The organism is Parabacteroides hominis, assembly GCF_014287585.1.
Taxonomy (GTDB): domain Bacteria; phylum Bacteroidota; class Bacteroidia; order Bacteroidales; family Tannerellaceae; genus Parabacteroides; species Parabacteroides hominis.
Genome location: NZ_JACOOJ010000007.1, coordinates 1 through 115,343 on the forward strand (window position 1 = coordinate 1; position 115,343 = coordinate 115,343).

Here is a 115,343-nt window from a genome sequence, read left to right on the forward strand (position 1 = left end):
AATTAAGGTGGTTATAGCGTTGGGGATCCACCTCTTCCCATTCCGAACAGAGAAGTTAAGCCCAACCACGTCGATGGTACTGCGTAAAAGTGGGAGAGTAGATAGCCGCCGTTTTAGAGGGAGCGAAAGCTCGGTAAAGAAGAGGGGTTAGCCGCAAGGCTGGCCCCTTTTTCTATTTTACAGGCAGCTCCTTTCCTGTGGGATTACCCTTTTTGCCGGATCCTCGTTCCGCACTTTCCGCATGTTCCGCCCTATACACTCCTCCGCTGGTGAAAAATAGGCCTAAAACAGTGCAATATAGCTGTTTGTGCTTTTAAATCATCCTGTCGTCCCGTTGAATGGCATGCGGAAAGCAGGCAGGTAAAGATGTTGGTGCTTGTCGGGTTGTAGGCTATGTGGATGGGGGTAGCGTCCGGCTTGTTAGTTTTGTATAGTGCGGATCATGCGGAAGCTGTAAGGGAGGGCATAAAAAAAGTGTCGACAGGTTTCTTTGAAACATGGGCGGTTTTACCGAGAAAGACGGAAGTCTTTTGAGAAGGATCTCTTTCAGGGGATTGGAGTTGTGTCAAAATTCATTCATGGGGCACACACGCTACGTTTTAGAACGGGCTGGGATGGTTTAAAGGCCTTAAATTCCAGAATAAAAAAAATAAATTGAATTTTATTTGTTTATGTCAATAAATTAGTCTTCTTTTGTAGCATAGAGAAAGGAAAAATTCTTTTCTGACAGTTAACCAAAATCTGACTATGGTTTGTAACGATAAAGCGGTGGGTAAGAGGGGGCGTACAGATTTAAGGGAAATAGAAATCTCATTAAAAGTCAATTGATTTGGCTAAAACGATAACTATGATGGGGCGGGAGTATAGAATTATCTATCTCCCGCTTTTATTATAACATATAATCAGAGCCAATTCGAACATATTTGACCACGTTCTCTATCTTGCCCTTGCTCTTGGTGCCGGACTTGCGGCAGAACACCGGATCGAACCCATGTTCACGGACCAAGGGGCGGAAGCCGCCGGTAAGAACCAGGTCGCCAAGGTCCTCATTGACCGGAAACACCTTGTCCTGGTCATAGACCATTTTACGGGGCACTCCTCCAAAGAACCCAAAAGCCGGCTGGACATAAACCGCAAGTCTGATCCATCGCTCGCCGAAGTCGCATTGGGCGTATTCACATAGCCCGTCTCAGGCTGTTTCTCATAGGGCCGGCACTTCGTTTCACTTCCTTGGGAAGATCGTGGGCCAAGCGCATCCGGCTGATGAAATTGAAAGCCGTCTTGGAGGTTAGGACACTGTCTGACGGTGGAGACCTAAACTCTGGCCTATCTGCGTCTTGTTTAGGCCATCTGAAAATAATTCTTTAACTTAGTACCACATCAGATAGATCTTTAACTTGGAAGTCTCGGTCATAGCATTGTAATTGGGAGTTGACACCACAAAATTGCAATGCTATTTTTTTCTTATTATGTCGATTTACTATTCCGGACTTTGACGATTCAAAGTTACCGATTATAAATGTAGTCAAAAGGTGTAAGTATAAGATATTTATATTGTTATGCTTTAAATTCACCGGTGAAGGAGTGTATAGTGCGGATCATGCGGAACGTGCGGAAACTGTAAGGCGGGGTCATAAAAAAAGTGTCGACAGTCTCTCTGGAACATGGGCGGTTTTACCAAGAAAGACGTAAGTCTTTTGAGAAGGATTTCTTTCAGGGAGGAGTTGTGTCAAAATTCATTCATGGGGCACACACGCTACGTTTTAGAACGGGCTGGGATGGTTTAAAGGCCTTAAATTCCAGAATAAAACAAATAAATTGAATTTTATTTGTTTATGTCAATAAATTAGTCTTCTTTTGTAGCATAGAGAAAGGAAAAATTCTTTTCTGACAGTTAACCAAGATCTGACTATGGTTTGTAACGATAAAGCGGTGGGTAAGAGGGGGCGTACAGATTTAAAGGGAATAGAAATCTCATTAAAAGTCAATTGATTTGGCTAAAACGATAACTATGATGGGGCGGGAGTATAGAATTATCTATCTCCCGCTTTTATTATAATATATACTCAGAGCCAATTCGAACATATTTGTTTTTAGAAAAATTTTTGCAATGCTCAGGATAATTAGAGGTTTTGGGACTACGAATGTATGGAGCTTAATCCAACTCTAACTTGATAACTGTCCCGTATGAAGGGACGTTTTTGAATGCTTCTTTCAAGTCATACTCTCCGGCATAGACGCGGGCACAGGTTAAGACGCCGCCATGCGCAAAGAGACATACTTTCTGTAAGCCGCTTTTTCTTATCTCATCCAGGAAATGGCTGACACGATTATATTGATCTTGCAGGGATTCACCCGAAGGAGCCGGAACGTTGATCCAATCGTTGAACCAGGCTTCTGATCGAGGATCGGAAGAGAGTTCGTCCCAGGATTTCATTTCCCATTCCCCAAAGCTGATTTCTTTAATACGGTCTTCCTTTTCTGCATTTGGGTAACCGCAATAGTTTGCGAGGCGGACGCAGCGTGTGAGCGGGCTGCTCCATACCTTGTCGAATGTGTGGGCGGATAAGGTTTCTTTTACGACTTCGGCTTCATCCTCGAATGAATGGCGAAGGGGAACGTCGGTTTGTCCGTATGCATAGCCGGCGGGAACGTCGACGGAAGTATGCCTGACCAGATAAATTTCCATATGATATGTGTTTTATATGATTGTTGTATAAATAACAGCTATTCCCAAATAGAAGCTCAGTTCGCAAAGCAAAAATGTTGCTCCGCAGCAGTCACCTGTATAACCTTGTATTTTCTTTTTCATTAGAGAGGTGAGAGAATAGAAGACAAGGACAGGCAGTAGGCCAGCCAGAAAATAAATAGGTTCCGGTAACCAAAATATCGGAATAAGAGCGGAGAAAAGACAAAATGTATATTCACCTGTTGTCATCCGGCTGTAGACCGTTTTGTTTTTGGCCTCTTCTTCCTTGCGGGCATAGGGAAGGCGGTTGATGATCATTCCGGCAACTCCTTTGGAAAAAGGATCGCCTGCCAGTATAGCACTTCCGGCAAGAGCCAGCGGCAGGCTACTCAACAGCGTATACAGAAGCGCAAAATAGAGGATCAACCCGATCACCCCGTAGCTTCCGATATGTGAATCCTTCATAATGGAAAGAATGCGTTCGCGCGAGGTCCCTCCCCCGAAACCGTCGAAAAAATCGGCAAGTCCGTCTTCGTGCAGGCAACCGGTTATCAGCAGGCGGGTGACGATTGCCAATAGTACGGCAACACTTGCCGGGAGTACCAGTGAAGCGGCATAGAGTACAATCACGGAAAGTCCGGCTGTGAGCCAACCGACTAACGCCCAGCGGCTGACTACATTCTTAAAATAGTCCGAAGGAACTTCTGCCAGTCGCCAGAATGGTAGCCGGGTGAAAAATATAAAGGCGGCAAGGATACGGAGCATGATGAATAATTAATAATTAAAAATTAAGAATTAATAATTGAGACTTTTGTCAGAAGTATTTGGTAACGGCGGCTTGTTTGAAACTGTGCATCTCGTTGATCATGCGGACTGCCGAGTCTACAATCGGATAGGCGCATACGGAACCGGAACCTTCACCCAGGCGTAAGCCGAGATTTAGCAGCGGCTTGGCTTGTAAGATATCCAATACGCGCTTGTGTCCGGCCTCGTCCCCGCAGTGTCCGAATATGCAATAAGGAATCATTTCCGGATACAGGCGTGAAGCAGCCAGTACGCAGTTCGTCATAATAAAACCATCCACCAGAATAACCATCTTCAACTCGGCCGCACGGAGCATGCCTCCCACAGCCATCACCATCTCGTAGCCGCCGAAATAGCGGATTACATCCAGCGGGCTGTTATCTCCCTTGTAGTTATCGAGTGCCTTTTTTAAGACATTATATTTATGTTTGACTCCTTCGTTGTCCAATCCGCTTCCGGCCCCTACGCAATCGATCAGTGGAATTCCCGTCAGGCAAGTCATCCACATGCTCGAAGCTGCGGTGTTCCCGATTCCCATTTCCCCGAAACTGATCACGTTGCACCCTTCGTTGTAGCAATCCGTGACAATGTCGGCGCCATATCTGACAGCCTTTTCCATCTCTTCCGGTGTCATGGCCGCTCCGTACAGGAAATTGCGTGTTCCTTTCCTGATCTTGCGGTCGATCAGTTGCGGAATAGCCGGGAAATCGAAATCTACACCACCATCGACAATCTTGATTTCGAAACCGTGCTGGCGGGAAAGGAAACAGACGCCTGCTCCCCCGTTCAGGAAGTTATGTATCACCTGGCGTGTTACTTCTTTGGGCGATTTGCTGACCCCTTCGTCGGCGATCCCGTGGTCGGATGCGTATATTACGTTAACCGGATGATGAAGTGCCGGGGATAATGTTTGCTGGATCAGACCGATTTGAAGTGCAATTTCTTCAAGCGTACCCAGTGATCCTTTGGGTTTCGTCAGATTATCTATTTTGTCCTGCAGGGCTGTGGTAATAGCGATGTCAGGTTTTTGAATGTTGAAAGAGATCATTGTATAGTGTTTTTATTATTTTACCTTCATGGGAATACCGCTCACCATGAGGACAACTTCGTCGGCACGGGATGCGATGTATTGGTTAAGCCAACCTTGCAGGTCTGTGAACCGGCGTTGTACCGCATCGGGAGAAACGCCGCCTAACCCGATTTCGTTTGTGACAAAGATCAGATAGGCATCCTGCTCTGTAAATTTGTTAAATTCATCTTTTAACTCGGTCAGGGAACGATTCGTATCGCCTTCATTGTCGAAGAAGAAGTTCGTGCCCCAGAGTGTGACACAATCGATAACGACGACACGGCCATTCAGATCGTGGCGGCTCAGGTATTTCTCTTCCTCGATATTCGTCCATTCCGGTCCCCGGTCGGCCTGGTGGCGAAGCACGCGCTTGCGGAACTCCTCGTCCCAAACACGTGATGTCGCCAGGTAAACCGGATTAGCCGTCAGTGACAAAGCGAGCTTTTGCGCATATCCGCTTTTTCCGGAACGTTGACCGCCTGTCACTAAAACGATATGCTTTTCTGCCATCGCCTTATTCTCCTTTCGGTTTATTGCGGGCTGCAGAGCGTTTCGCCTTGTTGAGCGGGTTATTCTTGCTCGTCTTGCGCAATGCAGCCGATTTCGGAGAAGAAGCCAAGCGCTGTGCAACGGCCGACCGTCCTAATGATTTGCCGAATTTCGGTTGCAACGCCTCCTTCAGCATATTTTTATCGATACCGGTTGCCTTTGTTCCCTTTTTTGTGCTTTCCCCGTCGCGTGCAGCATGACGGGCGGCTGCATATTTATTGTATTTTACATATTTACCGGAGCGCAGACCTTTTGAGCCGGTTGCCGGAGAGGCTGCTTTCTTTTCGGAAGTCGTTGCAGCCTGAGGCTTTTCTTTCTTTGCTTTATTCTCCTGATCGCCGAATACCAGTTCCTGGGCTTTGCCACGTGCGACAGGAGCATGTTCGGACGTATGCTTTCCTACTTTAATCCGTATGTCATCCAACATGACGATATCGGCTTCGGTTACTTTCTGTCCGACATGAGGCAGGCTACCGTTTACGGTGACACGTCCTTCTTCGATGAATTTGTCCGCTTCCCTGCGTGAACAAAGGCCGGAATCACTGATGAGTTTATTTAATCTTACTTCCATTCTGTGCGTATTTATTTAGTGGATAATTATTGATATTAAACAAACAATAAGCCCCATAGCAAGTTCGGCATTACTATTTATTTTGATAGCAATTAACATGTCTTCTGTGTTGAAAGTCCGTTCGTTAGTCCCGATATAAGGCTTTTCCACCGGCTTCCCGAAATAGTCGTGGGTTCCCCCGAAACGGCAATTCAATATAGCGGCGAGGGCGGATTCCGGGTATCCTGAATTCGGGCTGGCATGAGCCGGGCCGAAACGCTTTACAAAATCCATTTTATTCAGGTTGCCGGAGACAGCCAGCATCAGCCACGCAGTCAACCGGGCGGGAATAAAATTGGCAAGATCGTCGAGCCTTGCAGCGATCTGCCCGAATTCGAAATAGCGTTCGTTTTTATAGCCGATCATCGAATCGAGCGTGTTCACCATCTTATAAGCCATCATGCCGGGAAGCCCAAGCAGAGCAAACCAGAACATGGGAGCTATCACCCCGTCGCTCAGGTTTTCCGCGAGCGTTTCCAGAGCGGCGGCCCGTATCTCTTGCGGGGATAGGCGGGAAGTGTCACGGCCTACGATCCGTCCGACCTGTTTGCGTCCTTCTTCCGTGCTGCGGTCCACTGCTTCGAAAACGGCTTTCACTTCTTTGACCAGTGTTTTCCCCGCCAGGCAGTAAAAGACGCCTATCCCGACCAGGATCGAAGCGAACAGCGGGTCAAAGTACCCGGCAAGCACCAGCATCCGTTCGCAAAGCAAATAAGTCCCGGCAACCAACACGAGTGCCATGACGCCCCCTTTGACAGCCCGGTCATTCCCTTTGTTCAGCGTCTTTTCACCTAATGAAATCACTTTGCCGAAGCCCACAACCGGATGCGGCCATCCCTCAGGATCACCCAACAGGCGGTCTGCCAGCCATCCACTGATGAACGGGAGGGCTTTTGCCATATAAAATGATTGATGAAACCAATAATACATAATAGTGGCAAAGGTAAAAATATAATTCCAGTTATGGAATCGATCGGTTCGTTTCTTGAAGATATGTTTTCGGGGACGTTGCTTTTATCAAAATGTCACTATTACCCCATGTAAATCGGATTAGTAGTGCATGTATTTGGAATTAGTATTGCGAATAATATTTTTTAACGTTTCAATATGACCCGTGTAGGTTGTCTTTTGCTTACGATTTGATAGCGGGCGAATGGAGGAACTTTTTATAATTTGTCTTGAAATTTCTTTTGTAGATTCATGCAAATGCATACCTTTGTTGTATGCTTAGAATTGTAACACATATTGAACGTTTGCTTCTGGTGCATGATTGTGTGATTGTGCCGAAGTTCGGAGGCTTTGTCCTGCAGGTTGTTCCGGCCGTGCAGCATATGGAGGAACACACGTTTCGCCCTTTGCGGAAAGAGATCGGTTTCAATATGACGCTGCAGCATAACGACGGGCTTTTGCCTGAATCGTATATGCAGATGCATGCAGTAAGCTATCGTCAGGCACAGCTGATGCTGGAAGAAGATGTGGAGGATATAAAGAACACCCTGCAACAATATGGAAAGCTGTCGTTGGGAGTGTTAGGCTCGTTCAGCATAGGAGAAGAAGGGCAGATGATTTTCCATCCGGGTGAAACCGACCTGTTCAGTGTCAGTTCGTATGGCTTGCCCGTTTTCCATTTCCCGGCTCTCGCGCCGTTGCAGGTGGAACGGGAAGAAGTGGCTCTTCTTGCATCCAAAAAAGAAAAGAGAGATACTCTTTATATTCCGATCAGCCGCAAACTTATTCGTACGGCTATGGCCTCGGCTGCCGCAATAGCGTTGTTCCTGCTGGTTTCCACTCCGGTGAAAGATGTCAACCAGGATGCCTATACAGCCAGTTTTGTTCCGACCGGGATGGTTGTCCAGAAGCCGGTTCTCTCTGAAACGGTTTCGTCAGACGGCATTGTGGCGGAAGCGGACACGAAGCAGGCAGCATCGGAAGAGGTCGTTGCGCGTGAAGTGAAGAAAGTTGCGCCTGCTCCGGTTCCGGAAAAGAAGGCGGTTGTTTCCAAACCTGTAGCTGTCCGGCCTAAAATGTATCATATCGTAATAGCCAGTTTCCCCTCGGAATCGCAGGCGGACGAATTTATTGCCGGTGTAGACCGTAACGAATGCAAGCATGTCAGCAAGGTTGTTCGCGACGGGAAGTATCGTATCTATGCGGATAAATTCGATAATCGCGAAGCTGCGGAATCTTATATGGCGACTCTCCGTTCCAATCCGAAATATAAGGACGCGTGGTTGTTTATCAGCCGCTGATTTATTATACCGTATAAAAAGAAATATCCTTCGGATGAAAAGTTGTTTTCTACCGAAGGATATTTAAAAAACGTCCGGACAGGTTTTCGTTATTATTGTTTTCTACTCTTTATTTTCTTCTTCAGATTTTGGTTTTCGTTTCTTTTTGAGCCGGCCTGCCTTGCGTAAGGCTTGATCCAAAATGTATTGTATCTGGCCGTTTGTGCTCCGAAACTCATCGGCTGCCCAGGCTTCGATCGCTTCCATCATTTCTGCGTCCACACGCAATATGAAACTTTTGGTTGCATTTCCATTTTCCTTTTTGGCCATATTTAGTATTACTGTATTAAATTACTGATATAAAGTGCCTGTATTGACTACGGGCTGCGCGGACTCGTCTGCGCAAAGGATTACCAGCAGATTGCTGACCATTGCGGCTTTCCGTTCTTCGTCCAACTCGACAACACCGTCTTTCTCCAGCTTTTCCAATGCCAGATGAACCATGCTGACAGCTCCTTCCACGATCCGTTCGCGTGCAGCGATGATTGCATCGGCCTGCTGGCGGCGTAGCATCACACTGGCGATTTCAGATGCATAAGCCAGGTAGTTGATGCGTGCTTCCACTATTTCGATCCCGGCAATATCCAACCGGCTGTTTAGCTCTGACTCCAATCTTTTGGTAACTTCGCCGCTTTCGTCGGAACGGAGAGTGACTTTATCGCTCGTCTCATTCGTGTCATAAGCATACATGCCGGCTACTTGTCGTAAAGCTGCATCGCTTTGTATCTTGACAAATTCACGGATATTTCCGGAAATGTCGAAAGTGGCTTTGTAGGTATCTTTAACTCTCCATACGACAACAGCGCCGATCATAACCGGATTTCCGACCTTGTCATTCACTTTGATAGGCTCGATATCCAGGTTCAGGATTCGCAGCGTCACTTTCGTTTTCTGGAAAAGCGGGTTTATCCAATAGAAACCGTTCGTAGTAACCGTACCTGCATATCTGCCGAAGAATGTCAACACACGGGAATTGTTCGGTTCGATAATCATAAAACCGGGAATCATTGCACATGCGCATATTCCGCATGCTACACCGGCAACCATATTCCATGTCTCTGGCAATGAGAGAAGAAATATAGCGGCTCCCGCTAAGATCAAGATAATGAGCACAGCCGCAAAACCGGATATCTTAACGCCTTCGAAACTCTTTTCTTGTGTATTCATAATGATTATTATTTGATATTATTTTGATATCACAAAGTAATACAAAGTTCCGGACTCCTGCAAATAAATTATGAACTTTTTATAAGCAGATATATAAAATATTCTATAGCTTTGTCTATTCAAAAATTACACGATTGGAATTTCAGTTAGATACAGATAATAAGGAGTTTCAGGATGCCCTGCAACTGATCACCCATACGCGGCAGTCCGTCTTCCTGACCGGGAAGGCCGGAACGGGCAAATCCACGTTCCTGAAATACATCTGCGCACATACGAAAAAGAAATATGTCGTATTGGCGCCGACAGGGATAGCGGCGATTAATGCGGAAGGGGTGACGCTTCATTCGTTTTTCAAGTTACCTTTCCGTCCGATGTTGCCCGATGATCCGGACCTGAGTCTGAAGAACGGGCGTATCTTCGAGTTTTTCAAATACAGGAAAGAACACCGGAAGCTGATTTCGGAAGTGGAATTGATTATTATCGACGAGATTTCGATGGTGCGGGCGGATATCATCGATTGTGTCGACCGGATCTTGCGTGTCTTTTCCGGCAATATGCGTTTGCCGTTCGGGGGCAAGCAGCTGTTGTTTGTCGGCGACGTCTTCCAATTGGAGCCGGTTGTCCCTTCCGATCAGAAGGAAATATTAAGTCTTTTCTATGCCAGTCCGTTTTTCTTTTCGGCTCGTGTCTTCAAGGATATAAATCTGGTCCCGATCGAATTGCAGAAAGTGTACCGGCAGACAGATCCGGTATTTATCAATATTTTGGACCGCATCCGTAACAATGCCGCCCGGAAACAGGAGTTGGACACTTTGAATGCCCGCTATTTCCCTGATTTTACACCTCGAAACGAGGATATGTACATCACGCTTGCAACCCGGCGTGACCAGGTGGATTTTATCAATGAACGGAAGTTAGGGGAATTGTCCGGTGAAGAATTTGTCTCTCACGGCAAGATCGAAGGCGATTTTCCCGAATCGTCGCTACCGACACAATTGAACCTGTCCATCAAGGAGCAGGCCCAGGTCATCTTTATCGATAATGATTATGAACGCCGTTGGGTCAATGGTACGATCGGTATGGTGTCGGGGATCGATGAGAATGGAAATGTCTACGTCATGCTGGAGGACGGAAGGGAATATTTAGTCGAACCGACTTCCTGGCGTAACTATAAATATAAGTATAACGAAAAGGAGAAAAAGGTCGAAGAGGAGATTGTCGGTACTTTCGAGCAGTTGCCGATCCGCCTTGCCTGGGCGATCACCGTGCATAAGAGCCAGGGGCTTACTTTCAGCCGTGTCGTGGTGGATCTGACAGGCGGCGTGTTTGCCGGCGGCCAGACGTATGTCGCTCTAAGTCGTTGCACGTCTCTGGAAGGGTTGGTGCTGAAAAGCCGGATTTCTCCGCATGACATTTTTGTACGGAAAGAAATTGTCCAGTTCAGCCAGATGTTTAATGACCGGCAGCTGATTGAAAAGAGTTTGTGTGAAAGTGAGGCGGAATTGTTGTATGCACGTGCCGCCCATAGTTTTAAATCCGGCAATGTGAAAGACACGGTCGAGGCTTTTGCGGCTGCCGTCAGTAAGCGGAACGAACTGGAAAAGCCGGAGGTACAACGGCTGCTCCGTATGAAATTGCAAACGATGAATACTCAACGGGCGCAGATCAAGAAACTCAGGGAGGAGATACATGCCCAGCGGGAGATCCAGAAAGAATATGCCCACGAATATTATCTGATGGGGAACGAGTGCATAACGAAAGCCCATGATCCGAATGCAGCTATCCGCTCTTTCGATAAAGCGCTCAGGCTTTATCCCGAATTTGTGGATGCCTGGGTGCGTAAAGGTGTGACGCTTCTTGATTTGGGTGATGGCTTCCAGGCGGTTACCTGCCTGAACGAAGCCGTGCGTCTGAACCCGAAATCATTTAAAGCGCGTTATAACCGTGGGAAATCTTATCTTCAACTAAAGTATTATGACGAGGCCGTTTCTGACTTTATGAAAGCTGTCGACCTGAAACCGAAGCATGCCGCAGCTCATGAATATCTTGCAGAAGCATTCCTGCATACGGGCGAAGAGGAACTCGCTCGTCAGCATCAGGACATTGCCGACGAACTCCGCAACGGGAATCATAGTTAATGTCTTGTCGTTAATTTTATACAGAAATGTAATAAAAACGTGATTATAAGATTGTATCTTTGTGGTTCAATATTAAATATGGTAGAGGGTATTCATTAAAAAACAAATTTCTGTATGAGAAAAAGTTATTTGCTTTACGTATTTTTTTTAATATGCATAGGATTCTCCATGCAAGCTCAGGTGACAACTTCTGCACTGAGCGGAAAAATTATCGACGATCAGAATGAGAATGTGATAGGGGCTACGGTTGTTGCGGTACACGAACCGTCCGGAACCATGTATGGCGCGGTTACGAATGTGGATGGCCGTTACACGATCCAGGGGATGCGTACCGGAGGACCCTATAAAGTGGAGATTTCCTATGTGGGTTATAAAAAAGCGGTCTTTACGGATATCAGGCTGGAACTGGGTAATACATATACCCTGAATGCAACCTTGTATCCCAGCTCGGAACAATTGGGCGAAGTCGTTGTCACGGCCGATGCAAAAGCGAATATCGGTGCATCCGAAAACTTTTCTACAGGAAAGATACAGGGGACTCCGACGGTCGATCGCAATATATATGATGTCGTAAAGAACATGCCGATGGCCATGACCTCCAAAAACGGGGGGATCACGTTTGCCGGTTCCAATAACCGTTATAACAGTTTCCAGATCGACGGTACGGTGAGCAATGATGTTTTCGGGCTGGCTCCGTCGGGTACAAACGGCGGTCAGACGAATGCCAACCCGATTTCGATGGATGCTATCCAGGAAATCCAGGTGGTGGTAGCTCCTTTCGATGTCCGCCAGAGCGGTTTTACCGGAGGTGGCATCAATGCTATTACCAAACAGGGAAACAACACATATCATGCATCGGTCTATTCCTATTTTACAAATGAAGGTCTCTACGGAAAATATAATGCTTATAAAGATAACATAAAGGATAAATTGACGGAACAGTCTACAAAAACTTTTGGCGGAACGTTGAGCGGTCCGATCATCAAAGACAAGCTGTTTTTCTTTGCCAATGCGGAAAACCGCAAAGAGTCTTACCCGTCCCGTTTTTATGCCGGATATGACGAGAAAGGTTTTACTACCGACATGGCGCAGAAAATAGCCGATAAGTATGAAGAATATACCGGAATCCGGGAGAGCTTCGGATCACGCGATGTAGATCAGAGAGCCTTTAATTTCTTAGGACGTATCGACTGGAATATCGACCGGAACAATAAACTGGCTTTCCGTTATCAGTATAATAACTCATACGATGATATTTTCAGCCCGTCGAGCACGACCTACTTTTTTAACGGAAGCGGTTACCGGATGAAAAATAAGACGAACTCGTTTGTGGCCGAGTGGAACTCGCATTTGAGCGATGTCTTGTATAACGAGTTCCGTGCAGGCGTTACGACAGTCCGGGATGAGCGTCAGGTGGCTTATCAGGGACCGAACGTGAAGATTAACGGTAGCGATAACAGCGGGACGAACAATACGACGGTCAATATCGGTACGGAGTATTCTTCCGGTGCAAACGCCCTGGATCAGGATATTTATACATTTGAAGACAATCTTTCCTGGTATAAGGGAAATCATACCTTTACTTTCGGTACGCATAATGAAATATTCCGGATGAAGAACCTGTTTATCCAGGCGGTTACCGGTTCATGGGAGTTCGGTTCGATGGAAGCATTCCTGAACGACAGCCCCTCCAAGTATGTATTCAAGTACACGGACCCCGATGTGACGGGCGGTAACTATCGCTATACGCCTATCATTAAAGCCGGTCAGTTCGGGTTCTACGCACAGGACAAATGGGATGTTGCCGATAATTTCTCGCTGACTTACGGTTTGCGTTTCGATATCCCTTTGTTGTTTAATGATCCGACTGTCAATAATGAGTTCAATGAATATGCCGCAAGCAAAAATATAAAGGAAAGAGTAGGCGAAATGCCCGGCGCCAAAGTGATGGTTTCTCCCCGTCTGGGATTCCGCTGGTATACGGATGACAGCCGGACAACCTTGATTCGTGGTGGATTAGGGTTGTTTACGGGACGCGTTCCTTTTGTATGGCTATCCAATGCTTACAATAATACAGGGATTGAGCAGAAAGGTACGACTATCTTTGCTTCCGGCTCGACTTCCGCCCCTTCGCTGGGGCAATATGCGGATGATCCGATCGGTGCTATGAATTCCCAGAAGGGAAGTCCTGCGACTCCCGATGTCGTGACGGTGTCCAAAGATTTTAAATATCCGCAGGTTTTCCGTGTGAACTTAGCATTGGAACGTGTCTTGCCCGGTGATGTGAAGATGACTTTGGAAGGGCTTTATTCCAAAACATTCAATAACGTATATTTCGAGAACCTTGCATTATCGAGCAATGCCAAAGTATATGCCGTTCCGGGTGTGGAAACTTCCGCCACCCCTTACTACTCCGTAGACAAGAAGTATTTCAGTATTACCAATCTGAAAAATACGAATATGGGATATACCTATTCACTGTCTGCTTTGTTTGAAAAGAGTTTCCATTTCGGTTTGGATTTGGCTGCGTCTTATACGTTCGGGCATTCCAAATCGGTGTATGACGGAACCTCTTCTGTGGCTTATTCCAACTGGAAATATAATTATGCGGTAGATTCCAACAGTCCCGGCCTGGCTTATTCCATGTTCGATATTCCTCACCGCGTGATGGTTTCCGTCGGCTATAGGACTCCCCGCTATGCCAAAGGCCTCATGGCGACTACCGTCTCTCTTATCTATAACGGATACGTGGGACAACGTTACAGTCTGACGATGAACGAATCTTACTACGATGCAGAGAAAGAGAAAACGGTCTATATCGACTACAACGGTGACGGCTGGGGTGGAAACTCTTTGCTTTATATCCCGACTGAAGACGAATTGCAGAAGATGGACTTCAAAACGGAAGAAGACCGTCGGATGTTTAACGAATGGATCGAAGGTGACAGCTATGCAAAGAAACATCGCGGACAATATGCCATGCGCAACTCCAATTCGGCCCCGTGGGAAAACCAGGTCGATCTGCATGTGGCACAGGATATTTTCGTACTGAAAGACCGCGGTAGCAAATTCCAGGTGACATTCGACGTTACGAACTTTGCCAATATGTTGAATAAGAAATGGGGAGCCACTTACACCGCTGCCTACAACGTAATGCCTTTGCAGGTGATCGGGAATAAGAAGGGTGAAGATGGCAACTATACAAACACGTATGCTTATAATTCGAGAAACACGATCACCAAGAATGATATCTTGTCCCGTTGGCATGCCCAGATTGGTTTTAAATATATTTTCTAAGCCTGCATGTACAGATTCCAGACATTCATATTAGTAAGCCTCTTTTCGATAATCTGTTTATCGATAGCCGGATGTAGGGCTCATTCGAAGAAGGAACATTACGTCGTAGTCCTGTCTATGGATGGTTTTCGTTCGGATTACCCGTCGCATGCCCATACACCGACGCTCGATTCATTGGCTCGCGTTGGTGTGAAGGCGGCTTTTCGTCCCAGTTTCCCGAGTGTGACTTTTCCGAACCATTACAGTATGGCGACTGGTTTGCATCCGGATCATCACGGATTGGTGAACAATTTCTTTTATGCTCCCGATCTGGATAGCGTCTATATGATGGGGAATCCGAATCCTGCCTTTTTCGGTGGAGAACCGATCTGGAACACGGCGGAAAGGCAGGGTGTCCGAACCGCCTCCTTCTATTGGGTCGGTAGCGAATATCCGATACAGGGACGCCAGCCTTCCATCTGGAAACCGTTCGATAAGAATGTACCTTTTTCGGACCGGGCGGATTCGGTGATCGCCTGGTTGCAACTGCCTGAGAAAGTTCGTCCGCATCTGATCATGTGGTATATGGAAGAACCGGACGGGATCGGGCATAGGGCAACCCCCGATTCGGCTGCAACACTTTCAATGGTTGAACATTTGGACCGTATATTAGGCGACTTCTTTGCTAAAGCCCGTAAACTGGATATTTTTGACCAGATCGACTTTATCGTCCTGTCCGATCATGGCATGGCGACTTATTATCCGGAGAATTATGTGAACCTGAATGACTATCTGCCTCGTGACAGTTTCGATTATGTCTTCGACGGAGTGCCGACTTTGCTTTATCCGAAACCGACTTATACGGATAGTGCTTATGCAATCCTGAAGCGCGTACCTCATGTAACGGCTTGGAAAAAGAACGAGATTCCGGAAAAGTTCGTGTATGGGCAGAACCCGCGTATAGGTGATTTGTTCGTATTACCGGATATCGGGACGTATCTGCAATTCCGTCCCGAGTCGCGTCCTATATTTGCGGCTACACATGGATATGATAATTTTGCCCCGGAGATGGAGGCTATCTTCTATGCGGCAGGGCCTTCCTTCAAGCAGAATGCGGAACTGCCGGTTATGGCGAATGTCAATTTATATCTGATAATTGCCCGCTTGCTGGATTTGCAGCCGGCTCCCAATGACGGGGATAGTGCGGTCGTTTCAACATTGTTCAGAAAACCGGAATAAAGGGATTTATTCCTGATGTCGTAGTATCTGCCGTCCGGAAGAGGGCGGCAGATACTGCAAACATCCTAACCGTTTAGAAATAGCAATTCATTCCCGGAGAGAACGCCAATTGGCTACTGGCACTTTTTATTTCGATTTTGTTTTCCCTTGCCAGCCATCCGATCGCCGACCACAGATCAGCTTCCGTTAAAGCGGTTGCCTTTTTCAACTCCTCAAAACTCCAACACCCACCATCTAACAATAAATTGCAGATTGCTCCGGCATTTAATCCGATAGTCCCTTTATTCATGATAAACTCCATTTTATGTTATATGTTATGTAAAATATAAACAACATGAAGGTGGCAAAAGATTTGTAAGCAACATGATTTTTATAGAGTTTTAAACTCTCATAAGAGGTTTTTGAATTAAATGGATAGTAAAAAGAAAAGCTCGCAGAATTCTGCGAGCTTTCAGTAGTGCGTCCGGGGGTCGAACCCGAGTTTCCGCCGTGAGAGGGCGGCGTCCTGGACCACTAGACGAATGCACCGGATAGTCCTTGTTTGACGTTGCGAAATTAGTAAATATTTTATTCCGGTGTATCATTTGGGGGAATTTTTTTGAAGAAAATGTTTATCCCCTGTCATTTTGATACGGATTTCTTCGTTTCTCCCCTAAAAGGCGTTAAAAGAGGCATCAAATTCGTTTGTATTTCATTTGCGTTCAAGTTTATTTATTCTACCTTTGCCTTCTGTTATTGAACAATATACTATTGAACAATTACTAATACCAGTATTAAAATAACTAATATTATGGCAGAATTAAAAGAAAAACTTTTCTCAGAATTCGCACCCGTGTCTACTGAAGAGTGGATGGCGAAGATTACGGCCGACCTGAAAGGGGTTCCGTTTGAGAAAAAGCTTGTTTGGAAGACAGGCGAAGGATTTAATGTGAATCCTTTCTATCGTGCAGAAGACATCGAAGGTTTGAAGACTACCGAGTCTCTTCCCGGTGAATTTCCTTACGTTCGCGGAACAAAGAAGGACAACGATTGGAAGGTACGCCAGAACATCGAAGTTACCTGTTTCAAAGGTGCTAATGAAAAAGCTCTTGACATCCTGAACAAAGGTGTTACTTCTCTTGGCTTTATTATCAAAGGAAGCGACGTAAACGCCGAAAACATCGCTACCTTGCTCGACGGAATTTGTCCTGGAAGTGTAGAACTGAATTTCAATACTTGCAACTGCAAGGCTGAAATGCTGATCGGTATCCTTGCCGACTACTTCAAAGGCAGAGGCGTAGACCTGGAAAAATGCAAAGGTTCTGTAAACTACGATCCGTTCAAGAAACCATTGGTAAAAGGTAAGGAAAATGAAAACTGGGTGGAAGCTGCCGCCGCTGTGCTCAAAGCGGGTGCTGCTCTGCCGGGTTACAAAGTATTGGCTGTGAATGCCTTCTACTTCAACAATGCTGGCGCTTATATCTCTCAGGAGTTAGGATATGCATTGGCTTGGGGGAACGAACTGTTGGCTAAACTGACCGAAGCCGGACTCGATGCTACGGAAGTCGCCAAGAAAATCAAATTCAATTTCGGTATCAGTTCCAACTACTTCATGGAAATCGCCAAGTTCCGTGCTGCTCGTTGGTTGTGGGCTGAAATCGTTGCTGCTTACAATCCTGCTTGCCAGTGTGCTTGCAAAATGCATGTTCATGCACAGACTTCGGAATGGAACATGACTGTTTATGATGCTCACGTAAACTTGTTGCGTTCACAGACGGAAGCTATGTCTGCCGCTCTTGCCGGTGTCGATTCGATCACTGTCCGTCCGTTCGATAAGACCTATCAGACTCCGGACGACTTCTCCGAACGTATTGCCCGCAACCAGCAGTTGCTGTTGAAGGAAGAATGTCATTTGGATAAGGTTGTCGATCCTTCTGCCGGTTCTTATTATGTGGAAGTTTTGACGAACTCCCTGGCAGATGTAGCCTGGAAGTTGTTCTTGGAAGTGGAAGATAAAGGCGGTTTTGGTGCGGAAGTCGCTTCCGGTGAAATCCAGAAAGCTGTTAACGCATCCAATGAAGCTCGTAAGAAAGCTGTTGCTACCCGTCGTGAAATCCTGTTAGGAACCAACCAGTTCCCGAACTTCAACGAAGTGGCTGCCGAAAAGATCCAGAACGAAGCTGCCGGTTGCTGCTGTGGCGGCGGTCACGATTGTGGCGAAGCGGCTGTTACGGCTCTTGACTTCTCTCGCGGTGCTTCCGAATTTGAAGCTTTGCGTCTGGCAACGGAAAAGAGCGGCAAGACTCCGAAAGTATTCATGCTGACGATCGGCAACCTGGCTATGCGTCTGGCCCGTTCTCAGTTCTCAAGCAACTTCTTTGCTTGTGCAGGATATAAGGTAATTGATAACTTAGGTTTCGATACGGTTGAAGCGGGTGTGGAAGCCGCTGTTGAGGCTGGTGCTGAAATCGTGGTTCTTTGCTCAAGCGATGATGAATATGCAGAATTGGCTCCTGCTGCTTACAAGGCTTTGGCCGGAAGAGCAGAATTTGTTGTAGCCGGTATGCCTGCTTGCATGGAAGACCTGAAAGCAGTGGGTATCGATCAATATGTAAATGTAAAGAGCAACGTGCTTGAAACATTGAAAGCTTTCAACGTAAAATTAGGAATCGCTTAAGTAGAAACAATTATGAGACCAAATTTTAAAAACATAGATATAAAGAATGCCGGTTTTGCAGCTACTAACGCTGCCGAATGGGCAAAAGCCAATGGCATCGAAGCCAATTGGAAAACACCTGAGCACATCGAGGTGAAACCCGTATATACTAAAGAAGACCTGGAAGGTATGGAACACCTGAACTATGCTTCCGGTCTGCCTCCTTATCTGCGTGGTCCGTATAGCGGTATGTACGCTATGCGTCCCTGGACGATCCGCCAGTATGCAGGTTTCTCTACTGCCGAAGAGTCCAACGCATTCTATCGCCGTAACCTGGCTTCCGGCCAGAAAGGTTTGTCTGTCGCTTTCGACCTTCCGACACACCGTGGTTACGATGCCGACAACGAACGTGTGGTAGGTGACGTCGGTAAAGCCGGTGTATCTATCTGTTCGCTGGAAAACATGAAAGTTTTGTTTGCAGGTATTCCTTTGAACAAGATGTCTGTTTCCATGACAATGAACGGTGGTGTTCTTCCCGTATTGGCATTCTATATCAATGCCGGTTTGGAACAAGGCGCTAAGTTGGAAGAAATGGCCGGTACGATCCAGAACGATATCCTGAAAGAGTTCATGGTGCGTAATACCTATATCTACCCGCCCGAATTCTCCATGCGTATCATCGCCGATATCTTCGAATATACTTCTCAGAAGATGCCGAAGTTCAACTCCATCTCCATCTCCGGCTACCACATGCAGGAAGCAGGTGCGACAGCCGATATCGAAATGGCTTATACGCTTTGCGACGGTCTTGAATATCTTCGTGCCGGTGTGAACGCAGGTATCGATATCGATGCTTTCGCTCCGCGTCTGTCTTTCTTCTGGGCGATCGGTGTCAACCACTTCATGGAAATCGCCAAGATGCGTGCCGCACGTATGTTGTGGGCTAAGATCGTGAAGAGTTTCGGTGCCAAGAATCCGAAATCTTTAGCGCTGCGTACTCACTGCCAGACTTCAGGTTGGTCACTGACCGAACAGGATCCGTTCAACAACGTAGGCCGTACTTGTATCGAGGCTATGGCTGCCGCTCTGGGTCACACACAGTCTCTGCATACGAACGCGTTGGACGAAGCTATCGCATTGCCGACAGACTTCTCTGCACGTATCGCCCGTAACACTCAGATTTATATCCAGGAAGAAACGAAGATCTGTAAGGAAATCGACCCGTGGGCCGGTTCTTACTATGTAGAATCTTTGACAAACGAACTGGTTCATAAAGGTTGGGCTTTGATCCAGGAAATCGAAAGCATGGGCGGTATGGCGAAAGCTATCGAAACCGGTCTGCCTAAGATGCGTATCGAAGAAGCTGCTGCCCGTACGCAGGCTCGTATCGACTCCGGCATCCAGACAATCGTAGGTGTTAACAAATACCGTCTGCCGAAGGAAGATCCGATCGATATCCTTGAAATCGATAATACAGCCGTTCGTAACGAGCAGATCGAGTTGTTGAAAGAGTTGCGTGCTAACCGTGACGAAGAGGCCGTACAGAAAGCGTTGGCCGACATCACGGAATGCGTTCGTACGAAGAAAGGCAACTTGCTGGAACTGGCTGTCAAAGCTGCCGGCTTGCGTGCATCACTGGGAGAAATCTCCGATGCCTGCGAAGTTGTAGTAGGTCGTTATAAAGCAATCATCAGAACTATATCAGGCGTGTATTCATCAGAAACAAAGAAAGATGCAGACTTCCAGAAGGCTTGTGAGCTGACTGCCGAGTTTGCAAAGAAAGAAGGTCGCCAGCCGCGTATCATGATCGCTAAGATGGGTCAGGACGGACACGACCGTGGTGCTAAAGTTGTAGCTACAGGTTATGCTGACTGTGGTTTCGACGTGGATATGGGACCGTTGTTCCAGACTCCGGCCGAAGCTGCCCGCCAAGCTGTAGAAAACGACGTTCACGTAATGGGTGTTTCTTCTTTGGCTGCCGGACACAAGACTTTGGTTCCGCAGGTTATCGAAGAACTGAAGAAGTTAGGACGTGAAGATATCATTGTGATCGCCGGTGGCGTTATCCCTGCACAGGATTATGACTTCCTGTACAAAGCTGGTGTTGCCGCCATCTTCGGTCCTGGAACTTCCGTAGCGAAAGCCGCTGTCCAGATTCTGGAAATACTGTTAGGCGAATAATAGGAAAGGATCTTTCCATCAGATAAAAGAGCCAGGCAATTTATGTTGCCTGGTTTTTTTTGTATGTTGAGTGTGCAGCTTCCGCCTTGTTCCGCAGGTTCTCTTTTGCTCTGCTTCCGCAGGTTCTCTTTTGCCGTCTGCTTCAGCAGACGGTTTAAAAGATTCAGAGGCAAAGCCTCTTCCTCTGTGGACTTCAGTCCCTTTCATCTATTGTATCAATCATCTATCCGTCTGCTTCAGCAGACGGCAAAAGAGAGCCTACGGCACGCCTCCATATTATACACCGGTAAATCATCATTTCTGATTCAAATCTGCCAAGATATGAGTCTGATAGACGCAAATATAATTTTGACGCGGATTTCGCGAATAACGCGGATAAGAAATATGTATCAGGTGTTTAATTCGCGTTATCCGCGAAATCCGCGTCAAAAAATCCTGTTTATTTATTTTAATCTGCGTCTATCAGACTCAAACCTCGTATGTGAAGTTGTTCCTATAGATGCCTGTCGCTTCCCGAAAAGGTCGGTATCGGTTGCCGGATAGATGCCTACCTTTTTCCTGCTACCCTATAGGCTTTTCCCGGACAGGCTAAAGGCTGTATTTTTTAGCCTATAACCTATATTTTATGGGACAGGAACCAATCAGATCACTTATATGACAAAAACAGAAAACAGGGTTCACGGCGGTAAAAGGCTAATGGGCAGCGATTTGTTGTGAAGGCTGTGAAACCTGTTTACGATCATCCAATCCTATCGATCGATCCCATCTTTTTTTATCTTGCATTCACAGGGTTCACGGCAACTTGCTGATCTACAGAGTCCCCCGAATAGTGTGAACCCTAATTAAATAAAATAACCAGGGGGTATTTAGAGGATAATCTAAGAAAAACTGAACCTATATTTTAGGCATGGATTCCCTTAGTTTCCAATAAACAAAGAAAAATGAGAAAAAATGAAAATAATAGTCAAGAATGTGAATGTTTTTTCTGCTTTGATTGGTCTTGGTTGCTCTCTTTTTGTGATTTATATGGTGATTCATGAGGCCGTAATTGTTGAGTTTGTGTATTTTTGTGGCTTAAATAGTTTGGATATAACAATGAAACAGAAGTTTGTTTTAGAGAAAAAGGCATTTGCCGTCCTCATGGGATTGCTGGCTGTCCTTTTATTTGTACCGTCTTGTACGACGGATGATAAGGTTCCGGATCTCTCCGACGAGGGTACGAATGATTGGATCTATAAGGTCATGACAAATCACTATTTATGGAACGAGGATGTGCCCGACAAAGGAAACTTGAACTTCTCACAATCTCCTGACAAGTTCTTCGAATCATTGTTGTCTGACCAGGATGGTGTAAAGTACGAAGACAGATGGCTCACTTTCTCCCGGATAGAGAAAAAGAAAGAGGAGACGAAGTCTGTTACGGCTGCCGATTCGTATGGTTTTGAGTTTGCATCATATAAAGACGGCAGCTTTTATTATGCCTGGGTTTTATATGTATTGCCCGGCTCTCCTGCTGCCGAGGCCGGACTGAAACGTGGCGACTGGATTATCGCTGTCGGCAGTGAGACTCCGAACGTGACAAACACGTCTGCTTTTTATAGTGGAAGTGAGACCACTTTTTTATTGGCTGATGCGGTAAGGAAAAATTATGAGGTCACTTTCCATAATAGAAAAACTATTTCGATTGCAGCTTCCCGCGCAGTGGAAGACACACCTTTCCTGAAAGATTCTGTTTATACGATCAATGGCAAGAAGATCGGTTATCTGGTTTATAACAGTTTTTCTTCCGGTCCGGACGATGAAAGTACAGCTTATGACGACCGTATGAAACAAGTCTTTGCCGGGTTTAAGACTGAAAATGTGAGCGAATTTGTATTGGATTTGCGATATAACCAGGGAGGTTTGGTTACGTGTGCACAGCTTATGACCTCTCTTTTAGCTCCGGCCGATGCTTTGGGAAAAACATTTTGCATCATGGAGCATAACGAAAAGCAATCTAAAAGCAATGAAACACTGCTGTTGAAAAAGAATGCCGAATTAGGGAATGCCAACCTGGACTTGAAACGCATTTACGTGCTGACCGGAAGTGTGACCGCATCTGCTTCGGAGGCCGTGATCAACTGCCTGATCCCTTACCTTACCCGTAGTAATATCACGATTATCGGTGAAAAAACGGTTGGCAAGCGGGTTGGCAGCAATACTTTCGGGACTAAGGAGGAATATGGCTGGCTGTTGCATCCGATTACATTGCGCATTTATAATGCCGATCACAAGGCCGACTATGCAAACGGTTTTGAACCGGACGTGAAGATAAAAGAACTTGTTGTAGGAAATGAATTATTGCCTTTCGGAGATATGAACGAGATGCTGCTTAACGAAGCACTCTCGCGGATAACCGGATTGAAGAGCCAGCCGGAGCGTGCGGAAAGCGAAGGTCGTGTCTTGCTCGCTCCGTCGTCTTTCGAGAGAAGGAAAATAAAAGGCCTTATCTTCGAATCTGAAAGATAAGACCTCTTACGGACTTATAACTGAAGATCATCTGCCAGCTTGTCCAACCAAGCTGGCATTTTATTTAAATAAGTACTTCGTTCGGTCAGGAAGTTCGGAGCGAAGAGATGTATCTGCAAGTCTTTGCATTTATCCTGCAAATTCTCTTCCACCGGATAGTAACTGGCGAGCACGGCCTGCGAGATGTCGCCTCCGTAGGTTTCCCGAACTGCATCTATCTTGTAAATATCGTTTTGCGTGACATTGCCGGATTTGCATTCGATAAAGATCAGTTTCTGCTGGTTGTTCAACAAAACGTCGACCTCGTTTTTCGGATGCGTGTCTTTCTCGTTTGTCTGGAAAATGACGCTGCGCCATACTTCGGGCGAGTTTTCCCGTTGCATGCTCCAGTTACGGACCTGGTTGGCGACCAGCGTTTCCCACCAACGTCCTTCAAAATAGAGCTGGGTCGCATTGCTTTGGTGGAGGCGGAGCAAAACATATTCCCTTAAAGTGACCAGGATAGAGCCGTTCCTTTGTTTGAACCGCAGGTTGTTGGCAAAGATTTTGGAGGTCGGCAGGCGGTTGAGCTGACGCTTGCAGAAAATACTGAAGAACTTTTGGATGCGGGCATGCTCCTGCGGATACTGTTCGATGAATTGTTTGATGCGCATGGAGGCTTTGACATCTTCATTGCTTAGTTCTTTTGCATCGTGATAAGCAGTGAGGGTATTCCCGCTCAGGCTGAGAATCTCGTCATTGTTGAGTGTCGTTTGTAACGGATGGTTTTCAAAACGGCTGAGGTGGACGACTTCTCCGTGTTGCGTCAGATAGAAAGCATCGGCTTCCGATTCTTTGGCAACGACGAAAGCGGCAAATGCCATGACCTTTGTCCCTTCGGAAAGGTTATAGATAAATTCCCCCTGATACTTCTGGTGGATCTGGCGGCAAACTTCGATCACGCTATTCCCGTTGTAAGGTTCTGTCTTGTAGCGGTTGCACCGGATGGTTGGTGGCAACAGCGGGTACATGGGCGTTTCGATATGATCGGTGGCATCTGTGTAGAGCAGGTGAATATGGTCTGCACCGAACTCTTTGATGCCGTGATAGACCGAAGTTATGTCTTTTCCAAGTAGTATTATCTGGTGTTTCATTTGTTTTATTTTTGATATACTTACAAAGATACTTTTCTCTTCCGGCAAAAGCTCATATTTTATCCTTATTTTTGTTCCGGTATCAACTAATTGCATTATGGAAATGATAAATTGTTTTATTCCGTTCCTCTCTTTACCCCAAGCCAGGCAAACCGTAAGAGCGTTGAGGCTGTGTGACCGGGTAAAGAATATCTACCTGTTGGCAACGGAAAAGGTTCCCGGTGCGGTCGAGGGCTGTGAGATGCTGATGATCGATTCGCCGACCAGTTCCGCCACTTTCAGGACGATCGCTTTACATGCAGATACGGCCTATACATTATTATATACTAAATATACGGCTTTCGAACCGGGACAGTTCGCCTTCGAACGCCTGTTGGCTATTGCCGGCGATACGAATGCCGGAATGCTCTATGCAGATCGTTACCAGGTAAAAGACGGGAACTATAAACCGGCTCCTGTCATAGACTATCAGAAGGGAAGCCTGCGTGATGATTTTGATTTCGGTTCCCTCTTGTTCTTCCGTTCATCTGTCTTGAAGCAGGCGGTCCGGGCAATGGATGCCGATTACCGTTTCGCCGGGTTGTATGACCTTCGCCTTCGTGTGTCGGAGCTGGCCGAACTGGTTCATGTCAATGAATATTTGTACTCGGAGGCGGAGCCGGATACCCGCAAGAGCGGAGAGAAGCTGTTCGATTATGTCGATCCGAAGAACCGGGCGGTGCAGATCGAGATGGAGTCTGCTTGTACGGCCTACCTGAAACGGATCGGCGGTTATCTTGCCCCTGACTTTGAACCGATAGCTTTCGATGCCGGTGGTTTCGAGCAGGAAGCATCCGTCATCATCCCGGTCCGTAACCGCATCCGTACGATAGAAGATGCCATCCGCTCCGTGCTGGCACAGAAAACGACCTTCCGTTTTAACCTGATCATTGTGGACAACCATTCGACAGACGGGACTTCCGAAGCAATCGGAAAATATACCGCTGACGAACGTGTGATCCATTTGGTCCCGGAACGTTCCGATCTGGGGATTGGCGGCTGCTGGAACTTGGGGGTGCATCATCCGGCTTGCGGTAAATTTGCCGTCCAGCTCGATAGTGACGATGTGTATAGCGGTCCTGATACGTTGCAGAAGATCGTGAATGCTTTTTACGAACAGAACTGTGCGATGGTTGTCGGAACCTATCGGATGACTGATTTCAAGATGAACGAAATACCGCCCGGCATCATCGACCATCGGGAATGGACGCCTGAAAACGGACGTAACAACGCGCTTCGTATTAACGGTTTAGGTGCTCCCCGTGCATTTTATACACCTGTGCTCCGGGAAATCAACCTTCCGAATACCAGCTATGGAGAAGATTATGCTTTGGGGCTGCGTATCTCCCGCACCTGGCAGATCGGGCGCATCTACGATGTCCTTTACCTCTGCCGTCGCTGGGAAGATAATTCGGATGCCGCGCTCGACGTCGTGAAAATGAACGGGCATAATACGTACAAAGACCGCATCCGTACCTGGGAATTGCAGGCGCGGATCGCCTTGAACGCTCATTCGTCCAGGTGATAGACCACGAATGGGTCGTCATGGTAATAGGTCGTCATGACCAGCGTGCTCGCTTTTGGGTCTATGACATTGTAGACGCAAAAGTCATGCAGTTTGTATCGTTTGACCGGATTTCCGTTCCAGTCGTATTTTTCGAGATACATATAGTTGTTGCCTTTCGTGTTTTCAGCCGCTACAACGTAAGGACTTCGTCCTGAGTGGGTGACATAGACATAATCGCGGGTCGGCAGCACTTGCATATAATGGGTGACGTTTGCGTCCAGTCCGTCCCTGACAGTCAGTGTCTTTTCGTCGAACTCGGATTGCTCGAAGTTGAGCGTCCGGACAGTTTTAGCCTCCATGTCCATGAACTTGATGATCTTGGTGTATTTATAGGCGTAGACCATCCGGTCGCGTCCGGGATTGGTGCATAGCGCTCCTGTCGTCGGTATGCCTTTGCCTTGTTGCAGGCGCAGATTATACAGCTTTTCCCGTTTAATCGAATCATTCTCCAAGGAGACACGGTAGATGTTGCTGCCCATTTGGTAGACGATTGCTTTCTCTCCCGCCGGATAAGCATGTTCGACATAATCCCAGACCGAGTGCCGGTCGAATGTTTTCTTAATAAAATGAACTTCCAGATGAGAGTCGAGGCCATAAAGGTTGCCGTTATATCCGTCCAGCATATAGCAAAGATAGGCCGGATCAAAAGATTCTACAGCGACCGGCAGCATAAACTCATCCGGCCCGTTTCCCCGGTCACCGATTGTTTTCACGTGAGTAAGCGAAGGATAGCGGAAGACATAAAACGGTGCATCCTTGCAACCCATAATCAAAAGGCTGTCCTTGATCAGCATAGTCGGTTCGACCGGCTTGAAGATGAAAGTATCCGGTTCCTCGATATGCGTCCCCGTCAGTTCCGCCTCTTCGGAAAATGCCTCTTTTCCTTTGAGGAACACTTCTCCGGCTTCCAAAGGCGGAAGTTCCGGGATTACTTCGACGGCGACGGTGTCTGTCGGCGGCATCTCGTTTTCAACTCCGGCAGTCGTGTTTTGCTTTCCGCCGCAAGCCGACAGGCTTAAGATAACCAAAAAAGAAAAGAAGAATAGGTGTTTCATGGCAATTGAGTTATCGTTTGTTCAAAGATATACATTTTTCGGTGAATGTTTTCTTCTTTGTCTTTTCTTTCTTTCTTCCGTATCTGTTATCCGTTTGTCCGGTATGAATTAGTGAAAAGATACTTATGCATAAATCGTTCGCTGGCCGGTGAACGATCGTCCGCCGGCCAGTGAACGATCGACCGCCAGCCAGCGAACGATCGTTCGCCGTCCAGCGGACAACTTACGGATAAGATCTTTCGGGCTAATTTCTAAGGAACAGTTCGGTAATTCTTTCTTATTAACCGGATAAAAGTATGTGACCTGTTTTTTTTCACTACATTTGTGTTGCGGGAAAAGTAGCTGACAACCGTGAAAACACGATGCTTATGAATGATTTGGAACAACAAATAGACTTGCTTCTTCTCTGCCAAAAGCAGGATTGGAAACTGGCAAGGGAGAATTATGCCTCTTTGGCTAATGTGCAGACGCGCTATTTTCAGGATGATTACAGGACAACGATTCTTCAGTTTAACCCGGAACGGATTCGTTCTTCCGCCGCTAAGATCGACAAGGCATCCTTGCAGGCGCGTCCCTGTTTTTTCTGCCATCGGCCGGAAGAGCAAAAAGGAGTGACGTATAACGATGCGTTTGAAATACTGGTCAATCCTTATCCTATTTTCGAAGACCATCTGACCGTTCCCCTGCGTTGGCACGAAAGGCAACAGATAAAACCTTATTACGGGGATATGCTGGACATCGTTTCGGATTTATCCGACTATGCCTTGTTCTATAATGGTCCGAAATGCGGTGCTTCCGCTCCGGACCATATGCATTTCCAGGCTGGGAAGAAAGAGGGATTTCCGGTTGTGAGAAATTGGCTGAACTTCTCGAAACAGGTCGCCTGGGAAAGTGAACGGACGGGTTTCTATGCTTCTGTCGATCGCCTTCCGGTCTGTTTTATCCTTGTGTCGAGAGATAAAGGTGAGGCGGCGGCTGTTTTCGAGTTGTTATACGATGTGATGCCGGTTAAACCGGATGACTACGAACCGATGATGAACCTGCTGGTCTGGCGGGAGGATGATGTGTGGATTACGTGTATCTTCCCCCGGCGGGAATTGCGTCCTTCCTGCTATTATGCCGAAGGGGATGCCAATATCCTGATCAGCCCGGCAACGGTCGAGATGGCCGGCCTGTTTGTCGTCCCTTTGGAAAAGGACTTTAAGAAAGTGACATTTGCAGACTTGGAAAAGGTCTGGAAGGAGGTAAGTATTACGGAGGAAGAGAAGAATCAGCTCATCCGGAAAATAAGAGAAGAAGCATGAAACCACATAAGCCTTTGTCTGATAAACCGTCTGTTCGGTCTCCCTGGTTCTGGGTTCCTTCCCTGTATTTTGCGCAGGGAATACCTTATGTCGCGGTGATGATCGTGTCTGTCCTGATGTATAAGCGCCTGGGAGTTTCAAATACCGATATTGCCCTTTATACGAGTTGGCTGAATCTGCCCTGGGTGATCAAACCTTTTTGGAGCCCTTTTGTGGATTTGCTGAAGACCAAACGTTGGTGGGTGGTCACGATGCAGTTGTTGATCGGAGCCGGACTTGCCGGAGTCGCGTTTACGATCCCGACGACATTCTTTTTCCAGGCTTCGTTGGCCGTCTTCTGGTTGCTGGCTTTTAGCTCCGCCACGCATGATATTGCGGCGGACGGTTTTTATATGTTAGCCCTCGATTCGCATGGACAGGCTTTCTTTGTCGGCATCCGGAGTACCTTTTACCGGATTGCGATTATTGCCGGGCAGGGTGTATTGGTCATGTTTGCCGGATTCTTGGAGAACAGTACGGGGAATATTCCGCTTGCCTGGTCTGTTACGTTCTTTATTTTGGGCGGGCTGTTTTTAGCTTTGTTCCTGTATCACCGGTATATACTTCCTTTCCCGAAAGGGGATAAGCCTTCTGCAACGGTGACTCCTTCCACGATCTTAAAAGAGTTTTTCGCAACTTTCGCCTCTTTTTTCAAAAAGAGACAAGCCTTTGTCGCGATCCTGTTCATGCTGTTGTACCGTTTCCCGGAAGCCCAGTTGGCTAAATTGGTAACGCCTTTCCTGGTCGATCCCCGCGAAGTGGGAGGTTTGGGGCTTTCGACGACTGAAATCGGGCTGGTGTACGGGACGATCGGAACGATCGGTTTGACATTGGGCGGGATATTGGGAGGTATCGCCGCTTCGGCGGGAGGATTGAAGAAATGGATCTGGCCGATGGCGTTGGCGATTTCCCTGCCTGACGCTGTCTTTATCTATTTGAGCAGTGCGTTGCCTGATAATTTATGGATCGTCAACATTTGCGTATTTATCGAACAGTTCGGGTACGGCTTCGGTTTCACGGCCTATATGTTGTATCTGATCTATTATTCCGATGGAGAACATAAGACGGCACATTATGCGATCTGTACGGCTTTTATGGCTTTGGGCCTGATGCTTCCCGGAATGGCTGCCGGCTGGTTGCAGGAACAGTTGGGGTACGAGAACTTCTTTTGGTGGGTGATGGGATGTTGCCTGGTAACATTGCTTGTCACGGCCTGCCTGAAGATCGATCCCGAATTTGGGAAAAAGAAGAAACAAGGAGATAACTAAATATATTATGGTGGCGAAAACGATATTGATAGCGGATGGCGGCTCTACGAAAACGGATTGGACTATCGTGGCCGGCAATCAGGAAATAGACCGGATCAAGACACGGGGGATTAATCCTTTTTTCCAGACGGAAGAAGAGATCTCGGCTGAAATAAGGGACAACCTGATTCCCCGGATAAAGAAATATGATTCTATCGAGGCCGTTTACTTTTATGGCGCCGGATGTGCATTCCCGGAAAAGAACGAGATTTTACGCCGCTCTGTCACGCACTATCTGCCGGTTCCGGTGGAGGTCGGCAGCGACTTGCTGGCAGCCGCCCGCGCCCTTTGTGGCCACAGCCCCGGCATTGCCTGTATTTTGGGGACTGGTTCCAATTCCTGCCTGTATGACGGAAAGGACATTGTCAATAACATATCGCCGTTAGGTTTTATCTTAGGAGATGAAGGGAGTGGGGCCGTGCTTGGAAAATTGCTGGTCGGGGATGTGTTGAAGAACCAGTTGCCGGTAGCCTTGCAAGAGGTTTTCTTTGCGGAGTCCGGCCTGACGCCGGCTATCATTATGGAAAAGGTTTATAAGCAACCTTTCCCGAATCGCTTCCTGGCAAGTTTATCTCCTTTTTTGCTCCGGCATATAGAAGAGCCGGCCATATATAATCTGGTGAGTAATAGTTTCCGGGCGTTCTTTGCCCGCAATGTCATGCAGTATGATTGCCGGGATCATCCTGTCCATCTGATAGGCTCCATAGCCTGGTATTATCAGGCTATATTGAAAGATGTAGCTCGTGAGTTCGGGCTTCGGTTAGGTACGATCGTTCAAAGTCCGGTCCAAGGTCTGGTCCGGTATCACAGTGTTTTATAAATAATAAATTATCTAATTCAGTTTTTATCATGAAAAAATCTTTATTCTTATTCTGTTTGCTTCTGGGGATGTTGGGAAATTGTGCGTTGGTGTTGGCACAACCAGCTCAGAAATTGATCAATGTAGTAGTTTCGCCTGATCGTGCCGATTGGAAGTGCAAGGCGAAAGAAGAAGTGAAGTTTACGGTACAGGTTTTCAGGAATGAGAATTTGTTGAAAGATGTTGTTGTGGATTATGAGTTGGGACCGGAATGTTTTCCGACGGTTGTAAAGAAGGACATTCGTTTGGCGGATGGAAAAACGACGCTGAAAGCGAAGATGGCTGAACCCGGATTCCTGCGTTGCAAGGTAACGGCAAAGGTCGACGGACGTAAGTACGAAGGAATGGCAACCGTCGCCGTAGATGAAAGTAAAATCCTGCCGACAACCGCTGATCCCTCAGATTTCGATGTCTTTTGGAGAAAGGCTATTGCGGAAGCCCGCAAGCAACCGCTCGATCCCAAGATGACTTTGCTACCGGAAAGATGCACTTCCACACAGAATGTTTATCATGTCAGCTTCCAGAATGAACGCCCCGGTTCCCGTATGTATGGCATTCTGATTGTTCCGAAGAAATCCGGTAAATATCCGGCAATCCTCCAGGTTCCCGGAGCAGGTGTGAAGCCTATTTACGGGTTTAACCTGGGAGAAAATGTTATAACATTGGATCTTGGAATACACGGCATTCCCGTAACCATGCCTCAGGAAGTCTATTCGAATCTGGCTGCCGGGGCATTGAACGGATATAATGCGGTGAACAAGAATAATCGCGATACACATTATTATAAACGTGTCTATCTCGGTTGCGTGCGGGCTGTGGACTTCCTCTATTCTTTGCCTGAGTTTGACGGAAATACGGTCGGTGTGACCGGTGGGAGCCAGGGAGGAGCCTTGTCTATTGTCACGGCTGGATTGGACCCGCGTATTAAGTTCCTCGCTGCTTTCTATCCGGCTTTGTGCGATTATGCCGGTTATTTGCATAAACGTGCGGGAGGCTGGCCGCATTATTACCGGAATGCACAGCCTGTAGCAAACGAAGTGGAAACGCTTGCTTACTTCGATGTCGTGAATTTTGCCCGCCGGGTGAACGCTCCGGGCTGGTATAGCTGGGGATATAATGATGTGACTTGTCCGCCGACCTCCATGTATTCGGCCTACAATGTTATTCCGGGAGCGAAGGATTTGCGTCTTTACCTCGAAACCGGTCACTGGACGTATCCGGAACAGCAGTCGGAGCGTATTGAATGGCTGAAAGATAAATGCGGGAAGTAAATACGCTTCCCGGTTAATAATAACACAGGTATGTCGAAATTAAAGTATTTTTTAGTTGGATTGTTAGTTATGGCAATTACATCGTGTATGCAAAAGGAGAGTGAGTTGTTTTTGTTTGTCGGATCGTATGCGGATGCAGCGGATTCAGGCATAAATCTGTATCGGTTCGATATGGAGAAAGGGACTGCTGTGCCGGTGAAGAGCTTGTCGGGCATTCAGGATCCCTCTTATCTGGCAGTGAGCCGGGATGGCAAGTTTGTCTATTCGGTAAGTGAAACCGCTGTGCCGGACGCAAAAGTATGCGCCTATTCGTTTGACAAACATACCGGGACGCTTTCTTTGCTGAACCAGCAGAAGACGGATGGGAGCGCTCCCTGCTATATCTGGGTGGACAGTAAACGCCGGATGGCTGTCACGGCCAACTACAACGGCGGAAGCATAAGCGTTTTCCCGATCTCGGCCGATGGCACTCTGCAACCGGCTAAAGTATATGCGTATGAAGGAGGAACACCGGGCTCCGAACGCCAGGCAGTCCCGCATCTGCATTGCGTGTACGCCTCGCCGGACGAGAGCTGTTTGTATGCCAACGATTTGGGAACGGACCGGATTTATAAATACGATATCATCGCTTCCGATAAGGGCTTGAGTCTGCGGGAAGGAACGCCTGCTTCTTTTAGTTTGCCGGCAGGAGAAGGACCGCGCCATACGGTTTTCCATCCGAACGGAAAATGGGCTTACCTGATCAGCGAGCTTTCGGGCCGCGTCGCTTTCATGCATTACGACAAAGGCAACCTGACCCCGGTTCAGTTTGTAGAAGCCGACACGTTGCATGTCTCCGGCAGTGCCGATATACAGATCACACCCGACGGCCGTTTCCTGTATGCCTCCAACCGTCTGAAAGGCGACGGCCTCGCGATCTTCTCTGTCGATCCGGCAGACGGGCAACTGACAAAGGTCGGCTATCAGCCGACCGGCACTCATCCGCGTAATTTTGTCATCACCCCCAACGGCAAGTTCCTGCTTTGCGCCTGTCGGGATAGTAATGTCGTGCAGGTTTACGAAATAGACAAGCAAAGCGGCTTATTGAGAGATACGGGAAAAGACATCCGGGTAAGCAAGCCCGTTTGCCTGAAGTTCACTGACATGTGAATGTGATATTTTTTAGTAGCTTTGCACCTGCAAATTGTAATAAGCTATGTCATTCATCAAGATAACAGAACAGGATTCTCTCTATAACGGCCTGGAACGGAAGTCCGTCCGGGAGCTGCTCGAAGATATCAATACGGAAGATCAGAAAGTGGCGTTGGCTGTCCGAAGGACAATCCCCAAAATAGAAGAATTGGTTTTGCAGATCGTTCCCCGCATGAAGCAGGGCGGACGGATCTTTTATCTGGGAGCCGGGACCAGCGGACGGTTGGGGGTTTTGGACGCTTCCGAAATCCCCCCGACGTTCGGGATGCCTTCCACACTGATTATCGGCTTGATAGCCGGCGGCGATACCGCCCTCCGGAATCCGGTGGAGAATGCTGAAGACGATGAGGAACGCGGCTGGCAGGAATTGTTGGAGCACGAGGTCAATACGAAGGACACCGTGATCGGTATTGCCGCTTCCGGGACGACTCCCTATGTGATCGGTGCCCTTCGCAAAGCGCGTGAACAGGGCATCCTGACCGCCTCCATTTCCAGCAATCCCGATTCGCCGATGGCGATGGAGGCCGATGTTGCAATCGAAATGATTGTCGGGCCGGAGTTTGTCACCGGCAGTTCCCGTATGAAATCCGGCACGGGGCAGAAAATGATCCTGAACATGATCTCCACCTCCGTTATGATCCGACTGGGTAGGGTTAAAGGAAACCGGATGGTCAATATGCAACTCACCAATCAGAAACTTATAGACCGTGGAACCCGCATGGTTGCCGAGGAATTGAATCTTCCCTATAACCAATCCCGCCATCTGCTGTTGATGTACGGCTCCGTTCAGGAAGCTGTCGAGGCTTATCGCAAAGATTAACGGGTCTGGAGTCGGTTTCAGCTTTTTTCTGTAAGAAGATGAGAAATATATGGAAAATATCTTTATATTTGTCCCATGCATTGTTCCTGCTTCGCAATCTGCGGAAAAGGATTAAAAGGGAATCGGGTGCAAATCCCGGACAGTCCCGCTGCTGTAAGCTTCAAAACGGATTGGGCAATTCTTTTATGCCACTGACGCGAGTTGGGAAGGCGCTCATACCGGAAGTAAGTCAGAAGACCTGCAACGCATATTTTTTCGACGGCTTCGAGGAAAGGCCGGAAGAGAACAGTGAAGCCGCAGGCTTTTGCCTTTCTTAATTCCCGTTTCCCGTAGCCTATTGTACTTGTTTTTAATTATTTTGCCATAATAATTAGGAAAAGAGGCATGAATCTGCGTGCGGGATGAGCTCCGCCCCCCGGTTCATGCTTTCTAATATTATCGGATCAATCTGTTTTTGTGGGCGAAAGTTCCTACTCCGTCCATAGGAAAATAACTGTTGGAAGTCGGTTGAAATTCGACTTAGGCAACACTTAGACGGTGATATTTGTTTATTATAGGAAAAGTGCGTTTATTTGTAACTCGTATTAACTAATTAAAGAAAAAGTATGAAGAAGATTGTAGGGCTTATATTGTTGGCAGTGATGGCGTTGATTGCCGTGCCTGCGAAATCCCAGATTAAGTTCGGTATAAAAGGCGGTTTGAACATTTCGTCTGTCCATTTCAATAAAGATATTGTCGGAAAGGATAATGTGACCGGCTTTAATATCGGTCCGATGGTGGAAGTGATGGCTCCGGTAATGGGAGTCGGTTTTGATGCGGCTATCCTGTATTCGCAAAAAGGGATAGGCGTGAAGAGCGAGAAAGACATTAAGAATGACTATATCGATGTTCCGGTTAACCTGAAATGGAAATTCGGTTTGCCTATTATCAAAGGATATCTGGCTGCCGGTCCGTATGTCGGTTTCCGTGTGGGCGGCGATAAGTTCTGGGATATTCCGGGATCGGTCGGAGACCAGTTGAAGGCAAAAAGTTTCAATGCCGGTTTGAATCTCGGCGCCGGCGTGGAACTGATCAAACATTTGCAGGTCGGTTTCAATTATGCCCTCGGCTTGACGGATGATTATAGCGCATCCAAGTTGGAATTGAACGGTAAGAACCGGGGGTGGTCGATTACGGCTGCTATCCTGTTCTAAAAGAAATAAAGAAAATAAGCGATCAGATAAACGGAGGCCGGGCTTTAGCAGTCCGGCCTTTTTTGTTACTTTTGGCATCGCTATGAACATTGGTTCGTATAAAGAAAGATAAGAATGAAGTACGCAGACGTTATACTCCCGCTTCCGTTAGAGAACAGCTATACCTATAGCATACCGCCCGATCTGGAACAGGCGGTGACACCCGGTTGCCGGGTGATCGTTCATTTCGGAAAGAAGCGTTATTATACGGCTATCGTCATGGATGTGCACGAGCGTGGGGCCGATAGTCAGTACGAGACGAAGGAGATTTATGCCTTGCTGGACGCCACGCCTGTCCTCCGCCGTCCGCAACTTCGTTTCTGGAGATGGATCGCATCCTATTACCTGTGTAAATTGGGTGATGTCTATAAGGCCGCTTTGCCTTCCGGTCTGAAACTGGAGAGCGAAACGGCTGTCACCTATAATGAAGAGTTCGAAGCCGACGGCCCTTTGCGGCCGAATGAGCAAGTTGTGCTGGATGCCTTTACCGGTGTCTTGAAACTGACGGTTTCCGAACTGGAGAAGAAAACCGGGCTACGGAATGTCGTGCCAGTTGTCGCCTCCCTGATGGCTAAAGGTGCGGTCGAGGTGAGCGAGGAACTGAAACGGGGCTTTGTGCCGAAGATGCAGACCTTTATACGTCTTGCCGAGGCGTATAAAGATGAAGAAAAACTACAGGCTGTATTTGCAGACTTCAAGCGGGCGAAGAAGCAGGAGCACTTGCTGATCTGTTTCCTGGAGCTTAGCCATGCACTTAATCCGGTATTGGTGCGCGAATTGTCGAAGAAGGAATTGTTGGAGAGCAGCGGTTGTTCTCCGGCTATACTGGACGGCTTGTTGAAGCGGGGCGTGTTGGAAAGTTATGAGAAAGAGGTGGGAAGGTTGCAGGTTCCGGTTTGTCGTCTACAGCCCCTTAACCCTTTAAGTGCGGCGCAGGAGAAAGCTTACGGGGAGATACATGATATCTTCCGGGAGAAAGAAGTCTGCTTGTTGCACGGTGTTACTTCCAGTGGAAAGACGGAAGTCTACATTCGGCTGATCGACGAGGTGCTGAAGATGGGACGCCAGGTTTTGTATATGCTGCCTGAAATCGCCATCACCACCCAGATCACGGAACGGCTTGCCAAGTTGTTCGGCGATAAGCTGCTTGTCTATCATTCCAAGTTTTCCGATAACGAACGGGTGGAAGTCTGGAACCGTTTGTTGCATACGGGCGAGCCGATGCTGGTGTTAGGTGTCCGTTCCTCTTTGTTTTTGCCTTTCAAGGATTTAGGTTTGATTATTGTGGACGAGGAGCATGAGAATACCTATAAGCAGCAAGACCCGGCTCCTCGTTATCATGCCCGGAATGCGGCGTTGGTGCTGGCCGGTATGCATGGGGCGAAAACATTGTTGGGTTCTGCTACTCCCTCCATCGATTCTTATTTTAATGCCACTACCGGCAAATACGGTCTGGTGGAGCTGACTACCCGTTATGGCGACCAGTTGATGCCGGAAATACTGACAGTCGATATCAAGGAACTGAGACGTAAGAAGATCATGAAAGATACGCTCTTTTCGCCGGTCTTGGTGGAAAAGATAGGCGAGGCGTTAGGGAAGGGAGAGCAGGCGATTCTGTTCCAGAACCGCCGGGGATTCGCTCCGGTGATCGAATGCAAGAGTTGTGGTTGGGTTCCCCATTGCGTCAATTGCGATGTCAGCCTGACATATCATAAGTTCAGGGGTGAGTTGGTATGCCATTATTGCGGATATAAAATCCAGTTGCCTCACCAATGCCCGGAATGCCAAGGTGCGGACACGCAATCGGGCGGAAACGTACAATCGGGCGGGCCGTGTAGAGACGCACGGCCGTGCGTCTCTACGTTGCACACGATGGGGTTCGGGACCGAAATGGTGGAGGAGGAGATTGCCACCCTCTTCCCTTCTGCCAAGGTCGAGCGTCTGGATTTCGATACCGCCCGTACCCGTACGGCATACGAGCGGATCATCGCGGACTTTGAGAAAGGTAAAACGCAGATATTGATCGGAACCCAGATGCTATCGAAAGGCCTGGATTTCGGTAACGTCAGTGTGGTCGGTATCCTGAATGCCGACAGCCTGATGAACTTCCCGGATTTTCGAGCCCATGAACGCGCCTTCCAGTTGATGGTACAGGTGAGCGGCCGTGCCGGAAGGCGGGATAAGCGAGGGACGGTTGTCCTGCAAACGTCTCAGCCTGACCATCCGTTGATCCGGATGGTGGAACGTTTCGCCTATAAGGAGATGGTGCGTCTTCAATTGGGTGAGCGGAGCATGTTCCGTTATCCGCCTTACTACCGTTTGATCGTGATAGTCTTGCGTAGCCGGAATGATTCGATCCTGCAAGAACTATCGGCTTTATACGCCGAAAACCTGCGTCGCCGTCTGGGGGAACGTGTGCTTGGTCCGGTCACTCCGCCGATCACGCGTGTACAAACCCTTCATATCCGGAAAATTGTTTTAAAGATAGAGATTGCCGCCGCGATCGCTCCGGTACGTGAGATACTGGAATCGGTACACACCGAAATGCAACGCTACTTGCCGTTTAAGCAGTTGATCGTGCACTATGATGTAGATCCGGCTTGAGAGTCAATTGCCGGGGGATTAATCCTCCGGTAAAAGAATTGAAAATTGTAAATTAAGAATGATGGAAGAGAAGAAAGGAGAATATAAGATATTGTTTGTGTGTCTGGGGAATATTTGCCGGTCACCGTCGGCTGAGGCCGTGATGAAGAAGTTGGTTCATGATGCGGGGCTGGATGACCGGATCAAGGTCGATTCTGCCGGTATCATCGGATATCACGAAGGGGAAAAGGCTGATCCGCGTATGCGTTCGCATGCTGCCCGTAGGGGATATAAGTTGGATTCGATTTCCCGTCCGGTATGTACGGAAGACTTTTTCGACTTCGACCTGATCATCGGCATGGACAACCGCAACATAGACGATCTCAAACGCAAAGCCCCGGATCTGGAATCCGTGGAAAAGATACATCAGATGACGGAGTATTCCCGGAACAAGCTGTATGACTATGTCCCCGATCCGTACTATAGCGGAGCGGAAGGTTTCGAACTGGTCCTCGATCTGCTGGAGGATGCTTGTGCGGGGTTGCTGGAAGAACTTGTACCGCTTATTTCTTCAAATCCGGATAACTGATCCGCGTATGGTACATGATCTTCAGTTTTTCCACAAAGACATTCTTGACCGTTTCCACATCCTTGAACGTTAGCGGGGCGCCTCGCATCAGTCCGTCGGCGATCTGCCCGTCTATGATCTTGTCGACCAAGGCGCGTATGTTTTCTTCCGTGTGTTCTTTCAGGCTGCGGGAGGCTGCTTCGACGGAGTCGGCCATCATCAGGACGGCTGTCTCTTTCGAGAACGGGTTCGGGCCCGGATAGGTGAAAGCCTCTTCGTCTATCTCGCGGTCGGGATATTGGTTCTTGAAAGAGTTGTAGAAGTATTTGGCTTTTCCGCGTCCGTGATGGGTGCGGATAAAGTCGATGATAGCTTTTGGCAACATCGCTTTCTCGGCTATCTTGATGCCATCGTTCACATGGTTGATGATGATCCGTGCGCTTTGGTCGAACGATAGCTGGCTGTGCGGATTGATGCTGCTCTGGTTTTCGGTGAAGAACGCCGGATTCGCCATCTTACCGATATCATGGTACATGGCTCCTGTACGTACGAGCTGTGCGTTCGCTCCGATGGCGGCGGCGGCTTCCGATGCTAAGATCGACATCTGCAAGGAATGCTGGAAGGTTCCCGGAGATGTTTCGGACAGCCTTTTCAGGATCGGCGTGTTGATGTTGGAAAGCTCGACCAGCGTGATGCTGGACACATAGCCGAATGTCTTTTCTAACATATATACTAATATGTATGTAAACATCAGCAGGATGAAGTTGATGCCGAAATAGAGCATCATCATCCAGTTGATCTTCTTGAAGTCCGCTTCCTGGTAGATGGACAGGCTGATGTAGCAGAGCGCGTAAGACATGAAGATGAAGAAAGCGCAGCGGATCAGTTGCGAGCGTTCATATAAATCCCTCAGGCTGAATGTCACGACCATGCCGGCAATCACCTGGAGCAACAGGAACTCGTGCGGGAAAGGGACCATCAACGAGCAGATCAGCACGATGATCAGGTGTGTGAACAGTGCCGTGCGCGAGTCGAAGAACGTACGCACGACAATCGGCACGATGGCGAACGGAAGGATATAGACATTGAACAACCCGTACGTCACGCAAAGTTCCGTCAGAATACAACTTACGAATACGCATAATATCAGGAAAAGGGCGTTCTTCCTGTTGTGCAATATCTTGATCCGGAAAGACCAGAGGTAGAGCCAGAAACAGAAGAGGATGCCGAACACCAGCACGAACTGGCCGCCCATAATGATGCTTTGCCGTTGGGCGCCTCCGGACTTGGTCTCGTGTACGATCTTAAGGGAACGGAGCACGTTGTAAGTATGGTTGTCGATGATCTCGCCCCGGTCGACAATGCGTTCTCCCGCCTGTATCATGCCGTTGGCCAGCGGGACGCTGTTCAGGATATCTTCCTTGACTTTTTCCGACATTGTCTTGTCGTATGTGACATTTTCCACCAAATAGTTATTGATATCGCAAGATTGCAATATCGACTTGTCCAAGTAGGAGGGGCAATTGTTGATGATGAACTCATACGCCGTCTTGACCGTAAAGAACTCGCTGCTGTAGTGGGGCTGTGCGACGCTGCCCGCGAGCAGGTTGATGCGGGGATATTCCTCTTTTTTGAGTCCGTCCATGTCCTGGGGCGAAATGATACCGTCCCGGTATAGCTTTTGCAAGCTGTTTTCGATATATTGCATGTAGGCCGGAGTCGCCCGGTTCTTCAGCGTGCCCTGATAGTCGGCGCGGAGTTTGTCTATCTCTTTGGATTCGATTGTGGCATCCAGCCGGTAATAAGGCTCGAATTTCTTGAGGGCGCTGTCGCGTTCGGCTTGTACTTCCGCATCTGTCTTGTAGATCGGAAAGTCGCTCGGCGCGGTGAGCAACCCGTACCGCCAGGGTTTCCCTTCGTAGAACTGATAACGGAACTTCCCTTCCCTCGGAAAGAAGTAAGCAATAAGTAATGCGGCTACGATGAAATAGACGCTGGGGTGTATACTATAGTTCTTTGCTTTCATAATGTTCTGTTTTATTGATCATTTTTTAAATCCTGATTTATCAGCGAGCTAACAAACGAGGTTTGCTTCGTGGCTGTAGGCTCTCTTTTGCCGTCTGCTTCAGCAGACGGTTTAAAAGATTTAGAGGCAAAGCCTCTTCCTTTGTGGACTTCAGTCCCTTTCATCTATTGTGTTAAAAGGGGTTAAAAAACCACAGAGGAACCGGCAAAGCCGGAGCAATCATCTATCCGTCTGCTGAAGCAGACGGCAAAAGAGAACTTGCGGCACAAGGCGCAGTCTTGTCTGTTAGCTCACCGATAAATCATCATTTACTTCTTATAAAAAAGTACTGTTATGTATTGAAAGGCGAAATGTACATAAAAAAGTTTACTAAGAGAAAAAAAAGGGCTACTTTTGCCGCATTATTATAGAATGAAAGAATTATGACTCAAAGGAAAGTTAGAGTCCGGTTTGCACCGAGTCCCACAGGGGCCTTGCATATCGGAGGCGTTCGTACAGCTTTATACAATTATCTGTTTGCCAAACAGAATGGTGGAGATCTGATTCTCCGTATCGAAGATACCGACTCCCAGCGTTTCGTTCCCGGAGCGGAAGCCTATATTATAGAAGCACTTACCTGGTTGGGAATCAAGTTCGACGAAGGTGTCGGCTTCGGAGGCGAATACGGCCCTTACCGTCAGAGTGAACGCAGAGATATTTACAAGAAGTATGTCGATCAGTTGTTGGATGCCGGCCACGCTTATATCGCATTCGACACCCCCGAAGAACTGGAAGCCAAGCGGAAGGAAATTCCCAATTTCCAGTATGACGCATCCACCCGCATGCAGATGCGCAACTCGCTCACTCTTTCCGAGGAAGAGGTGAAATCCTTGATTGATGCCGGCAACCAGTATGTGGTCCGCGTCAAGATCGAACCGGATGAAAACATCCATGTGAACGACCTGATCCGTGGCGAAGTGATTATCAACTCTTCTATCCTGGATGATAAAGTCTTATATAAATCGGCCGACCAGTTGCCCACTTACCACCTGGCCAATATCGTGGACGACCATTTGATGGAAGTGACGCATGTGATCCGGGGTGAAGAATGGTTGCCGAGCGCCCCGCTTCATGTACTGTTGTACCGTTATTTCGGATGGGAAGATACGATGCCCCGGTTCGCACATTTGGCTTTGCTCCTGAAACCTGAAGGAAACGGCAAGTTGAGCAAGCGTGACGGCGACCGTCTGGGTTTCCCGGTCTTCCCGTTGGAATGGCATGACCCGAAGAGCGGCGAAGTTTCTTCAGGCTATCGCGAAAGCGGTTACCTGCCCGAAGCAGTTGTCAATTTCCTGGCCTTGTTGGGATGGAATCCGGGGAATGACCAGGAAGTGATGAGCATGGACGAACTGATCCGTAGCTTCGACCTGGGCCGTTGCAGCAAGAGCGGGGCCAAGTTCGATTATGAAAAGGGAAAATGGTTCAACCATCATTATATCCAGGCGATGGACAATAAGGAAGCGGCCGCCCTCTTTATGCCGATCCTCGAAAGCCACGGCGTGAAAGCCGATCCGGCATACGTGGAGAAGGTCGTAGCCATGATGAAAGACCGAGCCACCTTTATCAAGGACCTGTGGGATCTCTGCTCGTTCTTCTTCATCGCTCCGACGGAATATGACGAAAAGACGCGCAAAAAACGCTGGAAGGAAGACAGTGCCGTCCAACTTGCCGAACTGGTCGAAGTGCTTCGCACACGTGAACCGTTCGATATCGAAGGTACGGAAGAAGAGGTAAAAGCCTGGATCGAAAGCAAAGGCTACCATTTGGGAAATATCATGAATGCGACCCGCCTGGCTCTTGTCGGCGAAGGTAAAGGCCCGCATATCTTTGATATAACGGAAGCGTTGGGTAAAGAAGAATCTATTCGCCGTATCCAGCGAGCGATAGAGCAGTTGAAAGGTGACAGTTGAAAGGTGACAGTGAAAATACTGACGCGAAGCAACTTTCAACTTTTAACTTTCAATTTTTAACTTATGTACAGCATACTCATACATTTCTATGCCTTTATTGTCGCCCTGATTTCTCCTTTCCACCGGAAGGCGCGTCTGATGCGTTTTGGCCAGTGGAAGACGAATAGTATTTTGCGTGAGAAGATAGACCGGAACGCGAAGTACATCTGGTTTCATGCTTCTTCGTTGGGAGAGTTTGAGCAGGGACGTCCTATGATCGAAAAGATCAAGGCGCAATATCCGGGATATAAGATATTGCTTACTTTCTTTTCTCCCTCAGGCTATGAAGTGCGGAAAAACTATAACGGGGCGGATGTTATCTGCTATCTGCCTTTCGATACGCCTTACCGGGTAAAGAAGTTCCTGAATTTGGCGAATCCAGCTATGGCTGTTTTCATCAAGTATGAGTTTTGGGGAAACTATTTGCATGAGTTGAAGAAGCGGGGAATCCCGGTCTATATCATTTCGGCGATCTTCCGTCCCGACCAGTTGTTCTTTCAATGGTTCGGAGCTCCTTACCGGAAGATGCTGCACTGCTTTACGCATTTGTTCGTGCAGGACGGCCGTTCGAAGGAACTGCTTGAACAATATGGAATCCATGACGTGACGGTTTACGGCGATACTCGTTTCGACCGGGTGTTGGATGTGCGTAACCAGGCTCGTGAACTACCGAGCGTTGAACGTTTTGTCGCCGGTGGAGCGGGAGAAAAGCAACTGACCCTGATTGCCGGAAGTTCCTGGCCGCAGGATGAAGATATTCTGATTCCTTATTTCAATGAACATCCGGAAATAAAACTGATTATAGCTCCTCACGAGATACACCGGGAGCATCTGATGTATATCGAATCGTTGCTGAAACGCCCGTCTGTCCGCCTCTCCGATGTGATGCAGGATCAGAGCCTGCTCGAAGGGAAAGATTGCCTGATCGTGGATAGCTTCGGATTGCTGTCTTCTATTTACCGGTATGGGACGATCGCCTATATCGGAGGTGGTTTCGGAACCGGCATCCATAATACGCTGGAGGCGGCGGTTTACGGTATTCCGGTATTGTTCGGCCCCCGGTTCCAGAAGTTCAAGGAGGCCCGTGACCTGATCAAGGTGGGCGGAGGATTCTCGGTCTCTTCAAAGGATGAGTTCAACAATAAGATGGACGAACTGCTGACCTATCGCGAAGTACTGGATGCCGCCGGCGAGAGTGCCGGACTGTTTGTGAGCGGTAATGCAGGGGTGACGGATCAGATATTAAAGGAACTGCCGCTATAACACTGAACCAAATGTACCATGAAACATAAACTATCCGCCATCAGTGCGCTTTTGTTGTTCGCGTTAACCGGACAAGCCCAGCATAAAGAGTGGGAGGACCAGCGCATAAACCAGATCAACCGGGAACCGATCCATGCCCATTTCGTGCCTTATGCATCCGAAAGGGCCGCTTTGCAGAAAGACGCGACGCTTGAACGCCGCGAGTCGCTGAACGGAACGTGGAAGTTTCATTTCGCGGGGAACCCGGCTTCCCGCCCCGCCTCGTTCTACGAAGAAAGCTTCGATGTCTCCGGCTGGAAAGATATCGAAGTGCCGGGCAGTTGGGAACTTCAGGGTTTCGACGCGCCGATCTATACGGACACGCGCTATCCTTTCCCCGCCAATCCCCCTTATGTGCCGCAGGATTATAATCCGGTAGGCTCGTACGTGACGACCTTCACCGTTCCGGAACATTTCAAGGGGAAGGATGTGTTGCTCCACTTCGGAGGAGTCGAATCCGCTTACTATTGCTGGGTGAACGGCCGGTTTGTGGGCTATAGCGAAGATAGCCGCCTGCCGTCCGAATACCTGATCAATAAATACCTGAAACCCGGCGAGAACCGGCTGGCGGTGGAAGTCTACCGTTATAGCGACGGTTCCTATCTGGAAGGGCAGGACTATTGGAAATATAGCGGGATCGAAAGGAATGTGATGCTGATAGCCCGTCCGAAGTCCCGTATCAAAGACTTCGAGATCCGTGCCGATCTGGAGAACCAATATAAGGATGGGACGCTCGATATCAACTTTACGATGGATAGCCGCTCATTGGCGAAAGGCACATCCGTAGGGTTAAAGGTGCTGGATGGCACTAAAGAGTTGGCTTCCGGCCGCCTTACCGTTAGGCATGCGGCAGACACTTTGTTGTCTTTCTCTGAGATCTTTCCGGATGTTAAACGCTGGACGGCGGAGACGCCCAATCTTTATACCTTAGTAGTCAATACCCTGGACAGCAAAGGGAAGGTGACGGAATCGTTCACCCAGCGTTTCGGTTTCCGGAAGGTGGAGATGAAGAACGGCATGTTGTTGGTCAACGGCACGCCTATCCTGGTCAAAGGAGTGAACCGGCACGAACACGATATGCACCGCGGCCGTACCGTCTCGGTGGAGAGCATGGTCGAAGATATCCGGCTGATGAAGCAATTCAACATCAACGCCGTCCGTTGTTGCCACTATCCGAATTATGAGGAGTGGTATGATCTCTGTAATGAATACGGCATCTACTTAGTTGACGAGGCGAACATCGAATCGCACGGCATGGAAGCCCATCCGGACGGTACGCTCGCCAATATGGACGGTTGGGAAATACCGTTTATGGAGCGGATGGAACGGATGGTGGAACGGGATAAGAACGTGACCGCCATCATCACCTGGAGCCTTGGCAACGAGTCCGGCTACGGGAAACATTTCGAGACCATCTACCATTGGGCCAAACAACGCGACGCGAGCCGCCCCGTCCAGTATGAAGGAGGCGGCGTGAAGGGATTGTCCGATATTTATTGCCCGATGTACGGCCGTATCTGGCTGCTCCGCCAATGGGCGAACCAGCGCCAGGAGCGTCCGCTGATCCTTTGCGAGTATGCACATGCGATGGGGAACAGTGTCGGCAACCTCGGCGACTACTGGGAGCTGATCTATAAATACGATAACCTGCAAGGCGGCTTTATCTGGGATTGGGTAGACCAGACGTTTGCCATCAAAGACCAGAAAGGAAAAGATATCTGGGCATACGGCGGCGATATGGGATTTGTCGGCATTGTCAACGATTCCAACTTCTGTGCCAATGGCTTAGTGGCGGCCGACCGCACCCTGCATCCGCACATCTATGAAGTGAAAAAGATCTATCAGTATATGCACTTCGAAGGTGTCCCCTTCTCGCCGGACCAGGTGAAGGTCACGAACCGCCACGATTTCCTCTCTTCCGATGTCTATGATTACAGTTGGAAGGTTAAGGCGGATGGACAGACCTTGCACGAAGGCAAACTCGATGTCCCGGTGATCGCGCCTCATGCCTCGGTTGTCGTCACGTTGCCCCTCCCGGCTATCGAAGGCAAACCCGGAACGGAGTATTTCCTGCATCTTTCCGCTTGCACGAAGGAGGCGTCCCCCTTGGTTCCCAAAGGGCATTTGGCTGCATCCGAGCAATGGCAACTTCCTCGTCGACCCCTTAAGGAGTCGGCAAAAGAGATTCCAAACCGACCCTTTAAGGAGTTGGCAAAAGTGGATGAGACACCGGACGGTTATACGGTGACCGCCTCTTCCTCCGTTCTTACCTTTTCCCGGAAGACGGGAGAGATTACCAGTTTGAAGGTGAAAGGAAAAGAATACCTGCAAGCCGGCCCTCGCCCGAATTTCTGGCGTCCGCTGACCGATAACGATGTGGCGAACGGCATGTTGAAACGTTGTGGAACGTGGAAGCAGGCGGGAAACGAATTGCAATTGACGGATATGTCTGCAGAGACGCACGGGGGAACGGTGACGATCTGTGCCTCCTATACGATGCCGGCGCAGGAATCGGCTTGCTCCGTTACCTACGTCGTCTATCCCGATGGAGCCGTCCAAACGACTTTGAGCTTTACGCCGGGCGATAAGGCCTTGCCGGAAATGCCCCGCTTCGGCATGCGGATGATTCTGAATGGCGAATACGACCGGATGACCTGGTTCGGCCGCGGCCCGCACGAAAACTATTGGGACCGCAAATCAGCGGCCGACATCGACCTGTATGAATCGACCGTTTGGGAACAATATCACCCGTATGTCCGCGCCCAGGAAACGGCGAATAAGACGGATGTCCGCTGGGTGGCGCTCCGGAATGCTTCAGGCGAGGGTTTGCTGGTCAAATCGCTGGGCGAACCCTTAGGTGTCAGCGCCTGGAATTTCCCGATCGAAGACCTCTATTATATCCCCTCCATGACGAAGCACATTCATGGCGGCAGCATCGAAAAGAAAGATATGGTCTGGCTGAACATCGACAACCGGCAGATGGGTGTCGGTGGCGACAATACCTGGGGCGCCCAAACCCATCCGGAATATACGATTACGCCTGTTGCCCGTGAATATTCGTTCTGGATGATTCCGGTCGACGGAGAGACGGATTCGGACTTCGCTAACTTTTGATATACTTTGATTGTCAATGAGTAAAAGGGTGAAGGTTCTTTGGCTGTTAGCCTTCACCATCTAATAGTCTTACAGTTAAAATGTTATATTTGCGGGTGTAGGCTATTCGGGGATTTTTGGGAAAACATTTATTATGTTTTAGGTCTGTCTTTATATTTGGAAAGCCTGTTCGCAAGAAAAACAAGAAATAATCACTTTTGTTTGCCCGTATAGTTTCTTCTCTCTATATTTGTGTCCGTACACTTGCATAGTGTTGCAAGTCCCTGCATTTTATTGATTACGAGAAGCGTTTAAAGATATTATCCGGATATTGAAACTTCGACACTTTCAGACCAGAGGATAATAGACAACTGAACGCTCACGTACCTTCCTTGTTATATATATTCATGCCTGGCATGGGTATGTCTTCAAGAATAGAAGGGCGTGGGCTGTTGTTTATATCACTGGTCGGGCAGTCGAAGGCCTCAATATCGGGTATATCAACAGTTCCTACGCCTCTTTTTATGAAAAAATCATCCGGTTCGGGAATTGCCGGATAATTTAATTCTTTATTATTATGAACAAAACGAAAACGTTTAAAAGGCTGCATCTGCCCATGTTAGTCTTTTTGTTTTGTGTGTGCACGACCGCGCTTTCCTATGCCCAGCATATGGTTTCCGGCGTTGTCAAGGATGTGACCGGTGAACCTGTCATCGGTGCGAACGTAGTCGAGAAGGGGACTACGAATGGTTCCATTACCGACATCGACGGTAAATTCTCTTTTTCCATCTCTCAACCGGCTGTTACGTTGTCCGTTTCCTACATCGGTTATCAGCCGCAAGATTATGCTTACAAAGGACAGGGGAGTGTGATTATCACTTTGAAAGAGGACTTGCAAAATCTGGACGAAGTCGTGGTTGTCGGTTATGGTGTGGCCAAGAAGCGGGACTTGACCGGTTCGGTTGCCTCCGTAAAGGGGGAGAAATTGAAGGAGACTGCTTCGCTGAGTGCCGTACAAGCGATGCAGGGGAGAGCAGCGGGTGTAACGATTATACAGACAAGTGCGAAACCTGGTGAAGAGGCGAGCATACGTGTTCGTGGAAACCGTTCGTTGAAGGCGACAAACGAACCGTTGTATGTTGTTGACGGTATTCCGATTGTTGTCGGATTGAACGAGTTGAGTCCTTCGGATATCGAATCGATCGAGGTATTGAAAGATGCTTCCGCAACGGCCATCTACGGTTCGCGTGGAGCTAATGGCGTGATCCTGGTGACAACTAAAAAAGGAAAAGAAGGAAGAGTCCAGATTGATTATAACGGTTATGTGGGTGTACAACAAGCTGCCCGTAAAATAGAAATGTTCGATGGGGCGGAATGGGTCGAACTGGTGCGTGAAGCAAACCGGGCGACATCGAAGACTACTCCGTATCCATTGGTTCCGACATTGGACTGGGATAAGAAAATCGGTTACTTCAATGCTGATCCGAATGTGATCGGGAAGATAGAACAAGCCTATGACGAAGCCGGGAATTGGTGTCCCGAACGTTTGCCTTACAATAGCTGGACAGATGAGGCGTTGCGGGTGGCTCCGATCCATAACCACGAAGTCAGTGTGCGAGGCGGAACGGAAAAATTGAAGATGCTGGCTTCCGCGACTTATTTCGGACAGGACGGAATTGTGAAAGGACAGGATTACCGCCGTTATTCGGTCCGTGTCAATTTTGACTGGACGCTGAACAGGTTTGTCAAAGTCGGTGGTTCGACTTCTTTTTCCCATGTCGATAGAAATAACGGAAGTAACTTGTATAGTGATGTGAAAAACGTTTATCCTTTGGCTGATATCTATGATACGGACGGTCGTTTGATTACTTCCCGTCCGGGAAACGATCCCCAGCTTTGGAATCAGTTCTTGAATTTGGACAATATGAAGAAGGAGATAAAGAAAGATCGCTTCCTGGGAAGTTATTATCTGGATGTTACGCTTCCGTTCGATATTAAATACCGTTCGAATGTCGGTATCGACATAGGTCCCTGGTACGGCAACGAGTTCTACGGGGCGTTGAGTTCGGACCGTTCCGGCAGTCCGGCGCGTGCTGTCAATGCTCGTGATAACCGCCGTATGTACACGTGGGAAAACCTGTTGTTCTATAACAAGACCTTCAAAAAAGATCATACCCTGGGCTTGACTTTCCTGCAATCCATCCAGCAGGAAACATACGAGAAGTCGGAAATCAAGGTGAAAGACTTGCCTTATGAGAACCAGACTTGGAACAATGTCGGTTCGGCCCAGACGATCGAGTCCGTATCGAGCGATTATCAGCGTTGGAATCTGGCTTCTTTCATGGGACGTGTGAATTACAATTACAAAGACCGCTATCTGTTGACGGTGTCTGCCCGCTACGACGGTTCTTCTCGTCTGGCTCCGGGGCATAAATGGGTGTTGTTTCCCTCTGCTGCCCTTGCATGGCGCGTCAAGGAGGAATCGTTCCTGAAAGATGTCGACTGTCTGAGCAATTTGAAGCTCCGCTTGGGTTGGGGTATAACCGGCAACACGGCTATCGATCCTTATAAGACACAAGGTAGCCTTGAGTACGGGCGTTACAGCTATGGTTCGAACGGTGTGCTGGCCTTCTATCAGAAGGAGATGCCGAATCCGAACTTGTCATGGGAAAAGACCGAGCAATGGAATGCCGGTATCGATTTCGGTTTTTTGAATGGCCGGATAGGAGGTAGCGTGGATCTCTATCTTCAAAATACGAATGACCTCTTGATGGATCGCCAGTTGCCGATTGTTTCCGGTTTCGGTAATGTGACGACCAATATAGGACAGATCCGTAACAAAGGTCTGGAAGTAACCTTAAATACGGTCAATATCGATACGAAAGATTTCAAGTGGACGACCGACTTCATGTTCTCCGTCAACAAGGAGGAGATCGTGGAACTCTATAACGGGAAAGTCGACGACGAAGGAAATAAATGGTTTATCGGCCAGCCTGTGAAAGTGTTCTATGATTATAAGGCCGACGGTATCTGGCAACTGGAAGATGCAGCCGAACTCGAAAAGTGGGGAGGCGTGTTTAAGCCTGGCGATATCAAGATTGTCGACCGAAATGGCGACTATAAGATCACATCCGAAGACCGCTTTATTCTCGGTCATGAGAATCCGACCGTGACGTTGAGCATGAGTAATTATTTTAATTATAAAGATTTTGATTTCAGTTTCTTCTTGAATGGTGCTTTCGGGCAGACGAAATCTTTTGATAGGGGATGGAGTTTGAACGGACGTTATAATGGTGCGAAAGTGAACTACTGGCGTATTATCGGCGAAGATGAAAACGGCAATCCGATCAGTAACCGCAGTAACGAAGCTCCGCGTCCGAATATCGATTATGAGAATCCGAACTACATTTCTTCCCTTTACAAGGAAGACGCTTCATTCTTGAGAATCGGCCAGGTGACATTGGGCTATACCTTGCCGAAGACATTGTTGCAGAATGTCGGTATCCAGAAGTTGCGTGTATATGCAACCGTACAGAATGCGCATGTCTTTACGGGCTATTCAGGCACGGACCCGGAAAGTGGCGGTGACTTCAATGAACCGATGCCGAGGACGTATCTGTTTGGTGTGAACCTGAGCTTTTGATAAAAACTAACATGATAAATAGACGATAGTATGAAAAATATAATAAAATATGGTTTGCTGTCTTTAGTGGCAGCGGCCGGCGTGTCGTGTGAATCTTTCCTGAATGAAAAGGTGGTCAGCGGTGTGTCTTATGATTATCTGGAAACAAAGACCGGTATAGAAACTGCCGTGAACGGTGTCTATTCGACCATGCGCTGGTATGTCGGTGGCGAGCGTTATTATTGCCTGACCGAGTATGGCGTGGATTATGTCTGGGAAGGGGCCGATGGCGGTAATAAGGATGCTTTCAATAAATACAGCAATCAGTTGAACTCTTCTTTCGGCATGTTGTATGAATTTTGGGAAAATGCCTATAAAGGTATTACGCGTGCCAATACGGCATTGATGTATCTGCCGAAAGTGGGAGATATGACCGATGCTGAGAAAACGGCACGTGAAGGTGAACTTCGTTTCATGCGTGCTTATTTCTATTTTGACCTCGTCCAGCAGTTCGGACGCATTCCGTTGTTGAGCGAAGGGAATGTTTCGCAGATCATAACCGATTTCCCGCGGGCGTCGGTTGCCGACTTGTATGCCTTTATCATTAGCGACCTGCGTTATTCGTTCGATGTTCTGCCCGATGTCGCCATGCAGGCGGATCGTGGCCGTGCAACCAAATGGGCGGCAGCTAACTTGCTTTCGAAAGTCTACCTGACAAGGGGCAGTGCCGTGAAAGATCAGCGTGGACAGAAACCGACCGACATGGACAGTACCGCCTATTTTGCCGAGGCTGTCATCAACTCCGGAAAGTTCGCTCTGGAACCAGACTATTCGTTGACGATCGACCAGGACAGGCAAAAGGTTTCGTCCGAGACGATCTGGGGGGTCGAGTTTACAAACGACGTATTGTTTAACGGTGCGGAAGGAAATAAGATGCACCTGTATTGGGTTCCGACTTATGAAAAATTGCCGGGAATGGAACGTGATCTACAGCAGGGACGTGCCTGGAAACGTGTAAAGCCGACTCCTTATTTACAAACGGAGTTGTTCGACCATCTGAATGATTCCCGCATGTATAAGATGTTCAGTTGGGTGTTCTATGCCAATAAGGAATCGTCTATTCCCGTTTGGCAGGATAGATATTACTATGTGGATGAGAACGGCAAGACGACGGATGATTTGTTATATGAAACTCCGGCGGAACTGGTGGGTAAGCCTAAGTTCGCTTTGGGAGATACGGCTGTCTACTTTATCCCGAAATACTATGGAGCGAAAGATTATAAAGGTGCTGTGATCGACAAAGCGAAAGACCGCCAGATGCAATTGGACATCGCAAAGGCGCCTTATACATTGATTCCGATCGATGAAAACACGAACCACTTTTTCCCTTGCCTGAAGAAATGGCTTGATGCCCAACGTCCGGATATGAACTACGAGCAGGGAGGGCGTAACTTTGTCCGTATGCGCTTAGGTGAGACTTATCTGATAGCTGCTGAAGCTTATGGCAGAAAGGGTGATTTCGAGAAAGCGGCTTCGCTGATCAACGTTGTCCGTAAACGTGCTGCCTATAAGGAAGGAGAAGCCAAACCGCAGGAGTGGTGGCAGATAGATGGTGGCAATGTGGCTAATCTGACCGGTTCTACTGAAAAGTCGATGCTGGTGACTCCGGCAGAGATCAGTGACGATTTTATCGGCTTTATGCTGGATGAACGTGCCCGTGAAACATATGGCGAGATGAACCGCTGGGAAGACTTGGTACGTACGGAAACGTTGTACGAGCGTGTGAAGAAGTTTAACCCGGATGCCGCTCCGAACATACGGGAATATCACAAACTCCGCCCGATCCCGCAGAATCATATCGACCGTCTGTCTCCGAAGCCGTCTGCTGAAGAGGCGCAGAATGAAGGATATTATTAATAGTTGAAAGTTGAAAGTGGAGAGTTGAAAGTGAAAAGTTGAAATAGCAACAAAAACTTTCAACTTTCAACTCTCCACTTTCAACTCTTTTTTACTCTTCTTCAGCAAACATCGGATCCCAAGCCGGCAGGCGGGTCGGTGTTTGCTTCAGTACATCCTTGACCTTATTGGTGATGTATTTCTTGTCGACAACTAAGCGGAACATGTATTCGTCGAACCATTCGTCCGTCATGATCAGGTGTCCGTTGTTGGCTCCCGGTCCCCAACTGTTTTCCACCATCCATTTTTTAGGCTGGCCGTTGGCATCGAGGTCTACCGCCATCAAGGTCATGGCGTGGGAAGAACCGCTGGCAAAGGTTTGGATGCGTTGCTTCTTGTCCATACCGAAAGTCGTGCCCATCAGCGAACCGTAATCATAATAGTTTACATCCAATACACCCCGGCCACGGTCGAAGAATTTGCCTACATCACAAGAGAAATACATCATGGTGCTGTCTTTGATAGAAGCGATCGCCATTTCCTTGATATCTTTTATCGGAAGGTTGACGTATGTCCAGTTCTTGCCGTCATACGCATGGCGGTCAAAGTCGATCTCATATAATTTATAGTAGTCGCGGCTCGGATCGTTCATCAGCATGACATAGTTGTTCTTCAAATCTTCGCCTACGAATTCCTGATAGAACGATTGCGGGGTGTATTCTTTAGTCTCGACCGGTTTGCCGTTGGCATCCTTACGCGTCCAGGTGAATTTCGTAGGCGGTTCTCCGAGGTTGAGGACCAGCATACGATAAATTTCGCCTAACATCTCGGTTTTGCGTTTTGCCAACGCTTCCGGTTCCGATCCTTTGGCGTCGCGTAAAGCCAGACCGTATTCTTTCAGTTTCAGGCCGATCAGGTTGGACATACGGCTGGTATTGTCGCTGCTATAGGTTTCGACCATGACACTGGAAGGAACGATGCCGTATTTCATCAGGTTGTCGGAGATACCGGTGAACTGTCCGCCGTCTCCGATCGGATTCTTGAACAGCCATTCCACCATCTTGTCGTCGATCGGCTTTTCCCGTGTGTCGATGATCCCTTGCAGGAAAAGGTTTGCCTTCTCAAGCTGGTCCCAGAAGAAGTTATAGTTTTGCGAGAGTTCGAATTCCGGCAGGTTATACTTGGCGATGACTTGTGCACGTATCACGTTCAGCCCTGTAAACAACCAGCAACGGCCGGATGATTTCTGGTTCGTGATGCCTTTACTGTTCACCTTGTCGGAAAAGTAGGTGTCGAAGTTGTTTTTACTATCGTTGTCGATAGCCAGTTTGTTGATGTCGTTGCCCGCGATCGCGTTGTGAATGGCTTTGTCGGCTGGCGTTCCTTTGTAGGCTTGCTTGATTTCCTGCAACATCCCGGACGTGATACCGCCTTCCTGCCTGCCCTGCCCGTAAGCCGATAACGATAGCCCGAATGCGAGGGCTGTTATCCACAGATTGTTTTTTCTCATGATATAATTTGTTTAGTTTTTAAGTGTTCTGTCACAAAAGTAGTTTAATTTCTTTACATGCAGGTGTCTGACGGTCAATTAAGCTCCTTTGTCCGGATCATGCCGGAACAAGGATGATTGAAATAATTATATTTTTGATTGAATAATATTAATCTTACAATGAATAATATTTATTATTTCTTGCATATTTATGAATTATTGAATACTTTTGTTGTAAAGTAATCTTTTAGTCCGGTATAAACAATAATAAGAAAGAAGCCTATGAACAACGAGATCAAAAGAAGACTGCCCTTGCGGTGTCCGGCTTGTGACGCGCCTCTGAAAGTGGGCCGGATGTTTTGTGGACAATGCGATACGGAGGTGTGCGGTACGTTTGAACTGCCTGTACTGGCAAAACTGACGGATAAGGAACAGCAGTTTGTAATCGACTTCATCAAGTCCAGCGGCAGCCTGAAGGATATGGCGAAGAGTATGGGAGTCAGTTATCCGACTGTCCGGAATATCTTAGACGATCTGATTGATAAACTGAATAAAATCGAATAGCTTATGAACAAACAACATCTTTATGGATTGATTAATCCTTTTGAACGGATTGCAGGCTTGGAAGCATTGCTTTGGGGACTGGCTGGAATGGGGGTATCGACAGCTCTTTCTTATTATTCCGGCTGGCATTATCACGGGTTGCTACATTTTGGTCCGGCTCCGAATCCGGCCTGGTGGTGCTATGCGGTAGAGCACCTTGCCGTTTGGCTGATTCCGGCTGTTATGTTTTATCTGGGAGGACTGTTGCTTTCCCGTTCACGCATACGGATGGTCGATGTGTTGGGGACGGTCGTTTTCGCACAATTGCCGTTGATCGTCATGAACCTTTTCAACTTCTTGCCGCCTATGCAGAAGCTCGCACAGATAGACGTGAACATGTCTCCGGCAGAGATCATGCAACAGCCCGGATTTATCGTCGGGATGTGGTTGTCGCTCGTCGCTTTCGTGTTTATGATCTGGACTTTGGTCTGGATGTTCCAGGCATTGAAAGTGTCCTGTAACCTGAAAGGCTACAGGTTGGGAATCCTCTACTGCGTGGGGATCTTCGGCGGAGACATGCTTTGCCGCTATCTGATAAAATGGCTGTGCTATTGATGGAACAGCAGGTTACGTAGTCCGGCAATATCTTCTACGATATAGTCTGCCCCGGCTTGCGACAACTCTTCCCGGTCACCGTAGCCGTAGAGTACGCCGATCGAATCGAGTTTGTTTTCTTTGGCTCCGATGATATCATGTTTGCGGTCGCCGATCATGACGACTGATGAATGGTCCGTCAGGTTATTGCTTTCCAATACATGGCGGATCACATCTCCTTTTGTATAGAAGGAACCGTCCAGGCCGCTGCCCGCTACGAAGGTGAAGTACCGGGCGATGTCGAAATAGTCCAGGATGCGTTTGGCAAAGACTGTTGGCTTGGATGTCGCCAGCATCAGGATGCGTCCCTGCAGGGTTGCCTCTTCTAAAAAGTCTTTCATGCCGTCATACAGTTTGTTCTCATAAATGCCGGTGTCGGCAAAACGTTCCCGGTACTTTTCTGTAGCCTCTTTGGCCTGTTCGTCCGTGAAATGATAGAAATCCCGGAACGAGTCCAGGAGGGGGGGGCCGATAAAAGGACATAACTCACGGAGGTCGTTTACCTGTATGCCGAAATGGTTCAATGCATATTCGACGCATCGGGTGATGCCGATCTTCGGATCGGTAATCGTACCGTCCAGATCCAGCAGGATGTATTTGTATTCTTTCATTTGCAATTGTGTTGTTTACCCTGTTCCATGATATCCAGTGCTGCTGCCAACCAGGTATCGATATCGTCCGGATAGTGTTGTGCCGTCCGTGTCTTGCTGCGTTTGTGGCCGAGGCGGACAACAACGGCGTTTTTGTCGGGGATGATGAAGACGTACTGTCCGAGTATTCCCCGCATGTATGGGATATCCATACCTTTGTAGTTCAGATGCCAGAACTGGAAGCCATAACAGCGGTTCGTTTCATTATATTCCTTGAAGAGAAGAGTCGTGTCGGGCGTGGTCGCTTCTTTCAGATAACTTTCGGAGATCAGTTGCCTGCCGTCCCAACTCCCGTTATTCAGGATGAGTTGTCCGAAACGGGCAAAATCGCGGGCGTTGCTGTTGAAGCAGCAATATCCCTTTTCCATGCCTTCCTTTTTGTCCAGGCTCCATAAGGCGTTTTCTTCGGCCTGCAAAGGCGTCCAGAGCTTACGGGAGACATAGGAACTGATGTTTTCTCCCGTCGCTTTTTCAACCAGAAACGCGAGAAGCTGCGTCACCCCGCTTTGATAGATGAAGTTTACACCAGGCTCGGCGATTTCTCTCATGCCGAAAGCGATCTTATGCAGATCGTTTCCGTAGTAAAGCTGTGTAGTGGGAGAGAAAGGAGAGGAATAAGCCTCCTGGAAATCGACTCCCGCACTCATCGTCAGCAGATGGCGGATGGTGAGCGGTTTTCCGTTATATCCGTCGAATTCGGGGAAAAAGTCGTTGACCGGCTGGTCGACGTCCCGGATCACCCCGTCGTCTATGGCGCATCCGACGGCCAGAGAAACAATGCTTTTGGCCATTGAAAACGAGTTGCTGTGCGATTTCGGCGAATAATCTTCCCAATACTGTTCGAAAAGCAGCATGCTGTCTTGTATGACAACATAGGCGACTGTCTCTAAGTCATTGAATACCGGAAGATATTTTTCCGGTATCGAGCAAGTGTTATAAGCTTCCGCTTGTAGCCATGGAGCAGGATCGCCTGCTTTGACGATCCGGTTCTCGAAGATCGGGTACTGGTCGATCTTGGGCAGGAAATGGGTGAGTGCCCTACGCAGGTAATAGTTGGAGGGCAATGCCAGAAAACCTCCTATACAGCAGGCAACCAAAAGCATTGCCCATCCAATCCTTTTCATCTATTTTTCTTCTTTATACCAGGATGAGTACATGTGATAGTTCTTGGCTATCTTCTGATTGATCTCCTTCGCCTGCTCCGGGTCTACCTTCTTTACGAACTTGGCCGGTACTCCGGCGTAGATGCTTCCCGGCTCGACGATGGTCTTGCTCAACACGACCGATCCGGCAGCGACTATCGCTCCTTCACCGATCACGGCATGGTCCAGTACGACCGAACCCATCCCGATCAGGGCACCATTGCATATCTTTGCCCCGTGGATCGTGACATTGTGGCCGACCGAAACGTCGTCGCCGATCTCAATCGTCGATTTCTCGTATAAGGTGTGAAGGACGGAGCCGTCCTGTATATTCACCCCGTTGCCGATCCGGATGGAGTTTACATCGCCTCGCAGCACGGTCCCGAACCAGATACTGCAACCTTCGCCTATCTCGACATCGCCGATAATGGTGGCGTTGTCTGCTAAAAACGTGTCTTTACCTATCTTGGGAGTAAAGCCTCTTACTGATTTTATTAAAGCCATAATTATTTAGTTAAATTTCAGCCGTTTTCTCTTTTAGCCAAGCCTTCTCTTCTTCGTTCAAATGCGGGCTTACCAAGTCGTACACCATCTGGTGGTATTTGTTCAGCCAGGCATGTTCGCGTACGGAGAGCATGGACGGAATAACCAGCTTCGTATCGATGTAACATAAAGTCAATGTCTCGAAACCGAGGAACTTCCCGAATTCCGTTTCACTGTCTTCCCGGATCAGGATCATATTTTCAGTACGGATGCCATATTCGCCGGGACGGTACATGGCCGGTTCGTCACTCATCACCATGCCTGGTTCCAGGATTACCGGATTTTCTTCCATGCGGATGCTTTGCGGCCCTTCATGTACGTTCAGGCAATGGCCGATGCCGTGGCAGGTTCCGTGCAGATAGTTGATGCCGGCATCCCACAAGGCTTTGCGGGCGAAAGCGTCGATCAGGCAACCCCGTATGCCTGCGGGAAATTTGCATTTGGCAATTCCGATCGTGCCTTTCAGGGTGCGGGTAAAGTCCTTCTTCATCTGCTCGCTTGGCTCGTCGCAAAGGGCGATCGTACGGGTGATGTCGGTCGTTCCGTCTAAATATTGGGCTCCGGAGTCGAGCAGGTACAAACTGTCCGTTTTCAGTTCCGTATCCGTTTCGGGCGTAGGGGAATAGTGCACGACTGCCCCGTGAGGACCGTAGCTGGATATGCTGGCAAAGCTGTCCATGACATATTGAGGTTGTTCGGCGCGCAGAGCCGTCAACTTGGCGGCGGCACTCAATTCCGTCACTTTTTCTCCGGCTTTAAGCATCTTTTCCAGCCAAAAATAGAATTTGGTCATAGCGATACCGTCTTTCAGGACAGCGTTGCGGAACCCTTTTATCTCTGTCTCGTTTTTGATACTTTTCAGGTGGTTGGCGGGCGAGATTCCTTCTACCAAGATGCTGCTTTCGGGCAATGCATTGTAGATGGCCACGTTTGTCCGTTTACTGTCGATGAATACCCGTGTCCGTTCTGGCAGCCGTGACAGGAAGGTTGCCAGCATGCCGTAATCGGCCAGTGTCACTCCTTCTTTCTTTAGATGTTCTGCTATTTCGGCAGGGAGCTTCTTCGGATTCACGAACAGTACGCTTTCCTTCTCGGAAACGAATGCGTAACTGATGACGACCGGATTATAGGCAACGTCCGTTCCCCTGATATTAAAGGTCCAGGCCACTTCGTCCAATGCGGAGAGGATGGTGCAGTCGGCTCCTGCCTTATGCAACATTTTGTTGATATCGAGTAGTTTGTCTTCGACTGATTTCCCGCTGAGTTCGACCGGCATTTCAAACATAGGAGCTTCAGGGATGGCGGGACGTTCTTTCCAGATCGGATCGATCAGCGAAGCGTTTGTATTCAGTTTGATCTCTTTTTCTGCCAGCGACTTTTCCAGTGTGCGGGCATCTGCCAGGCTGTATGTCTCGCCGTTCAGTCCGACTGTCTGTCCCTCTTCCAATTCGTGTGCTAAGAACTCCGGGATTGTCGGGGTTTCGGGCAACATCATTTTGAAAAGCTCGATACCTGTCCCTTCCAATTGGGTGGAGGCTTGCAGGAAATAGCGTGAGTCGGTCCAAAGCCCGGCTTTATCGGCTGTGATTACAACTGTTCCGGCCGAACCAGTAAATCCGGAAATCCATTCGCGGTATTTCCAGCAGTCGGCAGGATATTCACTCATGTGAGGGTCGGAAGTCGGAATGATATAAGCATCGATTTTATGCTGCTTCATTGCTTCCCTCAGGGCGGCAATGCGTTCGGAAATGTTTGTTTTCATCGCATTTTGTTTTATGTCAACATTACTATTGGCAAAGTTATTAAATTTCTTCGGACAACAGAAAAACTTAACCGGTATTATTTGATACAACGGTCGGTATTATTTTGCATATTAATAGTAATCGTATTGTTGGCTGATAATTATCAATATCAAATTAGTCACCGGGTAAATAGCGGTATCCGGTGCTTGAAATTATTGCATACAGCCTAATAAATTATTAAATGTAACGCATTGGCTACTGTATAAATACTTATATTTGCGTCATTCATATTAAAAATAGAGAAGCCATGAAGAAGTTGATTGTTTTTACCTGTTTGTTGAGCTTGCTTTTCAGTTTAAACGCTTGTTCTTCCTATTATTACTCGATGTTGAGTTCCGATAAAGGAATTGTGGGAGTAAACGAGTATAATGATTTTGTGCAGGAAAATGACAGTGTTCGTATCATCTATAATTTTTATGGAGAAGATGCTCCGGTGAGAATTACGGTTTTTAATAAGCTGGATGAGCCGATGTATATAGATTGGCAGCGGTCTTCCCTGATCATAGGGGACAAAGCGGTTAGCTATTATAAGGAAGTGATGCCGGTTCAGGGAGATGTTGAGTCCTATTCTTCTTCTACCCGGCAATATGGATCGGTCAGCAGTTATTCTCGCGGTTCTTTTATCGGGGAAGTGCAAATGTCGAAAGGAATAGAATTTATTCCGCCCCGATCGAAGATCGAAGCTTCTACCTTGTGTCTGGGACGTGATTTTCTGGATGATATCCCGTACGGGGCTTTTACGAAACGTCCTTTTGTAAAGGCTAATGGTTGCCGGACAAACTTGAAGGTGATGGAGTTTAATGTAAGGAACAGCCCATTGTATTTCAGGAGTTATCTGACAATTTATACGGGTATGGAAGAGCATAAATCTGTTTATGAGTCTTCTTTTTATATTTCAGAACTGGTCGATGCCGGAAAGATGTCTCCTTCAGGATTCCGGATCGGGCAGGATCAGGCGGGAAACTTTTCTTATTATTGCAACCGTCGTGGAATGAACACGGGCTGGATTATAGGATATGCTGCTGCGGGTATTGCTGTGGTTACCTCCATGATTCTCATTTTCACCCACAAGCCATCCATGGAGATGCCGAGTCATTTTTGATAAGTAAATACTAAAGATGAATACGAATATAACCGATTTAAAGACAGTCCGTCTGAGTCAAGATGGCAGTGCTGTGATTATTTTGGATCAGACTCGCTTGCCGGGGAGCGAAGTTTATATTTCTCTTTTTTCAGCAGAAGACGTTTGGGATGCTATATATAAATTAAAGGTACGCGGGGCGCCTGCTATCGGAATAGCAGCGGCCTATGGTATTTATATTTGTAGTCGGCTGATTGCGGCGGATACTTACGATGTTTTTTACAGGGAGTTCCTCCGGGTAAAGGATTATCTGGCCTCTTCCCGCCCGACTGCGGTCAACTTGATTGCCGCTTTGAACCGGATGGAAAAAGTCGTGACCACCCATGCGGAGGGTTCTGTCCCGGAAATAGTACAACTGCTGCGTGCCGAATCAGAGGCGATCCGGACGGAAGATGCGGCAGCTTGCCGCAGGATAGGGGAAAATTGCTTGTCTTTGCTACGTCCGGGAATGGGAATCCTGACACATTGCAATGCCGGCCATTTGGCGGTATCGGAATATGGGACGGCTCTGGCTCCGGTTTATTTGGGCGAAGAACGCGGATATGGATTTAAGGTGTTTGCCGATGAAACGCGCCCGCTGTTGCAAGGAGCGCGCCTGACGGCCTACGAATTGCAGAAGGCAGGCGTGGATGTCACCCTGATTTGTGACAATATGGCATCGGCCGTCATGCGAAAAGGTTGGGTGCAGGCTGTCGTGGTCGGTTGCGACCGGGTGGCGGCAAATGGCGATACGGCTAATAAGATCGGGACTTCGGGAGTGGCAATCCTGGCTCGTCACTACGGGATTCCTTTTTATGTGTTGGGTCCGACATCCACCATCGATCTGAATTGTCCGGATGGCGAATCTATCGAGATCGAAGAACGGCATCCCGAAGAAATTACGGATATGTGGTACGCTTCACGGATGGCCCCCGAAGGGGTGAAAGCCTATAACCCGGCTTTTGATGTGACTCCTCATGACTTGATAACTGCGATTATAACCGAAAAAGGGATTGCTTATCCACCTTTCCGTATGGAGGATTTATGAAAAATATTTACGGAAAGTTTTGCTAATACCGAAACAATCAGTAATTTTGCTGCCCAATTTGTGGATATAGTAATTAAACAATATAATAAATTAAATTATGATCGTAGTTCCATTAAAAGAAGGCGAAAACATTGAAAAAGCGCTGAAGAAATTCAAAAGAAAGTTTGAAAAAACAGGTGTAGTAAAAGAATTGAGAAACCGTCAGGCTTTCGAAAAACCCTCTGTATCAAAGAGAAAACAAACTATGCGTGCTGTTTACGTTCAGCAATTACAGCAGGTAGAAGAATAAAAATACAAAATCTATCTGCCAGGCTTGTTTTATTGGATTCTTATTCCTATTTTCGTTGCATAAAAGTTGATGCAACGTGAATGTGCAGATTGATTCATTTTTAGATTATCTTCGGTATGAGCGGAATTATTCCGAATATACGATTGATGCTTATTCCAACGATTTGCAGCAATTCGAAGATTTTGTAAAAGAGAAGAAGGAAGGCATATTTGTGCCGGAGGAAGTTGATACGGATATTGTACGGAATTGGATTATGTCCCTGTTGGATAACAAGATTTCGCCCGTGTCTGTCAACCGGAAATTGAGTTCTTTGAAATCTTTTTTTAAATTCCTTATGAAGCAGGGATTTGTTTCTGTAAACCCGTTACGGTTTGTGACCGGTCCGAAAACAAAGAAGCCGTTACCTACTTTTGTAAAAGAGAAGGACATGGAAGAGTTGTTGGATGGAGACGGGTTTGGTGAGGATTTTGAAGGGGTGAGGGATCGCCTGATACTTGAAATGCTTTATGATACCGGAATGAGGCGCTCGGAGTTGGTCGGTTTGCAAGATACCGATATAGACTACGATGCCATGCAGGTCAAGGTGACAGGTAAGCGTAACAAGCAGCGGTTGATTCCTTTTGCAGAAAGATTAAAAAACTTGATGCTTGCATACACTGAAGTTCGAAATCGTGAAGTTGGCGCAGGAAGCGGATGGTTCTTTGTTCGTAAGAACGGAGAACAGTTGTCCACGGATATTCTTTATACGGTAGTAAAAAAGAAACTTTCGGACATTCCTACATTGGCGAAATGCAGTCCCCACGTATTAAGACATTCGTTTGCAACAAGTATGTTGAATAATGGAGCGGAGTTGAACGCCGTGAAAGAGTTACTCGGACACAGCAGTCTGGCTTCCACCAGCATTTACACACATACAACCTTTGAGGAATTAAAAAAAGTGTATCATGCTCATCCAAGAGCACAAAAAGAAGGAGGTTTATTATGAACATTAGAATTCAAGCAATCCATTTTGATGCAACTGATCAATTAGAAGCGTTTATTCAGAAGAAAGTGGCTAAGTTGGAACAGTATTTCGACGGCATTATATCGGCAGAAGTTAGTTTAAAGGTTGTAAAACCAGAATCTGCAAAGAATAAAGAAGCTGCTATTCGGTTGATTATTAAAAACGGAGATTGTTTTGCCGAAAAGGTAAATGATACCTTTGAAGAATCAATTGACGAATGCGTAGAAGCATTGGAGAAACAGTTAGTTAAATTCAAAGAAAAAATCAGAGCCAAATAAAAAAACGGTAGATAAATTTGGTATATAAGAAATAATGCCTAAATTTGCAGCCGTTTCGCCTTGGTGACGAAATGGCTGCTTTTTGAAGCAGGTATGCCTCTTTAGCTCAGTTGGCCAGAGCACGTGATTTGTAATCTCGGGGTCGTTGGTTCGAATCCGACAAGAGGCTCAAAATAGTTGATAGTGGAAAGTTGACAGTTGACAGTTTATGTCACTTTCCAGTTTTATCTGTCAACTATCAATTTTCAACTGTCAACTTATTGGGCAGTTACCAGAGTGGCCAAATGGGGCTGACTGTAACTCAGCTGTCTTTCGACTTCGGTGGTTCGAATCCATCACTGCCCACAAAATAAAACAATTTATAAAAGAATTGGTTTATTTGAAATTGCGGAAGTAGCTCAGTTGATAGAGCATTAGCCTTCCAAGCTGAGGGTCGCGGGTTTGAGTCCCGTCTTCCGCTCTTATTTATTGCCTGTGTAGCTCAGCGGTAGAGCACTTCCTTGGTAAGGAAGAGGTCCCGAGTTCAAGTCTCGGCACCGGCTCAAAATGGTATTTTAGAACATGATCATTAATCAAATAAAGAACAATTAAGTTATGGCAAAAGAGAAATTTGACAGATCGAAACCACATGTGAACATTGGTACGATTGGTCACGTTGACCACGGTAAAACAACTTTGACAGCTGCTATCACAACAGTATTGGCAAAGAAAGGTCTTTCAGAATTGCGTTCATTCGACTCAATCGACAACGCTCCTGAAGAAAAAGAAAGAGGTATCACTATCAACACTTCTCACGTAGAGTATCAGACTGCAAATCGCCACTATGCTCACGTAGACTGTCCGGGTCACGCCGACTACGTAAAGAACATGGTAACTGGTGCTGCTCAGATGGACGGTGCTATCATCGTAGTTGCTGCTACTGATGGTCCTATGCCTCAGACTCGCGAGCACATCTTGTTGGCTCGTCAGGTAAACGTTCCGAGATTGGTTGTTTTCATGAACAAATGTGACATGGTGGACGACGAAGAAATGTTGGAACTGGTTGAAATGGAAATGAGAGAGCTTCTTTCTTTCTACAATTTCGACGGTGATAACACTCCTATCATTCGTGGTTCTGCTCTGGGTGCTTTGAACGGTGATCCGAAATGGGAAGATAAGGTAATGGAACTGATGGAAGCTTGCGATACTTGGATTCCGCTGCCTCCGCGTGAAGTTGACAAACCTTTCTTGATGCCGATCGAAGACGTATTCTCTATCACAGGTCGTGGTACAGTTGCTACTGGTCGTATCGAAACTGGTATTGTAAAAGTAGGTGATGAAGTTCAGATCATCGGTTTGGGTGCTGACGGAAAGAAATCTGTTGTTACAGGTGTTGAAATGTTCCGTAAGTTACTGGATCAGGGTGAAGCTGGTGATAACGTTGGTTTGTTGCTTCGCGGTATCGACAAGAACGAAATCAAACGTGGTATGGTAATCTGCCACCCGGGTCAGGTAAAAGAACATTCTCGTTTCAAAGCTGAGGTTTATATCTTGAAGAAAGAAGAAGGTGGTCGTCACACTCCGTTCCACAACAAATATCGTCCTCAGTTCTATATCCGTACATTGGACGTAACTGGTGAAATCACTCTTCCGGAAGGAACTGAAATGGTAATGCCAGGTGATAACGTTACAATTGACGTTGAGCTGATCTATCCGGTAGCTTGTAATGTAGGTCTTCGTTTCGCTATCCGCGAAGGTGGTCGTACAGTAGGTGCTGGTCAGATCACAGAATTAGAAAACTAATTCAAACATATAAAATGTAGCCAGTCTTTTTTAGGGCTGGCTATTTTACGGAACTAGCTCAGTTGGTAGAGCACTGGTCTCCAAAACCAGGTGTCGGGAGTTCGAGCCTCTCGTTCCGTGCTAAAAATCTATAGATTCGATGAAAAAGATAATTAATTATATTAAGGAATCTTATAACGAACTTGTTTATAAAGTTTCTTGGCCTACGAGAACAGAGCTTTCCAATAGTGCTGTGGTTGTTATGTTTGCTTCCCTTATAATTGCGGCATTAATCTTTGTTATTGATTTAGGCTTTGAGGGCGTGATGCGTTTCTTCTACGAGAAAATCTTTTAATCAGTTTAAAGTATGTCTGATATTCAAAAGAAATTTTATGTTCTGCGTGCTATTAGTGGCAAGGAGAATAAAGTCAGAGAGTATCTTGAGGCTGAGTTGAAGAATACTGACTTAGGTGAGTATGTGTCACAGGTCTTGATTCCTACTGAAAAGACTTTTACGGTACGTAATGGTAAGAAGGTGATGAAAGAACGCGCTTACTTGCCTGGATACGTTTTGGTAGAAGCCGCTTTGGTTGGAGAAGTCGCTCATCGATTGAGAAACATTCCTAACGTAATCGGTTTTTTGGGTGGATCGGATAATCCCGTTCCCTTGCGCCCGGCAGAAGTTAGTCGTATTTTAGGTACGGTTGATGAATTGCAGGAACAGCAGGATGACCTAGATATTCAGTTTTATGTTGGTGAGAATGTGAAAATCACTTTTGGACCCTTTAATGGCTTCACTGGTGTGATTGAGGAGGTCAATGCCGAGAAAAAGAAACTTAAAGTGATGGTAAAAGTTTTCGGACGTAAAACACCGCTTGAGTTGGGTTATATGCAAGTGGAGAAGGAATAAGTGCTTTTGTTACGAAAAGTACTGTCTTTCTTTAAAAGTTATCGATGTTATATATCTAAAAAATTTTAGAAACAATGGCTAAAGAAGTTGCTGGACAAATCAAATTGCAGATTAAAGGAGGAGCAGCAAACCCTTCTCCCCCTGTAGGACCTGCTCTGGGTTCTAAGGGTATTAATATTATGGAGTTTTGCAAGCAATTTAATGCCAGAACCCAAGACAAGGCCGGTAAGATATTACCTGTTGTAATCACTTACTATGCCGATAAGTCTTTCGACTTTGTTGTAAAAACTCCTCCTGTTGCTATCCAGTTGTTGGAAGCTTCCAAACAGAAGAGTGGTTCTGCTGAGCCGAATCGTAAGAAGATTGCAGAAATCTCTTGGGATCAGGTAAAAACTATTGCAGAGGACAAGTTGGTCGATCTGAACTGCTTCACTGTCGAGTCAGCTATGAGAATGGTTGCCGGAACAGCAAGAAGTATGGGTATCACTGTTAAAGGGACATTCCCGGGTAATAATTAATAAACTTCAATTGAGATGAGTAAACTTACAAAAAATCAAAAGTTGGCTTTGGGCAAGATTGAAGCTGGGAAAGCATATACATTGAAAGAAGCTTCAGCTTTGGTAAAAGAAATTACTACTACTAAGTTTGATGCCTCTGTAGATGTTGATGTCCGTTTAGGTGTTGACCCTCGTAAAGCTAACCAAATGGTGAGAGGTGTGGTTTCACTGCCTCACGGAACAGGTAAGCAGGTTCGGGTTCTCGCATTATGTACACCAGACAAGGAAGCTGAAGCTACTGCTGCAGGTGCTGACTATGTTGGATTGGACGAGTATATTGAAAAGATTAAAGGCGGTTGGACTGATATTGACGTAATTATCACTATGCCTTCTATCATGGGTAAGATTGGTGCTCTGGGTAGAGTATTAGGCCCGCGTGGTTTGATGCCTAACCCGAAGAGTGGTACGGTTACCAATGAAATTGGAAACGCAGTGAAAGAAGTTAAGCAAGGTAAGATCGACTTTAAGGTAGACAAATCCGGTATCGTTCACACTTCAATCGGTAAGATTTCTTTCAATTCCGATCAGATTCGTGACAATGCTAAGGAATTTATTTCAACTCTTTTGAAGTTGAAACCGTCTGCAGCTAAAGGTACATATATAAAGAGCATTTATCTTTCAAGTACAATGAGTGCGGGTATTAAAATTGACCCCAAATCAGTTGAAGAAAACTAATTAAAATTATTGGACAATGAAAAAGGAAGATAAAGGCTTAATTATAGGTCAACTGACTGAGATCGTAAAGGAATATCCTAACTTTTATTTGACTGACATCGAAGCATTGGATGCTGAGAAAACCAGCAAATTGAGACGGGAATGTTTCAAGAAAGAGATCAAGTTGGTTGTTGTAAAGAATAACTTGCTTAAAAAGGCATTGGAAAATGTAGAAGGTGATTTCTCTCCTCTGCAGGTTGCAATGAAAGGCAATACAGCTGTGATGTTCTCACAGACTGCTAATGCTCCCGCTCGTCTGATTAAGGAATTTACTAAAGATGCTAAAAAGGATGCTCCTGTTAAGCCGGAATTGAAAGCTGCCTATGTACAGGAAAGTTTCTATATCGGTGCAGAAAATCTCGAAGCCTTGGTAAATATCAAGAGCAAAAACGAACTTATCGGAGATGTTATCATGTTGTTGCAATCTCCGGCGAAGAACGTTATCTCTGCTCTTCAGTCATCAGGACAAACTATCCATGGTCTGTTGAAGACTCTGGAAGAAAGATAATTTTTTTAATTTACACAGATAAACAAACATTTAAATTATACAAAAATGGCAGATTTGAAAGCTTTTGCAGAACAATTAGTAAACCTGACCGTAAAAGAAGTTAGCGAACTGGCTACAATCCTGAAAGAAGAATATGGTATCGAACCTGCAGCTGCAGCTGTTGCTGTTGCTGGTCCTGCTGCTGGTGGCGCTGCTGCCGCTGCAGAAGAAAAAACTTCTTTTGACGTAGTATTGAAAGCAGCTGGTGCAAACAAGCTGGCTATCGTTAAGTTAGTAAAAGAATTAACTGGTCTTGGTTTGAAAGAAGCTAAAGATATGGTTGACGGTGCTCCTAGCGCTATCAAAGAAGGAATCGCTAAAGCTGATGCTGAAGCATTGAAGAAACAGTTGGAAGAAGCTGGAGCTGAAGTTGAGCTTAAATAGTATTTATAACCTGGTAATCAGGTGATTTGGTTAAGAGTCTCCCTTAAAGGAGATTCTTAACCTTTTTGTGTCTATAATTTCAATAAGTTCAATAAATTCCTTACTAGATGTCTTCAACAGCTGAAAACCAAAGAGTTAATTTTGCTTCGATCAAAAATCAGTTCCCATATCCGGACTTTCTCGAAGTACAATTGAAGTCATTCCAAGACTTTCTTCAACTTGACACACCTCCTGAAAAGAGAAAAAAGGAGGGATTGTATAAGGTATTTGCCGAGAATTTTCCGATAGCAGATACGCGTAACAATTTTGTGTTGGAGTTCTTAGATTACTATATAGATCCGCCTCGCTATACGATTGACGAATGTATTGCTCGCGGGTTAACCTATAGTGTGCCTTTAAAAGCGAAGTTAAAACTGTATTGTACAGACCCTGATCACGAGGATTTCGATACAGTGATACAGGACGTATATCTGGGCCCGATTCCGTATATGACGGAAAGGGGCACTTTCGTGATAAATGGTGCGGAGCGTGTTGTGGTTTCACAATTGCACCGTTCACCGGGTGTATTCTTTGGACAAAGTACACATGCCAATGGTACGAAGTTGTATTCAGCGCGTATCATTCCTTTTAAAGGTTCCTGGATCGAGTTTGCAACTGACATCAACAATGTGATGTATGCTTACATCGACCGTAAAAAGAAATTACCTGTAACAACCCTTTTAAGAGCTATTGGTTTTGAAAGCGATAAAGACATTCTCGAGATCTTTAATCTGGCTGAAGAAGTAAAAGTTTCGAAAGCTAACCTGAAGAAGCTGATCGGTCGTAAACTGGCTGCTCGTGTTTTGAAGACTTGGGTGGAAGATTTCGTAGATGAAGATACCGGTGAGGTTGTTTCTATTGAACGTAATGACGTTATCATCGACCGTGAGTCGGTTCTCGATAGCGACAATATTGAGGCTATTCTGGAATCTGGCACGCAAAACATTCTATTACATCGTGAGGACCAGAATCTTTCAGATTATGCTATCATCTATAATACGCTTCAGAAAGACCCTAGTAACTCTGAAAAGGAAGCTGTCCTGTATATTTATCGTCAGTTGCGAAATGCAGAACCTGCAGATGAAGCAAGTGCCCGTGAAGTTATTCAGAACCTGTTCTTCTCTGAAAAGCGTTATGATTTAGGTGAAGTTGGCCGTTACAGAATTAATAAGAAGTTGAACCTTACTACCAGCGATGATATTAAGGTTTTGACAAAAGAAGATATAATCGAGATCATCAAGTATCTGATTGAGTTGATCAACTCGAAAGCGATCGTTGATGATATCGACCATTTGAGCAACCGTCGTGTGCGTACAGTGGGCGAACAGCTGTACAACCAGTTCGGTATTGGTTTGGCTCGTATGTCTCGTACGGTTCGTGAACGTATGAATGTACGCGATAATGAAGTGTTTACTCCGATTGATTTGATTAACGCGAAGACTATTTCTTCTGTCGTTAACTCATTCTTCGGAACGAATGCTTTGTCTCAGTTTATGGACCAGACAAATCCACTGGCTGAAATTACGAATAAACGTCGTTTGTCTGCATTGGGACCGGGTGGTCTGTCTCGTGAACGTGCTGGATTTGAGGTTCGTGACGTACACTATACGCATTATGGTCGTCTTTGTCCAATTGAAACTCCTGAGGGACCGAACATCGGTTTGATCTCTTCTTTGTGTGTATATGCTAAGATTAACGATCTTGGTTTTATCTCTACTCCGTACCGTAAGGTTGTTGATGGTAAGGTGGACTTTTCTGAGGAAGGTTTACAATATTATACTGCAGAAGAAGAAGAAGAATTGACGATTGCCCAAGGAAATGCTCCATTGGATGATAACGGCAAGTTTGTTCGTGATAGAGTGAAAGCTCGTTTTGAAGCTGATTTCCCGGTCGTGCCTCCTACGGAGATCGATTTGATGGACGTTGCTCCACAGCAGATTGCTTCTATTGCGGCTTCTTTGATTCCGTTCTTGGAACATGACGATGCTAACCGTGCATTGATGGGATCTAACATGATGCGCCAGGCTGTTCCTTTGCTGCGTACGGATGCTCCAATCGTTGGTACAGGTATCGAAGCGCAGGTTGCTCGTGATTCACGTACCCAGATCATGGCTGAACGTGAGGGAGAAGTTGTATTTGTGGATGCAACTTGTATCAAGATCAAATATGACCGCTCGGAAGATGAAGAATTCGTAAGTTTCGAAGATGCGGTTAAGACATACAATATTCCGAAGTGGCGTAAGACTAACCAAAGTACGACTGTCGATCTGCGTCCGATCTGTCATCGTGGTCAGCGTGTGAAGGCTGGCGATATCCTGACGGAAGGTTATTCTACTCAGAATGGTGAGTTGGCCTTGGGACGTAACGTGAAAGTGGCATATATGCCGTGGAAGGGTTACAACTATGAGGATGCTATCGTTTTGAACGAACGTATGGTCCGTGAAGACTTCTTTACTTCAGTTCACGTTGACGAATACATTTTGGAGGTTCGTGAAACGAAACGTGGTATGGAAGAGTTGACTTCCGATATCCCGAATGTCAGCGAAGAAGCGACTAAGGATTTGGATGAAAGAGGTATTGTCCGTGTGGGTGCTCGTATTGAACCGGGTGATATTTTAATTGGTAAGATTACTCCGAAGGGTGAATCTGATCCTTCTCCAGAGGAAAAATTGCTTCGTGCAATTTTCGGCGATAAGGCTGGTGATGTGAAAGATGCTTCTTTGAAAGCAACCCCGTCTCTTCGTGGTGTAGTTATTGAAACTGCTTTATTCTCGAAAGCCATCAAGAAGCGTAAGTCCAGACTGACAGACAAGGCTATTCTTCCTAAATTGGATGAGGAATACGAAATGAAGATGGCTGACCTGAAGAACTTGTTGGTTGATAAACTGTTGGTTTTGACTAATGGTAAGGTTTCTCAGGGAGTTAAAGACTATATGAATACAGAGATTATTGCGAAGGGAGTTAAGTTCTCTCGCAAGGCTCTGGAAGAATTGGATTATAATTCTATCCAAGTAAGTAAATGGACTGCCGATGCTGATAAGAACGAACTTATCAAGCAGGTGATTCTGAATTATTTGAAGAAATATAAGGAACTGGATGCTGAGTTGAGACGTAAGAAATTTGATCTTACGATCGGCGATGAACTGCCTACTGGTATTGTTCAGATGGCTAAGGTTTACATTGCTAAGAAACGTAAGATCCAGGTTGGGGATAAGATGGCCGGTCGTCATGGTAACAAGGGTATTGTTTCCAAGATCGTCCGTCAGGAAGATATGCCATTCCTTGAAGATGGAACTCCGGTTGATATCTGTTTGAATCCGCTGGGTGTACCTTCTCGTATGAACTTAGGACAGATTTTTGAAGCTGTGTTAGGTTGGGCAGGCCGGACGATGGGGGTTAAATTTGCTACTCCTATCTTTGATGGTGCAACATTAGATGATATGAATGAATGGACGGACAAAGCCGGATTACCCCGTTACGGTAAGAGCTACTTGTATGACGGTGGAACAGGTGAACGTTTTGACCAGCCGGCTACAGTGGGTGTTACTTACTTCCTGAAGTTGGGTCACATGGTTGACGATAAGATGCATGCTCGTTCAATCGGTCCGTACTCTCTTATTACTCAGCAGCCTCTGGGTGGTAAGGCACAGTTTGGTGGTCAGCGTTTCGGAGAGATGGAAGTTTGGGCACTGGAAGCTTTCGGTGCTGCACATGTTCTTCAGGAAATTCTTACGATCAAATCTGACGACGTTGTTGGACGTTCTAAGGCTTACGAAGCAATTGTGAAAGGTGATCCGATGCCACAACCGGGTATCCCCGAATCTTTGAACGTATTGCTGCACGAGCTGAGAGGTCTTGGTTTAAGCTTTACTCTGGATTAATTCAAAAACAATATAAGTAGATGAGTTTCGGCTCATCTACTTACTCATTGATAACTCTTTATAAATAAAAAATATGGCCTTTAGAAAAGAAAACAAAATAAAGAGTAACTTTTCAAAAATAACCATCGGTCTGGCTTCCCCTGAAGAGATTCTTGAGAACTCTAGTGGTGAAGTTTTAAAACCGGAAACGATTAATTATCGTACGTACAAACCTGAGCGTGACGGTCTTTTCTGTGAGCGTATTTTCGGTCCTATCAAGGACTATGAATGCCATTGCGGTAAATACAAGCGTATTCGTTATAAAGGTATTGTCTGCGATCGTTGCGGGGTAGAAGTTACAGAGAAAAAAGTACGTCGTGAACGTATGGGACACATTCATTTGGTTGTACCTGTTGCTCATATCTGGTATTTTCGTTCCCTGCCCAATAAAATCGGTTACTTGTTAGGCTTGCCGACCAAGAAACTGGATTCTATTATCTATTACGAACGTTATGTCGTGATTCAGCCGGGTTGTGTAGACACTATTGCTGAATTGGACTTGCTTTCGGAAGAAGAATATTTGCAGATTCTGGATAACCTGCCAAAGGAAAACCAGATGTTGGAAGATACGGATCCGAATAAGTTCATCGCAAAGATCGGTGCTGAAGCCATCTATGATTTGTTGGCTCGTCTGGACCTAGATTCTTTGTCTTACGAATTGCGCCATCGTGCAAGCACAGACGGTTCGCAACAGCGTAAGAACGAAGCATTGAAACGTTTACAGGTTGTTGAGTCCTTCCGTGCATCCAGAGGGCGTAACAAACCGGAATGGATGATCGTGAAGGTTGTACCTGTTATCCCTCCAGAACTGCGTCCGTTGGTTCCGTTGGATGGTGGCCGTTTCGCTACTTCCGATTTGAATGATTTGTATCGTCGTGTTATTATCCGTAATAACCGTCTGAAACGATTAATCGATATTAAAGCTCCCGAAGTTATTTTACGTAATGAAAAACGTATGCTTCAGGAAGCAGTGGATTCTTTGTTTGACAACTCTCGTAAATCGAGTGCTGTTAAGACAGACGCTAACCGTCCGTTGAAGTCTCTCTCCGACAGTTTGAAAGGTAAACAAGGTCGTTTCCGTCAGAACCTGTTGGGTAAGCGTGTTGACTATTCGGCTCGTTCGGTTATTGTCGTAGGTCCTGAGTTGAAAATGCATGAATGCGGTCTGCCGAAGAATATGGCAGCCGAACTTTATAAACCTTTTGTGATCCGTAAATTGATCGAACGCGGTATCGTAAAAACGGTTAAGTCTGCGAAGAAGATCGTCGACCGTAAGGAACCGGTGGTTTGGGATATTTTGGAGTATGTAATGAAAGGTCATCCGGTATTGCTGAACCGTGCACCGACTCTGCACCGTCTGGGTATCCAGGCATTCCAGCCGAAGTTGATCGAAGGTAAAGCTATCCAGTTGCACCCATTGGCATGTACGGCATTCAACGCCGACTTCGACGGTGACCAGATGGCTGTTCACTTGCCTTTAGGAAACGAAGCTGTATTGGAAGCGCAGATGTTGATGCTTGCTTCTCATAACATTCTGAACCCGGCTAACGGTGCACCTATTACCGTTCCTTCCCAGGATATGGTGTTAGGTTTGTACTACATCACAAAGATGCGTAAGGGAACACAGGGTGAAGGTCTTGTATTCTACGGACCGGAAGAAGCAACGATTGCATATAATGAAAAGAAAGTGGATATCCATGCTCCGATCAAAGTATATGTAAACGACATCGACAAAGAAGGTAATCCGGTTAAAAAAATGGTTGAGACTTCTGTCGGACGTTTGATGGTTAACGAATTTGTTCCGGAAGAAGTTGGTTATATAAATGAAGTATTGGGTAAGAAAGCGCTTCGCGATATCATCGGTAAGGTGATTAAGGCTTGTGGTGTTGCCCGTACGGCTCAGTTCTTGGATGATATCAAGAACCTGGGGTATTATATGGCCTTCAAGGGTGGTCTTTCCTTCAACCTGGCTGACGTTCTGATCCCGCCTCAAAAAGAGGAATTGGTAAAAGAAGGTTATGACGAAGTTGAGCAGATCATGAACAACTATAACATGGGTTTCATTACCAACAACGAACGTTACAACCAGATTATCGATACTTGGACACATGTCAACAGCAAGTTGTCCGACACATTGATGAAGCAGCTGACTGCTGATAACGACGGTTTCAACTCTATCTATATGATGATGGATTCAGGAGCCCGTGGTTCTAAGGAACAGATTCGTCAGTTGTCCGGTATGCGTGGTTTGATGGCAAAACCGCAGAAGAGTGGTGCAGAAGGTGGTCAGATCATTGAAAACCCGATCCTTTCTAACTTTAAGGAAGGTTTGTCAGTGTTGGAATACTTTATCTCTACTCACGGTGCTCGTAAAGGTTTGGCCGATACCGCTTTGAAGACTGCCGATGCTGGTTACCTGACTCGTCGTCTGGTTGACGTTTCACATGATGTGATCATTAACGAAGAAGACTGTGGTACATTGCGTGGCCTGGTTTGTACGGAGTTGAAGAACAATGACGAAGTAATCGCCAGCCTGGGTGAACGTATCTTGGGGCGTGTTTCTGTTCATGATGTCATTCATCCGTTGACAGGCGAAGTTATTGTCCGTTCCGGTGAAGAAATTCGTGAAGATGCTGCTAAAATGATCGAAGATTCTCCGATCGAAAGCGTTGAAATCCGTTCTGTATTGACTTGTGAATCCAAGAAGGGTGTTTGTGCGAAATGTTATGGCCGTAACCTGGCTACGAACCGGATGGTTCAGAAAGGTGAGGTTGTGGGTGTTATCGCTGCACAGTCAATCGGTGAACCGGGTACTCAGTTGACACTGCGTACATTCCACGTCGGTGGTATCGCATCTAACGTAGCAACTGAAAACAGTATCACTTCTAAATATGACGGTGTTCTGGAAATCGAAGAACTTCGTGCTGTAGACAGCGAAGAGAATGGTAAGAAGTTCCAGGTTGTTGTCAGCCGTTTGGCAGAACTTCGTATTGTCGATCCGACAACGAAGATTGTATTGTTGGCTCACAATATTCCTTACGGTTCCAAATTGTTCTTCAAGAATGGAGATACAATCAAGAAGGGCGATGTTATCATCGAATGGGACCCGTTCAATGCCGTTATCGTATCGGAAGTTTCCGGTAAGATCGAATTCGAAAGTTTGGTTGAAAATGTTACTTACAATGTTGAAAGTGACGAGACGACCGGCTTGAAAGAAAAGATCATTATCGAGTCTAAAGATAAGACAAAAGCTCCGGCTGCACACATCGTGGATGAAAACGGAAACTATCTGAAGAATTATTCATTGCCGTTGGGTGCTCACGTTGTAAAAGACGAGGGCGATATGGTTAAGGCCGGTGAGGTTTTGGTTAAGATCCCGCGTGCTGTAAGTAAAGCAGGTGATATCACTGGTGGTTTGCCTCGTGTAACTGAATTGTTCGAGGCTCGTAACCCGTCTAACCCGGCTGTCGTTTCTGAAATCGATGGTGAAGTAGGCTTCGGTAAAATCAAGCGTGGTAACCGTGAAATTACTGTTACTTCCAAATTAGGGGAAGTAAAGAAATATATGGTGCCTCTGTCCAAGCAGTTGCTTGTTCAGGAAAATGACTATATCCGTGCCGGTATGCCGCTTTCCGATGGTGCGACTACTCCGTCTGATATCCTGGCGATCATGGGACCGACGGCTGTTCAGGAATATATCGTAAATGAAATCCAGGACGTATACCGTCTGCAGGGTGTAAAAATTAACGATAAGCATTTCGAGGTAATCGTCCGTCAGATGATGCGTAAGGTTGAAATCATCGATCCGGGAGACACTCGCTTCCTGGAACAGCAGGTGGTTGATAAACTGGAAGTAATGGATGAAAACGATCGTATCTGGGGCAAGAAGGTTGTGACGGATCCGGGAGATTCTCAGACATTGCAGGCTGGTCAGATTGTAACTGTTCGTAAGTTGAGAGACGAGAACAGTATGCTGAAACGTCGTGACTTGAAGCTGGTTGAAGTTCGTGATGCAGTTCCTGCTACGGCTAACCAGATTCTTCAGGGTATCACTCGTGCCGCTTTGCAGACAAACAGCTTTATGTCGGCCGCATCTTTCCAGGAAACAACGAAAGTGCTGAACGAAGCTGCTATCAATGGTAAAGTGGACCGTTTGGAAGGTTTGAAAGAAAACGTTATCTGCGGTCACTTAATCCCTGCCGGTACAGGCCAGCGTGATTTCGACAAATTGGTTGTCGGTGCTAAAGATGAGTTCGAACGTATCTTTGCAAATCGTAAGAATGTCGTAGATTTCAATACTATGGACAGAGACGACGAGTAAAATGCGGAATAAATAATGAGAAGGGTTACCGATAATTCGGTAGCCCTTTTTTATTTTCTGTTATTTGTTTAATAAAATCAGAGTCCTTATATTTGTGTATTATCTTGATAATTATAATAAATGATATATGAAAAAAGTTCTACTCTATTTATTCGCCCTTCTGATCTCAACGAATGTGGCTTTAGCTGAACAACCTGATAAAGAGATGAATGTAATGTCTTTTAATATCCGGATGAGTACAAAATCTGACGGTGCTAACTGGTGGGAATACAGGAAAGATTTGGCTGCCAATGTGATCAAGTTTTATGATGTCGATATGTTTGGCGCGCAGGAAGTCTTGCATAATCAGTTGACGGATTTATTGGATCGTTTGCCAGACTATGGTTATGTCGGGGTTGGACGTGAAGATGGCAAGACAAAAGGTGAATATTCTCCTATCCTTTACAGAAAGGATCGTTTCTCCGTTGTCAAAAGTGGCAATTTTTGGTTGGCGGAAGATATGAATGCCGTGGGTAAAAAAGGTTGGGATGCTGCTTGCGAACGTGTTGCAACTTGGGCAATATTTAAGGACAAGGAATCCGAAAAAGAATTTTTCTTTTTGAACACTCATCTGGATCACATAGGACAGGTGGCCCGCCATGAAGGAGCTTCTTTGGTTTTAGAGCAAGTAAAGCAACTATCTGGAAATCTGCCGGTGATTGTTACAGGCGATTTTAACGCTGTCCCTACCGATGACCCTATTAAAGTGCTGACAGATGAAAAAGATCCGCGCCATTTGACACATACCCGTACATTAGCTCCTTTGCGTTATGGCCCTGAGTGGACTTTCCACGATTATGGGCGTATTCCTGTGGATGAACGCGTATGGATCGATTATATCTTTGTGAAAGGTAATATCAAAGTGCTTCGCCATGGCGTTTTGACTGAAAGCCTGGATAATCTGTACCCTTCGGACCATTGTCCTGTAATATCAAGCATACTTATTCAGTAAATATTATGAGTTCCGTAGATGTATTAAGAGAAATTACGCCGCTTTCACCGGAAGATTGTTTTCTGGTGATGTCGCGGCCTAAGCGTAGTTTTTCCTATCCGCTTCATGTGCATCCGGAATTTGAACTGAACTATCTGGAGAATGCCGGCGGAGCGATCCGCATAGTCGGAGATTCGGTGGAGGAGATGGATGATCTTGATTTGTTGCTGGTTGCAGGTGGTGCTAAGCATGCTTATTCCAACCACAAATGCCTGAGTACGGATATTCTGGAAATAACAATCCAGTTTCACGCTTCTCTTTTTGACAGTTTGATCAATAAACGTCATTTTAAGACTATAAAAGATATGTTTGAGAAAGCCTCATGCGGTCTTGTTTTTAGTCGTGAAATGATTTTGCGTATCCAACCTGAATTGAAAAAACTATCGAGTGACGAGCCGGATTCTTTTCACAATTTATTACGTTTAATAGAGATACTCAAGATCCTATCGTTGGATGAAGAGGCACGTAAGTTAAACGCTACCAATACCGTAGAAAACTTTAGCAATATAGATAATGATCGTCTGGATACGATCATGTTGTTTTTGCATGAAAATTATCAGCGTCCGGTTTTGTTATCCGAACTTGCATCGTTAATAAATATGAGTGAAGCCTCACTTACCCGGTTTTTAAAAAAGTGGACGGGAAAAACTTTTATAGATAATTTAAATGACATTCGTATAGCTGAAGCCGTTTGTCGTTTGATAGACACAAGTGATACAATAGCAGAAATATGCTATAAATCCGGTTTTAATAACTTATCGAATTTCAATCGGGCTTTTAAGCGACGAAAAGGTAATACTCCTACCGAATATCGTGAAAAATATGCACGTACTCGTTTTAGGGTTTGAAACATGATTTTAAACTAATTTACAGAGTAGGTGAATTATCTGTGATGAAATAGTATCATATAATGATAAAATAGTATTTGGTGGTTAATTGCATGAGACATATCTTTGTAATGTTGAATAAACAATGAAATTACTAAGACGAACAGCCTTAGTTTAAGCGTCGGGATTATAAAATATTAAACACAATAAGGTATTTTTTTTACATTGGTCTAAAGAATTGAGAATTAAAAACACAACTGAAAAAGGGCTGCCTGTGAAGGTAGCCCTTTTTATTTGCTGCCATTTCGATTTTAATATGTATATTTGTCTTAGAATATTTATAATCGAATATAGAAATATGGAAAACAACAAACCGACAAATGAAATTCAGGTAGAGCTGTCAGAAGAGATGGCTCAGGGGACGTATGCAAATCTGGCAATCATATCACATTCTTCATCCGAGTTTATATTGGATTTTATCCGCGTTGTGCCGGGGGCACCGAAAGCGCAGGTGAAAAGCCGTGTTATTCTGACTCCGGACAATGCTAAACGCCTTTTGTTCGCTTTGCAGGATAATCTGGCGAAGTTTGAAGAACAGGCCAATGGCAAGACGGCTAAGTTTGAAGATTTTCTTCCTCCCATCGGAGGAGTGAAAGGGGAAGCCTGATTCCCGGACAGAAAATAAAAAAGGCCACTCGGAAGAGCGGCCTTTTTTATTTGTAAGTGTGTGATTATCCGAGTCTCTTGTTTATAACGATATGACCGATATAACCCAGAATAATGACTCCTAAACCGGTAAGAAGAATAGTATTTGACAATCCTCCGTTAATAGCCGGTACAGCCAAAATGATAACACCGATAAGGAGTATGATTACCCCCAGATTTTTCAATAATTCGTTCATGGTGATAGATATGTTTATATATTATTATTTTTCTACCGCAAATAAAGCAATAATAACCCGATTGCAAAAATATTTTGGGACAAAAATGATGAAACCATTGAATTTAGCTTTTATATTTGTGAAATAATACAGTTATATATGCTACGAATACTTTATATACTTTATTTATGTCTGTTTGTGGTTCCTGTTTTTGTGGTATTGACCATACTGACAGCCCTTACGGTTATTGTTGGTTGCCTGTTAGGCGGGGAAAAGATATTTGCTTATTATCCGGGAATGATCTGGTCATGGCTGACTTGTCATCTGGTTCTCTGTCCGGTGAAAGTAAAAGGCCGGGAGAATATAGACCGGAAGAAATCGTACGTCTTTGTTGCCAATCACCAGGGAGCTTTTGATATCTTTCTTATATATGGTTTTTTAGGTGTCCCGATCAAGTGGGTGATGAAAGCCGGTATCGCTAAAATCCCGTTTGTGGGAGCAGCTTGCCGGGCAGCCGGTTTTATCTTCGTCGATAATTCGACAGCGAAAGCTGCTGCTCGTAGTGTGCTGGAGGCCGAACGCAGCCTGAAGAACGGGGCATCGGTGGTTGTATTCCCGGAAGGTTCACGTACGTATGACGGAAAGATGATCCGTTTTAAGAAAGGGGCTTACCAAATGGCAGCCGATCAGCACTTGCCGATTGTTCCGATCACCCTGAACGGACCTTTTGACGTATTGCCGATCGGTTCGTTGAATATTCACCGGCACAAGATGGAAATGGTCATTCACCCGCCTATTCAGACCGAAGGAATGGATGCTTCCCATAAGGGCTTGCAACAGATGGCTGATAAAACACAGGACATCATCGCGTCAGCCTTATGGGACCAGTATAAATAGTCTATTTCCAGGATTTTAAAATGCCGCGTTTGCAAACACTCAGGCTTAAACCGACATTATCTCCATAGAGTGAACCCGCATCTGCGGCTACGGCTCCCGTAAATTCCCAACCTTGCAGGCGTGGATGGCGATATTTGACTTCCACCTGCCCGGAGTTGCTTCTTTTGTTATTCAGGAACGGGGCGTAAGGTTTCCCCCAGCTATTCATGAGCGTGTATTTAAGGCGATAGGAAACCATTGGCGACAGATCTCCTTCAAAAGCCAGATGCCAGGCACGGACACGCGTATTCTTGAAATCCACATCCCCGTTCGTATTATATTGGGGAGATGTCAGAAGAGGAGAACCTATTGCATGTCCGAAATAAGAAGAACCGGTTTTATATTCCCCGTTATTATAGTAATCATCTCCACCACCACCAGGGCCCTGATATTTATCATGATCGAAGAGAATAAAATGGAACGGTCCGCTCTGATTACGGGTAACCAGATATTCCGTTACGACCTTCCGCAACCAAGGGAAACGCGGTAAATCCATCTGTACTCCCCAAAGTCCATCAGTCCCGTTCACGAATATCATACCCGATTTATCTTCAAAATAATGTTGGTAATAAGCCGCCAGTTTCCAGTCCGGCATCGTGTATTCCAGTTTGAAATCATACGAACCGAAATGATTGCCCAGCACATTGATCTGATCCGACAATGTAGCATCGCCTCCACCTTCGCTACCACAAAACACCCGGATAAAATCCTTCAGGGAATGAGGTTGCACGCCGACTTTCGGATCACTGGATGTCCCGCCCCACTGCGCCCAATGCTGTACGCCGATAATGCCGGAAAGCGGGAAATCGTTTTTCGTGTCTTTAATGCGGACATAAACAGATTTATGATGCCAGAGGACATTCTTCACATACGTCTGTTTGCCATTGGAGAAATCTTCCAGATACCCGGTATCGAAAGACTTGCCTACCGCAAAGTCTCCCTTCACCTGCATCCATCCCTTTGTGAGCGGAACGACGGTAAACTCCGGCATACTCAGCTTTATTTCCGGAATCGGGCGTGCATTGGAAGAGATCACCATGTCGCCGGAACTAAGGGAATGATCCCAAAGCGAATGCCGGTTTTCTTTGCTCCCCACACTCAGAAGCAGGCTTTTATATCCCAACTCGGCATATATCTGCTGGATAAACACATTACGATAACGGGGTACGGCAGCGACCAGATCCAGTCCTACGCTCCAGCGAAATCCCTTTCCAAAATGTTGCTGATGAAATACTCCGGCATTGAGATAACCGTTGTTGGCATCCAGGGGAACTATCCCGTACCGGTTGCTCACCATCCAGAATGGAGTGGTCGATCCGCTGCTAACCGATCCGAAAGCTTCCGCTTTATATGAGGTTGCATCTTCCACTTCTTCCGTCTGTGCAAAAGTATCTGCAGAATAGAAAAGAGCGGCAACTGCAATGATTGTCTGTAAGGCTTTCATTCCATATTTATTTTAACCGGACAAAGGTAAGGATTAAAACTTACCGGCCGATATCTCATTTCGAAAAGAAGTATAAGCATTCTGAAAATACAAATATCAGAATAATCGATGTTTATTTCCCCGGCAACCAGTCGAATACCGTGCGATATACATGGTCGCGCGAGTCCTTTTCAGAGAGTATCAGGTCATGAATCCCGTTCTGAATCGTGTCGCGCGTAACATAATTGCCCAGTTTCTGTCCATATTTTTGAATATCGTGCACGTCCAGCACGATGTCGGAAGACAGATATTCGTTATTCCATTCCTTTGTCTCCGGGAACGACTTGTTTGACGACATCACCAGTACCGGACAGTCCAAGTCGATCCCTTTCTGCACCGTTTTCTGCGCCTCCTGTATGGCGTTTATCCATCCGGCTTTTTTCGGATGGCCGTTAATCATCTTCCAGTCCGTATTATATTCCCATTCCCCTTTGAACTGTTTGAGCAGGCTGTGGGCGTACGAAGCATCCCCGTATCCCTGTACGGTCAGGTTCGGGAATAGCTTTCCGATAAAGGAAACTACAGGGATCACGATCTTTTCCATCATCCATCCGAAATTCCAGTCCAGAAAAGGGCTGTTCAATATCAATCCGTCGACGGGAAGTTTACCTTTTTTGCTGTTCAGATAATATGGCGTGATCAATCCACCCGTAGAATGTGCCATCAGCAATATTTTGTCATTCCCTTCTTCCCTGATAATAGCCAGGGCCGTATCGAGATCAGCGAAATACTCCTTCAGGCTTTTGCAGAAGAAAGGATTCTGGTTCGGCAGGATCGAGCGTCCGTACTTGCGGAGATCCATAGCATAAAAGTTATAACCGTGGGCATTCACGCTGTCGCCCAATTGCTTCTGGAAGAAATAGTCGTTGTAGCCATGTATATACAGGATTGCCTGTTTAGTCTCCGGCAATTGCGGTTTCTTGACAAGCGTGCAGACAACTTTTCCCTCGTAATCATCCGGCATCTGGATGGTCCGGCGCAGATAACCGTCGCCCAGCACGTCCGGAACGTATTGAGCATAAAGTACAAATACGAAGAGCAGTGATAAGATTGTAAAATATAGTTTCCGTGCCATATCCGTTTTTATTTCTTTACTATAACGCGTTCATTCTGAAGTTTGTTGCAGATTAAGACTACAAAAATACAATCTTCTTTATATATCTTGGGTTATCTGTTGTAACTTTTGTTTCTTATGATTAACTTGCAGGGCAAAACACAGAAGAGTTGATACTCGGAGTATAGAATGAAAAATACGCTACTTTTTATATGTTTTATCCTTACACAGATCTCTGTTGTAAGCAAGGCCGTTGCAAATGACCTTGATGATTTGCGACAAGAACTTAAAAACTTGCCGGATAGTAGTAAGTTGATAAGGCTTAACGAATTACTTTATCAAAACAATCGAAACATAGTGTTTAAGACATATGCGGATATGCTTTTGGAAGAGGCCCAGAAGCAAAAGAACGACCACTACAAAGGGAACGCCTTATTGTCGATCATGCGTTATTACTATTCCAGAAATCCGGACAGCCTTCGGTTCTACCTGAAACAAGCCGAACCTATTTATCTTGCCACTAACCGGATCGTAGATTTATGCCGTGTGAAAGGCTGGAACATTTATACCTTGGTAAATGCCGGAACCCATGACCAGGTGATTAAAGAAGTAGAGAGTTTGAAAGAATTGGCTACGCGTTTTAATTATCAGGAAGGTATCGACATGGCAAACCAAGCCTTGGCCAACTTTTATTTCAATATCGGTTTAAAAGAAGAAGGTGTCAGTTTATGCCGTGAAATCCTGCAGGGAATGGAAGAGCGAGGAGTTTCTCGCATTCGCCGGTATTATCTTTTGCGGCTGTTATTGAATCAAGAATCGAAGCAGGAATACCTGTTCAAGCTGGATACCTGCATCAAGAATTGTGAAAAAGAAGGAATCACCCAGTTGGATACAGAACACTCATTGCCTGTTCTGAAACAAAGTTATCATCTTTATTCCGCCCAGTATTATATCAATCAGAAAGACCCTGCGCTTACTTATTTTCATTTGCAAAAATTGGATGAGTTGGAGCAACAATATAATATGAATACGGAAAGGCTTATGAAATCATTCCTTTGGATGCATTATTATAACCTGGTCGGAAAGTATGATAAGGCATTGGCGATTATAGATTGGTTGAAACAGACCCTTTCGGATAATAAACGCTTTAACGATTGGATCAAGGTGGAAGACATCAGAGCCGATATCTACTATAAAATGGGGAAAGGAATGGAATCGGCCAAAGCCTACAGGGATTCGAAAGTCGTGCATGATTCGGTCATCCAGGCCCAATATTATGAAGACCTGGCCAAATTAAGGACACAACGGGAAGTCGACAAGTTGGAATTGCAAAGTAAGGAACTGGAGCTGGAGGCCGAAAAGTCACGTGCCAGATCCTGGGTGTTCGGTGGCGGCGCCATTGTCTTGCTCCTGCTCTGCGGCGTGTTGGGTTTCCTGGCTTACTCCCGCCACCGCTATGGAGCCCGTTTGAAAATAGCAAAAGAAAAGGCGGAAGAGGCGGACCATTTGAAGTCAGCCTTCCTTGCCAACATGAACCATGAGATACGTACGCCCTTAAATGCAATAGTCGGGTTTTCGCAAGTGATAGCCGAAGAAAGCGACATAGAGACGCGCCGGGAGTTCGCCAAGATCATCCAAAACAACAACGAACTGCTGCAACGCCTGATAGAAGACGTGTTGGATATCTCGAAAATAGAGTCGAATACACTTACATTTGTATTTACGGACCAGGATTTGCAGGCATTGATGAAAGATATCCATAGCGTTATATCTTTGCGGATGCCGGAGAACGTAGAATTGCTCTTGGACGATTGTCCCCGTTTTACATTTCATACGGACCGGAACCGGCTGACGCAAGTCCTTACGAATTTACTGACCAACGCCATCAAGCACACCCACGAAGGCTATATCCGTTTCGGTTACAAGGTGGCGGCAGACGAGATCTGTTTTTATGTAACGGATACGGGTGAAGGAATACCCGAAGACCAGTTGGAACGCGTGTTCGACCGTTTTGTCAAGCTGACGGAATGGACAACCGGTGTCGGTTTGGGGCTTGCTATCTCCAAAGCCCTGGTGACAAAGCTCGGCGGTCGCATGGAAGTTCGCTCCAAACAGGGAGAAGGTTCTACTTTTAGTGTTATTTTTCCTGTGTGATATTCATTCTTTTATATATAATCATCATGAAAACATTGTGTTACTTTTTCTTATTTTGTTTTTGCTGCATCCATTTGGCGGCAAAGAACCGGAAAGCGGTATTTGTCATCGTGGATGGAGTGCCTGCAGACCAGATCGAGCGTTTACATACTCCGGCTATCTTCGATATCGCTTCGAAAGGAGCTTACGGCCGGGCATACACGGGAGGCGAGATAGGCGGTTATTCCCAGACTCCGACCATCTCCGCCATCGGATATACCAACCTGCTGACCGCGACTTGGTTTAACAAGCATAATGTGGGAGGCAATTCGAACCTGAAACCGAACTACAATTACTGGACGCTGTTCCGCATAGCCAAAGAACAGCCGCAACCCTGTAAAACAGCTATCTATTCAAGCTGGACGGACAACCGTACGGTATTGTTAGGAGAGGGAAAAGAGGAAACGAACCGCCTGAAGATCGATATCGTAAAAGACGGTTATGACCTTGACACCATTCGTTTCCCTCATAAAGAGAAAGATTTGCATGTCTTCGATTATGACGAGAAGGTGTCGCTCGAAGCATCCAAAAGCATCCGTGAAGACGCTCCCGATTTGAGTTGGGTGTATCTGTGGTACACGGACGACGCCGGGCATCTGGCCGGTAATGGCGCTTACTTCGACGAATATGTAAGAAAGGCGGATGAGCAGGTTGCCCGTATATGGGAAGCCGTAAAATACAGGGAAGCCAATTTCGACGAAGAATGGATGGTGGTGGTAACTACAGATCACGGTCGTACGGAAAGCGGATACGGGCATGGCGGGCAATCCCTGCGCGAGCGGACTACCTGGATTTCTACAAACCTTCCGGTGAACGATTATTTTAAAAGCGGACGGCTTGCCATTACGGATATCGCCCCTTCTGTTTGCCGCTTTATGGGATTGCAGGTCCCTCAGGACGTTTTGTGGGAACAAGATGGAATGCCTTTTATCGGGGATGTCGATATTTGCGGATTACAAACTTCCCCCTACGACCAATCGGTCGAGCTATCCTGGGATTGCCTTTCTGAAAAGGCAGAAGTGGCGATTTATGCCGCGTGCGACAACAAGTTTAAGGCCGGTCAGCCGGACGAATGGATAAAGGTGGCCGCCGTGCCAGCCGCTACCCGGAAGTATCGGGTCGATTTGACATCCCTTCCTGAATCGGATTTTTATAAATTCGTATTGGTCACTCCCAATAACCATTTAAACCGTTGGCTGAAACGATAGTTAATAAGGTGGCAAACCGTTTCCGCCAAATCTTGGAATAAGTGCATTTGTTGTTAACAAGCGAAATTAATCCGTTGGAATTTGGGTTATCTCGTTAGGAGAAGCTATTTTTGCATAATTAATAACACATGCACTTGCACTTGGAGAATCGGAGAGACATAATAAATCCTTTTGACATTAACTCGGAAATGAATTTCGGCGTCTTTTACAATGCCTACTACCAGCGTTTTGTAAGATATGCTTTCTATTATGTAAATGATTTGCCGACTGCCGAAGACATGACACATGATGCCTTGTTGTACTATTGGGAAAATAGACAGAAGTTGCCTGCCGATACGGACGTCTTAGGATATATACTACAGTCCGTCAAGAACAAATGCCTGAATTACCTGAAGCATATCCAAGTGGAAATCGAATACAGCAAGAACCGTACGGAACTGCATGACTGGGAAATCACAACCCGTATCCAGACATTGGAAGACGAAAGCTACGGCACGATCTTTTCCAAAGATATAATGAAAATCGTCATGGAGTCTTTGTCCGAATTGCCGGAGCAGACTCGCCAGATATTCGTGTTGAACCGCCTGGACTATAAATCAAGGAAAGAAATTGCAGCGATCTTAGGCGTTTCCCAACAAAAGGTGGACTACCATATCAATAAAGCCAACGACCATCTTCTCCTGAAACTGAAAGATTACATTCCCCTCGTATTGTTATTCCTGAATTAAGCATATGTTTTGTTTTTCTCATAGCTATGGGAACTTTTTCCCATGCCTGTGAGAAACTTTTCCTAACGTGATGAGAATAAATTCTCATGCCGGTGAGAATTTATTCTCACAGTGTCTGGAATTGATGAGAAAAACAAACGAATAGTTCGTAGTGTGGGGTTGCCGACAAAAAATACTTGCGTTACGCAAAAAAAGTCCGGTTACGGTTGGGATTTTTCATAGCTGAGTTGCTCTACCTATAGAAACAGGAAAAAGAAGAACAATGCTAATAGATCGACATATACTTGTCCGTTACTTTCTGAAGCAGGCTTCGGAAGAAGAAAAGGAGGCAATACGGCAATGGATTGAAAGTAGCGAAGACAACCGTCAACGCTTTATCCGCGAACGGATTCGCTTCGATGCTTCAATCCTCGTAGACGAAGCTGCGGTTAAGCCTGCCGCAAAGACTGCTTCCGGCAAACGTTTCCATCTGCATCCTGTATGGGAATGGTCCTTGAAAGTGGCCGCTTCGGTTTTGATTTTGCTGGGCAGTTTTTATTTGTATGATGGCTACCGGGCAGATCAGTTGGCGCAGACTTTCCAGTGTGTATATGTCCCGGCGGGCAACCGTACTAATATCCAGCTTCCGGACGGCACAAATGTCTGGCTGAATGCCAACACATCTCTCCGCTACCCGATGGCGTTTTCAAAGACGAGCCGCGAAATTCAATTGGATGGCGAAGGTTATTTTGAAGTGGCGAAAGATAAAAAGCCTTTTATTGTCAAAACGAGCAAATATGACGTGGAGGTGCTGGGGACTACTTTCAATGTAGAGAGCTATAAAGACAAATCGGATTTTCGCACAATGCTCTATGAAGGTAAGGTCAAACTCTACAATACGAAGAACCCGGAAGCCGTTTACCTCTCTCCGGGCCAAACGGCAGAGTTGATAGGTGAGGCGTTGCAGGTCGTACCGACAACAGACCCCAACAGCTATCGCTGGAAAGACGGTTTGATCTATATCGAAGATAAGTCTTTTAATGCGATCATGGAACTGTTTGAAAAGTTCTATGACGTGCAGATCGTAGTCAACAACCAAGCTGTAAAGGATCTGTGTTATCGCGGGAAGCTACGGATATCCGATGGCGTAGACCATGCCTTACGCGTTTTGCAAAACGACTTCCCTTTCAAGTACAAGCGGGATGAAGAGAGAAACATCATATATATTAACTAATAAAATCAGTTAGCCTATGAGGAAGGACACATGAGAAACACACAAAAAAGAACCGGCAGTTGCTCCAACAACCACCGGCTCTCCAGTACATTTTTAATATACTTATTAATTTAAAATCAATCACAAAGGTATGAAAAATTATTTTTTACCTGAGTCTTTTAAAGAAAAAGATTCGGGGTGGAACCAAATACGTAGAGTTATGAAGTTAACAACCTGTTCTTTACTATTATGTTCATGTTTCGCGTTTGCTGGTCAGGCAAATTCTCAAAATGCGAAAGTTAGTTTGAATAAAAATCGGGTTCAACTGGGAGAAGTCCTGGATGAGATTGAAAAGCAGACGGATTATTTGTTTGTCTCAAATCGCGATGTAGATTTGAAGCAGAAAGTATCTGTACGTGCAAAAAAACAGTCAGTCCAGGACGTATTAAGCACAGTGTTGAAAAATACAGGCTTGACATTTACAGTAGAAGGGGTGAACATTGTACTTACGCGAAAAGAAAACGATGCAATTCCTGAACTTCAGCAACAAGGGAAAAAAATATCAGGAAAGGTGGTGGATCGGAATGGCGAACCGATCATCGGTGTGAATGTCGTTGAAAAAGGAACAACCAATGGCATAATAACAGATTTATATGGCAACTTCTCCTTAGAAGTGAATCCTGATGCAACACTGGTTTTTTCTTATATAGGTTATAGGTCCCAAGAAATCAAAGTCGAAAATAGCCTTTCGTATAATGTTATATTAAAAGAAGACGCAGAGGCTTTGGAAGAAGTGGTAGTGATTGGATATGGAACACAGAAAAAAGTGAATTTAACGGGTGCAGTTGAGCATATTTCTGCGAAAGAATTAGAAAGTCGTCCGATAGCAAATGTTTCGCAAGCAATACAAGGAAAAATGCCAAATGTGAATATAACATTCAATAGTGGAGAACCAGGGGGAGGAGGATCAATTAATGTGCGTGGATTAACATCCATAAATGGTGGAGGACCTTTAGTGTTGATTGATGGGATACCTGGGGATTTAAATCGTATTAATCCCAATGATATCGAGTCTATTTCCGTATTAAAAGATGCTGCTGCATCTGCTATTTACGGTGCTCGTGGTGCTTTTGGTGTTGTTATGATAACAACTAAAAATGCTAAAGAAGGAAAAACCAAAATAACTTATAGTGGATATTTAGCATCTTCTAGTCCAATATCTAATACAGATTTTATGACAAATGGCTATGAATCTGTTATGTTAAATGATGAGGCAATGCGCCGTTCCACCGGAAATACGTATACTCGCTATACGGAGGAGGATTATGCAGAGCTAAAGGCTCGTCAGTTTGATAAGATGGAGGATCCTTCACGACCTTGGGTAGTTGTGAAGAATGTAAACGGGAAAGATATTTATAATTATTATGGAAATTATGATTGGTGGAATACTTTTTTTACTGATCATCAATTATCCCATTCACATAGTATAAACGTGACAGGAGGAAGTGAAAAGTTGAATTATATGCTTTCAGGAAGGTTTTATAGTAAAGATGGTATCCTGAAAATTAATAAGGATAATTTCAAGTCATATTCTTTTCGTAGTAAAGTTAGTGCTCAGATTTTTCCTTTTTTAAAGATTACAAATAATACGCAATATTTCGATAGTAATTATTTATATTATGGTATGGAAGGAGGGGCTAATACTAGTTTTATAAATCTGAGACATCATGCTATTCCTGCATATGCCCCGCTTAACCCAGATGGAACTTCTACTTATACAACCTCAAAAAACGGTTATTCTATAGGTAATGGTGTTACAGCATTACTGGCAGATCCTTATAATAAGGGTGTTAGAGGATTGCACGAACTGACGACTACAACAGGCTTGACTTTTGAGCCGATTAAAAATCTTTTATTCAATGCTAATTATACATATTCTTTTTATATGAATGATAATTGGTATCGTTCAACAGTAGTTCAATATTCTATTCAACCAGGTGTGTTACAGGATGTCCCGAATTATAATAAGGATGAATACAAAAAAATGACATCGTTTAATCCGAAACAGATAATGGATATATACGTGAGCTACTCTAATACTTTAGGTAAACATGATTTTTCTATAATGGGTGGTATAAATTACGAAAACCAAAAGTATAGGAATTTGTCAGCTAGTCGTAAAAATTTATTGTCTAAGGATTTGAATGATTTAAATTTGGGGACTGGAGACATGACGGTTGGTGGAGGAGCCAGCCAATATGTATTATTTGGTACTTTCTTTCGTGTGAATTATAGTTATGCTGACCGTTATTTGTTGGAAGTAAACGGTCGTTATGATGGTACTTCACGATATGAAAAGGGGAGTCGTTTTGGCTTTTTCCCCTCTTTTTCTGGAGCATGGAGAATTAGTGAAGAACAATTCTTTCAGCCCGCAAAAAAAATAGTTGATAATCTAAAAATACGTGCTTCTTATGGTCAGCTTGGGAATCAATTGAATTCTAATAGTTATCCTTATATATCCACGATGGGTATGAGTTTGAGTAATTGGATAATGAACTCAGAGAAAACTCAAACAGTTAGTGCGCCTGCTCCTATTCCTGGAAATTTGACTTGGGAAAAAGTCATAACTAAAAATATTGGAGTCGATTTTAGCTTATTGAATAGTCGTTTATCATTTACAGGGGATGCCTATATTCGTGATACGAAAGATATGCTGATAAATGGAGAACTACTTCCTGCAGTGTTTGGGGCAAATTCTCCTAAGCAAAATGCAGGTGAATTAAGAACAAAAGGATATGAAATATCTATTTCTTGGAAAGACCAATTCAAGTTGGCAGGTAAACCTTTTATTTATAATGTTGCTTTTATGCTCGGTGATTATAAATCAAAGATTACAAAATTTAATAATCCAACAAATTTGCTTTCTACCTATTATGTAGGACAGGAATATGGAGAAATATGGGGATATAAAACAGATGGTCTTTTCCGTTCGGATGAAGAAGCTGCTGCTTATGATATAGATCAGAGGCTTATGGGTGCATATATTTATAATGGACAGGGTGATTGGCGAGGATTCCGTGGTGGAGACCTTAAATTCGTAGATATGAATGGTGATAAAGTAATCAATAAAGGTAAAAATACATTGGATGATCATGGCGATTTGGTGAAAATAGGAAATTCGCAACCTCGTTATAATTATGGTATGAATTTGGATCTAAATTGGAATAATATTGATTTATCATTATTTTTCCAAGGAATAGGAAAACGTGATTGGTATCCTGGGAGTAATTCTGGTAAATTTTGGGGGCCATTATCAAGACCTTACAATAATTTTATACCTGAAAATTTCAGTAGCTTAGTTTGGACGGAAGACAATAAAGATGCTTATTTCCCTGTGTTAAGGACTTATATTGCAGCAGATGGAGCGGGCTGTTTGAATAGTAATGCTAAAAATGACAGATACTTGCAGAATATAGGATATTTGCGGTTGAAAAATTTGATGATTGGATATACATTACCAGAGCAATGGACGAAAAAGATAGGAGTACAGCATTGTCGCTTTTATATTAGTGGTGAGAATCTATTTACTTGGTCTCCTTTAGTAACTGATTATATTGATCCGGAAGAAGCTATTGCTAATGAAGATGGTGACTTATATCCTTTGTCAAAAACTATTTCTGTAGGATTAGACATAACTTTTTAAAACTTGGAAAAATGAAAAGAACAGTATTTATATTTATCGTAGGTTTGGTATTAATGGCTTGTACTGACCAATTGGAGCAATATCCGCAAGATAAAATCAGTCCGCAAACTTATTTTAGAAATGAAAATGATCTGCGTTTGTATACTAATTCATTCTATAATATTTTACCTGGTGCTGTAGGGATTTTTTCAGAGAAAGTCGATAATATTGTGTCAAATACTTTGGCGGATGAATTGACAGGCCAACGAACAGTTCCTACTAGTGGTGGTGGCTGGGATTGGGGTACATTACGTAATATCAATTTTTATCTTGAAAATTCAGTGAAGTGTGATGACGAAAATGTACGTGCACGTTATGATGGAGTAGCTCGATTTTTTCGAGCGTATTATTACTTTAATATGGTAAAACGTTTCGGAGATGTACCTTGGTATGATAAAGTCATTTCAGATAAAGATACAGAAGCTCTTCAAAAGAAAAGAGATACGCGAACTTTGGTTATTGATAATATGATAAAAGATCTCGATTTTGCTATTGAACATTTGCCTGCTGACCGGACTGTTGATCAGGTAAGTAAATGGACAGCATTGGCATTGAAATCGCGTATATGCTTATATGAGGGAACTTTTCGTAAATATCATACAGAATTAGCTGTTTCAGGCTGGGAGAGTATGTTGGATTTAGCAATAGAAGCGTCAGAGCAACTGATGAAAGGAAGTGGTTATGCATTGTATAACACTGGTAATCCTGGAAAAGACTATTTAAACTTGTTTGCGTCTATTGATCCTATTGAAACGGAAGTGATTTTAGCTCGACTGTATAGTGACGCTCTTCAAATATACCATTATGTAAACTATTATTTGACTTCTCCGGGACAAGGTAGAAATGGTTTGGAAAAAAGATTGGTAAATAGTTATTTGATGTTAGATGGAAATCGTTTTACGGATATTCCAGGATATGAAAAAATGACTTTTGTGGATGAGGTGAAAAATCGTGATCCTCGCTTGTCGCAAACAATTCGTACTCCCGGTTATACCCGTATTGGAGAAACAACGCGTTTAGTTCCGGATTTTTCACTTTGTATGACAGGATATCAAATCATTAAGTATCTTACATCACCGAAATATGATCAGTATGATCGATCATGCAATGCGATGCCTCTTATGCGATATGCAGAAATTCTATTAAATTATGCGGAAGCAAAGGCAGAACGTGGAACTATTACACAAGAAGATTTGGATAAATCCATTAATTTGATTCGTAGTCGCGCGGGTATGCCTGGATTGAATCTGGTAAATGCCAATGCTGATCCTGATTCTTATATAGCGAAGTTATACCCAGCGGTCTGTGGTGAAAATAAAGGGGTAATTTTGGAAATACGTCGTGAAAGAAGAATCGAATTGGTGATGGAATCATTCCGTTGGGATGATGTAATGCGTTGGAAAGAAGCTTCAGCTTGTTTTCTTGAACCATTTAAAGGCATGTATTTTCCGGCTACAGGATCATATGATTTGGATGATGACGGTAAGTTTGATATTTGTATTTATAAAGATGAAAAACCAAATGCGGGTGATATTCAATATTACAAACTTGGTGTAGATATCATTTTAGAAAGTGGTGAAAGCGGTAATGTTATGGTCAACCCTCATATTCAGAAAATATGGGATGAAGATAAAGATTATTTCTATCCAATACCAATTCAAGAGCGATTGTTAAATCCTAATTTAACACAGAATCCTGGTTGGGATGATGGGATAGATTAGATCTGATCTATTTGCGGGAGCATAGGTTAATATTTATGCTCCCCTTCTTAATAAATGTATAATATTAATAGATTAAAAAAAATTATTATGTTGCGATTGTCTATATTAGTCGTTGTATTCTGTTTCCCGAGTGTGTTAATAGGAAAGAATGCTTTTGAGTCTCCAAAATTGAGTAATCCTGACTCGTGGACGATGATTATGCTTCCTGATCCACAAGCTTATATTACATTTGATCGTAATCAACCTTTATTTGATTTGATGATAACTTGGATTGCCTCTCATGTTGATTCGTTAAATATAAATATGGTGGTTTGTACAGGTGATTTGGTAAATCATAATTATTACTTGAATCCTGATGGGATAAATGCAAATCAGACAAGTGTACAGCAATGGGAGGCCGTCTCTAAGTCGTTTGAACGTTTGGATGGTATAGTGCCTTATGCATTGGCTACTGGTAATCATGATTATACATCTTTGCCCAATAGAAATAGGCAAACTTTTTTTGATGATTATTTTCCATCGCATCGCAATCGGCTTAATTTACGAGTTTTGCGTGACGTTGGAACAGATGCGGAAGGATATCCAACATTGGCAAATGCGTCATATGAAATTATTACACCTCAAAAAAATAAGTATTTGATATTGGTTTTAGAGTATGCTCCATGTGATATTACACTTGCTTGGGCTGAAAAAATCATCAAGCAGCAAAAATATATTGATCATAAAGTAATACTTCTTACTCATTCCTATATGTATGATATAAATCGTAAAAATGAGCGTATTGTTAGCGAAAGTTCTAAACTTGAAACTCCAAATTGGGGAGAAGATATTTGGCAGAAATTAGTGAAACCATCTAAGAATATAAGTCTTGTTTTATGTGGCCATACTGCAGCTCCTGATGATTGGAATGGTGCTGTTGGTTTCAGAAAAGATCGGAATTCGTTAGGTAAAATAGTTCCTCAAATGATGTTTAATACACAAGCACTTGGTGGTGGATGGCGAGGAAATGGCGGAGATGGATGGCTTCGTATTCTTGAGTTTTTGCCTGATGGGAAAACTGTTAAGGTAAAGACTTTTTCACCGTTATTTGCGATTTCTCCTTCTACTAGGCATTTGGCTTGGAATCGTGAATCATACAATGAATTTATTTTTGAATTGGAGTGAAATGAAGAATGCTATATTTATTTCTACAAACGTACAAGTTGTTGGATGATGAAAAGGGACATGTCTCTTCGGCTCTTTGGAAAGGAAAGAAGGAGAGCGAATATAAAACCGTGGTAACGGGGTAAGCCGCCATTTGGTGTTGTTTCCCCCTCGAAAATGTATTTGTATAAATAAAAATGGTGAGAAAGGTTTGCCAGTAAAAAAAACTTCTTACCTTTGCACCGCAAAAATTATTAGTAATAACAATACAAAACAGCGTTTTATGAACAATTACGAAACCGTTTTCATTTTGACTCCCGTTTTGTCTGACGCTCAGATGAAGGAAGCGGTAGAAAAATTCACGAACCTCCTGAAAGAACAGGGTGCTGAAATCGTGAACGAAGAAAATTGGGGTTTGCGCAAATTAGCTTATCCTATCGACAAGAAAACAACAGGCTTCTACCAGTTGGTTGAATTCAAAGCAAATCCGGAAACTATCGCGACTCTGGAAATCCAGTTCCGTCGTGACGAGCGTGTGATTCGCTTCCTGACTTTCCGCCAGGACAAATATGCAGCAGAATATGCCGCAAAGAGAAGAAGTTTGAAATCATCTAAAGAAACAGTAAAGGAGAATTAATCATGGCAGCAACTCAATCAGAAATCAGATATTTGACTCCGCCTTCAGTAGACGTTAAAAAGAAAAAATATTGCCGTTTCAAAAAGAACGGTATCAAGTATATCGATTACAAAGATCCTGAATTCCTGAAGAAATTCCTGAACGAACAGGGTAAGATTCTTCCGCGTCGCATCACTGGTACTTCTTTGAAATTCCAGCGTCGTATCGCTCAGGCTGTTAAAAGAGCTCGTCACTTGGCGTTGCTTCCTTATGTAACCGATTTAATGAAATAATAAAAAGAGAGGAGACAGAATATGCAAGTTATTTTGAAAGAAGATGTAATCAACTTAGGTTACAAGGACGATATCGTAACAGTTAAAGACGGTTACGGACGTAACTTTCTAATCCCCACGGGTAAAGCAGTTATCGCGTCTGAATCTGCAAAGAAAGTATTGGCTGAAAACTTGAGACAGCGTGCTCACAAGTTGGCTAAGATCAAAGAAGATGCTCAGGCTTTGGCTGCTAAGCTGGAAGGCGTTGCCCTGACAATCGGTGCTAAGACAAGTTCAACAGGTACAATCTTCGGTTCTGTAACGAATATCCAGGTAGCTGATGCATTGACTAAAGCTGGTTTTGAAGTAGATCGCAAGATTATCTACATCAAGGAATCTGTTAAGGAAGTCGGTAGCTACAAAGCTATCCTGAAACTTCACAAAGAAGTATCGGTAGAAATTCCTTTTGAAGTAGTTTCTGAGTAATCCCATACCGGATAAAAGATAAAAAGGGCGATTCCTTGCGAATTGCCCTTTTTTTATTTCAGATCAGCCTAATTTTACTCATCAAAAAGCATTACATTTGTCTCGAATTTGCAAGAAATTTTTAAAGTGGCAAAAAGTACTTTTCTATATATCAATTTGGTAATAGCTTTGTTTTTTGTTTTACCTGTGTCGCAGGCAAAGGAAAAGGCGTTTACGGTGGTGATCGATGCCGGGCATGGAGGGAAGGACCCTGGTGCGCGTGGCTCGTCCATCAATGAAAAAGCTATTAACCTGGCGGTAGCCCTCAAGCTCGGTAGCCTGATATCGGAAAAGCACAATGATGTGAAAGTCATTTATACACGCAAAACGGATGTCTTTATCGAATTGGACGAGCGGGCGAACATCGCCAACCGGAATAAGGCGGATCTTTTTATCTCCATTCATACGAATGCGGTGAAGAGGGGAAGTTCGGTGTCGGGAACGGAAACTTATACGTTAGGTCTGGCCCGTACGGACGAGAATCTGGAAGTGGCTATGCGCGAGAACTCCGCGATCCTTTTGGAAGATAATTATCTGCAGAAGTACGAAGGTTTCGATCCGACTTCTTCCGAATCGTATATTATTTTCGAATTTATGCAGAATAAGCACATGGAACAGAGCATCAGCCTGGCTTCGGAGGTGCAGAAATGCTTTACTTCCGTCAAGCGTAATAACAGGGGAGTGCGGCAGGCGGGTTTCCTTGTGTTGCGTAAGACGAGTATGCCGAGTATTCTTGTGGAATTAGGGTATATCTCGAATCCGGCGGAAGAGCGCTTCATGAAAACGAAGGAAGGGCAAAGCAAGCTGGCTACCGCTATCTATAATGCTTTTACAAAGTATAAGTGGGAATATGACCGCAAGCGCGGTGCGCTGGCCGGAAATGCAAGTGTCGCTCCAATATTGGAAGTTGCAGATGATGCCGGTGATAATCAGGCTATTTCCGCGCCTCCGGGAAGTGAAGAATATATTCGCCAAAAGAACAAAACAGAGGAAGCCAATCGGAGCCGTGCGTCCAAGCCGGTAGCTTCAGCAAAGCAGGCGAGCCAAGTTAAAAAGGGGCAAACGGTTTATAAAATACAAATACTTACCTCGGATAAAAAACTTTCTCCCGGTTCTAAATTGTTTAAAGGATATAAGAATGTCGATTGTTTTATCGAGAAAGGCATTTATAAGTACACGTATGGCGAAACAACGAGTTTCGATTCTATCCGTAAGTTGCGCCGGCAGGTAGCGAAAGATTTTAAAGACGCTTTTATAGTCGCCTTTAAGGATGGAAAGAAAGTAAAATATTAATAGTAACAGAATTTATATTATATACAGAGAAGAAATGAAAAATGTATTCACCAAAGAGGCAAAGATCGGACTTGTGTCTATAGTCAGTCTGGCATTGCTATATTTAGGAATTAATTACTTGAAAGGGATCAATCTGTTTAAACCGACAAACCATTATGTGGTGGCTTGTACGAATGTAAAGGGAGTGACGGTTTCGAGTCCTGTATTCGTAGAAGGTTTTAAGGTCGGTCTGGTGCGTGAGATCATTTATGACTATGATGCCGTCGACAAAATTTCGATCGATATCAGCCTGGAAGATCACATGAAGATTAACAAAGGCAGCTATATTACGATCGTGAACAGTTTCCTCGGTGGTGGTGAATTGCATATCCATCTGAACAAGTATGTAGACGACTATCTGAAGCCCGGCGCAACGATTGAAGGGCGGATGGAGACGGATATGATGCAATCCGTACAGGAAAAGATTCTTCCGCAGGTAGAGTTGTTATTGCCGAAGATCGATTCGATCCTGGGCGGCTTGCAAACGCTGGTCAATCATCCGGCATTGGCTCAGTCTTTGAATAATATCGAGAAAACGACCAATAGCCTGGCTGTTTCTTCCCGCCAGCTCAACCAGATGCTGAGCAAGGATGTACCGGGCATTATGAGTGACCTGAAGGTCATCACCGGAAACTTTGCCGATGTCAGCACGGATTTGAAGAAGCTGGATCTGGCAACGACCGTGAATGCGGTGAATGCAACGTTGGATAACGTGGAGCAGATGACGCGTAAGCTGAACTCTAAGGATAATAGTATGGGGCTTCTGTTGAACGACCGTGCTCTTTACGATAACTTGAATAGTACGGCGGACAATGCCTCCAAGCTTTTGCTCGATTTGAGGCAGAACCCCAAAAGGTATGTACATTTTTCTGTATTTTAAGATAGCGTAAGATTTCTTGTACAAACCGTTTATTTAGAATTATTCCAATTAAACGAAAAAATATAAAATACAGAAGGTTGGCTTCTCTAAGACCTTTAGATAGAGAAATATAACTTGATCGAAAGGTCTTTTTTGAAGTCGGTTACCCGGAAAAGCGAGGGGCTGAAGAATGCTCTTAAACAAAGGCTTTTTGTAATTCTAATGTTTTAAAACGAAGATATTCAGATTGTTGGAATTAACTGCTTGACAATAAACAGGATATTGAACAATCAAAAGTTCCAAACAAAATGATACTTTTTTTTTCGGAATTAATTTCTAAACTTTGTAGTCGTAAAAATAAAAATTGAAGTTGTAAGTATAGTTGGGAGAGTCAAAAATCATGCAAACTGAATATCAAACTTTGTGGAATAAATGCCTCGCAGTCATTAAGGACATCGTCCCTGAGGCCGCTTTTAACACATGGTTCAAGCCTATCATACCATTATCATACGAGGATAATAAATTTACGATTCAAGTACCCAGCCAGTTCTTTTACGAGTATCTGGAAGAGAAGTATGTGAACGTATTGAAAGTTACGCTATATCGTGTGATAGGGCAGGGTACGATATTAAACTATCGTATCAAGGTCGTTGATAAGGTGAAAGAAGATGGCATGATTACTTTGCCTACCGGTAATGACGCTCCCCGTACCGGCAAGAAAAGTGCGGAAATCCCTTCTTTATTCGAATCTAAAGCCCGCCAGGACTGGGATTCGCATTTGAATCCTAAATACAACTTCGATAATTATTTTGAAGGAACAAGCAACCGTCTGGTTCGTTCTGCCAGTGAAGAGATTGCTAAAACGCCGGGGAAGACCTATAATCCGATGTTTGTTTACGGCGCATCGGGAGTAGGCAAGACGCATTTGTGTCATGCTATAGGTAACCGTATTCAGGAAATTCATCCGGAAAAGAGGGTGTTGTATATTTCGGCTCATCTTTTTACGGTGCAATATACGGAGGCTATCCGGAAAAATACGACAAACGATTTCATGTACTTCTATCAAGGAGTGGATGTGCTGATTTTGGATGATATCCAAGAATTGATCGGAAAAGATAAAACCCAAAATACGTTTTTCCATATATTTAATCATCTACATTTGTTAGGCAAGCAGTTGATCATGACTTCCGATAAGGCGCCTGTAGACCTGCATGGGATGGAGGAACGTTTGTTTACGCGTTTAAAATGGGGATTGACGGCGGAATTGGAACGCCCTGATCTGGATTTGCGCAAGAAGATTCTAAAGAATAAGATCAGCCACGACGGAGTGGTGATTCCGGACGACGTGTTCAATTTTATTGCAAGTAACGTGACGGAGAACGTACGTGATGTTGAAGGTATCGTTGCATCTTTGCTGGCCTATTCTACGGCGTTCAACCGCATGATCGACCTGCCTTTGACCAAACAGGTGGTGAGCCGTGTCGTGAAGTTGGAAAAGAAGCAGGTGTCCGTGGAATCTATTCAGGATGTAGTCTGTAAATATTATAACCTGGAACTGGCCGCTATCCAGACCAACTCGCGCAAGCGGGAAATCGTACAGGCACGCCAGGTTGCGATGTACTTGGCGAAGAAGTACACCGACAGCTCTTTCTCCCATATCGGTAAGATCGTCGGAAAGCGCGACCATGCAACTGTCCTGCATGCCTGCAAGACGGTAAAGGACCAGATCGAAACGAATAAATCTTTCCGCTCTTCGGTAGAAGAGATCGAGGCTTTGCTCAAAGCTTGATTTAATGCGATATTTATATGAAAGGATGCGCTTGCGGGCTGCGTCCTTTTTCTGTTTTTGGGAAACCTTGTTGTAGGGCAGGTTTTCTTTTTGGGAAACTTTTAGAACCAATGAAAAGGGATAAGCTGTTGATAAATAACGTGGTTTATAAGCGAAAGGGAAAACTTGTCAACAATGTATATTTTCTTTGTTGAATAATTTGGCTAATCCATAAACTATGCTTAAACTTGCACATCATTAAACTTAAAACAATCGTGAATCGTAAAACTTACACCTTCGATGAAGCGTTTAAAGCTTCACTGGACTACTTTACCGGCGACGAATTGGCCGCAAAAGTATGGGTAAATAAGTATGCCTTGAAGGATGCATTCGGGAACATCTATGAGGAGTCCCCCGTAGACATGCATCACCGCCTGGCAAGTGAAATTGCCCGTGTAGAAAAGAAGTATCCTAACCCGTTGTCGGAAGAGGAACTCTTTAACCTGTTTGATCATTTCCGCTACATCGTGCCGCAGGGAAGCCCGATGACGGGAATTGGCAATGATTTTCAAATTGCCTCACTCTCTAACTGTTTTGTAATCGGATTGGATGGAGAAGCCGATTCATATGGTGCGATTATTCGAATTGATGAGGAACAAGTGCAGTTGATGAAACGTCGTGGCGGTGTTGGTCACGATTTATCACATATTCGTCCGAAAGGATCTCCTGTTAAAAACTCGGCGTTGACATCGACTGGTTTGGTCCCTTTTATGGAACGTTATTCAAATTCAACCCGCGAAGTGGCCCAGGACGGTCGTCGTGGAGCCTTGATGCTTAGCGTTTCCATCAAGCATCCGGATTCGGAGTCGTTTATCGATGCCAAGATGACGGAAGGGAAGGTGACGGGGGCAAATGTCTCTGTGAAGATCGATGACGAGTTTATGCAGGCGGTAGTCAACGGGACTCCTTATAAACAACAATATCCGATCAACTCGTCTGAACCCACCACCGTGAAGGAGATCGATGCGGCCGGACTCTGGAAGAAAATCATTCATAATGCATGGAAGTCGGCCGAGCCGGGCGTGCTTTTCTGGGATACGATCCTGAAAGAGTCAGTGCCCGATTCGTATGCTGATCTCGGATTCCGTACGGTTTCGACCAACCCTTGCGGTGAGATTCCTTTGTGCCCGTACGATAGTTGCCGTCTGTTGGCGATCAACTTATATTCGTATGTCGTTAACCCGTTCACGAAGGATGCCTATTTCGATTTCGACCTGTTCCGCAAGCATGTTATCCTGGCACAACGTATCATGGACGATATCATCGACCTGGAATCTGAAAAGATTGAGAAGATTCTGGAGAAGATCGATGCCGATCCCGAATCTTTGGAGGTAAAACAGAGCGAACGCCACCTGTGGGAGAAGATCCAGAAAAAGACTTTGCAAGGACGCCGTACCGGTGTGGGTATCACCGCCGAAGGCGACATGGTCGCCGCCTTAGGGTTGCGTTATGGTACGGAAGAAGCAACGGATTTTGCCGAGAAGGTGCAGAAGATGTTGGCTTTGGCCGCTTACCGCTCTTCGGTGGAAATGGCCAAAGAGCGTGGCGCATTCGAAATTTACGATGCGAAGCGGGAAGAAAAGAATCCGTTCGTCAACCGCCTGCGAGAAGCCGATCCGGAGCTATATGACGACATGGTAAAATATGGCCGCCGTAATATCGCTTGTCTGACAATCGCCCCGACCGGGACGACCAGCTTGATGACGCAGACTACTTCGGGCATCGAACCGGTATTCCTGCCCGTATACCGCCGTCGTCGCAAGGTGAACCCGAACGATGCGGAGGCACGCGTCGACTTCGTAGACGAAACGGGTGACGCTTTCGAAGAATATATCGTATTCCATCATAAGTTCGTAACCTGGATGTTGGCTAACGGCTTCTCCGCTTCCAAGAAATATACGCAGGAAGAGGTGGAAGAGTTGGTTGCCAAGTCTCCCTACTATAAAGCAACTTCCAACGACGTAGACTGGTTGCAGAAAGTCCGTATGCAAGGACGCATCCAGAAATGGGTGGACCACTCCATCAGCGTGACGATCAACCTGCCGGCCGATGTGACGGAAGACCTTGTGAACTCTTTGTATGTGGAAGCCTGGAAGTGCGGTTGCAAGGGCTGTACGGTCTATCGCGACGGTTCCCGTTCAGGCGTATTGTTGTCTACGGATAACAAGAAGAAGAAAAAAGAGGATTGCAATTGCATGGAGCCGCCGGTTATCGTGGCTACCCGTCCGCGCGAATTGGAAGCCGATGTGGTGAAATTCCAGAACAACCGCGAGAAGTGGATCGCATTTGTCGGTTTGCTGAATGGCCGCCCGTACGAAATCTTCACCGGTCTTGCCGATGACGACGAAGGAATCATGTTGCCGAAGAACGTTTCGAAGGGTAGCATTATCAAGAGCTATGACGAGGACGGTAAGAAGCATTACGACTTCCAGTTCAAGAACAAGCGTGGTTACAAGATGACGATCGAAGGTCTGGACGGCAAGTTCGACCCTGAGTTCTGGAACTATGCCAAGCTGATTTCCGGCGTCTTGCGCTACGGCATGCCGATCGACCAGGTGATCAAGCTGGTTCAGGGCATGGAGCTGAATAACGAATCGATCAACACCTGGAAGAACGGTGTGGAACGCGCATTGAAGAAATACCTGCCGAACGGTATGGAAGCAAAAGGCCAGAAATGCCCGAATTGCGGACATGAAACACTTGTCTACCAGGAAGGTTGCCTGATTTGTACCAATTGCGGCGCTTCAAGATGCGGATGATTGGAAAATTTTCATTACTATATAAATGCCATGAAAGTCACCTTTAATATCAACTTCCATACCGTTTGGGGGCAGAAGTTATGTGTTGTCGGGTCGATTCCTGAGTTAGGGGCCTGGGAGCCGGCTTTGGCAAAGGAAATGAGTTATAAGGGGGATGGGAACTGGCAGCTTGAGCTGGAAGTGACCTCTCCCGTCAGGGATATAGAATACAGGTATTTCCTGAGTGTAAACGACAAGCAGATATTCGAGGAATGGGAAAAGAACCATCAGGTATTCTTTATCGGTCAGGCAGATCAATATACCTTATATGATTATTGGCAGGTTCGTCCTGCCAATCTGGCCTTTTATTCCTCTGCATTTACTAAAAGCTTGTTCGCCCATCCGTGCAATACGCACGAACGGGTGGTAAAAAGCGGGAAACGGCTTACGATCAAGATATCCGTCCCGCGTGTCGAAAAGAACCAGCGCGTGGCTATCACCGGCAATCAGGAATGCCTGGGCAACTGGCATCCCGATAAAGCGTTAATATTGAGTTGCGACACCTTCCCTGTCTGGCATATAGACCTGGATGCGGGTGACATTTCCTATCCGTTGGAATACAAGTTTCTGATCTGTGATGACCAGCAGCAACCTTTATACTGGGAGGAAGATGAGAACCGTGTCCTGAACCTGCCTCCGCAACAGGTGGGAGAGACGGCGATCGTTTCGGGCCTTTATTTCCGGGATAACCTGCCTCTGTGGCGGTGTGCCGGTTCGGTCATCCCGGTTTTTTCCTTACGTTCGGAAAAGAGCTTCGGGGTCGGCGACTTGGGGGATTTGCGTATGTTGGTCGATTGGGCCAGGAAGACGCGCCAACGTGTCATCCAGGTGCTCCCGATGAACGACACGACAACGACGCATACCTGTACCGATTCGTATCCCTATAGCGCCATTTCGATTTATGCCCTTCACCCGATGTATATCAGCCTGTCCGATTTGGATGTAGAGACGCACGGCCGCGTGTCTCTACGGGACCCTGAAAAGGCGGCCTTTTTCGCCCGGAAACAGGCCGAGTTGAATGGGTTGGACGCCGTCGATTACGAACAGGCGGTTCGATATAAATTAGAATATTGCCGGGAATACTTCAGGCAGGAGGGGGAAGCGATCCTGTCCACCCGCGGATATAAGGAGTTTTTCGTGCAGAACGAGCCTTGGCTGATGCCCTACGCCGCCTATTGCTACCTGCGTGACACGTACCGGACTTCCGACTTTACACAATGGAAAGAAAACTCCGTATTCGACAAGAACAGCATCCGTGAGCTTTGTTCCGCGACGGGCAAGGCATACCCGGAAATCTCTTTCCTGTATTTCCTGCAATATATCCTGCATACCCAGTTTAAAGGCGTTTCCGATTATGCCCGCAAGAACGGGATCGTGCTGAAAGGCGATTTGCCTATAGGGGTGAACCGTACGAGTGTCGAGGCATGGATGGAACCGAAATACTTCAATATGAACGGGCAGGCCGGCGCTCCGCCTGACGATTTCTCCGTGAACGGCCAGAACTGGGGATTCCCGACCTATAATTGGGATACGATGGAGAAAGATAATTTCTCCTGGTGGAAGAAACGTTTCCGCAAGCTGGAAGACTATTTCGATTGTTTCCGTATCGATCATATCTTAGGCTTTTTCCGTATCTGGGAAGTGCCGCTGGATTATGTGCAGGGACTTTGCGGGCATTTCAACCCGGCTTTGCCGCTTACACCGAACGAGATCGAACAGTACGGATTGAGTTTCAACGAAGCCCGCCTGACTACCCCGCATATCAACCGCGAGTTTCTGCCCGAACTGTTTGGCGACCAGACGGAAGAGGTCATCGGCACGTTCTTAGCGCAATCGTCATCGCATCATTTCGTGTTGAAATCCTTCTGCGATACGCAACGCAAGGTCGAGGCCCTGTTTGCCGGGAAGACGGACGAGGCATCCCTTCGGATCAAGAAAGGACTGTTTGCCATAGCCAATGAAGTGCTGTTCCTGCGCGATCCGCGTGAACCGGATAAGTTCCATCCGCGCATTTCGGCCAGCCAGTCCTATCTGTATCGCGAGTTGAGCGCTACCGACCGGTATGCTTTCGACCAGTTATATTGGAACTTTTTCTATCACCGCCATAACGAGTTCTGGAAGGCGCGCGCCTTTAGCCGCCTGACCCCGTTGGTAGGCAGCACGAATATGCTGGTATGCGGCGAAGACTTGGGGATGATTCCGGAGTCCGTGCCCGATGTGATGAACAAGTTGCAGATATTCAGCCTGGAGATAGAACGTATGCCCAAGACCCCGCAACGCGAGTTTACGGACCTGTACAACCTGCCCTATCATTCGGTTTGCACGACATCCACCCACGATATGACGCCGCTCCGTAGCTGGTGGAAAGAGGACCGTGCCAAGACTCAGCGTTATTACAACAATGTGTTGGGGCGTGCCGGGGATGCACCGGAAGAATGTACGGCTGATATAGCGGAACAGATCGTCTCCAACCATCTGGCAACGGCTTCGATGCTGACCATTATCCCCATGCAGGACTGGTTCGCAATGGACGATTCCGTCAAGCGGAAAGATTACGAAGCGGAGCGTATCAACATCCCGTCCGTCTCGAACCACTACTGGCGGTACAGGATGCACATCACATTGGAGAAACTGATCGAGGCAGACAGCCTGAACAACAAGATTACGGAGCTGATTAAGAATTCAGGAAGAAAATAGAACAAGAAGGTGTGTCAAAATTCATTCGCCGCCATCCCGGACTTGATCTTTGAGTGGTCAAGCCCGCCAGGACAAAACGGAATTTTGACACACCTGCCTTAAATAATGTCAATCAGTAAGTCGGATTTTATTTCGATGCGCTTTCCTCCCCTGACATCTTGCAAACCCCGTTGAAGCGGGCGTTCGGTTCGATCTCCAGGGTTTGGGCGAATATGTCGCCTTTGATGACGGCGGTCGCTTTCAGGACAAGTTTGGCACTGACGTGTACGGAACCTTCCACTTCTCCCAATATTTCGGCATTTGCGGAAACGATGTTTCCCGTGACGTTCCCTTTCGGGCCGATCACGATCTTGCCGCTACAATTCACATCCCCTTCGATCTTTCCATCCAGGCGGAAGTCTGTTTCTGTCATGATATTGCCTTTAACGGTCGTGCCGGCGGCGAGGGTATTATGCAGGCCGCCATTCGTGTTTTCTTCTTTTTGCTTTATTCCCATCATATTTCGTGTTGTTTGTTAGAGACCTACGGTCGTACGTCTCTGCATATCGCAAATATAAGACTATTTTTTGGCAGAAAGGTTTACTTTATTTACATTTACAGATAAAATAACGAATTATGACAACAAAGATAGAACTGGAGGAAATGAGATTCTATGCCTACCACGGCGTAATGCCGCAGGAGGCGAAGGTGGGGAACAATTTCGTTGTGAATCTGACCCTTACGGCTCCGTTGGAACAGGCCGTGAAGAGTGACGAACTGGACGATACGATCAACTATGCCACCGTCTATGCGGTTGTAAAAGAGCAGATGGATATCCCTTCCAAGCTGATCGAGCATGCGGCAGGACGGATTTTGTATGCCCTGAAAGAACGCTTCCCTGAGTTGACCGGTATCGAATTGAAATTTAGCAAGTTAAACCCTCCTTTCGGAGGCGATGTCCATAGCGCGTCGATCCTTCTTGGCGAGACGTTTCTACCACCTTATCGTGACAAATGACAATATTGTCATTTGTCACGAAAACAAGGAAAACATAGCTTTCTGTGCACGAAAACTATGTTTTGTATGAGGCAAAGCATAGTTTAACAAATATTCACTGCTTAGTTAGCCTCGTTTTTTTGCGAGAGGGGCTATGCGATGTATCTTTGTGTCATATAAAGCACAAATAATATAATTCACCATGGCATTTACCAACAACGTAATGATTGTCCGCCACGGATTGCTGGCGAAGTTAGTGAAACTTTGGAAGGAAAACCGTCTGCTCGAAGAGATAGACCGGTTGCCTATCGAGTTGAGTCCTCGTAAGTCGAAAGTCATCGGCCGTTGCTGTGTGCACAAGGAGCGGGCCGTATGGAAGTACAAGACACTGCCGCTGCTCGGATTCGATATGCAGGACGAGGTCGACGAGCTGACCCCTTTGTCCGAATACGCCAAACAAGCGTTGCTGCGTTCGGAAAACAAGAAAGAGAACCTGATGTGCGTGGTGGATGAAGCCTGTTCGTCCTGCGTGCAGGTGAACTATGAGATTACGAACCTTTGCCGTGGCTGCGTAGCGCGCAGTTGCTACATGAACTGCCCGAAAGACGCGATCCGCTTCAAGAAGAACGGGCAGGCGGAGATCGATCACGACACCTGCATCAGTTGCGGCAAATGCCACCAGAACTGCCCCTATCATGCCATCGTGTATATCCCGATCCCTTGCGAGGAGGTCTGCCCGGTGAAGGCGATCAGCAAGGACGAGTACGGGGTGGAACATATCGACGAATCCAAATGTATCTATTGCGGCAAATGCGTGAACGCCTGTCCTTTCGGAGCGATCTTCGAGATATCCCAGGTGTTCGACATCCTGCAACGCCTGCGCAACAAGGAACCGATGGTGGCCATTGTCGCCCCGTCCATCCTGGCCCAGTTTGCGGCTCCGGTGGAGAAGGTCTACGGCGCCATCAAGTCGCTGGGCTTCCTCGAAGTCGTCGAGGTGGCGCAGGGAGCGATGGAGACGACCCGCCACGAAGCCGAAGAGCTGAAAGAAAAGTTGGCGGAAGGCCAACCGTTCATGACGACCAGTTGTTGTCCTTCCTATATCCAGCTTGCCGAGAAACATATCCCGGACTTGAAGAAATATATTTCGACTACCGGTTCGCCGATGTACTACACCGCCCGGATCGTGAAGGAGAAATATCCGGATGCCAAGATCGTGTTCGTCGGCCCGTGCGTGGCGAAGCGGAAAGAGGTGAAGATGGACCCGTGTGTGGATTTTACGCTCACGTTCGAAGAAATAGGTTCGGTGCTGACCGGTATGGATATCAAGGTGGAAGAGGCACAACCGTTCTCCGTCCTGTTCAATGCCGTACGCGAGGCACACGGTTTTGCACAGACCGGCGGCGTGATCAACGCCGTGAAGGTTTACCTGAAAGAAGACCAGGTCGCCAACCTCAACACGATCCAGGTGGCCAACCTTACGAAGAAGAACGTCGCTTTGTTGCGTGCATACGCCAAGACGGGCAAGGCTCCGGGACAATTCATCGAGGTGATGGCCTGCGAAGGCGGTTGTGTGACAGGCCCGTGTGTGCATGGCGACAGGGCTGCCGGGCAGAAGCAGTTGCTTAAAGAGCTTACTAAATACTAAATATTAAACGCAAATGATGAAGAAGATTGTTTTACTCTTTTCGCTGGCGGGGACGTTGCTTCTGACGGCATGCGGACCGCGGGAGATTCCTGCGAAAGGAGATTTTACCGTACGTGTGTTTGACGATACGCCCGTACGGTTTGCACCGGATATCTATCCGGGCGCTTATAATGCGCCGGGGCCGGACAGCATCTACCATCTGGTGAACGGGCGTATCATCCTGAAGAAAATAACGTTGCCCGAATACGAACGCAATGTGTCTGTCAAATTGAAGGTGACGATTGCCTCCAACGGCGACCGCTGGGATAAATCCGGTTCCTGTTTCGTCCTGCCGAAGGCTTCGGGCATCAACCTGCTGAACATCGCTAAGGGAGAAAAGCAGTTCCCGGAAGTGGATAGTACGAAGCTGGAACACATGGTCGGGATCGTTGCCGGCGAAGATTATAAACCGACGGTCGAGCTGATGCGCTTCATGACCCCCTTCGGGGTAGGGCATTTCAGCGCCCCCGACGACAGCCTGACGCATAACCGCAAGCCGGTCTATATCGACCATTGGGAAGATAGCGTCAGTTGGGAACAGGATATAACCGACCTGTATCCGCTTTTGGAGGGGGGAGCCTATGTCGGCATCTTTATCGACACCTGGACGACGGAGGGCTATATCGCCAGTATGACCATCGATGTGGATGAATCCGGCCTGGCTTATGATCCGCTGGCCCGCCGCCATGTGGAGCCGTTGATGAATACGGTCTATTACGAAGGGCAGACCTATCCCGATATCTTTGCCCGCCGGGACGTGTCGACGGATTTCGAGATTCCCGCCGGTGCGCGTAATGTCCGGCTGAAATATATCGTGACCGGTCATGGCGGCCATTCCGGTGGTGATGAATTTGTCGAGAAACGCAATATCGTTTCGGTCGATGGGAAAGAAGTGCTGAACTTCATCCCCTGGCGTTCGGATTGCGCCTCTTTCCGCCGTTTCAACCCGGCAACGGGCGTGTGGCTGAAAGAACGCCTGGCCTCTTATATCGGCAAGGACGGTTATTCGGAAAAGAAGGTGGAAGAACCGTTAGGATCGTCCGACCTGTCACGTTCCAACTGGTGTCCGGGTTCGGATGTGATGCCTGAAGAGGTTCTCCTGACGGATATCGCGCCGGGCAAGCATACCTTCACGGTCAGCATTCCCGAAGCAGCCGGGATAGACGGGAACAAGCTGAACCATTGGCTCGTGTCCGCTTATCTGGTGTGGGAGGAATGAAGCATAAATGTGCCGATATGTATAATATGCCAATATACCGGTGAAGAGGAATGCTCTTGAGGTATCCCATTGGCATATTATCCCGTTGGCAGTTTATTAATTATTAATTAAATAGAGTATTACCATGGATTCATTGTTGCCTTTCTTTCTATTATGTTTTACCTCGTTTTTTACGCTGACAAATCCGTTAGGTACGATGCCTGTCTTTCTGACTATGACGAATGGCATGAGCGAGGAGCAGCGTCGTGCCATTGTCCGCCGCGCCACGATCGTGTCGTTCCTGACGCTGATGGTTTTCACTTTCTCCGGGCAATTCCTGTTCAAGTTCTTCGGTATTTCGACAAACGGGTTCCGTATTGCTGGCGGTATCATCATCTTCACGATCGGCTTCGACATGTTGCAGGCGCGCTATGCGAAAGCCAAGCTGAAAGAAGAGGAGGTGAAGACGTATGTGAACGATATTTCCATTACGCCCCTTGCCATCCCGATGCTTTGTGGTCCCGGTGCGATCGCCAATGCCCTGATGCTGATGGACGATGCCGTGACATTGGCAAAGAAGTGTATCTTGATCGGGACGATCGGACTGATCTATTTTATCACCTACCTGATCCTCCGCGCCTCCACCCGTCTGAACCGCTACATGGGCGAGACGGGCAATAACGTCATGATGCGCCTGATGGGATTGATCCTGATGGTGATCGCCGTAGAGTGTTTCGTGAGCGGTTTCAAGCCGATCATGATCGACATTTTGCAGCACTCGAACCTGTAAAAAAGACGAGGGAAGGCATTGCTTTCCCTTGCAATTGCCGGTACAGTCCGGTAAAGAATGCTGTTTTTTGTATCTGCCTGTTTAACATGCTGTTATGTTTAAAAGGAAGAGAAAGCGGACAAATGTGGACAGAATGGACACCCGATATATTAATTTTCCGAGGGGGGATTGATCCCTCTGCAAAATGGCAGAATAAAATCCTTTTCCCTTTTCCTTTTTTTCCCGTTGCCGGGGGATTAATCCCCCGGCAAAATAGAAAAATAAATCCTTTTCCTTTTCCTTTTTTCCCTTGCCAGGGGATTAATTCCCCGGCAAAATAGAAAAATAAATCCTTTTCCCTTTTCCTTTTTTCCCTTGCCAGGGGATTAATTCCCCGGCAAAATAGAAAAATAAATTCTTTTCCCTTTTCTTTTTTCTCCCTTGCCGGGGGATTAATCCCCCGGCAAAAGAGATGATGACACCCTATAGGATATATTTTTTACTCAATAGGGCAGAGGACTCTGCCCTATTGGGAAGCGGATGGGTTTATGTATGGTAAATATACACTTATTTATGAAAGCCGGTCTTGGGGGAGCCTGGAAATTGTGGACATCCGACTTGCATCAGACATGCATCCCAAAAGCGGTTTTTGGAAGGGGTTTTAGGGACTTTTTGTTGATTATTAGCGTTTTAGTAAAATGTCGGGATTTTTATATATCGGGTGTCCATTCTGTCCTTACTTGTCCGTTTGCCTGCAAAATTCTCTCTGTTTATAGCTCCGTAAATCTCTTTTTCCCCTGTAAATAGAACGCTAAGATCAGGCTTCCTTTTCGCAGCTCCGGAATGTCGGAAAGTTTTGTTTTGGCGAGATTCTCACGGCGGACCGGTTCGTAAGACGGTTTTAGCTCGTGGAACGCCTTCCGGGCCTCATACACCGCGCGGGCGTTCGGGTAATGGCCGGTCAGCAGAAATTTGGCTGCGGCAATATAGTCCAGCCAGAAACGTGCACGCATCACCTGTTTCAAATCCTTTTCCGGCAAATTCTTATATAGCATCAGCAGGTTGTTACGGAAGTTGAGGAACGTCTTGCGCGGACTCTCGACATTCAGCGTCGCGCCTCCCACGTGGTACACGACCGACGACGGCGTACAGACCAGCCGGTAGCCGCGCGAACGTAGCCGCCAGCACATATCGATTTCTTCCTGGTGGGCAAAGAAACCGGCATCGAGGCCGCCGGCCTCCTTGTAGACCGCCGTACGGACGAACAGGCAGGCTCCCGTGGCCCAAAGCAGGTCGGCCGGCGTGTCATATTGCCCGGCGTCTTTCTCGACGACGTGCAGGACGCGTCCGCGGCAATACGGATAGCCGTACCGGTCCATATATCCCCCTGCCGCTCCGGCATACTCGAAATATTCCTTGTTCCGTTGGGCGCGTATCTTGGGCTGGACCCCGGCTATGGTTTTGTCGGCGTCCATCGCGGCGACAGGCGCATCCAGCCATCCCGGAGTGACTTCGACATCGCTGTTGAGCAAGACCGTGTATTCGTGTCCGATGTGTTTCAACGCCTGGTTATATCCCTCGGCAAAGCCGTAATTCTTATCCAACCGGATGATGCCGACCGTCGGAAACTTTCTCTTCAGCATCTCGATGGAATCGTCCGTAGAGCCGTTGTCGGCAACGATTACATCCGCCCATTCGCCGGGCGTGTAAGCGACAACGGAGGGCAGGAACTCCTCCATCAACGCCCGGCCGTTCCAGTTCAGGATAACGACGGCAAGACGTTTGTTCGGTTGAAAGTTGAAAGTTGAAAGTTGAAAGTTTTCGTTTGTTTTCATATTGTGTGTGCTCTTTTTTTGGTGTAATTTAACTTTCAACTTTCAACTCTCCACTATCAACTCTCTTATATTTCCATCTCTTATGCGTCCAAAGCCACCCCGACGGATTGCGTAAGATACATTTTTCCATCAGGCGGGCATATTGTTCGGTGATCCAGTTTTCGGGAGTCTCTTTGGGAGTCTCGGTTATCAGTTTCATATCTACGGTATAGTAGCCGCGTTTCACCTGCTTCGTATCGAGGAATATGACAGGCAAATCCAGTTTGCGGGCAAGGCGTTCGGGGCCGGTCAGGATGGAGGAATCCTGGTTCAGGAAGTTCGTCCAGTAGTGCAGGTTGTTCCGGCTCGGCGTCTGGTCGGCGATAAAGATCACGACACAACGGGTTTTGTCTTTTTTCAGGGTGATGACATCGCGCACGGTGTCCTGTTTCTTGATCCCGAAGGAGCCGAATTTCGTACGCAGGTTGATGAACAGGCGGTCGAAAGCCTGGTTACTGAGCGGCCGGTAAATCTGGTAGATACGGGAGTCCTTGAAACGGGAGGTCGAGCCGGAAAACCATTCCCAGTTGCCGTAATGTCCCATCAGGAGGATGAAACAGGTGTGCCCTTTCTCCATCAGCTTGTCTACCAGTTCGGGATTTTTCAGGAAAGCCCGGCGTTGCAACTCTTCGAGGGAGATGTGGGCGAGCTTGATCGTCTCGACCACGTAGTCGGCGAAATGGTGGTAGAACTCGCGTTCCAGCCGGCGTAGTTCGGTGTCCGATTTATCGGGGAAAGAGGCTTTCATATTTTGCCTGACGACCTTCACCCTATATCTGACAACCTTATAGACCAGCACATAAAGGATATCCGATAACATATACAGCGCCCACATCGGCAATAGGGCATGAACCTTTACCCAGCTATAGATAAGCGCATATTGTATTTTATTCCACATAATGGTTTTATTAGTTTTTATTTGTGTAAATGCTGATTTATCTGTTACTTTTCTCTTGAAAGAAAAGTAACCAAAAGTTCAAGGCCGAACCTGCTTCGCTACTCCGTTCCCTCCGTTCGCTGTCGCATCTGAAACTCGCTTCGCTTGGGACAGCAGACGCTCCGGACGCTCTCTGCGCTTAACGCTCACCAGCTTAGGCCGGAAATAGAGCCTGACGGCTCTTCGGGGATTGCCGATGCTGCCTGCTCCTTTGCGATCCCGCATCAAGTGCGGGAACAGGCTTGTGCCGTAGGCTTTCTTTTGCCGTCTGCTTCAGCAGACGGATAGATGATTGTTCCGGCTTTGCCGGTTCCTCTGTGGGTTTTAACCCCTTTAAATATAATATATGAAAAGGGACTAAAGTCCACAGAGGAAGAGGCAAAGCCTCCAGATCTTTTGCCGTCTGCTTTAGCAGACGGCAAAAGAGAACCTGCGGCACAAGGCGCAGCCCTGTCTGTTTGTTCACCAGTAAATCAGCATTTATCTTTATTCTATAATCTTTACTACTAACGCCGTTTTGTCCTCGTTCCAACCTTCCAGTATGACCTGCCGGGTTTCGTTGACCAACGAGTGGTCGTACGGGATCTCTACCTTGATATAATTCTCCGTGAAACCGTGCATCATGCCCCCTTTGCGTGTTTGTTCAAACAAGACATTCGCCTTTTGGCCGATATGGGCCTCATAGAAAGCATGGAGCTTGCGGTCGGATATGTCCAGTAATTGCTGGCTACGGGCATGCTTGGTTTTCGGATCGACTACATGGTCGATTTTGAGAGCCTGCGTGCCCGGCCGTTCCGAATAGCTGAAAACATGCAGTTGGCTGATGTCCAAGCTTTCGATAAAGGCGCGGGCGTCCTCGAAATAGGCATCCGTTTCGCCCCGCGTCCCTACAATCACATCGACGCCGATAAAGGCGTGCGGCATGATCTCTTTGATCTTTTCGATCTTATGCCGGAACAGGGCCGTGTCGTAACGGCGGCGCATCAGTTTCAGCACGTCGTCGCTTCCGCTCTGCAACGGGATATGGAAATGGGGAGCGAAACGTTTGCTACGCGCCACGAAATCGATCGCCTCGTCCGTGATCAGGTTCGGTTCGATCGAGGAGATGCGGTAGCGCGCGATCCCTTCCACCTCGTCGAGCGCACGGATCAGGTCGATAAACGTCTCGCCGGTGCTCTTCCCGAAGTCGCCGATGTTGACACCTGTCAGCACGATCTCTTTTCCCCCACCCGCGGCAACCTCTTCGGCCTGCTTCACCATGCTGGCGATCGTCCCGTTGCGGCTACGTCCGCGGGCGAACGGGATGGTGCAATAGGAACAGAAATAATCGCATCCGTCCTGCACTTTCAGGAAATGGCGCGTACGGTCGTCTGCCGAGCAGGAAGGGGAGAAGGTACGGATATCTTTTGTTTGGGAAGCGATTACGGCGCCTCCCTCTTCTTTCTTCTTCAAGTCGTCTAAATACATGAGTATGTCCAGCTTCTGCTCGGCGCCTAAAACGAGGTCGACTCCTTCGATATGGGAAACCTCTTCCGGCTTCAACTGGGCGTAGCAACCGGTCACGACGATGAACGACCCCGGATGCTGTTTGCCGATCCGGCGGATTGCCTGGCGGCATTTCTTGTCGGCAAGCTCTGTCACAGAGCAGGTGTTGACAACGCAAATATCAGCCTTTTCACCCGGACGCGCTTTCCGTACGCCTTGTTCGGCAAGGACTTTCCCTATGGTCGAAGTTTCGGCGAAGTTCAGCTTGCATCCTAAGGTATAGTATGCGGCTATCTTATTCTCAAAAACAGTCTTATCAATCATTGTCTTTTAATTATCGCGCAAATTTAGCGAAAATGTTTGGACATAGTATATTCTTATCGTTTATTGTGGAACCGGTAGCCTATCCCTAACATCAAGTTGTTGGGATCTTTGAATTTGCTCAACTGGTATCCCACGTGCAGGAACAGGTTGCGGGTGACGGATGTCTTCAGCGCCAGGATTTGGTACATCCCTTGTGTATCGGTGCATTTGTGGTAAACGTTGTAGCCTATGCCTACGTTGATCGTGAAGATCGGCATGACCAGTTCGCCCCGTGCGGATAACCCGATAGCCAGTTGTTCCTTGAATGGCGGACGGTAAAACCGGTGTTCGGCTTGGTAGGTATAATCGGCCTCGTGTTCCTTGAGGTTCGCACTTTCGTCAAATTGCACGTCGAGCGACGCCCCGGCACGGAAATATTTGTGGAAGTTATACATGGGATTGAAATTAAATCCTGCTACGCCGAACGAACCGGGGGCCAAGTAGGCTTCATCGGGCTTGATAACCCCTTTCCGTTTCGAGGCGCCGTATAAGACGATATCATAGCTGATGTGCGGTTGGATGTGCTGGGTGGTCGGCCTGCCGGACATCACCGCCCCGGCATTTTCTCCGAAGGTGTGCACCAATCCTATCCTGCCCCCGGCGGTATTGACGCCTGCATTGGGATACTGGGTGTTCCCGTTGGAGAAATGGCTCAGGTCGATGCCCGCCGTCAGCCGCCATCCTGTTGCCAGTTGCCAGTTCAGCAGGAATCCCAAATTGATATAAGCATTGATCTTCGAACCCACGACATAATTGTAGGCATTGGTTTCCGGATGGTACTTTTCCCATCCGAAGGAAGCGCCGAAGTTCCATTCGTAATCCAGCGACAGGCGGGGGGAAAGCCGGGCTATGCGCGAACCTTGGAATGCATATACCGAAACCGGAGTCCCGATCTCGGCCTTGTCAAAGAAAGAATGGTATGAAACGCCGATCCCTTGGTACGTGTGTGGGTATAATTTCCCATTACGCGATTCCGGATGAAACCGGAAAGAGTATTTCAGGTGTGCCGACACAGATTTGCGCAAAGGCTGCCATGCCGCGTTCTCGCCCGCAAAGAACTCATTGGTGGGGATGAGATAGACGGGGCGGAAGTCGATGCCGATCTCGTGAGTGAGCGGATGACGGGACAGGGAGTCGGTCGTTCCTGTCCCCTGTGCACATATACGGGTGCATCCCGGTAAACACATTCCTATTATTATAAAAACTTTCAAATTCATGTTGTTGCTTG

General features: G+C 46.3%; 89 protein-coding genes, 6 tRNA genes, 1 rRNA gene and 1 riboswitch (1 of these 97 running past the window's edge). Of the genes, 69 read left to right on the forward strand and 27 right to left on the reverse strand.

The window, feature by feature from the left end:
- The first annotated feature begins 3 nt into the window (after positions 1-3).
- Together rrf and H8S65_RS05600 are read left to right on the forward strand one after the other, a co-directional pair.
- Positions 4-114: ribosomal RNA gene (gene rrf, locus H8S65_RS05595) — 5S ribosomal RNA — on the forward strand.
- 877 nt (positions 115-991) lie between these two features.
- Entirely contained in the window at positions 992-1,183 is a 192-nt protein-coding gene (locus tag H8S65_RS05600) for a hypothetical protein (RefSeq protein WP_186929032.1), read from the forward strand.
- A 972-nt stretch (positions 1,184-2,155) separates the two neighbouring features.
- On the opposite strand, the gene cobC is transcribed toward H8S65_RS05600, so the two are convergent.
- Genes cobC through cbiB form a run of 6 tightly spaced genes read right to left on the reverse strand, consistent with a single transcriptional unit; the run spans position 2,156 to position 6,651 of the window.
- Positions 2,156-2,689 carry an alpha-ribazole phosphatase gene (gene cobC, locus H8S65_RS05605; RefSeq protein ID WP_186929033.1) on the reverse strand — a complete coding sequence of 178 codons (534 nt, stop codon included), beginning with the start codon at positions 2,687-2,689 and terminating at the stop codon, positions 2,156-2,158.
- Positions 2,690-2,701: 12 nt separating this feature from the next.
- Positions 2,702-3,454 carry an adenosylcobinamide-GDP ribazoletransferase gene (locus H8S65_RS05610; RefSeq protein ID WP_186929034.1) on the reverse strand — a complete coding sequence of 251 codons (753 nt, stop codon included), beginning with the start codon at positions 3,452-3,454 and terminating at the stop codon, positions 2,702-2,704.
- A 49-nt stretch (positions 3,455-3,503) separates the two neighbouring features.
- The gene (cobT, locus tag H8S65_RS05615) at positions 3,504-4,541 is read right to left on the reverse strand and encodes a nicotinate-nucleotide--dimethylbenzimidazole phosphoribosyltransferase (protein ID WP_186929035.1); all 1,038 of its coding nucleotides are present in this window, start codon (positions 4,539-4,541) and stop codon (positions 3,504-3,506) included.
- A 15-nt stretch (positions 4,542-4,556) separates the two neighbouring features.
- The gene (locus H8S65_RS05620; protein WP_186929036.1) at positions 4,557-5,072 is read right to left on the reverse strand and encodes a bifunctional adenosylcobinamide kinase/adenosylcobinamide-phosphate guanylyltransferase; all 516 of its coding nucleotides are present in this window, start codon (positions 5,070-5,072) and stop codon (positions 4,557-4,559) included.
- A gap of 4 nt (positions 5,073-5,076) precedes the next feature.
- Complete coding sequence (locus H8S65_RS05625; RefSeq protein WP_186929037.1) at positions 5,077-5,682, reverse strand: S4 domain-containing protein; 606 nt, start codon at positions 5,680-5,682, stop codon at positions 5,077-5,079.
- Between the two features lie 15 nt (positions 5,683-5,697).
- The gene (gene cbiB / locus H8S65_RS05630) at positions 5,698-6,651 is read right to left on the reverse strand and encodes an adenosylcobinamide-phosphate synthase CbiB (protein WP_186929038.1); all 954 of its coding nucleotides are present in this window, start codon (positions 6,649-6,651) and stop codon (positions 5,698-5,700) included.
- Positions 6,652-6,944: 293 nt separating this feature from the next.
- On the opposite strand from cbiB, the gene H8S65_RS05635 reads away from it, so the two are divergent.
- Positions 6,945-7,970, forward strand: coding sequence for an HU domain-containing protein (locus tag H8S65_RS05635; RefSeq protein WP_186929039.1), 1,026 nt, complete (start codon positions 6,945-6,947; stop codon positions 7,968-7,970).
- 102 nt (positions 7,971-8,072) lie between these two features.
- On the opposite strand, the gene H8S65_RS05640 is transcribed toward H8S65_RS05635, so the two are convergent.
- On the reverse strand, positions 8,073-8,279 hold the full coding sequence (locus H8S65_RS05640; protein WP_186929040.1) for a type II toxin-antitoxin system antitoxin: 207 nt from the start codon (positions 8,277-8,279) through the stop codon (positions 8,073-8,075).
- 21 nt (positions 8,280-8,300) lie between these two features.
- Positions 8,301-9,176, reverse strand: coding sequence for an SPFH domain-containing protein (locus tag H8S65_RS05645; RefSeq protein ID WP_186929041.1), 876 nt, complete (start codon positions 9,174-9,176; stop codon positions 8,301-8,303).
- Between the two features lie 134 nt (positions 9,177-9,310).
- On the opposite strand from H8S65_RS05645, the gene H8S65_RS05650 reads away from it, so the two are divergent.
- From H8S65_RS05650 to H8S65_RS05660, 3 genes are all read left to right on the forward strand, one after another.
- Positions 9,311-11,314 carry a tetratricopeptide repeat protein gene (locus H8S65_RS05650; RefSeq protein ID WP_186929042.1) on the forward strand — a complete coding sequence of 668 codons (2,004 nt, stop codon included), beginning with the start codon at positions 9,311-9,313 and terminating at the stop codon, positions 11,312-11,314.
- Positions 11,315-11,428: 114 nt separating this feature from the next.
- A complete protein-coding gene (locus H8S65_RS05655; protein ID WP_186929043.1) occupies positions 11,429-14,611 on the forward strand; it encodes a TonB-dependent receptor in 3,183 nt (1,060 codons plus the stop codon).
- A gap of 6 nt (positions 14,612-14,617) precedes the next feature.
- Complete coding sequence (locus H8S65_RS05660) at positions 14,618-15,829, forward strand: alkaline phosphatase family protein (RefSeq protein WP_186929044.1); 1,212 nt, start codon at positions 14,618-14,620, stop codon at positions 15,827-15,829.
- Positions 15,830-15,902: 73 nt separating this feature from the next.
- Here the strand turns inward: H8S65_RS05660 and H8S65_RS05665 are convergent, their stop codons facing one another.
- Positions 15,903-16,118 (reverse strand): winged helix-turn-helix domain-containing protein, encoded by a 216-nt coding sequence (locus tag H8S65_RS05665; RefSeq protein WP_186929045.1) that lies wholly within the window; start codon positions 16,116-16,118, stop codon positions 15,903-15,905.
- A gap of 166 nt (positions 16,119-16,284) precedes the next feature.
- A tRNA-Glu gene (locus H8S65_RS05670) sits at positions 16,285-16,357 on the reverse strand.
- A gap of 262 nt (positions 16,358-16,619) precedes the next feature.
- Here H8S65_RS05670 and mutA point away from each other — a divergent pair.
- The 3 genes from mutA to H8S65_RS05685 all read left to right on the forward strand — a co-directional run bounded on the left by mutA (position 16,620) and on the right by H8S65_RS05685 (position 23,153).
- Positions 16,620-18,485, forward strand: coding sequence for a methylmalonyl-CoA mutase small subunit (mutA, locus tag H8S65_RS05675; protein ID WP_186929046.1), 1,866 nt, complete (start codon positions 16,620-16,622; stop codon positions 18,483-18,485).
- A gap of 12 nt (positions 18,486-18,497) precedes the next feature.
- The gene (gene scpA, locus H8S65_RS05680) at positions 18,498-20,645 is read left to right on the forward strand and encodes a methylmalonyl-CoA mutase (RefSeq protein ID WP_008151473.1); all 2,148 of its coding nucleotides are present in this window, start codon (positions 18,498-18,500) and stop codon (positions 20,643-20,645) included.
- A 1,095-nt stretch (positions 20,646-21,740) separates the two neighbouring features.
- Positions 21,741-23,153: a S41 family peptidase gene (locus H8S65_RS05685; RefSeq protein ID WP_186929047.1), complete on the forward strand. Its 1,413-nt coding sequence runs from the start codon at positions 21,741-21,743 to the stop codon at positions 23,151-23,153.
- Between the two features lie 14 nt (positions 23,154-23,167).
- On the opposite strand, the gene H8S65_RS05690 is transcribed toward H8S65_RS05685, so the two are convergent.
- Positions 23,168-24,286, reverse strand: coding sequence for a Card1-like endonuclease domain-containing protein (locus tag H8S65_RS05690; protein WP_186929048.1), 1,119 nt, complete (start codon positions 24,284-24,286; stop codon positions 23,168-23,170).
- A gap of 97 nt (positions 24,287-24,383) precedes the next feature.
- Between H8S65_RS05690 and H8S65_RS05695 the strand changes: the two genes are divergently transcribed.
- The gene (locus H8S65_RS05695; protein ID WP_186929049.1) at positions 24,384-25,850 is read left to right on the forward strand and encodes a glycosyltransferase family 2 protein; all 1,467 of its coding nucleotides are present in this window, start codon (positions 24,384-24,386) and stop codon (positions 25,848-25,850) included.
- On the opposite strand, the gene H8S65_RS05700 is transcribed toward H8S65_RS05695, so the two are convergent.
- A complete protein-coding gene (locus H8S65_RS05700; RefSeq protein ID WP_186929050.1) occupies positions 25,835-26,947 on the reverse strand; it encodes a TolB-like 6-bladed beta-propeller domain-containing protein in 1,113 nt (370 codons plus the stop codon). The two genes, H8S65_RS05695 and H8S65_RS05700, sit on opposite strands and share 16 nt — an antisense overlap.
- A 368-nt stretch (positions 26,948-27,315) precedes the next feature.
- Between H8S65_RS05700 and H8S65_RS05705 the strand changes: the two genes are divergently transcribed.
- The 9 genes from H8S65_RS05705 (at position 27,316) to H8S65_RS05745 (ending at position 38,142) form a co-directional block, all read left to right on the forward strand.
- Positions 27,316-28,251, forward strand: coding sequence for a DUF4922 domain-containing protein (locus tag H8S65_RS05705; protein WP_186929051.1), 936 nt, complete (start codon positions 27,316-27,318; stop codon positions 28,249-28,251).
- Positions 28,248-29,558: an MFS transporter gene (locus H8S65_RS05710; RefSeq protein ID WP_186929052.1), complete on the forward strand. Its 1,311-nt coding sequence runs from the start codon at positions 28,248-28,250 to the stop codon at positions 29,556-29,558. The genes H8S65_RS05705 and H8S65_RS05710 overlap by 4 nt, the downstream gene beginning before the upstream one ends.
- Positions 29,559-29,565: 7 nt before the next feature.
- Positions 29,566-30,417, forward strand: coding sequence for an ATPase (locus tag H8S65_RS05715; protein WP_186929053.1), 852 nt, complete (start codon positions 29,566-29,568; stop codon positions 30,415-30,417).
- A 29-nt stretch (positions 30,418-30,446) separates the two neighbouring features.
- On the forward strand, positions 30,447-31,727 hold the full coding sequence (locus H8S65_RS05720; RefSeq protein WP_186929054.1) for an acetylxylan esterase: 1,281 nt from the start codon (positions 30,447-30,449) through the stop codon (positions 31,725-31,727).
- 30 nt (positions 31,728-31,757) lie between these two features.
- Complete coding sequence (locus H8S65_RS05725; RefSeq protein ID WP_186929055.1) at positions 31,758-32,876, forward strand: lactonase family protein; 1,119 nt, start codon at positions 31,758-31,760, stop codon at positions 32,874-32,876.
- A gap of 46 nt (positions 32,877-32,922) precedes the next feature.
- Positions 32,923-33,738: an N-acetylmuramic acid 6-phosphate etherase gene (gene murQ / locus H8S65_RS05730; protein ID WP_186929056.1), complete on the forward strand. Its 816-nt coding sequence runs from the start codon at positions 32,923-32,925 to the stop codon at positions 33,736-33,738.
- A gap of 63 nt (positions 33,739-33,801) precedes the next feature.
- Positions 33,802-33,998: riboswitch (cobalamin riboswitch) on the forward strand.
- Positions 33,999-34,343: 345 nt separating this feature from the next.
- A complete protein-coding gene (locus H8S65_RS05735; RefSeq protein ID WP_186929057.1) occupies positions 34,344-34,931 on the forward strand; it encodes a porin family protein in 588 nt (195 codons plus the stop codon).
- A gap of 114 nt (positions 34,932-35,045) precedes the next feature.
- Entirely contained in the window at positions 35,046-37,574 is a 2,529-nt protein-coding gene (priA, locus tag H8S65_RS05740; RefSeq protein WP_186929058.1) for a replication restart helicase PriA, read from the forward strand.
- A gap of 58 nt (positions 37,575-37,632) precedes the next feature.
- Positions 37,633-38,142 (forward strand): low molecular weight protein-tyrosine-phosphatase, encoded by a 510-nt coding sequence (locus H8S65_RS05745; protein WP_186929059.1) that lies wholly within the window; start codon positions 37,633-37,635, stop codon positions 38,140-38,142.
- Here the strand turns inward: H8S65_RS05745 and H8S65_RS05750 are convergent.
- Positions 38,117-40,147 (reverse strand): HD family phosphohydrolase, encoded by a 2,031-nt coding sequence (locus tag H8S65_RS05750; protein WP_186929060.1) that lies wholly within the window; start codon positions 40,145-40,147, stop codon positions 38,117-38,119. The genes H8S65_RS05745 and H8S65_RS05750 overlap by 26 nt on opposite strands.
- Before the next feature lie 422 nt (positions 40,148-40,569).
- Between H8S65_RS05750 and gltX the strand changes: the two genes are divergently transcribed.
- The 5 genes from gltX to H8S65_RS05775 all read left to right on the forward strand — a co-directional run bounded on the left by gltX (position 40,570) and on the right by H8S65_RS05775 (position 52,069).
- Positions 40,570-42,096, forward strand: a complete 1,527-nt coding sequence (gltX, locus tag H8S65_RS05755; protein WP_186929061.1) for a glutamate--tRNA ligase — start codon at positions 40,570-40,572, stop codon at positions 42,094-42,096.
- A 63-nt stretch (positions 42,097-42,159) separates the two neighbouring features.
- On the forward strand, positions 42,160-43,398 hold the full coding sequence (locus H8S65_RS05760) for a 3-deoxy-D-manno-octulosonic acid transferase (RefSeq protein ID WP_186929062.1): 1,239 nt from the start codon (positions 42,160-42,162) through the stop codon (positions 43,396-43,398).
- An 18-nt stretch (positions 43,399-43,416) separates the two neighbouring features.
- On the forward strand, positions 43,417-46,551 hold the full coding sequence (gene lacZ, locus H8S65_RS05765) for a beta-galactosidase, LacZ type (protein WP_186929063.1): 3,135 nt from the start codon (positions 43,417-43,419) through the stop codon (positions 46,549-46,551).
- Positions 46,552-47,107: 556 nt separating this feature from the next.
- Complete coding sequence (locus tag H8S65_RS05770) at positions 47,108-50,173, forward strand: SusC/RagA family TonB-linked outer membrane protein (RefSeq protein ID WP_255489046.1); 3,066 nt, start codon at positions 47,108-47,110, stop codon at positions 50,171-50,173.
- Positions 50,174-50,203: 30 nt separating this feature from the next.
- Positions 50,204-52,069: a RagB/SusD family nutrient uptake outer membrane protein gene (locus tag H8S65_RS05775; RefSeq protein ID WP_186929064.1), complete on the forward strand. Its 1,866-nt coding sequence runs from the start codon at positions 50,204-50,206 to the stop codon at positions 52,067-52,069.
- Positions 52,070-52,160: 91 nt separating this feature from the next.
- On the opposite strand, the gene H8S65_RS05780 is transcribed toward H8S65_RS05775, so the two are convergent.
- Positions 52,161-53,558: a C1 family peptidase gene (locus H8S65_RS05780; RefSeq protein ID WP_186929065.1), complete on the reverse strand. Its 1,398-nt coding sequence runs from the start codon at positions 53,556-53,558 to the stop codon at positions 52,161-52,163.
- Positions 53,559-53,819: 261 nt separating this feature from the next.
- Between H8S65_RS05780 and H8S65_RS05785 the strand changes: the two genes are divergently transcribed.
- Positions 53,820-54,101 carry a DUF2089 family protein gene (locus H8S65_RS05785; RefSeq protein ID WP_186929066.1) on the forward strand — a complete coding sequence of 94 codons (282 nt, stop codon included), beginning with the start codon at positions 53,820-53,822 and terminating at the stop codon, positions 54,099-54,101.
- 3 nt (positions 54,102-54,104) lie between these two features.
- Positions 54,105-54,695, forward strand: a complete 591-nt coding sequence (locus H8S65_RS05790) for a YIP1 family protein (RefSeq protein ID WP_186929067.1) — start codon at positions 54,105-54,107, stop codon at positions 54,693-54,695.
- Here H8S65_RS05790 and H8S65_RS05795 read toward each other — a convergent pair.
- The 4 genes from H8S65_RS05795 to H8S65_RS05810 are packed head-to-tail and all read right to left on the reverse strand — an operon-like array spanning position 54,689 to position 58,831.
- Complete coding sequence (locus tag H8S65_RS05795; protein WP_186929068.1) at positions 54,689-55,345, reverse strand: HAD family hydrolase; 657 nt, start codon at positions 55,343-55,345, stop codon at positions 54,689-54,691. The two genes, H8S65_RS05790 and H8S65_RS05795, sit on opposite strands and share 7 nt — an antisense overlap.
- Positions 55,342-56,508, reverse strand: a complete 1,167-nt coding sequence (locus H8S65_RS05800; RefSeq protein WP_186929069.1) for a serine hydrolase domain-containing protein — start codon at positions 56,506-56,508, stop codon at positions 55,342-55,344. The genes H8S65_RS05795 and H8S65_RS05800 overlap by 4 nt, the downstream gene beginning before the upstream one ends.
- Positions 56,509-57,030, reverse strand: coding sequence for a gamma carbonic anhydrase family protein (locus tag H8S65_RS05805; protein ID WP_186929070.1), 522 nt, complete (start codon positions 57,028-57,030; stop codon positions 56,509-56,511).
- 10 nt (positions 57,031-57,040) lie between these two features.
- Positions 57,041-58,831 carry an aminopeptidase P family protein gene (locus H8S65_RS05810; protein ID WP_186929071.1) on the reverse strand — a complete coding sequence of 597 codons (1,791 nt, stop codon included), beginning with the start codon at positions 58,829-58,831 and terminating at the stop codon, positions 57,041-57,043.
- 287 nt (positions 58,832-59,118) lie between these two features.
- Between H8S65_RS05810 and H8S65_RS05815 the strand changes: the two genes are divergently transcribed.
- From H8S65_RS05815 to H8S65_RS05920, 22 genes are all read left to right on the forward strand, one after another.
- Positions 59,119-59,973, forward strand: a complete 855-nt coding sequence (locus tag H8S65_RS05815) for a hypothetical protein (RefSeq protein WP_186929072.1) — start codon at positions 59,119-59,121, stop codon at positions 59,971-59,973.
- Positions 59,974-59,989: 16 nt separating this feature from the next.
- On the forward strand, positions 59,990-61,039 hold the full coding sequence (mtnA, locus tag H8S65_RS05820) for an S-methyl-5-thioribose-1-phosphate isomerase (protein WP_186929073.1): 1,050 nt from the start codon (positions 59,990-59,992) through the stop codon (positions 61,037-61,039).
- Between the two features lie 97 nt (positions 61,040-61,136).
- Positions 61,137-61,328, forward strand: a complete 192-nt coding sequence (gene rpsU, locus H8S65_RS05825; RefSeq protein ID WP_186929074.1) for a 30S ribosomal protein S21 — start codon at positions 61,137-61,139, stop codon at positions 61,326-61,328.
- A gap of 82 nt (positions 61,329-61,410) precedes the next feature.
- Positions 61,411-62,313, forward strand: coding sequence for a tyrosine recombinase XerC (locus H8S65_RS05830; RefSeq protein WP_186929158.1), 903 nt, complete (start codon positions 61,411-61,413; stop codon positions 62,311-62,313).
- Entirely contained in the window at positions 62,310-62,609 is a 300-nt protein-coding gene (hpf, locus tag H8S65_RS05835; RefSeq protein ID WP_005637140.1) for a ribosome hibernation-promoting factor, HPF/YfiA family, read from the forward strand. The genes H8S65_RS05830 and hpf overlap by 4 nt, the downstream gene beginning before the upstream one ends.
- Before the next feature lie 95 nt (positions 62,610-62,704).
- Positions 62,705-62,778: transfer RNA gene (locus H8S65_RS05840), tRNA-Thr, on the forward strand.
- A gap of 93 nt (positions 62,779-62,871) precedes the next feature.
- Positions 62,872-62,954: transfer RNA gene (locus H8S65_RS05845), tRNA-Tyr, on the forward strand.
- A 42-nt stretch (positions 62,955-62,996) separates the two neighbouring features.
- A tRNA-Gly gene (locus tag H8S65_RS05850) sits at positions 62,997-63,069 on the forward strand.
- Between the two features lie 10 nt (positions 63,070-63,079).
- A tRNA-Thr gene (locus H8S65_RS05855) sits at positions 63,080-63,151 on the forward strand.
- A 52-nt stretch (positions 63,152-63,203) separates the two neighbouring features.
- Entirely contained in the window at positions 63,204-64,391 is a 1,188-nt protein-coding gene (gene tuf / locus H8S65_RS05860) for an elongation factor Tu (protein WP_005650422.1), read from the forward strand.
- Between the two features lie 47 nt (positions 64,392-64,438).
- Positions 64,439-64,511: transfer RNA gene (locus tag H8S65_RS05865), tRNA-Trp, on the forward strand.
- Between the two features lie 19 nt (positions 64,512-64,530).
- Positions 64,531-64,725 carry a preprotein translocase subunit SecE gene (gene secE, locus H8S65_RS05870; RefSeq protein ID WP_005637138.1) on the forward strand — a complete coding sequence of 65 codons (195 nt, stop codon included), beginning with the start codon at positions 64,531-64,533 and terminating at the stop codon, positions 64,723-64,725.
- Between the two features lie 12 nt (positions 64,726-64,737).
- Positions 64,738-65,280, forward strand: a complete 543-nt coding sequence (gene nusG / locus H8S65_RS05875; RefSeq protein ID WP_005637137.1) for a transcription termination/antitermination protein NusG — start codon at positions 64,738-64,740, stop codon at positions 65,278-65,280.
- 74 nt (positions 65,281-65,354) lie between these two features.
- Complete coding sequence (gene rplK, locus H8S65_RS05880; protein WP_005637136.1) at positions 65,355-65,798, forward strand: 50S ribosomal protein L11; 444 nt, start codon at positions 65,355-65,357, stop codon at positions 65,796-65,798.
- A gap of 15 nt (positions 65,799-65,813) precedes the next feature.
- Positions 65,814-66,512: a 50S ribosomal protein L1 gene (gene rplA, locus H8S65_RS05885; protein WP_005637135.1), complete on the forward strand. Its 699-nt coding sequence runs from the start codon at positions 65,814-65,816 to the stop codon at positions 66,510-66,512.
- 16 nt (positions 66,513-66,528) lie between these two features.
- The gene (gene rplJ / locus H8S65_RS05890) at positions 66,529-67,059 is read left to right on the forward strand and encodes a 50S ribosomal protein L10 (RefSeq protein ID WP_005637134.1); all 531 of its coding nucleotides are present in this window, start codon (positions 66,529-66,531) and stop codon (positions 67,057-67,059) included.
- A gap of 45 nt (positions 67,060-67,104) precedes the next feature.
- Positions 67,105-67,482 carry a 50S ribosomal protein L7/L12 gene (gene rplL, locus H8S65_RS05895; RefSeq protein WP_005637133.1) on the forward strand — a complete coding sequence of 126 codons (378 nt, stop codon included), beginning with the start codon at positions 67,105-67,107 and terminating at the stop codon, positions 67,480-67,482.
- A gap of 107 nt (positions 67,483-67,589) precedes the next feature.
- On the forward strand, positions 67,590-71,402 hold the full coding sequence (gene rpoB / locus H8S65_RS05900; RefSeq protein WP_122122181.1) for a DNA-directed RNA polymerase subunit beta: 3,813 nt from the start codon (positions 67,590-67,592) through the stop codon (positions 71,400-71,402).
- Between the two features lie 73 nt (positions 71,403-71,475).
- On the forward strand, positions 71,476-75,762 hold the full coding sequence (gene rpoC, locus H8S65_RS05905; RefSeq protein WP_186929075.1) for a DNA-directed RNA polymerase subunit beta': 4,287 nt from the start codon (positions 71,476-71,478) through the stop codon (positions 75,760-75,762).
- 127 nt (positions 75,763-75,889) lie between these two features.
- The gene (locus tag H8S65_RS05910) at positions 75,890-76,753 is read left to right on the forward strand and encodes an endonuclease/exonuclease/phosphatase family protein (protein ID WP_186929076.1); all 864 of its coding nucleotides are present in this window, start codon (positions 75,890-75,892) and stop codon (positions 76,751-76,753) included.
- 5 nt (positions 76,754-76,758) lie between these two features.
- Positions 76,759-77,640, forward strand: a complete 882-nt coding sequence (locus H8S65_RS05915) for an AraC family transcriptional regulator (RefSeq protein ID WP_186929077.1) — start codon at positions 76,759-76,761, stop codon at positions 77,638-77,640.
- A gap of 337 nt (positions 77,641-77,977) precedes the next feature.
- The gene (locus H8S65_RS05920) at positions 77,978-78,286 is read left to right on the forward strand and encodes a DUF3467 domain-containing protein (protein WP_186929078.1); all 309 of its coding nucleotides are present in this window, start codon (positions 77,978-77,980) and stop codon (positions 78,284-78,286) included.
- A 64-nt stretch (positions 78,287-78,350) separates the two neighbouring features.
- On the opposite strand, the gene H8S65_RS05925 is transcribed toward H8S65_RS05920, so the two are convergent.
- Positions 78,351-78,521, reverse strand: a complete 171-nt coding sequence (locus H8S65_RS05925; RefSeq protein WP_186929079.1) for a hypothetical protein — start codon at positions 78,519-78,521, stop codon at positions 78,351-78,353.
- A gap of 138 nt (positions 78,522-78,659) precedes the next feature.
- Here H8S65_RS05925 and H8S65_RS05930 point away from each other — a divergent pair, with 138 nt between their 5' ends.
- Positions 78,660-79,397 carry a lysophospholipid acyltransferase family protein gene (locus H8S65_RS05930; RefSeq protein ID WP_186929080.1) on the forward strand — a complete coding sequence of 246 codons (738 nt, stop codon included), beginning with the start codon at positions 78,660-78,662 and terminating at the stop codon, positions 79,395-79,397.
- A gap of 1 nt (position 79,398) precedes the next feature.
- On the opposite strand, the gene H8S65_RS05935 is transcribed toward H8S65_RS05930, so the two are convergent.
- Both H8S65_RS05935 and H8S65_RS05940 read right to left on the reverse strand, forming a co-directional pair.
- A complete protein-coding gene (locus H8S65_RS05935; RefSeq protein ID WP_186929081.1) occupies positions 79,399-80,880 on the reverse strand; it encodes a capsule assembly Wzi family protein in 1,482 nt (493 codons plus the stop codon).
- Between the two features lie 112 nt (positions 80,881-80,992).
- Positions 80,993-81,994 (reverse strand): alpha/beta hydrolase, encoded by a 1,002-nt coding sequence (locus tag H8S65_RS05940; protein WP_186929082.1) that lies wholly within the window; start codon positions 81,992-81,994, stop codon positions 80,993-80,995.
- Between the two features lie 168 nt (positions 81,995-82,162).
- Here H8S65_RS05940 and H8S65_RS05945 point away from each other — a divergent pair, with 168 nt between their 5' ends.
- From H8S65_RS05945 to H8S65_RS06015, 15 genes are all read left to right on the forward strand, one after another.
- Positions 82,163-84,127: a sensor histidine kinase gene (locus H8S65_RS05945; protein ID WP_186929083.1), complete on the forward strand. Its 1,965-nt coding sequence runs from the start codon at positions 82,163-82,165 to the stop codon at positions 84,125-84,127.
- A gap of 26 nt (positions 84,128-84,153) precedes the next feature.
- Entirely contained in the window at positions 84,154-85,374 is a 1,221-nt protein-coding gene (locus H8S65_RS05950) for an alkaline phosphatase family protein (RefSeq protein ID WP_186929084.1), read from the forward strand.
- Between the two features lie 188 nt (positions 85,375-85,562).
- A complete protein-coding gene (locus H8S65_RS05955; RefSeq protein ID WP_255489047.1) occupies positions 85,563-86,102 on the forward strand; it encodes an RNA polymerase sigma-70 factor in 540 nt (179 codons plus the stop codon).
- Between the two features lie 262 nt (positions 86,103-86,364).
- Positions 86,365-87,315 carry a FecR family protein gene (locus H8S65_RS05960; RefSeq protein WP_186929086.1) on the forward strand — a complete coding sequence of 317 codons (951 nt, stop codon included), beginning with the start codon at positions 86,365-86,367 and terminating at the stop codon, positions 87,313-87,315.
- Positions 87,316-87,445: 130 nt separating this feature from the next.
- A complete protein-coding gene (locus H8S65_RS05965; RefSeq protein WP_186929087.1) occupies positions 87,446-90,997 on the forward strand; it encodes a TonB-dependent receptor in 3,552 nt (1,183 codons plus the stop codon).
- An 11-nt stretch (positions 90,998-91,008) separates the two neighbouring features.
- Positions 91,009-92,757 carry a RagB/SusD family nutrient uptake outer membrane protein gene (locus H8S65_RS05970; RefSeq protein ID WP_186929088.1) on the forward strand — a complete coding sequence of 583 codons (1,749 nt, stop codon included), beginning with the start codon at positions 91,009-91,011 and terminating at the stop codon, positions 92,755-92,757.
- 54 nt (positions 92,758-92,811) lie between these two features.
- Entirely contained in the window at positions 92,812-93,921 is a 1,110-nt protein-coding gene (locus tag H8S65_RS05975; RefSeq protein ID WP_186929089.1) for a metallophosphoesterase, read from the forward strand.
- A 262-nt stretch (positions 93,922-94,183) separates the two neighbouring features.
- Positions 94,184-94,537: a 30S ribosomal protein S6 gene (gene rpsF / locus H8S65_RS05980; protein ID WP_186929090.1), complete on the forward strand. Its 354-nt coding sequence runs from the start codon at positions 94,184-94,186 to the stop codon at positions 94,535-94,537.
- 2 nt (positions 94,538-94,539) lie between these two features.
- Positions 94,540-94,809 (forward strand): 30S ribosomal protein S18, encoded by a 270-nt coding sequence (rpsR, locus tag H8S65_RS05985; protein ID WP_007654155.1) that lies wholly within the window; start codon positions 94,540-94,542, stop codon positions 94,807-94,809.
- A gap of 21 nt (positions 94,810-94,830) precedes the next feature.
- Positions 94,831-95,274: a 50S ribosomal protein L9 gene (gene rplI, locus H8S65_RS05990; RefSeq protein WP_186929091.1), complete on the forward strand. Its 444-nt coding sequence runs from the start codon at positions 94,831-94,833 to the stop codon at positions 95,272-95,274.
- A gap of 126 nt (positions 95,275-95,400) precedes the next feature.
- Positions 95,401-96,606 (forward strand): N-acetylmuramoyl-L-alanine amidase family protein, encoded by a 1,206-nt coding sequence (locus H8S65_RS05995; RefSeq protein ID WP_186929092.1) that lies wholly within the window; start codon positions 95,401-95,403, stop codon positions 96,604-96,606.
- A 34-nt stretch (positions 96,607-96,640) separates the two neighbouring features.
- Positions 96,641-97,525: an MlaD family protein gene (locus H8S65_RS06000; RefSeq protein WP_186929093.1), complete on the forward strand. Its 885-nt coding sequence runs from the start codon at positions 96,641-96,643 to the stop codon at positions 97,523-97,525.
- A 379-nt stretch (positions 97,526-97,904) separates the two neighbouring features.
- Positions 97,905-99,293, forward strand: coding sequence for a chromosomal replication initiator protein DnaA (gene dnaA / locus H8S65_RS06005; RefSeq protein ID WP_186929094.1), 1,389 nt, complete (start codon positions 97,905-97,907; stop codon positions 99,291-99,293).
- 254 nt (positions 99,294-99,547) lie between these two features.
- Positions 99,548-102,091 carry an adenosylcobalamin-dependent ribonucleoside-diphosphate reductase gene (locus H8S65_RS06010; protein WP_186929095.1) on the forward strand — a complete coding sequence of 848 codons (2,544 nt, stop codon included), beginning with the start codon at positions 99,548-99,550 and terminating at the stop codon, positions 102,089-102,091.
- Between the two features lie 30 nt (positions 102,092-102,121).
- Positions 102,122-104,827 carry a 4-alpha-glucanotransferase gene (locus tag H8S65_RS06015; RefSeq protein WP_186929096.1) on the forward strand — a complete coding sequence of 902 codons (2,706 nt, stop codon included), beginning with the start codon at positions 102,122-102,124 and terminating at the stop codon, positions 104,825-104,827.
- Positions 104,828-104,954: 127 nt separating this feature from the next.
- On the opposite strand, the gene H8S65_RS06020 is transcribed toward H8S65_RS06015, so the two are convergent.
- Positions 104,955-105,323 (reverse strand): bactofilin family protein, encoded by a 369-nt coding sequence (locus H8S65_RS06020; RefSeq protein ID WP_186929159.1) that lies wholly within the window; start codon positions 105,321-105,323, stop codon positions 104,955-104,957.
- 119 nt (positions 105,324-105,442) lie between these two features.
- On the opposite strand from H8S65_RS06020, the gene folB reads away from it, so the two are divergent.
- From folB to H8S65_RS06040, 4 genes are all read left to right on the forward strand, one after another.
- The gene (gene folB, locus H8S65_RS06025) at positions 105,443-105,823 is read left to right on the forward strand and encodes a dihydroneopterin aldolase (protein ID WP_186929097.1); all 381 of its coding nucleotides are present in this window, start codon (positions 105,443-105,445) and stop codon (positions 105,821-105,823) included.
- Between the two features lie 181 nt (positions 105,824-106,004).
- Positions 106,005-107,450, forward strand: a complete 1,446-nt coding sequence (locus H8S65_RS06030) for a monomeric [FeFe] hydrogenase (RefSeq protein ID WP_186929098.1) — start codon at positions 106,005-106,007, stop codon at positions 107,448-107,450.
- 13 nt (positions 107,451-107,463) lie between these two features.
- Positions 107,464-108,708: a PNGase F N-terminal domain-containing protein gene (locus H8S65_RS06035; RefSeq protein WP_186929099.1), complete on the forward strand. Its 1,245-nt coding sequence runs from the start codon at positions 107,464-107,466 to the stop codon at positions 108,706-108,708.
- 124 nt (positions 108,709-108,832) lie between these two features.
- Positions 108,833-109,477 carry a MarC family protein gene (locus tag H8S65_RS06040; protein WP_005648061.1) on the forward strand — a complete coding sequence of 215 codons (645 nt, stop codon included), beginning with the start codon at positions 108,833-108,835 and terminating at the stop codon, positions 109,475-109,477.
- 749 nt (positions 109,478-110,226) lie between these two features.
- On the opposite strand, the gene H8S65_RS06045 is transcribed toward H8S65_RS06040, so the two are convergent.
- Both H8S65_RS06045 and H8S65_RS06050 read right to left on the reverse strand, forming a co-directional pair.
- Positions 110,227-111,291, reverse strand: a complete 1,065-nt coding sequence (locus H8S65_RS06045) for a glycosyltransferase family 2 protein (RefSeq protein ID WP_186929100.1) — start codon at positions 111,289-111,291, stop codon at positions 110,227-110,229.
- A gap of 28 nt (positions 111,292-111,319) precedes the next feature.
- The gene (locus H8S65_RS06050; protein WP_186929101.1) at positions 111,320-112,228 is read right to left on the reverse strand and encodes a lysophospholipid acyltransferase family protein; all 909 of its coding nucleotides are present in this window, start codon (positions 112,226-112,228) and stop codon (positions 111,320-111,322) included.
- A 144-nt stretch (positions 112,229-112,372) separates the two neighbouring features.
- On the opposite strand from H8S65_RS06050, the gene H8S65_RS06055 reads away from it, so the two are divergent.
- Entirely contained in the window at positions 112,373-112,555 is a 183-nt protein-coding gene (locus H8S65_RS06055; RefSeq protein ID WP_186929102.1) for a hypothetical protein, read from the forward strand.
- Between the two features lie 198 nt (positions 112,556-112,753).
- On the opposite strand, the gene mtaB is transcribed toward H8S65_RS06055, so the two are convergent.
- The 3 genes in view from mtaB to H8S65_RS06070 are tightly spaced (at most 53 nt apart) and all read right to left on the reverse strand, a layout consistent with a single transcriptional unit that may run on beyond the window.
- Positions 112,754-114,076: a tRNA (N(6)-L-threonylcarbamoyladenosine(37)-C(2))-methylthiotransferase MtaB gene (gene mtaB, locus H8S65_RS06060; protein ID WP_186929103.1), complete on the reverse strand. Its 1,323-nt coding sequence runs from the start codon at positions 114,074-114,076 to the stop codon at positions 112,754-112,756.
- Between the two features lie 53 nt (positions 114,077-114,129).
- Complete coding sequence (locus H8S65_RS06065; RefSeq protein WP_186929104.1) at positions 114,130-115,332, reverse strand: acyloxyacyl hydrolase; 1,203 nt, start codon at positions 115,330-115,332, stop codon at positions 114,130-114,132.
- On the reverse strand, positions 115,329-115,343 hold the final stretch of the coding sequence (locus tag H8S65_RS06070; protein ID WP_255489048.1) for a hypothetical protein. It continues 276 nt past the right edge of the window; 15 of the gene's 291 nt are visible here — the last part of the coding sequence; the start codon falls outside the window, past its right edge; it ends in the stop codon at positions 115,329-115,331. The genes H8S65_RS06065 and H8S65_RS06070 overlap by 4 nt, the downstream gene beginning before the upstream one ends.

What these genes read in the sequence shown, in the direction of transcription:
- H8S65_RS05600 (WP_186929032.1), top strand. Translation starts at nt 992, where the DNA reads ATGTTCACGGACCAAGGGGCGGAAGCCGCCGGTAAGAACCAGGTCGCC.
- cobC (WP_186929033.1), bottom strand. Translation starts at nt 2,689, where the DNA reads ATGGAAATTTATCTGGTCAGGCATACTTCCGTCGACGTTCCCGCCGGC.
- H8S65_RS05610 (WP_186929034.1), bottom strand. Translation starts at nt 3,454, where the DNA reads ATGCTCCGTATCCTTGCCGCCTTTATATTTTTCACCCGGCTACCATTC.
- cobT (WP_186929035.1), bottom strand. Translation starts at nt 4,541, where the DNA reads ATGATCTCTTTCAACATTCAAAAACCTGACATCGCTATTACCACAGCC.
- H8S65_RS05620 (WP_186929036.1), bottom strand. Translation starts at nt 5,072, where the DNA reads ATGGCAGAAAAGCATATCGTTTTAGTGACAGGCGGTCAACGTTCCGGA.
- H8S65_RS05625 (WP_186929037.1), bottom strand. Translation starts at nt 5,682, where the DNA reads ATGGAAGTAAGATTAAATAAACTCATCAGTGATTCCGGCCTTTGTTCA.
- cbiB (WP_186929038.1), bottom strand. Translation starts at nt 6,651, where the DNA reads ATGTATTATTGGTTTCATCAATCATTTTATATGGCAAAAGCCCTCCCG.
- H8S65_RS05635 (WP_186929039.1), top strand. Translation starts at nt 6,945, where the DNA reads ATGCTTAGAATTGTAACACATATTGAACGTTTGCTTCTGGTGCATGAT.
- H8S65_RS05640 (WP_186929040.1), bottom strand. Translation starts at nt 8,279, where the DNA reads ATGGCCAAAAAGGAAAATGGAAATGCAACCAAAAGTTTCATATTGCGT.
- H8S65_RS05645 (WP_186929041.1), bottom strand. Translation starts at nt 9,176, where the DNA reads ATGAATACACAAGAAAAGAGTTTCGAAGGCGTTAAGATATCCGGTTTT.
- H8S65_RS05655 (WP_186929043.1), top strand. Translation starts at nt 11,429, where the DNA reads ATGAGAAAAAGTTATTTGCTTTACGTATTTTTTTTAATATGCATAGGA.
- H8S65_RS05660 (WP_186929044.1), top strand. Translation starts at nt 14,618, where the DNA reads ATGTACAGATTCCAGACATTCATATTAGTAAGCCTCTTTTCGATAATC.
- H8S65_RS05665 (WP_186929045.1), bottom strand. Translation starts at nt 16,118, where the DNA reads ATGAATAAAGGGACTATCGGATTAAATGCCGGAGCAATCTGCAATTTA.
- mutA (WP_186929046.1), top strand. Translation starts at nt 16,620, where the DNA reads ATGGCAGAATTAAAAGAAAAACTTTTCTCAGAATTCGCACCCGTGTCT.
- scpA (WP_008151473.1), top strand. Translation starts at nt 18,498, where the DNA reads ATGAGACCAAATTTTAAAAACATAGATATAAAGAATGCCGGTTTTGCA.
- H8S65_RS05685 (WP_186929047.1), top strand. Translation starts at nt 21,741, where the DNA reads ATGAAACAGAAGTTTGTTTTAGAGAAAAAGGCATTTGCCGTCCTCATG.
- H8S65_RS05690 (WP_186929048.1), bottom strand. Translation starts at nt 24,286, where the DNA reads ATGAAACACCAGATAATACTACTTGGAAAAGACATAACTTCGGTCTAT.
- H8S65_RS05695 (WP_186929049.1), top strand. Translation starts at nt 24,384, where the DNA reads ATGGAAATGATAAATTGTTTTATTCCGTTCCTCTCTTTACCCCAAGCC.
- H8S65_RS05700 (WP_186929050.1), bottom strand. Translation starts at nt 26,947, where the DNA reads ATGAAACACCTATTCTTCTTTTCTTTTTTGGTTATCTTAAGCCTGTCG.
- H8S65_RS05705 (WP_186929051.1), top strand. Translation starts at nt 27,316, where the DNA reads ATGAATGATTTGGAACAACAAATAGACTTGCTTCTTCTCTGCCAAAAG.
- H8S65_RS05710 (WP_186929052.1), top strand. Translation starts at nt 28,248, where the DNA reads ATGAAACCACATAAGCCTTTGTCTGATAAACCGTCTGTTCGGTCTCCC.
- H8S65_RS05715 (WP_186929053.1), top strand. Translation starts at nt 29,566, where the DNA reads ATGGTGGCGAAAACGATATTGATAGCGGATGGCGGCTCTACGAAAACG.
- H8S65_RS05720 (WP_186929054.1), top strand. Translation starts at nt 30,447, where the DNA reads ATGAAAAAATCTTTATTCTTATTCTGTTTGCTTCTGGGGATGTTGGGA.
- H8S65_RS05725 (WP_186929055.1), top strand. Translation starts at nt 31,758, where the DNA reads ATGTCGAAATTAAAGTATTTTTTAGTTGGATTGTTAGTTATGGCAATT.
- murQ (WP_186929056.1), top strand. Translation starts at nt 32,923, where the DNA reads ATGTCATTCATCAAGATAACAGAACAGGATTCTCTCTATAACGGCCTG.
- H8S65_RS05735 (WP_186929057.1), top strand. Translation starts at nt 34,344, where the DNA reads ATGAAGAAGATTGTAGGGCTTATATTGTTGGCAGTGATGGCGTTGATT.
- priA (WP_186929058.1), top strand. Translation starts at nt 35,046, where the DNA reads ATGAAGTACGCAGACGTTATACTCCCGCTTCCGTTAGAGAACAGCTAT.
- H8S65_RS05745 (WP_186929059.1), top strand. Translation starts at nt 37,633, where the DNA reads ATGATGGAAGAGAAGAAAGGAGAATATAAGATATTGTTTGTGTGTCTG.
- H8S65_RS05750 (WP_186929060.1), bottom strand. Translation starts at nt 40,147, where the DNA reads ATGAAAGCAAAGAACTATAGTATACACCCCAGCGTCTATTTCATCGTA.
- gltX (WP_186929061.1), top strand. Translation starts at nt 40,570, where the DNA reads ATGACTCAAAGGAAAGTTAGAGTCCGGTTTGCACCGAGTCCCACAGGG.
- H8S65_RS05760 (WP_186929062.1), top strand. Translation starts at nt 42,160, where the DNA reads ATGTACAGCATACTCATACATTTCTATGCCTTTATTGTCGCCCTGATT.
- lacZ (WP_186929063.1), top strand. Translation starts at nt 43,417, where the DNA reads ATGAAACATAAACTATCCGCCATCAGTGCGCTTTTGTTGTTCGCGTTA.
- H8S65_RS05770 (WP_255489046.1), top strand. Translation starts at nt 47,108, where the DNA reads ATGAACAAAACGAAAACGTTTAAAAGGCTGCATCTGCCCATGTTAGTC.
- H8S65_RS05775 (WP_186929064.1), top strand. Translation starts at nt 50,204, where the DNA reads ATGAAAAATATAATAAAATATGGTTTGCTGTCTTTAGTGGCAGCGGCC.
- H8S65_RS05780 (WP_186929065.1), bottom strand. Translation starts at nt 53,558, where the DNA reads ATGAGAAAAAACAATCTGTGGATAACAGCCCTCGCATTCGGGCTATCG.
- H8S65_RS05785 (WP_186929066.1), top strand. Translation starts at nt 53,820, where the DNA reads ATGAACAACGAGATCAAAAGAAGACTGCCCTTGCGGTGTCCGGCTTGT.
- H8S65_RS05790 (WP_186929067.1), top strand. Translation starts at nt 54,105, where the DNA reads ATGAACAAACAACATCTTTATGGATTGATTAATCCTTTTGAACGGATT.
- H8S65_RS05795 (WP_186929068.1), bottom strand. Translation starts at nt 55,345, where the DNA reads ATGAAAGAATACAAATACATCCTGCTGGATCTGGACGGTACGATTACC.
- H8S65_RS05800 (WP_186929069.1), bottom strand. Translation starts at nt 56,508, where the DNA reads ATGAAAAGGATTGGATGGGCAATGCTTTTGGTTGCCTGCTGTATAGGA.
- H8S65_RS05805 (WP_186929070.1), bottom strand. Translation starts at nt 57,030, where the DNA reads ATGGCTTTAATAAAATCAGTAAGAGGCTTTACTCCCAAGATAGGTAAA.
- H8S65_RS05810 (WP_186929071.1), bottom strand. Translation starts at nt 58,831, where the DNA reads ATGAAAACAAACATTTCCGAACGCATTGCCGCCCTGAGGGAAGCAATG.
- H8S65_RS05815 (WP_186929072.1), top strand. Translation starts at nt 59,119, where the DNA reads ATGAAGAAGTTGATTGTTTTTACCTGTTTGTTGAGCTTGCTTTTCAGT.
- mtnA (WP_186929073.1), top strand. Translation starts at nt 59,990, where the DNA reads ATGAATACGAATATAACCGATTTAAAGACAGTCCGTCTGAGTCAAGAT.
- rpsU (WP_186929074.1), top strand. Translation starts at nt 61,137, where the DNA reads ATGATCGTAGTTCCATTAAAAGAAGGCGAAAACATTGAAAAAGCGCTG.
- hpf (WP_005637140.1), top strand. Translation starts at nt 62,310, where the DNA reads ATGAACATTAGAATTCAAGCAATCCATTTTGATGCAACTGATCAATTA.
- tuf (WP_005650422.1), top strand. Translation starts at nt 63,204, where the DNA reads ATGGCAAAAGAGAAATTTGACAGATCGAAACCACATGTGAACATTGGT.
- secE (WP_005637138.1), top strand. Translation starts at nt 64,531, where the DNA reads ATGAAAAAGATAATTAATTATATTAAGGAATCTTATAACGAACTTGTT.
- nusG (WP_005637137.1), top strand. Translation starts at nt 64,738, where the DNA reads ATGTCTGATATTCAAAAGAAATTTTATGTTCTGCGTGCTATTAGTGGC.
- rplK (WP_005637136.1), top strand. Translation starts at nt 65,355, where the DNA reads ATGGCTAAAGAAGTTGCTGGACAAATCAAATTGCAGATTAAAGGAGGA.
- rplA (WP_005637135.1), top strand. Translation starts at nt 65,814, where the DNA reads ATGAGTAAACTTACAAAAAATCAAAAGTTGGCTTTGGGCAAGATTGAA.
- rplJ (WP_005637134.1), top strand. Translation starts at nt 66,529, where the DNA reads ATGAAAAAGGAAGATAAAGGCTTAATTATAGGTCAACTGACTGAGATC.
- rplL (WP_005637133.1), top strand. Translation starts at nt 67,105, where the DNA reads ATGGCAGATTTGAAAGCTTTTGCAGAACAATTAGTAAACCTGACCGTA.
- rpoB (WP_122122181.1), top strand. Translation starts at nt 67,590, where the DNA reads ATGTCTTCAACAGCTGAAAACCAAAGAGTTAATTTTGCTTCGATCAAA.
- rpoC (WP_186929075.1), top strand. Translation starts at nt 71,476, where the DNA reads ATGGCCTTTAGAAAAGAAAACAAAATAAAGAGTAACTTTTCAAAAATA.
- H8S65_RS05910 (WP_186929076.1), top strand. Translation starts at nt 75,890, where the DNA reads ATGAAAAAAGTTCTACTCTATTTATTCGCCCTTCTGATCTCAACGAAT.
- H8S65_RS05915 (WP_186929077.1), top strand. Translation starts at nt 76,759, where the DNA reads ATGAGTTCCGTAGATGTATTAAGAGAAATTACGCCGCTTTCACCGGAA.
- H8S65_RS05920 (WP_186929078.1), top strand. Translation starts at nt 77,978, where the DNA reads ATGGAAAACAACAAACCGACAAATGAAATTCAGGTAGAGCTGTCAGAA.
- H8S65_RS05925 (WP_186929079.1), bottom strand. Translation starts at nt 78,521, where the DNA reads ATGAACGAATTATTGAAAAATCTGGGGGTAATCATACTCCTTATCGGT.
- H8S65_RS05930 (WP_186929080.1), top strand. Translation starts at nt 78,660, where the DNA reads ATGCTACGAATACTTTATATACTTTATTTATGTCTGTTTGTGGTTCCT.
- H8S65_RS05935 (WP_186929081.1), bottom strand. Translation starts at nt 80,880, where the DNA reads ATGAAAGCCTTACAGACAATCATTGCAGTTGCCGCTCTTTTCTATTCT.
- H8S65_RS05940 (WP_186929082.1), bottom strand. Translation starts at nt 81,994, where the DNA reads ATGGCACGGAAACTATATTTTACAATCTTATCACTGCTCTTCGTATTT.
- H8S65_RS05945 (WP_186929083.1), top strand. Translation starts at nt 82,163, where the DNA reads ATGAAAAATACGCTACTTTTTATATGTTTTATCCTTACACAGATCTCT.
- H8S65_RS05950 (WP_186929084.1), top strand. Translation starts at nt 84,154, where the DNA reads ATGAAAACATTGTGTTACTTTTTCTTATTTTGTTTTTGCTGCATCCAT.
- H8S65_RS05955 (WP_255489047.1), top strand. Translation starts at nt 85,563, where the DNA reads ATGAATTTCGGCGTCTTTTACAATGCCTACTACCAGCGTTTTGTAAGA.
- H8S65_RS05960 (WP_186929086.1), top strand. Translation starts at nt 86,365, where the DNA reads ATGCTAATAGATCGACATATACTTGTCCGTTACTTTCTGAAGCAGGCT.
- H8S65_RS05965 (WP_186929087.1), top strand. Translation starts at nt 87,446, where the DNA reads ATGAAAAATTATTTTTTACCTGAGTCTTTTAAAGAAAAAGATTCGGGG.
- H8S65_RS05970 (WP_186929088.1), top strand. Translation starts at nt 91,009, where the DNA reads ATGAAAAGAACAGTATTTATATTTATCGTAGGTTTGGTATTAATGGCT.
- H8S65_RS05975 (WP_186929089.1), top strand. Translation starts at nt 92,812, where the DNA reads ATGTATAATATTAATAGATTAAAAAAAATTATTATGTTGCGATTGTCT.
- rpsF (WP_186929090.1), top strand. Translation starts at nt 94,184, where the DNA reads ATGAACAATTACGAAACCGTTTTCATTTTGACTCCCGTTTTGTCTGAC.
- rpsR (WP_007654155.1), top strand. Translation starts at nt 94,540, where the DNA reads ATGGCAGCAACTCAATCAGAAATCAGATATTTGACTCCGCCTTCAGTA.
- rplI (WP_186929091.1), top strand. Translation starts at nt 94,831, where the DNA reads ATGCAAGTTATTTTGAAAGAAGATGTAATCAACTTAGGTTACAAGGAC.
- H8S65_RS06000 (WP_186929093.1), top strand. Translation starts at nt 96,641, where the DNA reads ATGAAAAATGTATTCACCAAAGAGGCAAAGATCGGACTTGTGTCTATA.
- dnaA (WP_186929094.1), top strand. Translation starts at nt 97,905, where the DNA reads ATGCAAACTGAATATCAAACTTTGTGGAATAAATGCCTCGCAGTCATT.
- H8S65_RS06015 (WP_186929096.1), top strand. Translation starts at nt 102,122, where the DNA reads ATGAAAGTCACCTTTAATATCAACTTCCATACCGTTTGGGGGCAGAAG.
- H8S65_RS06020 (WP_186929159.1), bottom strand. Translation starts at nt 105,323, where the DNA reads ATGGGAATAAAGCAAAAAGAAGAAAACACGAATGGCGGCCTGCATAAT.
- folB (WP_186929097.1), top strand. Translation starts at nt 105,443, where the DNA reads ATGACAACAAAGATAGAACTGGAGGAAATGAGATTCTATGCCTACCAC.
- H8S65_RS06030 (WP_186929098.1), top strand. Translation starts at nt 106,005, where the DNA reads ATGGCATTTACCAACAACGTAATGATTGTCCGCCACGGATTGCTGGCG.
- H8S65_RS06035 (WP_186929099.1), top strand. Translation starts at nt 107,464, where the DNA reads ATGATGAAGAAGATTGTTTTACTCTTTTCGCTGGCGGGGACGTTGCTT.
- H8S65_RS06040 (WP_005648061.1), top strand. Translation starts at nt 108,833, where the DNA reads ATGGATTCATTGTTGCCTTTCTTTCTATTATGTTTTACCTCGTTTTTT.
- H8S65_RS06045 (WP_186929100.1), bottom strand. Translation starts at nt 111,291, where the DNA reads ATGAAAACAAACGAAAACTTTCAACTTTCAACTTTCAACTTTCAACCG.
- H8S65_RS06050 (WP_186929101.1), bottom strand. Translation starts at nt 112,228, where the DNA reads ATGTGGAATAAAATACAATATGCGCTTATCTATAGCTGGGTAAAGGTT.
- mtaB (WP_186929103.1), bottom strand. Translation starts at nt 114,076, where the DNA reads ATGATTGATAAGACTGTTTTTGAGAATAAGATAGCCGCATACTATACC.
- H8S65_RS06065 (WP_186929104.1), bottom strand. Translation starts at nt 115,332, where the DNA reads ATGAATTTGAAAGTTTTTATAATAATAGGAATGTGTTTACCGGGATGC.